124 protein-coding genes, 4 tRNA genes, 1 rRNA gene and 2 riboswitches (1 of these 131 running past the window's edge) are annotated in these 115,343 nt (G+C 36.2%); of the genes, 107 read left to right on the top strand and 22 right to left on the bottom strand.

The window, feature by feature from the left end; genetic code table 11:
- From JEOSCH030_RS03045 to JEOSCH030_RS03025, 5 genes are all read left to right on the top strand, one after another.
- Positions 1 to 543, top strand: the 3' end of a protein-coding gene (locus JEOSCH030_RS03045; protein WP_185125151.1) for an ABC transporter substrate-binding protein. It extends 750 nt beyond the left edge of the window; the window shows 543 of its 1,293 coding nt (coding positions 751-1,293); its start codon lies off the left edge, out of view; it ends in the stop codon at positions 541 to 543.
- A gap of 62 nt (positions 544 to 605) precedes the next feature.
- Positions 606 to 1,481, top strand: coding sequence for a carbohydrate ABC transporter permease (locus JEOSCH030_RS03040; RefSeq protein WP_185125150.1), 876 nt, complete (start codon positions 606 to 608; stop codon positions 1,479 to 1,481).
- The gene (locus JEOSCH030_RS03035; RefSeq protein WP_185125149.1) at positions 1,471 to 2,286 is read left to right on the top strand and encodes a carbohydrate ABC transporter permease; all 816 of its coding nucleotides are present in this window, start codon (positions 1,471 to 1,473) and stop codon (positions 2,284 to 2,286) included. The genes JEOSCH030_RS03040 and JEOSCH030_RS03035 overlap by 11 nt, the downstream gene beginning before the upstream one ends.
- An 11-nt stretch (positions 2,287 to 2,297) precedes the next feature.
- On the top strand, positions 2,298 to 3,398 hold the full coding sequence (locus JEOSCH030_RS03030; protein WP_185125148.1) for an ABC transporter ATP-binding protein: 1,101 nt from the start codon (positions 2,298 to 2,300) through the stop codon (positions 3,396 to 3,398).
- On the top strand, positions 3,376 to 4,179 hold the full coding sequence (locus JEOSCH030_RS03025) for a sugar phosphate isomerase/epimerase family protein (RefSeq protein WP_185125147.1): 804 nt from the start codon (positions 3,376 to 3,378) through the stop codon (positions 4,177 to 4,179). The genes JEOSCH030_RS03030 and JEOSCH030_RS03025 overlap by 23 nt, the downstream gene beginning before the upstream one ends.
- A 94-nt stretch (positions 4,180 to 4,273) precedes the next feature.
- Here JEOSCH030_RS03025 and JEOSCH030_RS03020 read toward each other — a convergent pair whose 3' ends face one another.
- A complete protein-coding gene (locus JEOSCH030_RS03020; RefSeq protein WP_185125146.1) occupies positions 4,274 to 5,167 on the bottom strand; it encodes a diacylglycerol/lipid kinase family protein in 894 nt (297 codons plus the stop codon).
- 97 nt (positions 5,168 to 5,264) lie between these two features.
- Here JEOSCH030_RS03020 and JEOSCH030_RS03015 point away from each other — a divergent pair.
- From JEOSCH030_RS03015 to JEOSCH030_RS02995, 5 genes are all read left to right on the top strand, one after another.
- Positions 5,265 to 5,335: transfer RNA gene (locus tag JEOSCH030_RS03015), tRNA-Thr, on the top strand.
- 112 nt (positions 5,336 to 5,447) lie between these two features.
- A complete protein-coding gene (locus tag JEOSCH030_RS03010) occupies positions 5,448 to 5,969 on the top strand; it encodes a hypothetical protein (protein WP_185125145.1) in 522 nt (173 codons plus the stop codon).
- A 195-nt stretch (positions 5,970 to 6,164) separates the two neighbouring features.
- Positions 6,165 to 6,262: riboswitch (TPP riboswitch) on the top strand.
- A 76-nt stretch (positions 6,263 to 6,338) separates the two neighbouring features.
- Positions 6,339 to 7,013 carry a thiaminase II gene (tenA, locus tag JEOSCH030_RS03005; RefSeq protein WP_185125144.1) on the top strand — a complete coding sequence of 225 codons (675 nt, stop codon included), beginning with the start codon at positions 6,339 to 6,341 and terminating at the stop codon, positions 7,011 to 7,013.
- 154 nt (positions 7,014 to 7,167) lie between these two features.
- Positions 7,168 to 7,365 carry a hypothetical protein gene (locus JEOSCH030_RS03000; RefSeq protein ID WP_185125143.1) on the top strand — a complete coding sequence of 66 codons (198 nt, stop codon included), beginning with the start codon at positions 7,168 to 7,170 and terminating at the stop codon, positions 7,363 to 7,365.
- A gap of 114 nt (positions 7,366 to 7,479) precedes the next feature.
- The gene (locus JEOSCH030_RS02995; RefSeq protein ID WP_185125142.1) at positions 7,480 to 8,298 is read left to right on the top strand and encodes a metallophosphoesterase; all 819 of its coding nucleotides are present in this window, start codon (positions 7,480 to 7,482) and stop codon (positions 8,296 to 8,298) included.
- 47 nt (positions 8,299 to 8,345) lie between these two features.
- Here the strand turns inward: JEOSCH030_RS02995 and JEOSCH030_RS02990 are convergent, their stop codons facing one another.
- Positions 8,346 to 8,780, bottom strand: coding sequence for an acyl-CoA thioesterase (locus JEOSCH030_RS02990; protein WP_185125141.1), 435 nt, complete (start codon positions 8,778 to 8,780; stop codon positions 8,346 to 8,348).
- A gap of 128 nt (positions 8,781 to 8,908) precedes the next feature.
- On the opposite strand from JEOSCH030_RS02990, the gene JEOSCH030_RS02985 reads away from it, so the two are divergent.
- Positions 8,909 to 9,769, top strand: coding sequence for a fumarylacetoacetate hydrolase family protein (locus JEOSCH030_RS02985; RefSeq protein ID WP_185125140.1), 861 nt, complete (start codon positions 8,909 to 8,911; stop codon positions 9,767 to 9,769).
- A gap of 2 nt (positions 9,770 to 9,771) precedes the next feature.
- Entirely contained in the window at positions 9,772 to 10,482 is a 711-nt protein-coding gene (locus JEOSCH030_RS02980) for an MOSC domain-containing protein (RefSeq protein ID WP_185125139.1), read from the top strand.
- A 33-nt stretch (positions 10,483 to 10,515) separates the two neighbouring features.
- Here the strand turns inward: JEOSCH030_RS02980 and JEOSCH030_RS02975 are convergent, their stop codons facing one another.
- Genes JEOSCH030_RS02975 through JEOSCH030_RS02955 form a run of 5 tightly spaced genes read right to left on the bottom strand, consistent with a single transcriptional unit; the run spans position 10,516 to position 14,750 of the window.
- Positions 10,516 to 11,271 (bottom strand): alpha/beta hydrolase, encoded by a 756-nt coding sequence (locus JEOSCH030_RS02975; protein ID WP_185125138.1) that lies wholly within the window; start codon positions 11,269 to 11,271, stop codon positions 10,516 to 10,518.
- A 58-nt stretch (positions 11,272 to 11,329) separates the two neighbouring features.
- On the bottom strand, positions 11,330 to 12,019 hold the full coding sequence (locus tag JEOSCH030_RS02970; protein ID WP_185125137.1) for an ABC transporter permease: 690 nt from the start codon (positions 12,017 to 12,019) through the stop codon (positions 11,330 to 11,332).
- A 1-nt stretch (position 12,020) separates the two neighbouring features.
- Positions 12,021 to 12,950, bottom strand: a complete 930-nt coding sequence (locus JEOSCH030_RS02965) for an osmoprotectant ABC transporter substrate-binding protein (protein ID WP_185125136.1) — start codon at positions 12,948 to 12,950, stop codon at positions 12,021 to 12,023.
- Positions 12,951 to 12,960: 10 nt separating this feature from the next.
- Positions 12,961 to 13,596 carry an ABC transporter permease gene (locus tag JEOSCH030_RS02960; protein ID WP_185125135.1) on the bottom strand — a complete coding sequence of 212 codons (636 nt, stop codon included), beginning with the start codon at positions 13,594 to 13,596 and terminating at the stop codon, positions 12,961 to 12,963.
- Positions 13,593 to 14,750 (bottom strand): betaine/proline/choline family ABC transporter ATP-binding protein, encoded by a 1,158-nt coding sequence (locus JEOSCH030_RS02955; RefSeq protein ID WP_185125134.1) that lies wholly within the window; start codon positions 14,748 to 14,750, stop codon positions 13,593 to 13,595. The genes JEOSCH030_RS02960 and JEOSCH030_RS02955 overlap by 4 nt, the downstream gene beginning before the upstream one ends.
- Positions 14,751 to 15,063: 313 nt before the next feature.
- On the opposite strand from JEOSCH030_RS02955, the gene JEOSCH030_RS02950 reads away from it, so the two are divergent.
- From JEOSCH030_RS02950 to JEOSCH030_RS02935, 4 genes are read left to right on the top strand one after another with little or no spacing between them, the layout of a single operon-like run.
- Positions 15,064 to 16,242, top strand: a complete 1,179-nt coding sequence (locus JEOSCH030_RS02950; protein WP_185125133.1) for a M20 metallopeptidase family protein — start codon at positions 15,064 to 15,066, stop codon at positions 16,240 to 16,242.
- 52 nt (positions 16,243 to 16,294) lie between these two features.
- Positions 16,295 to 16,828 (top strand): thioredoxin domain-containing protein, encoded by a 534-nt coding sequence (locus JEOSCH030_RS02945; RefSeq protein ID WP_185125132.1) that lies wholly within the window; start codon positions 16,295 to 16,297, stop codon positions 16,826 to 16,828.
- A 57-nt stretch (positions 16,829 to 16,885) separates the two neighbouring features.
- A complete protein-coding gene (locus JEOSCH030_RS02940) occupies positions 16,886 to 17,164 on the top strand; it encodes a YciI family protein (RefSeq protein WP_328794776.1) in 279 nt (92 codons plus the stop codon).
- Positions 17,165 to 17,182: 18 nt separating this feature from the next.
- Entirely contained in the window at positions 17,183 to 18,538 is a 1,356-nt protein-coding gene (locus JEOSCH030_RS02935; protein WP_208454277.1) for an anthrax toxin lethal factor-related metalloendopeptidase, read from the top strand.
- 36 nt (positions 18,539 to 18,574) lie between these two features.
- On the opposite strand, the gene JEOSCH030_RS02930 is transcribed toward JEOSCH030_RS02935, so the two are convergent.
- Positions 18,575 to 19,732, bottom strand: a complete 1,158-nt coding sequence (locus JEOSCH030_RS02930; protein WP_185125130.1) for an aminotransferase class I/II-fold pyridoxal phosphate-dependent enzyme — start codon at positions 19,730 to 19,732, stop codon at positions 18,575 to 18,577.
- Between the two features lie 154 nt (positions 19,733 to 19,886).
- Between JEOSCH030_RS02930 and JEOSCH030_RS02925 the strand changes: the two genes are divergently transcribed.
- The gene (locus JEOSCH030_RS02925; RefSeq protein ID WP_185125129.1) at positions 19,887 to 20,627 is read left to right on the top strand and encodes a 2-keto-4-pentenoate hydratase; all 741 of its coding nucleotides are present in this window, start codon (positions 19,887 to 19,889) and stop codon (positions 20,625 to 20,627) included.
- Between the two features lie 68 nt (positions 20,628 to 20,695).
- Here the strand turns inward: JEOSCH030_RS02925 and pdxS are convergent, their stop codons facing one another.
- A complete protein-coding gene (gene pdxS / locus JEOSCH030_RS02920; RefSeq protein ID WP_185125128.1) occupies positions 20,696 to 21,550 on the bottom strand; it encodes a pyridoxal 5'-phosphate synthase lyase subunit PdxS in 855 nt (284 codons plus the stop codon).
- 93 nt (positions 21,551 to 21,643) lie between these two features.
- On the opposite strand from pdxS, the gene pdxR reads away from it, so the two are divergent.
- From pdxR to JEOSCH030_RS02860, 12 genes are all read left to right on the top strand, one after another.
- Complete coding sequence (gene pdxR, locus JEOSCH030_RS02915) at positions 21,644 to 22,987, top strand: MocR-like pyridoxine biosynthesis transcription factor PdxR (RefSeq protein ID WP_185125127.1); 1,344 nt, start codon at positions 21,644 to 21,646, stop codon at positions 22,985 to 22,987.
- A gap of 153 nt (positions 22,988 to 23,140) precedes the next feature.
- Entirely contained in the window at positions 23,141 to 23,866 is a 726-nt protein-coding gene (locus JEOSCH030_RS02910) for an MBL fold metallo-hydrolase (RefSeq protein ID WP_185125126.1), read from the top strand.
- Positions 23,867 to 23,873: 7 nt separating this feature from the next.
- Positions 23,874 to 25,088, top strand: coding sequence for an Nramp family divalent metal transporter (locus JEOSCH030_RS02905; RefSeq protein ID WP_185125125.1), 1,215 nt, complete (start codon positions 23,874 to 23,876; stop codon positions 25,086 to 25,088).
- A gap of 24 nt (positions 25,089 to 25,112) precedes the next feature.
- Positions 25,113 to 25,994 carry a DUF6282 family protein gene (locus JEOSCH030_RS02900; RefSeq protein ID WP_185125124.1) on the top strand — a complete coding sequence of 294 codons (882 nt, stop codon included), beginning with the start codon at positions 25,113 to 25,115 and terminating at the stop codon, positions 25,992 to 25,994.
- Between the two features lie 84 nt (positions 25,995 to 26,078).
- Positions 26,079 to 26,780, top strand: a complete 702-nt coding sequence (locus tag JEOSCH030_RS02895) for a FadR/GntR family transcriptional regulator (RefSeq protein ID WP_185125123.1) — start codon at positions 26,079 to 26,081, stop codon at positions 26,778 to 26,780.
- A 9-nt stretch (positions 26,781 to 26,789) separates the two neighbouring features.
- A complete protein-coding gene (locus JEOSCH030_RS02890; protein WP_185125122.1) occupies positions 26,790 to 28,196 on the top strand; it encodes an FAD-binding oxidoreductase in 1,407 nt (468 codons plus the stop codon).
- Complete coding sequence (locus JEOSCH030_RS02885) at positions 28,189 to 29,466, top strand: (Fe-S)-binding protein (RefSeq protein ID WP_185125121.1); 1,278 nt, start codon at positions 28,189 to 28,191, stop codon at positions 29,464 to 29,466. Before JEOSCH030_RS02890 ends, JEOSCH030_RS02885 begins: the two co-directional genes overlap by 8 nt.
- Positions 29,463 to 30,662 carry an L-2-hydroxyglutarate oxidase gene (gene lhgO, locus JEOSCH030_RS02880; RefSeq protein ID WP_185125120.1) on the top strand — a complete coding sequence of 400 codons (1,200 nt, stop codon included), beginning with the start codon at positions 29,463 to 29,465 and terminating at the stop codon, positions 30,660 to 30,662. The genes JEOSCH030_RS02885 and lhgO overlap by 4 nt, the downstream gene beginning before the upstream one ends.
- Before the next feature lie 190 nt (positions 30,663 to 30,852).
- A complete protein-coding gene (locus JEOSCH030_RS02875; RefSeq protein ID WP_185125119.1) occupies positions 30,853 to 31,854 on the top strand; it encodes a DctP family TRAP transporter solute-binding subunit in 1,002 nt (333 codons plus the stop codon).
- On the top strand, positions 31,851 to 32,315 hold the full coding sequence (locus tag JEOSCH030_RS02870; RefSeq protein WP_185125118.1) for a TRAP transporter small permease: 465 nt from the start codon (positions 31,851 to 31,853) through the stop codon (positions 32,313 to 32,315). Before JEOSCH030_RS02875 ends, JEOSCH030_RS02870 begins: the two co-directional genes overlap by 4 nt.
- Complete coding sequence (locus JEOSCH030_RS02865; RefSeq protein ID WP_185125117.1) at positions 32,315 to 33,604, top strand: TRAP transporter large permease; 1,290 nt, start codon at positions 32,315 to 32,317, stop codon at positions 33,602 to 33,604. The genes JEOSCH030_RS02870 and JEOSCH030_RS02865 overlap by 1 nt, the downstream gene beginning before the upstream one ends.
- Positions 33,605 to 33,940, top strand: a complete 336-nt coding sequence (locus JEOSCH030_RS02860; RefSeq protein WP_185125116.1) for a cupin domain-containing protein — start codon at positions 33,605 to 33,607, stop codon at positions 33,938 to 33,940.
- 49 nt (positions 33,941 to 33,989) lie between these two features.
- Here JEOSCH030_RS02860 and JEOSCH030_RS02855 read toward each other — a convergent pair whose 3' ends face one another.
- Entirely contained in the window at positions 33,990 to 35,069 is a 1,080-nt protein-coding gene (locus JEOSCH030_RS02855) for a branched-chain amino acid aminotransferase (protein WP_185125115.1), read from the bottom strand.
- A 201-nt stretch (positions 35,070 to 35,270) separates the two neighbouring features.
- Between JEOSCH030_RS02855 and JEOSCH030_RS02850 the strand changes: the two genes are divergently transcribed.
- The 8 genes from JEOSCH030_RS02850 (at position 35,271) to JEOSCH030_RS02815 (ending at position 44,581) form a co-directional block, all read left to right on the top strand.
- Positions 35,271 to 36,374, top strand: a complete 1,104-nt coding sequence (locus tag JEOSCH030_RS02850; RefSeq protein WP_185125114.1) for an NADH-dependent flavin oxidoreductase — start codon at positions 35,271 to 35,273, stop codon at positions 36,372 to 36,374.
- A 146-nt stretch (positions 36,375 to 36,520) separates the two neighbouring features.
- On the top strand, positions 36,521 to 38,047 hold the full coding sequence (locus JEOSCH030_RS02845) for an AbgT family transporter (protein ID WP_185125113.1): 1,527 nt from the start codon (positions 36,521 to 36,523) through the stop codon (positions 38,045 to 38,047).
- A gap of 57 nt (positions 38,048 to 38,104) precedes the next feature.
- Positions 38,105 to 39,280, top strand: coding sequence for a M20 metallopeptidase family protein (locus tag JEOSCH030_RS02840; protein ID WP_185125112.1), 1,176 nt, complete (start codon positions 38,105 to 38,107; stop codon positions 39,278 to 39,280).
- A gap of 109 nt (positions 39,281 to 39,389) precedes the next feature.
- Complete coding sequence (locus tag JEOSCH030_RS02835) at positions 39,390 to 39,692, top strand: metal-sensing transcriptional repressor (protein WP_185125111.1); 303 nt, start codon at positions 39,390 to 39,392, stop codon at positions 39,690 to 39,692.
- A 15-nt stretch (positions 39,693 to 39,707) separates the two neighbouring features.
- Complete coding sequence (locus tag JEOSCH030_RS02830) at positions 39,708 to 42,092, top strand: heavy metal translocating P-type ATPase (RefSeq protein ID WP_185125110.1); 2,385 nt, start codon at positions 39,708 to 39,710, stop codon at positions 42,090 to 42,092.
- A gap of 38 nt (positions 42,093 to 42,130) precedes the next feature.
- Entirely contained in the window at positions 42,131 to 42,337 is a 207-nt protein-coding gene (copZ, locus tag JEOSCH030_RS02825) for a copper chaperone CopZ (protein WP_185125109.1), read from the top strand.
- 130 nt (positions 42,338 to 42,467) lie between these two features.
- A complete protein-coding gene (locus tag JEOSCH030_RS02820) occupies positions 42,468 to 43,718 on the top strand; it encodes a hemolysin family protein (protein ID WP_328794782.1) in 1,251 nt (416 codons plus the stop codon).
- Positions 43,715 to 44,581 carry a metallophosphoesterase gene (locus tag JEOSCH030_RS02815; protein WP_235962204.1) on the top strand — a complete coding sequence of 289 codons (867 nt, stop codon included), beginning with the start codon at positions 43,715 to 43,717 and terminating at the stop codon, positions 44,579 to 44,581. Before JEOSCH030_RS02820 ends, JEOSCH030_RS02815 begins: the two co-directional genes overlap by 4 nt.
- Before the next feature lie 18 nt (positions 44,582 to 44,599).
- On the opposite strand, the gene menC is transcribed toward JEOSCH030_RS02815, so the two are convergent.
- Entirely contained in the window at positions 44,600 to 45,739 is a 1,140-nt protein-coding gene (menC, locus tag JEOSCH030_RS02810; protein ID WP_185125107.1) for an o-succinylbenzoate synthase, read from the bottom strand.
- 146 nt (positions 45,740 to 45,885) lie between these two features.
- Between menC and JEOSCH030_RS02805 the strand changes: the two genes are divergently transcribed.
- Complete coding sequence (locus tag JEOSCH030_RS02805) at positions 45,886 to 46,998, top strand: amidohydrolase (RefSeq protein WP_185125106.1); 1,113 nt, start codon at positions 45,886 to 45,888, stop codon at positions 46,996 to 46,998.
- Between the two features lie 37 nt (positions 46,999 to 47,035).
- On the opposite strand, the gene JEOSCH030_RS02800 is transcribed toward JEOSCH030_RS02805, so the two are convergent.
- The 3 genes from JEOSCH030_RS02800 to JEOSCH030_RS02790 form a co-directional block, all read right to left on the bottom strand.
- Positions 47,036 to 47,644 carry a hypothetical protein gene (locus JEOSCH030_RS02800; protein WP_185125105.1) on the bottom strand — a complete coding sequence of 203 codons (609 nt, stop codon included), beginning with the start codon at positions 47,642 to 47,644 and terminating at the stop codon, positions 47,036 to 47,038.
- A gap of 344 nt (positions 47,645 to 47,988) precedes the next feature.
- Positions 47,989 to 50,628: an MMPL family transporter gene (locus tag JEOSCH030_RS02795; RefSeq protein WP_185125104.1), complete on the bottom strand. Its 2,640-nt coding sequence runs from the start codon at positions 50,626 to 50,628 to the stop codon at positions 47,989 to 47,991.
- On the bottom strand, positions 50,612 to 51,082 hold the full coding sequence (locus JEOSCH030_RS02790; RefSeq protein WP_185125103.1) for a winged helix DNA-binding protein: 471 nt from the start codon (positions 51,080 to 51,082) through the stop codon (positions 50,612 to 50,614). The genes JEOSCH030_RS02795 and JEOSCH030_RS02790 overlap by 17 nt, the downstream gene beginning before the upstream one ends.
- Positions 51,083 to 51,232: 150 nt before the next feature.
- Between JEOSCH030_RS02790 and JEOSCH030_RS02785 the strand changes: the two genes are divergently transcribed.
- The 3 genes from JEOSCH030_RS02785 (at position 51,233) to JEOSCH030_RS02775 (ending at position 54,145) form a co-directional block, all read left to right on the top strand.
- On the top strand, positions 51,233 to 52,228 hold the full coding sequence (locus tag JEOSCH030_RS02785; RefSeq protein WP_185125102.1) for a hypothetical protein: 996 nt from the start codon (positions 51,233 to 51,235) through the stop codon (positions 52,226 to 52,228).
- A gap of 123 nt (positions 52,229 to 52,351) precedes the next feature.
- A complete protein-coding gene (rarD, locus tag JEOSCH030_RS02780) occupies positions 52,352 to 53,275 on the top strand; it encodes an EamA family transporter RarD (RefSeq protein ID WP_185125101.1) in 924 nt (307 codons plus the stop codon).
- A 69-nt stretch (positions 53,276 to 53,344) separates the two neighbouring features.
- Positions 53,345 to 54,145: a hypothetical protein gene (locus JEOSCH030_RS02775; RefSeq protein ID WP_185125100.1), complete on the top strand. Its 801-nt coding sequence runs from the start codon at positions 53,345 to 53,347 to the stop codon at positions 54,143 to 54,145.
- A gap of 67 nt (positions 54,146 to 54,212) precedes the next feature.
- Here the strand turns inward: JEOSCH030_RS02775 and JEOSCH030_RS02770 are convergent, their stop codons facing one another.
- Positions 54,213 to 55,139 (bottom strand): VOC family protein, encoded by a 927-nt coding sequence (locus JEOSCH030_RS02770; RefSeq protein ID WP_185125099.1) that lies wholly within the window; start codon positions 55,137 to 55,139, stop codon positions 54,213 to 54,215.
- Between the two features lie 75 nt (positions 55,140 to 55,214).
- Between JEOSCH030_RS02770 and JEOSCH030_RS02765 the strand changes: the two genes are divergently transcribed.
- Complete coding sequence (locus tag JEOSCH030_RS02765) at positions 55,215 to 55,853, top strand: alpha/beta hydrolase (protein ID WP_185125098.1); 639 nt, start codon at positions 55,215 to 55,217, stop codon at positions 55,851 to 55,853.
- Here JEOSCH030_RS02765 and JEOSCH030_RS02760 read toward each other — a convergent pair.
- Positions 55,848 to 56,699, bottom strand: coding sequence for a Cof-type HAD-IIB family hydrolase (locus JEOSCH030_RS02760; RefSeq protein WP_185125097.1), 852 nt, complete (start codon positions 56,697 to 56,699; stop codon positions 55,848 to 55,850). The genes JEOSCH030_RS02765 and JEOSCH030_RS02760 overlap by 6 nt on opposite strands.
- A gap of 109 nt (positions 56,700 to 56,808) precedes the next feature.
- Between JEOSCH030_RS02760 and JEOSCH030_RS02755 the strand changes: the two genes are divergently transcribed.
- The 7 genes from JEOSCH030_RS02755 (at position 56,809) to JEOSCH030_RS02725 (ending at position 60,912) form a co-directional block, all read left to right on the top strand.
- Entirely contained in the window at positions 56,809 to 57,846 is a 1,038-nt protein-coding gene (locus tag JEOSCH030_RS02755; RefSeq protein WP_185125096.1) for a YecA family protein, read from the top strand.
- A 40-nt stretch (positions 57,847 to 57,886) separates the two neighbouring features.
- Positions 57,887 to 58,432 carry a chromate transporter gene (locus JEOSCH030_RS02750; RefSeq protein ID WP_185125095.1) on the top strand — a complete coding sequence of 182 codons (546 nt, stop codon included), beginning with the start codon at positions 57,887 to 57,889 and terminating at the stop codon, positions 58,430 to 58,432.
- On the top strand, positions 58,429 to 58,959 hold the full coding sequence (locus tag JEOSCH030_RS02745; protein WP_185125094.1) for a chromate transporter: 531 nt from the start codon (positions 58,429 to 58,431) through the stop codon (positions 58,957 to 58,959). Before JEOSCH030_RS02750 ends, JEOSCH030_RS02745 begins: the two co-directional genes overlap by 4 nt.
- Before the next feature lie 79 nt (positions 58,960 to 59,038).
- Entirely contained in the window at positions 59,039 to 59,548 is a 510-nt protein-coding gene (locus tag JEOSCH030_RS02740; protein ID WP_185125093.1) for a GNAT family N-acetyltransferase, read from the top strand.
- Between the two features lie 64 nt (positions 59,549 to 59,612).
- Positions 59,613 to 59,822: a hypothetical protein gene (locus JEOSCH030_RS02735; RefSeq protein WP_185125092.1), complete on the top strand. Its 210-nt coding sequence runs from the start codon at positions 59,613 to 59,615 to the stop codon at positions 59,820 to 59,822.
- Positions 59,823 to 59,861: 39 nt separating this feature from the next.
- Positions 59,862 to 60,203 carry a carboxymuconolactone decarboxylase family protein gene (locus JEOSCH030_RS02730; protein WP_185125091.1) on the top strand — a complete coding sequence of 114 codons (342 nt, stop codon included), beginning with the start codon at positions 59,862 to 59,864 and terminating at the stop codon, positions 60,201 to 60,203.
- Positions 60,184 to 60,912 carry an ATP-binding cassette domain-containing protein gene (locus JEOSCH030_RS02725; protein ID WP_185125090.1) on the top strand — a complete coding sequence of 243 codons (729 nt, stop codon included), beginning with the start codon at positions 60,184 to 60,186 and terminating at the stop codon, positions 60,910 to 60,912. Before JEOSCH030_RS02730 ends, JEOSCH030_RS02725 begins: the two co-directional genes overlap by 20 nt.
- Here JEOSCH030_RS02725 and coaW read toward each other — a convergent pair.
- Both coaW and JEOSCH030_RS02715 read right to left on the bottom strand, forming a co-directional pair.
- A complete protein-coding gene (coaW, locus tag JEOSCH030_RS02720) occupies positions 60,905 to 61,699 on the bottom strand; it encodes a type II pantothenate kinase (protein WP_185125089.1) in 795 nt (264 codons plus the stop codon). The genes JEOSCH030_RS02725 and coaW overlap by 8 nt on opposite strands.
- Positions 61,700 to 61,767: 68 nt before the next feature.
- Positions 61,768 to 63,351, bottom strand: coding sequence for a BCCT family transporter (locus tag JEOSCH030_RS02715; RefSeq protein WP_185125088.1), 1,584 nt, complete (start codon positions 63,349 to 63,351; stop codon positions 61,768 to 61,770).
- 163 nt (positions 63,352 to 63,514) lie between these two features.
- On the opposite strand from JEOSCH030_RS02715, the gene JEOSCH030_RS02710 reads away from it, so the two are divergent.
- The 30 genes from JEOSCH030_RS02710 (at position 63,515) to fabZ (ending at position 88,400) form a co-directional block, all read left to right on the top strand.
- On the top strand, positions 63,515 to 64,345 hold the full coding sequence (locus tag JEOSCH030_RS02710; protein ID WP_185125087.1) for a GNAT family N-acetyltransferase: 831 nt from the start codon (positions 63,515 to 63,517) through the stop codon (positions 64,343 to 64,345).
- Positions 64,346 to 64,418: 73 nt separating this feature from the next.
- Positions 64,419 to 64,928: a DNA-directed RNA polymerase subunit delta gene (gene rpoE, locus JEOSCH030_RS02705; protein ID WP_185125086.1), complete on the top strand. Its 510-nt coding sequence runs from the start codon at positions 64,419 to 64,421 to the stop codon at positions 64,926 to 64,928.
- A gap of 127 nt (positions 64,929 to 65,055) precedes the next feature.
- A complete protein-coding gene (locus JEOSCH030_RS02700) occupies positions 65,056 to 66,654 on the top strand; it encodes a CTP synthase (RefSeq protein ID WP_185125085.1) in 1,599 nt (532 codons plus the stop codon).
- A 168-nt stretch (positions 66,655 to 66,822) separates the two neighbouring features.
- Positions 66,823 to 67,464 (top strand): fructose-6-phosphate aldolase, encoded by a 642-nt coding sequence (gene fsa / locus JEOSCH030_RS02695; protein WP_185125084.1) that lies wholly within the window; start codon positions 66,823 to 66,825, stop codon positions 67,462 to 67,464.
- 30 nt (positions 67,465 to 67,494) lie between these two features.
- Positions 67,495 to 68,763, top strand: a complete 1,269-nt coding sequence (locus JEOSCH030_RS02690; RefSeq protein ID WP_185125083.1) for a UDP-N-acetylglucosamine 1-carboxyvinyltransferase — start codon at positions 67,495 to 67,497, stop codon at positions 68,761 to 68,763.
- A 68-nt stretch (positions 68,764 to 68,831) separates the two neighbouring features.
- On the top strand, positions 68,832 to 69,800 hold the full coding sequence (glpX, locus tag JEOSCH030_RS02685; RefSeq protein WP_185125082.1) for a class II fructose-bisphosphatase: 969 nt from the start codon (positions 68,832 to 68,834) through the stop codon (positions 69,798 to 69,800).
- 122 nt (positions 69,801 to 69,922) lie between these two features.
- Complete coding sequence (gene rho, locus JEOSCH030_RS02680) at positions 69,923 to 71,215, top strand: transcription termination factor Rho (RefSeq protein WP_185125081.1); 1,293 nt, start codon at positions 69,923 to 69,925, stop codon at positions 71,213 to 71,215.
- Positions 71,216 to 71,331: 116 nt separating this feature from the next.
- Positions 71,332 to 71,592: a type B 50S ribosomal protein L31 gene (locus JEOSCH030_RS02675; protein ID WP_185125080.1), complete on the top strand. Its 261-nt coding sequence runs from the start codon at positions 71,332 to 71,334 to the stop codon at positions 71,590 to 71,592.
- Positions 71,593 to 71,692: 100 nt separating this feature from the next.
- On the top strand, positions 71,693 to 72,772 hold the full coding sequence (prfA, locus tag JEOSCH030_RS02670; RefSeq protein ID WP_185125079.1) for a peptide chain release factor 1: 1,080 nt from the start codon (positions 71,693 to 71,695) through the stop codon (positions 72,770 to 72,772).
- Entirely contained in the window at positions 72,759 to 73,613 is an 855-nt protein-coding gene (gene prmC, locus JEOSCH030_RS02665; protein WP_185125078.1) for a peptide chain release factor N(5)-glutamine methyltransferase, read from the top strand. Before prfA ends, prmC begins: the two co-directional genes overlap by 14 nt.
- Complete coding sequence (locus tag JEOSCH030_RS02660; protein WP_185125077.1) at positions 73,606 to 74,655, top strand: L-threonylcarbamoyladenylate synthase; 1,050 nt, start codon at positions 73,606 to 73,608, stop codon at positions 74,653 to 74,655. Before prmC ends, JEOSCH030_RS02660 begins: the two co-directional genes overlap by 8 nt.
- Complete coding sequence (locus JEOSCH030_RS02655; protein ID WP_185125076.1) at positions 74,648 to 75,067, top strand: arsenate reductase/protein-tyrosine-phosphatase family protein; 420 nt, start codon at positions 74,648 to 74,650, stop codon at positions 75,065 to 75,067. Before JEOSCH030_RS02660 ends, JEOSCH030_RS02655 begins: the two co-directional genes overlap by 8 nt.
- 56 nt (positions 75,068 to 75,123) lie before the next feature.
- A complete protein-coding gene (gene rpiB, locus JEOSCH030_RS02650; protein ID WP_185125075.1) occupies positions 75,124 to 75,552 on the top strand; it encodes a ribose 5-phosphate isomerase B in 429 nt (142 codons plus the stop codon).
- Positions 75,521 to 76,072: a TIGR01440 family protein gene (locus JEOSCH030_RS02645; protein WP_185125074.1), complete on the top strand. Its 552-nt coding sequence runs from the start codon at positions 75,521 to 75,523 to the stop codon at positions 76,070 to 76,072. Before rpiB ends, JEOSCH030_RS02645 begins: the two co-directional genes overlap by 32 nt.
- Positions 76,073 to 76,085: 13 nt before the next feature.
- Complete coding sequence (gene glyA / locus JEOSCH030_RS02640) at positions 76,086 to 77,321, top strand: serine hydroxymethyltransferase (protein ID WP_185125073.1); 1,236 nt, start codon at positions 76,086 to 76,088, stop codon at positions 77,319 to 77,321.
- Positions 77,322 to 77,383: 62 nt separating this feature from the next.
- Entirely contained in the window at positions 77,384 to 78,013 is a 630-nt protein-coding gene (gene upp / locus JEOSCH030_RS02635; RefSeq protein WP_185125072.1) for a uracil phosphoribosyltransferase, read from the top strand.
- Positions 78,014 to 78,033: 20 nt separating this feature from the next.
- Positions 78,034 to 79,173 carry a non-hydrolyzing UDP-N-acetylglucosamine 2-epimerase gene (gene wecB / locus JEOSCH030_RS02630; RefSeq protein WP_185125071.1) on the top strand — a complete coding sequence of 380 codons (1,140 nt, stop codon included), beginning with the start codon at positions 78,034 to 78,036 and terminating at the stop codon, positions 79,171 to 79,173.
- 119 nt (positions 79,174 to 79,292) lie between these two features.
- The gene (locus JEOSCH030_RS02625; RefSeq protein ID WP_185125070.1) at positions 79,293 to 79,661 is read left to right on the top strand and encodes an ATP synthase subunit I; all 369 of its coding nucleotides are present in this window, start codon (positions 79,293 to 79,295) and stop codon (positions 79,659 to 79,661) included.
- A 4-nt stretch (positions 79,662 to 79,665) separates the two neighbouring features.
- A complete protein-coding gene (gene atpB, locus JEOSCH030_RS02620) occupies positions 79,666 to 80,403 on the top strand; it encodes a F0F1 ATP synthase subunit A (RefSeq protein WP_185125069.1) in 738 nt (245 codons plus the stop codon).
- A 45-nt stretch (positions 80,404 to 80,448) separates the two neighbouring features.
- Positions 80,449 to 80,664 (top strand): F0F1 ATP synthase subunit C, encoded by a 216-nt coding sequence (gene atpE / locus JEOSCH030_RS02615; RefSeq protein WP_026859255.1) that lies wholly within the window; start codon positions 80,449 to 80,451, stop codon positions 80,662 to 80,664.
- Positions 80,665 to 80,761: 97 nt separating this feature from the next.
- On the top strand, positions 80,762 to 81,280 hold the full coding sequence (locus JEOSCH030_RS02610) for a F0F1 ATP synthase subunit B (RefSeq protein WP_185125068.1): 519 nt from the start codon (positions 80,762 to 80,764) through the stop codon (positions 81,278 to 81,280).
- Positions 81,280 to 81,822, top strand: a complete 543-nt coding sequence (atpH, locus tag JEOSCH030_RS02605; protein WP_185125067.1) for an ATP synthase F1 subunit delta — start codon at positions 81,280 to 81,282, stop codon at positions 81,820 to 81,822. Before JEOSCH030_RS02610 ends, atpH begins: the two co-directional genes overlap by 1 nt.
- A gap of 15 nt (positions 81,823 to 81,837) precedes the next feature.
- Positions 81,838 to 83,346: a F0F1 ATP synthase subunit alpha gene (gene atpA / locus JEOSCH030_RS02600; protein WP_185125066.1), complete on the top strand. Its 1,509-nt coding sequence runs from the start codon at positions 81,838 to 81,840 to the stop codon at positions 83,344 to 83,346.
- A gap of 30 nt (positions 83,347 to 83,376) precedes the next feature.
- Complete coding sequence (gene atpG / locus JEOSCH030_RS02595; protein ID WP_185125065.1) at positions 83,377 to 84,252, top strand: ATP synthase F1 subunit gamma; 876 nt, start codon at positions 83,377 to 83,379, stop codon at positions 84,250 to 84,252.
- A gap of 21 nt (positions 84,253 to 84,273) precedes the next feature.
- Positions 84,274 to 85,689, top strand: coding sequence for a F0F1 ATP synthase subunit beta (gene atpD, locus JEOSCH030_RS02590; protein ID WP_185125064.1), 1,416 nt, complete (start codon positions 84,274 to 84,276; stop codon positions 85,687 to 85,689).
- A 16-nt stretch (positions 85,690 to 85,705) separates the two neighbouring features.
- Complete coding sequence (locus tag JEOSCH030_RS02585) at positions 85,706 to 86,110, top strand: F0F1 ATP synthase subunit epsilon (protein ID WP_185125063.1); 405 nt, start codon at positions 85,706 to 85,708, stop codon at positions 86,108 to 86,110.
- Between the two features lie 41 nt (positions 86,111 to 86,151).
- Complete coding sequence (locus JEOSCH030_RS10835; protein ID WP_328794775.1) at positions 86,152 to 86,388, top strand: DUF1146 family protein; 237 nt, start codon at positions 86,152 to 86,154, stop codon at positions 86,386 to 86,388.
- Positions 86,389 to 86,457: 69 nt separating this feature from the next.
- A complete protein-coding gene (gene murA / locus JEOSCH030_RS02575; RefSeq protein ID WP_185125062.1) occupies positions 86,458 to 87,750 on the top strand; it encodes a UDP-N-acetylglucosamine 1-carboxyvinyltransferase in 1,293 nt (430 codons plus the stop codon).
- Positions 87,751 to 87,762: 12 nt separating this feature from the next.
- Positions 87,763 to 87,951: a DNA-directed RNA polymerase subunit beta gene (locus JEOSCH030_RS02570; protein WP_185125061.1), complete on the top strand. Its 189-nt coding sequence runs from the start codon at positions 87,763 to 87,765 to the stop codon at positions 87,949 to 87,951.
- Positions 87,952 to 87,959: 8 nt separating this feature from the next.
- A complete protein-coding gene (gene fabZ, locus JEOSCH030_RS02565) occupies positions 87,960 to 88,400 on the top strand; it encodes a 3-hydroxyacyl-ACP dehydratase FabZ (protein ID WP_185125060.1) in 441 nt (146 codons plus the stop codon).
- Between the two features lie 41 nt (positions 88,401 to 88,441).
- Here the strand turns inward: fabZ and JEOSCH030_RS02560 are convergent, their stop codons facing one another.
- On the bottom strand, positions 88,442 to 88,861 hold the full coding sequence (locus tag JEOSCH030_RS02560) for a YwpF family protein (protein WP_185125059.1): 420 nt from the start codon (positions 88,859 to 88,861) through the stop codon (positions 88,442 to 88,444).
- Positions 88,862 to 89,049: 188 nt separating this feature from the next.
- On the opposite strand from JEOSCH030_RS02560, the gene JEOSCH030_RS02555 reads away from it, so the two are divergent.
- The 8 genes from JEOSCH030_RS02555 to yidC all read left to right on the top strand — a co-directional run bounded on the left by JEOSCH030_RS02555 (position 89,050) and on the right by yidC (position 96,499).
- Positions 89,050 to 89,592, top strand: coding sequence for a single-stranded DNA-binding protein (locus tag JEOSCH030_RS02555; RefSeq protein ID WP_185125058.1), 543 nt, complete (start codon positions 89,050 to 89,052; stop codon positions 89,590 to 89,592).
- Between the two features lie 296 nt (positions 89,593 to 89,888).
- Positions 89,889 to 90,668 (top strand): transglycosylase family protein, encoded by a 780-nt coding sequence (locus JEOSCH030_RS10900; protein WP_185125057.1) that lies wholly within the window; start codon positions 89,889 to 89,891, stop codon positions 90,666 to 90,668.
- A gap of 79 nt (positions 90,669 to 90,747) precedes the next feature.
- A complete protein-coding gene (locus JEOSCH030_RS02545) occupies positions 90,748 to 91,623 on the top strand; it encodes an ABC transporter ATP-binding protein (protein WP_235962201.1) in 876 nt (291 codons plus the stop codon).
- Positions 91,620 to 93,185 (top strand): ABC-2 transporter permease, encoded by a 1,566-nt coding sequence (locus JEOSCH030_RS02540; protein ID WP_185125055.1) that lies wholly within the window; start codon positions 91,620 to 91,622, stop codon positions 93,183 to 93,185. The genes JEOSCH030_RS02545 and JEOSCH030_RS02540 overlap by 4 nt, the downstream gene beginning before the upstream one ends.
- Before the next feature lie 15 nt (positions 93,186 to 93,200).
- A riboswitch (TPP riboswitch) is annotated at positions 93,201 to 93,300 on the top strand.
- A gap of 57 nt (positions 93,301 to 93,357) precedes the next feature.
- Positions 93,358 to 94,152, top strand: a complete 795-nt coding sequence (gene thiD, locus JEOSCH030_RS02535; RefSeq protein WP_185125054.1) for a bifunctional hydroxymethylpyrimidine kinase/phosphomethylpyrimidine kinase — start codon at positions 93,358 to 93,360, stop codon at positions 94,150 to 94,152.
- 5 nt (positions 94,153 to 94,157) lie between these two features.
- Positions 94,158 to 94,928, top strand: coding sequence for a hydroxyethylthiazole kinase (gene thiM, locus JEOSCH030_RS02530; protein ID WP_185125053.1), 771 nt, complete (start codon positions 94,158 to 94,160; stop codon positions 94,926 to 94,928).
- Positions 94,921 to 95,535, top strand: a complete 615-nt coding sequence (gene thiE, locus JEOSCH030_RS02525; protein ID WP_185125052.1) for a thiamine phosphate synthase — start codon at positions 94,921 to 94,923, stop codon at positions 95,533 to 95,535. Before thiM ends, thiE begins: the two co-directional genes overlap by 8 nt.
- Positions 95,536 to 95,632: 97 nt before the next feature.
- Positions 95,633 to 96,499 carry a membrane protein insertase YidC gene (gene yidC / locus JEOSCH030_RS02520; protein ID WP_185125051.1) on the top strand — a complete coding sequence of 289 codons (867 nt, stop codon included), beginning with the start codon at positions 95,633 to 95,635 and terminating at the stop codon, positions 96,497 to 96,499.
- A 36-nt stretch (positions 96,500 to 96,535) separates the two neighbouring features.
- On the opposite strand, the gene cls is transcribed toward yidC, so the two are convergent.
- Complete coding sequence (gene cls, locus JEOSCH030_RS02515; RefSeq protein WP_185125050.1) at positions 96,536 to 98,020, bottom strand: cardiolipin synthase; 1,485 nt, start codon at positions 98,018 to 98,020, stop codon at positions 96,536 to 96,538.
- 119 nt (positions 98,021 to 98,139) lie between these two features.
- On the opposite strand from cls, the gene JEOSCH030_RS02510 reads away from it, so the two are divergent.
- Positions 98,140 to 98,289: an Lmo0850 family protein gene (locus JEOSCH030_RS02510; protein ID WP_185125049.1), complete on the top strand. Its 150-nt coding sequence runs from the start codon at positions 98,140 to 98,142 to the stop codon at positions 98,287 to 98,289.
- A 32-nt stretch (positions 98,290 to 98,321) separates the two neighbouring features.
- Here the strand turns inward: JEOSCH030_RS02510 and JEOSCH030_RS02505 are convergent, their stop codons facing one another.
- On the bottom strand, positions 98,322 to 99,509 hold the full coding sequence (locus JEOSCH030_RS02505) for an FtsW/RodA/SpoVE family cell cycle protein (protein ID WP_235962200.1): 1,188 nt from the start codon (positions 99,507 to 99,509) through the stop codon (positions 98,322 to 98,324).
- Positions 99,510 to 99,602: 93 nt separating this feature from the next.
- Between JEOSCH030_RS02505 and JEOSCH030_RS02500 the strand changes: the two genes are divergently transcribed.
- From JEOSCH030_RS02500 to JEOSCH030_RS02430, 15 genes are all read left to right on the top strand, one after another.
- Complete coding sequence (locus JEOSCH030_RS02500) at positions 99,603 to 100,955, top strand: UDP-N-acetylmuramoyl-tripeptide--D-alanyl-D-alanine ligase (protein ID WP_185125048.1); 1,353 nt, start codon at positions 99,603 to 99,605, stop codon at positions 100,953 to 100,955.
- The gene (locus JEOSCH030_RS02495) at positions 100,948 to 101,628 is read left to right on the top strand and encodes an alpha/beta hydrolase (RefSeq protein WP_328794781.1); all 681 of its coding nucleotides are present in this window, start codon (positions 100,948 to 100,950) and stop codon (positions 101,626 to 101,628) included. Before JEOSCH030_RS02500 ends, JEOSCH030_RS02495 begins: the two co-directional genes overlap by 8 nt.
- 90 nt (positions 101,629 to 101,718) lie before the next feature.
- The gene (locus JEOSCH030_RS02490) at positions 101,719 to 103,215 is read left to right on the top strand and encodes a DEAD/DEAH box helicase (RefSeq protein ID WP_185125047.1); all 1,497 of its coding nucleotides are present in this window, start codon (positions 101,719 to 101,721) and stop codon (positions 103,213 to 103,215) included.
- A gap of 128 nt (positions 103,216 to 103,343) precedes the next feature.
- Positions 103,344 to 103,772 (top strand): PH domain-containing protein, encoded by a 429-nt coding sequence (locus tag JEOSCH030_RS02485; RefSeq protein ID WP_185125046.1) that lies wholly within the window; start codon positions 103,344 to 103,346, stop codon positions 103,770 to 103,772.
- Positions 103,765 to 105,321, top strand: a complete 1,557-nt coding sequence (locus JEOSCH030_RS02480) for a PH domain-containing protein (RefSeq protein WP_185125288.1) — start codon at positions 103,765 to 103,767, stop codon at positions 105,319 to 105,321. Before JEOSCH030_RS02485 ends, JEOSCH030_RS02480 begins: the two co-directional genes overlap by 8 nt.
- Positions 105,266 to 105,751: a PH domain-containing protein gene (locus JEOSCH030_RS02475; RefSeq protein ID WP_185125045.1), complete on the top strand. Its 486-nt coding sequence runs from the start codon at positions 105,266 to 105,268 to the stop codon at positions 105,749 to 105,751. The genes JEOSCH030_RS02480 and JEOSCH030_RS02475 overlap by 56 nt, the downstream gene beginning before the upstream one ends.
- A complete protein-coding gene (gene acpS, locus JEOSCH030_RS02470) occupies positions 105,748 to 106,104 on the top strand; it encodes a holo-ACP synthase (RefSeq protein ID WP_185125044.1) in 357 nt (118 codons plus the stop codon). Before JEOSCH030_RS02475 ends, acpS begins: the two co-directional genes overlap by 4 nt.
- The gene (gene alr / locus JEOSCH030_RS02465) at positions 106,097 to 107,245 is read left to right on the top strand and encodes an alanine racemase (RefSeq protein WP_185125043.1); all 1,149 of its coding nucleotides are present in this window, start codon (positions 106,097 to 106,099) and stop codon (positions 107,243 to 107,245) included. Before acpS ends, alr begins: the two co-directional genes overlap by 8 nt.
- A gap of 78 nt (positions 107,246 to 107,323) precedes the next feature.
- Positions 107,324 to 107,506 (top strand): antitoxin MazE, encoded by a 183-nt coding sequence (locus tag JEOSCH030_RS10820; RefSeq protein WP_235962198.1) that lies wholly within the window; start codon positions 107,324 to 107,326, stop codon positions 107,504 to 107,506.
- Positions 107,507 to 107,887: a type II toxin-antitoxin system PemK/MazF family toxin gene (locus JEOSCH030_RS02455; RefSeq protein WP_185125042.1), complete on the top strand. Its 381-nt coding sequence runs from the start codon at positions 107,507 to 107,509 to the stop codon at positions 107,885 to 107,887.
- A 44-nt stretch (positions 107,888 to 107,931) separates the two neighbouring features.
- Positions 107,932 to 108,951, top strand: coding sequence for a PP2C family protein-serine/threonine phosphatase (locus tag JEOSCH030_RS02450; RefSeq protein WP_185125041.1), 1,020 nt, complete (start codon positions 107,932 to 107,934; stop codon positions 108,949 to 108,951).
- Positions 108,952 to 109,029: 78 nt separating this feature from the next.
- Positions 109,030 to 109,356, top strand: a complete 327-nt coding sequence (locus JEOSCH030_RS02445; protein ID WP_185125040.1) for an STAS domain-containing protein — start codon at positions 109,030 to 109,032, stop codon at positions 109,354 to 109,356.
- 1 nt (position 109,357) lies between these two features.
- Positions 109,358 to 109,831 carry an anti-sigma B factor RsbW gene (gene rsbW / locus JEOSCH030_RS02440; protein WP_185125039.1) on the top strand — a complete coding sequence of 158 codons (474 nt, stop codon included), beginning with the start codon at positions 109,358 to 109,360 and terminating at the stop codon, positions 109,829 to 109,831.
- Positions 109,809 to 110,588, top strand: coding sequence for an RNA polymerase sigma factor SigB (gene sigB, locus JEOSCH030_RS02435; RefSeq protein WP_185125038.1), 780 nt, complete (start codon positions 109,809 to 109,811; stop codon positions 110,586 to 110,588). Before rsbW ends, sigB begins: the two co-directional genes overlap by 23 nt.
- 59 nt (positions 110,589 to 110,647) lie before the next feature.
- Complete coding sequence (locus JEOSCH030_RS02430) at positions 110,648 to 112,789, top strand: Tex family protein (protein WP_185125037.1); 2,142 nt, start codon at positions 110,648 to 110,650, stop codon at positions 112,787 to 112,789.
- 42 nt (positions 112,790 to 112,831) lie between these two features.
- Here the strand turns inward: JEOSCH030_RS02430 and JEOSCH030_RS02425 are convergent, their stop codons facing one another.
- Complete coding sequence (locus tag JEOSCH030_RS02425) at positions 112,832 to 114,331, bottom strand: catalase (protein ID WP_185125036.1); 1,500 nt, start codon at positions 114,329 to 114,331, stop codon at positions 112,832 to 112,834.
- Positions 114,332 to 114,630: 299 nt separating this feature from the next.
- On the opposite strand from JEOSCH030_RS02425, the gene JEOSCH030_RS02420 reads away from it, so the two are divergent.
- The 4 genes from JEOSCH030_RS02420 to JEOSCH030_RS02405 all read left to right on the top strand — a co-directional run.
- Positions 114,631 to 114,705: transfer RNA gene (locus tag JEOSCH030_RS02420), tRNA-Glu, on the top strand.
- Positions 114,706 to 114,925: 220 nt separating this feature from the next.
- Positions 114,926 to 115,014 (top strand) — tRNA-Leu (locus JEOSCH030_RS02415).
- A gap of 29 nt (positions 115,015 to 115,043) precedes the next feature.
- A tRNA-Gly gene (locus JEOSCH030_RS02410) sits at positions 115,044 to 115,117 on the top strand.
- Positions 115,118 to 115,274: 157 nt separating this feature from the next.
- A 16S ribosomal RNA gene (locus JEOSCH030_RS02405) occupies positions 115,275 to 115,343 on the top strand; the annotation flags it as partial.

Raw genomic sequence — 115,343 nt, 5'->3', positions numbered from 1 at the left:
GAATTGGCATTACATATAGGTTGGGATCAAGGAATACAGAGTTTCATTGATGGTAATGTAGGAATGCTTTATACAACAATTGCACAGCGAAATAATATTGAATCAAATGCAAGCTTTGATGTAACTACACTACAATCGCCGACTTGGGAAGGGAAAGAAAAACGTGTCCCTGCAGGTGGAGCGATGCTGTCAATCACAGCTCAGGATGAGGAAGAACAAGCTGCTGCATGGGAGTTTATGAAGTATTTATACAGTGTTGAATCCATAGCTGAATGGACCAAAGGAACAGGATATGTGCCTCCACGTGAAGGAGTGTCAGATAGTGAAGAGGGACTTAAGTCGTTCCTTGAAGAAAATGAGTTAATGATTCCAGCAATTGAACAGATGGATTCAATGGTTCCATGGGCCTCATTCCCAGGAGATTCAGGCATAGAAGCTGAACAAAAATTATTAGATATGAGAGACATCATCCTAGGTGGAGATGTAGACGTCGAAGAAACAGTATCAAACACAGAGGAAGAAATTAATGACTTGTTAGAGTAGATTTCATTGCAGAAGATTGATAAATCAATCTTCTGCACCTTTAAAATAAAGGAGGATTTTTAGTGGCGAAAAGGTACGTGAGTATACTACTTTTAACACCAGCATTGTTACTTTTAACTATTTTTACTGTCGGTCCATTAGTGTATACAATTTATTTAAGTTTTTTTGATTGGAACTTAATTTCTCCCAATAAAACTTTTGTTGGATTAGAAAATTATGCAGAATTATTTAAGGATCAAACATTCAGAAGGATAATAGGACAAACTTTCCTGTACATTATATTGTTTATCGTTTTAAACACCGGTCTTACTTACGTAACTGCTTATGTTATTGCGCATTTAATTAAGTCGAATAAAGGGTTCTATAAAGTTGCAATTTTTACACCTTCAGTTATCTCATTAGTTGTAGGATCCATGCTGTTTTTATGGATTTTGAATCCTGTTTCTGGTCCAGTAGCGATAGTTTTGGGCTGGTTTGGATTATCAATTCCCAACTGGACTGTTACTGAGGGAATGGTTATTGTCATTCTTAGCTTAATTGTAGCCTGGAAAGTATTTGGTTATAATTTCATTGTTCTTTATTCCGGGATAGTTGGTATACCTAGTGAAATTATTGAAGCAGCAAAGCTTGATAAAATATCTAAGTTTAGGATTTTTACAGATATTATCATTCCAATGAGTTCTTCTACAGGTTTTTACATATTGATTATGACGATTGTTCAAGGATTACAATATGTCTTTACTCCTATCAGAGTAGTCACTCAGGGAGGACCAAATTATTATAGTAGTAATCTAATATATCATTCTTATCATGAGGCATTTGATTTATTTAATACTGGTATTTCAGCAGCAAGTTCGGTGATTACATTACTCATATTTATGTTTCTTCTTGCTATGCAATTCATCTTTGTAGAAAGGAATGTCTATTATGAAAATTAGTCACTACTTTTGGCATATTTTAATAATAGTTTTTATTATTATTGCCATTTATCCTATCTTGTTTGCTGTGTCAAATTCATTTAAACATTTAAATGATGCATTTACATCAACAATTAATCTTATACCTAATCCTTTTACTTTTGAAAACTATCAAAGATTGCATGAAACAATTCCATTGTTAAAAATCACATTAAATACTTTTGTGATTGCGAGTATAATTACAGCTTTCAAGATAGTCACTTCATTTTTAGCAGCTTATGCGCTAACATATTTTAATTTCCGATTTAAAAAAACAACATATTTTTTATTGATTAGTACGATTTTCATCCCTTTTACAGTAACAATGATACCTAATTATTTAATAATTTCTCATTTTAATTTAATTGATAGTGTATGGGGTGTAATTCTTCCGCAGTTAGCAGATGCTATTGGAATTTTTATGTTGACTCAAGCAATGAGAAATATTCCTAAACCTCTTATAGAAGCTGCACAAATAGATAACATTTCAACATTTAATATTATGAAAGATCACGTACTTCCAATAGTTAGGCCAGCTCTAACATCAACTGCGATATGGTTTTTCATTTTAGCATGGAATGATTATGTGTGGCCACTACTCATGTTGCGCTCAAGAGATAGTTATACACTTCCTTTAGCTTTACAACTGTTTGTGAGTTCTGAAGGAGGGACAAACTTTACAGTGGCAATGGCTTTATCTGTAATAACGATGGCAATCCCTTTAATTTTATATCTTATATTTCAACGTTACATCATTAATACATTTTCATCTAGCGGAATTAAATAAGGAGTACAAATATGACATCGATAATTTTAAAAAATGTAAATAAAAGTTATGGGGACACTATAATAATTGAAAACCTCAATTTAGAGATTAGAGAAGGAGAAAGAACAATATTCCTTGGTCCATCTGGATGTGGTAAATCTACAATTTTACGAATGATTGCAGGTCTCGAAAGTATAACAAGCGGAGAAATATTTCTTGATGAGGAAAATGTCACACATAAACCGTCAGGGGAACGAAATATAGCAATGGTATTCCAGAATTATGCTTTGTATCCACATATGTCAGTTGAAAATAATATACTTTATGCACTAAAACGTAACAAAGTATCAAAAGGAGAAAGAGAAAAACGTTTAGAAAAAGTTTTGAATATGCTTGAACTAAAGAAGTTTAGAAAACGAATGCCTAAAGATTTATCTGGTGGTCAAAGGCAACGTGTTGCATTAGCAAGAGCCACAGTGAAACAATCTAACTATTTTTTACTAGATGAACCACTGTCAAACCTAGATGCGAAATTAAGAGTAATAGCTCGAAGAGAGTTATTAAAACTACATGAAGAATTTAAACAAACATTTGTGTATGTAACTCATGATCAAATAGAAGCGATGGCATTAGGTAATCGGATAGTTGTATTAAATAAAGGCGAGGTACAGATGGTTGATACGCCGTATAATGTTTATCATCATCCTAGAAATTTATTTACAGCTAGATTTATTGGCTCACCCCCGATGAATATTCTAGAAGGATATATTCAGGAACACAAGTTTCATTTCGATGATCAAACTTTTGATGTTAGTCAAGTAAAATCAATGAATTCTGAACTTGAGGACAAAGATGTGTATTTAGGGATTAGACCAGAACATATGCGTCTTAGTGTTAATGATGAAGGTGATATCAAAGGGAAAATAATTTTTAGAGAAAACTTTGGTGCTGAAGTCGCCCACACAATTCAAATTGGTGAGTCAGAAATTATTGTAATGTCTAATAAGATAATTGAACAAGAGAGAGTATCAATAATAGTAGATAGAGAGTATGTGCATTTTTTCGATAAAAATACAGAAATAAATTATAACTATTTGATGGAGGATTTTAATGAATATTCTACTAAGTACTAATGCATTTATAAAAACAGGTTTTAATCCACTAAAAGAACTTTTATCCAACTATGGTACATTTCAGTTTGGACTGGAGTTGTTTCCTAATTTTGAAAATGAAAATTTTGAAAAAGAACTGCTAGAAATTAGAGATATTATTAAAGATAGACCTCTATCTATGCATGGACCTTATTTTAAAGTAGAGCATACTGCTGAGAAAGGCACCGAATCTTATGATTATGCTATGGAGCAAATTGAACAGACACTTAGAGTATGTGAAGATTTAAACATTAATCACCTTGTGTTTCATCATAATAACAAAAAAATTAATGATGAAAATAAATTAAAGTCTTTATCAGAAAGTAAAAAGAATCTACAAGAGTTAAATGAAATTTGTAAAAAATCAAATGTAGAAATTCTAGTCGAAAATGCTGGTGTATATGATAAAGAGAATGTTTTATTTAATGAAAAAGAATTTATTGAGATGTGTAAAGAGGAAGGAAATAATGTTCTTATTGATATCGGTCATGTTAATGCGAACAAATGGAGTCTTGAAAATATTATAACCTCTTTGAAAAATCAAATTACTCATTATCATCTTCATAATAATTCAGCGGGGAGAGATGATCATAATCGGATTCATGATGGTTCATTAGATTTTGAAAGATTTATAAGTTTATATAATACACACACACCAAACGCAACACTGGTACTAGAATATAACTATGATCTTGGTAATTATATTAAAGCTATTCAAGAAGACTTAGATTACTTGTTCAAAACTTTCAAAGCGAACAATTAACGAAGCCTATATGGTTTAAATATTAGTGAGAAACGTACGTTAGATTACATGGTGTAACTCAATCTAACGTACGTTAATATTTTGTTGTTGAAATTCATTGAGGATTAGTGTCATATTCTACAAGTGATATATGATGCTCTAATACTTCTATGTCACTATCTTTATAGGAATGTAAATCGCCATCTATGTTCATGGAGGATAAACTTTGTGTACTCACTGAGACGTTTTTTGCTGTTAAATAAGTGACTTTTGGATGCTCTGTAATCCTACCTAAGAGTGCAAGATATAAAATTTTAGGAACTTCGAATAATCTAACAGGTGAAATATTCAAAATATGTAGTAAACCATCATCGGCTTTTGCTGTAGGCAACAATTTTTCTAGACTACCTACTGATGAGATGCTCGACACTATGGTAAAGACAGAGTCTATCTCAATATCGAGAATGTCAGTTTTTAACTGCACTCGATATTTTTTTAAATGTGTAATAATTTTTACAGCTGAAAATAAGTAAGCAAGACGACCAAATCTCTTTTTATTATTTGTAGACACTCTAGCAAAACTAGTCATAAAATTACCAAAAGCTACTAGATAAGAAGCATAGAAGCTATTTATTTTTAACACATCGATTTTCTTAGAAGAATGAGCTTGAATGGATTCTGCTGCTTTGATTGGGTTTAACGGAACATCGTTCACACGAGCAAGATCATTAGTTGTACCAGTAGGTATAATTGCAATAGGAATGTTTATATTATGTAAATACAGTTGATTAATGACATCACTAACTGTGCCATCACCATCTACAATGACAAGTAGATCTGGAGCTTTGTTTAATTCAGTAATGATACCCTGGCTACCATTGTCAGCCGTAGTGTAGTTAACAGTCATATTAAAACCTTGTGCTGTTAAGGTTTGTCTTAAAGTTTCTTTGATGTGTGTAAATTTTTCTTTGCCTGACTTTTTATTAATGATGACTAACGCAGTTTTCATTAAGACACCTCCGATTATAAGTAGTATAACCAATCCTTTGAAATAATACTGGAAAATTTGATTTGTTTATACTATAGTAAAATGTATTGGAATATTCGCCGACATAGTTTAATGGTAGAACGCAGCCATGGTAAGGCTGAAATACGAGTTCGATTCTCGTTGTCGGCTCTTTTAAGCTAGCTCATTGATGAGCTGGCTTTTTTTATGGTTAGTATTTGCAATAATATCATGAATTCATTACTGTAAGTATAAGCACAAACTATGGTTTTTGGAGGCTATAATGACAACACTTACTTTACAAGAAGCAATTTTTACAATCAGTAATCTAAGAAGAGAGCTCTCAAAAGAGTACGAAAAATTTAGTACAGATTATCGTGTTCCAGTCGCTGTGAACAATGAAAAAATTGATAATAGTAATAGAGTTAAACAAGTTGACGAGTCCTTAGAGAAAATCAAGTCTTTAAAAGAAGATTTGGTGACTTTGAAAACAGCAATACATTTGAAGAATTCAACAGGGACCATTACTATTGATGGTAAGGATATGACTGCTTCATCAGTTTTAGAATCTTTGAAAATTGAGAGAGATTTAGTTCAAAACATTACCAATAATATTGACTTTGGTTATGGTAGAGAACGTATAAAGACAGTTTCAGGTGTTGGTATTGTTGAGGAAGGTATTATCAATGAAGAAGTGGTTAGAGGATACCTTGAAAAACTAGAAAAAGATGTGCAAAGAAAATCAATACTAATCGATAAATTTAACAGTACAGAAACAATTGAAGTTACTTTGAATACCTTGTAATTATGATTGGTAGAAGTACGCAATTCTTATTGAAAAAATTGATGGCTTACGACTTACGTTTTCACTATCTTTTTTACGACTTAAGGATTTGAATACGAATGATGAATATCATTGTGACTAAGCGTACTTCGATGGAGAGTTTATCTCAAAAACTTCAGGGTGCAAAGTTTTGCCTTTACGACCATCCAACAAAATATAAAAGACTAGGGGTGCACAATTGTGCTGAGAGATCAAATTCGACCCTTTGAACCTGTAGGTTAGTACCTGCGCTAGGGAAGTCTGTGTCGATAAATTCAGTATTTCTATTTATAGACCCGGACCACGAAAGGTTCGGGTTTTTATCTTGTCTAGTCAAAAGGAGAATGGAATATGTTTACTGAAAGACTGTGGTTAAGTGTGGAAGATATTTGGGAGTCTTATTTAGACCATCCTTTTGTTAAAGGTCTAGGCGATGGTTCCCTAGAAGTGGATAAGTTTCAGCATTGGCTAAAGCAAGATTATGTTTATCTAGTTGAATATGCGCGCTTAATGGCAATCGGTGCGGAGAAGTCACCAAACTTAGAAACAATGAATTTATTTACTAATATATTACACGGTACACTTTTTGGAGAAATGGAGCTACATAGAGCTTTCTCAAAAAGGTTTGGTATTTCTGAGGAAACTTTACTAGAAACAGAAGCTTCTTATGAAAACACAGCTTATACTTCATATATGCTTAATCATGCACAAAGAGGAGACGCTGCAGTTGTTGCGGCTTGTTTGTTAACTTGTGCTTGGTCTTATAACTATATTGGTAAACATTTAAAGGCGAATTATAACCATGATAATAATCCATATAAAGAATGGGTAGATATGTATTCTGATGAAGAGTTTACAGAATTAAATGATATGGCCATAAAACTTATGAATGATTTAGCTGAGGGTAAACCTGAACGTGAACTTAAGGTATTAGAAGAGATTGTAGTAACAACCAGTAAATATGAATATATGTTTTGGGACATGTGTGAAAATAAATCAGACTGGAAGAAAGTAATCGATTTATAGAAGTAAGACATTCAATTATTCATAATTATAAGTTTTCTAAATTGTTAAAGGTCTGTAAATCAGGTGTATTCACTTTTTCCAATAGGGTAAGCTAATACTAACATCATGATTCAGTCTGAAAACCTATTCTACTTTTAAGGAGCTGGAAGTTATTATGAAAAAACTTGCAACGATTACATCTCTTATTGGAGTATTAGCACTGGCTGCATGCGGCGGAGACACAGAAGAAGAAGGTACAGAAACAGAAGAATCGACAGAGACTGAAAGCACAGAAACAGAAGATAGCACAGATACTGAAACTGAAGACACTGAAACAGAAGATACTGAAGAATCAGATGATGATGGTGCATAAGTTGCACAATACCACCGGTAAACCGGTGGTATTTTTTATAAGCCTGAGAAGTGAAATATCATATGGTCATCATATATACTAGAGTTAATTGAAACTTTAGGGGCGAGAATACCGATGAAGATTGGTGTAATTTCTGATTTACATATCGATAGATACAATGATGAAACATTACAACAAAAAGATTTTACCTTAACATTAGCGAATGAGGTCAATAGACAGGCTTTAGATATGCTGTTAATTGCCGGAGATATTTCTAACGACCACATGCGCTCTTTTAGATTTTTGCAAGCTTTGGAGCAGATGACGGGTATCGAGATATATTTTGTTCCAGGCAATCACGATTTTTGGAATCAATCTCAGGATGATAAATCAACATGGGATATTTATAATTTCTTTAAGAATACTAAATACTATAGAACGGGCAGTCCTGTTGATTTAGGGAATGGCTGGGCCCTGGTGATGAATGCAGGTTGGTATGATTACAGTTATGCAAGTGATCGATTTTCTTACGACCGCTTAAAAGAACGTTCTTATTACGGGGGGACTTGGCAAGATTTAGTTCGGATTGACTGGCAGATGAGTGATGTGGAAGTCTCTAAAAAAATGGCTGAAAACGCTCAGCAGGATTTAGAAAGTGTTAAAGATAAAAAGATTATTCTCATGACACATGTGGCTACCCATAAAGCATTTAGAGTACCGATGCCTAATCGAATATTCGATTACTATAATGCGTTTATAGGAACTTCAGATTTTGATTCTTTTTATGAAGATTATGATATCAGGTATAGTATTATGGGTCATATCCATTTTAGACATAAGGTAGAAGAGGGCGGAGTAGAGTATATCTGTGCCTGTTTAGGTTACAAAAGAGAGTGGAGAACGAAAGAAATTGTCCACGAAATCAGAGATGCTCTAGAAGTTATTGAGATATGAAAGAAGCGGATTATTGACAACAATAATCCGCTTTTCTTATATAATATTTACTTTTTAACTTTAATCTCTTCATATTTAGAGAACCACTCTGGAAAGACTCTTTTAAAAACAACAGGTTTGAATTTGCCATCAACTTTCTTTACAACTAGTAAGGTTGTGGTCCCATGCGTACAAATTAAACCATCTTGATTAACGATTTCAAAACCATAGACGATACGTACACCAGTGTTTTCTTCAATCCAAGTGCGGAGAATCGCTTTATCTCCATATTTAAGCGGGTTATCATATGTGATATCTACATTATGAACGGGAGCAAGATATCCGTTTTTCTCCATCGTTAAATAATCATAACCAATATCTTCTATAAGTTGACGACGACCGATTTCCAACCATTTGATGTAGTTTCCATGGTAAATTACCCCCATCATATCGGTATCTGCATATAAAATTTGAAGTTCATTTTCTGCGATATGAACAGTCATAGTATTGCCTCCTATATATTTCTTCTTTTTATTATATCATTCCTAATTAAGATAATAATTCATCAAGAGTTTATGGTTTCGACAATAAGGGGTATGATAGAAGGAAGGTAGATGCAGGAGGTAGTAGGATGAAACTTTTAACATTTGTAGATGACATAAGTCAAACGTACCGTACAGGAGTACTCACGTCTAAGGGTGTACTTGATATATCAGATGACTTTTCTAGTATAGAAGATGTGATGAGTAATCTAGCGAAATTAGAGGCGCTGATTGATTTCTATGTTGAGGGTGAAGGTGTTGAGTTTTTAAATTATGAAGATTTAACTCTAGGACCGGTCATTCCAAATCCAAAGAAGATTATATGTGTGGGCTTGAACTACAAGAGACACGCTGAAGAGATGAAAGTCGATATACCAGATAGGCCAATTTTATTCTCTAAATTTAATAATGCTCTAACAGCTGATCAATCTACAATTAAAATCCCTAAGGGAACAGAGATGATTGATTATGAAGGCGAGCTTGCGCTAATCATCGGTAAGCGTGCTAAAAATGTCAGTCGTGAGGAAGCGATGGATTATGTTTTTGGTTATAGTAATGCTAATGACGTCTCGGAAAGAGAATCCCAGTTTAAGACTAGTCAGTGGCTAACAGGTAAAACTTATGATGGTTTTTGTCCAGTAGGTCCTTATATTGTAACTTTAGAAGAGTTAGGAGAACCTCATAAACTACGGATAAAAACATATGTAAATGGCGAACTTCGACAAGATTCGAATACAAATGATATGATTTTTAAAAGTAAAAGTTTAGTTTCTCATATATCCCAATATATGACTCTAGAACCAGGAGATATTATACTTACTGGAACACCTGAGGGTGTCGCTTCGGGTTATAAAACAGCAGTGAAGCCATGGATTAAAGATGGAGATATAGTCACAGTTGAAATTGAATCACTAGGACGTTTAACAAACCGTTTTGAAATGGAGAGATAAGAATGACTGTTTATGGTAAAGTGCATTCGCTTTTTACGGGTAAAGTTAAAACTATTGGGCATCCTGGAGCAAGTGATAAGATGGATCAAGAATGGCAAACGGGTGCTTTCAAAGAAGAAAGAAATCAGGCAGTATTTTTATCTACAAATGGTTTTTTAGGGGACGAGTGTCAAGATACAAAACATCATGGTGGTTCTGAAAAGGCAGTATTTGCATATCCTCTAGCTCATTATGATCTGTGGAAAGTTGAAATAGATAATGAAGATATAGGACCTGGAGGAAATGGTGAAAATCTTGCTGTCATGCATATGGATGAAGATTCGGTGTGTATTGGCGACATATATGAACTTGGAGAAGCGGTCATCCAAGTGTCTCAACCGCGTCGTCCATGCTGGAAGCCCGCACGTCGTCATAGAGATTTGGAGCTTGCCAAAAAAATAGAACAAACAGGTAGAACTGGCTGGTATTTCAGAGTCTTACAGGAAGGTAAAGTAAGGGCTAATGATGAGTTTGTCTTAGTTGAAAGACCGTCGCCAGAATGGTCGATTGGTCGGATGAATGAGGTGCTTTATCATCAAAAAGATAACATTGGTTTATTAGAAAACCTAAGAGATAGTGTTTTCACGCCATCGTCTTGGGTTGAAACAATCAATCGTTTACTTAAGGGTGAAGAAATTGACGATACAAAACGCCATTATGGACCAAATATATAAAAAAGAGTAGAAATTTTAAATTTCTACTCTTTTTTAATTGCTCATCCATTCAAGAGCCTTTTTAATTCCTTGATCCCAGTATGCATAATCATGTTCACCAGGGCCATCTTCAAATTTAAGCTTAACCCCTTTTGAACGAAGTGTTTCAACAAATTTTAAATTGTCACTGTGTAGCTCATCTTCTGTTCCACACATGATGTAGAGTTCAGGAAGGTTATTTGAGGCAATCCCTTTTTCAATAATTGCTGTTATATCAAGTTCTGTACCTTTAGTAGTTGAAACATCTCCAATTATGCCTGCTACTTTAAAATCTTGCCAATCATAATTAATCATTCTTTCAAGATTAGTGGCTGCGGACATATAACATGCTTTTGAAAATAGTTCTGGATGTTCAAAGCTGGTCTTGATCGCACCAAAACCACCCATTGAATGTCCTGCAAGATAATTATCTTCACGTTTTAAAGATAAAGGGAATACTTTATGAGCGTAAGCCCACACCTCTAAGATATGATCTTCGTAACTATGTCCGTACTTCATATTGGCATAAAAGCTATGATCACCATCAGGAAGAATAATCGCTACACCATAATCATTGGCGTATCGCTCAACACTGGTAAAGCGTAAGTATGAATTATTATCGCTTGAAAGACCATGAAGAATCATCAAAGATGGAAGTAATTTATTTTCTTTTTCTATTTCATAATGACTGTCATCTTCCGGTAATATCAAATTAAAATGATGATGTTTACCAAGTACTTTAGAGTAGAAATTGACACGCATGAGTGCCATGTAATCAGGACCTTTCTGTTTGTAATGTAAAAGCGACCCTAGAGAGGGTCGCTCAAGATTAGTCGTTAATTGTTTGAGCTTTTGGTTCTTTATCATCTGAATTATGAGTTGGGTCTAGTTTACGTTCAACAAAACGAAGAGCGAAGTCGATAATCACGGCAATTAATGCGATTGGAATTGCACCAGCTAGAATATAAACTGTACCATCAGTGGCATTTGTTCCACGGATGATTAAATCTGTCAGCGTTGGTGCTCCGATAAAGGACCCAATTGCAACAACCCCAATTGCTACAACAAGAGCGATACGAAAACCACCGATAATGACTGATAGTGCAAGAGGCAATTCAATCATTCTTAAAACCTGATTTCTTGTCATACCCATACTTTTACCAGCATCTGTGATGTTATGATCTACACCTTTAATACCAGCATAAGTATTTTTAATAATTGGTAAGAGGGCGTATAGGAAAACAGTCATAATAACGGTGTTTGTTCCGAGCCCCATAACTAACATTAAAATTGCAAGCATAGCTAAAGCGGGGATCGTTTGTATGATGTTTGCCAAAGTGATTACAAAACCAGATAGTTTTGAATAACGAGCAATAAATATTCCGATTGGTACCCCGATAATAGCGGCGAATAAAACACCGTAGACACTCATTAGTAGGTGGTCTAAGAAGAGTCGGAATAAGTATGGGAAGTTATTTGTAAAGTAATCAAATAGTTCAACTAGTAAGTTACCTTCCATCTTAATTTTCCTCCCCTTCAAAGTAATTGTGTTCTTCTAAAAATTCTTCTGCAACAATGGCAGGTTCAATACCTTCTTCATCTGCTCGGTAGTTTAGTTGTTGCATTGTTTCAGTTGTAATTGTACCTTCTAAACGAGTAAGTGCCTCGTCGATAACTGGATACTCTTCGATGACATCATAAGTTGCAAATGGTGAAGCATCATATGGTGGGAAGAATAATAAATCATCTTCTAAAACAACTAAATCGTAAGCCGCAATACGACCATCTGTCGTATAACCTAAAGCAACATCAAGACTACCGGTATTTAAGGCTTCATATACTAAACTAATTTGCATTGGACTCATGTCAGAGAATCCAAAACCATAAGCTTCTTGGAAAGCATCATAGCCATCACCTTCACGGTTAACCCAAGAGTTATCGACACCAACAGCGAATTCATCAGCATATTCAGCTAAATCTGAAGTAGTTTCTAGATTATATTCATCTGCAGTTTCCTGTGTCACCATAAAGGCATAAGTGTTATCAAAGCCATATGAATTATAAAATTTCATATCATGTCTCTCTTTAAAACCTTCTTGTACTAATCTTAGGGCTTCATCAGGGTCGCTAACAGGGTCTTCTTGTAAGGCGCCTGTTAAATCTGTACCAGTATATCTAGTACCAGATACTTCTGCATCACCTGTCATCAGTGCGTTATGTTGAATTGTTGATGATCCAAGATTATTGATTAAAGTTGGTTGTAGTTCACCTTCACTATAATGTTCAATCATCAGTCTGACCATATGTGAAGTAATTTGTGATTCTGATGTAGATAATGATGTAATTGCGATGCCATCACTCGAACTGCTACTTAAACCAGGTAAGCTACACCCGGATAAGAAGATGACAGACACGAGTATGACAGCTAGAAATTTTTTAATCTTTGTCATATATTTTCTCCTATCTGGATACTTTTAATCCTTTGGGTGTGATCCATTTCTCTGCAAGTGCGAGACAATAGTCAGCAAGTAGAGCAATTACTGTTACCATGACTGTTGCACTTATAATCAATTCTGGTTGGTAGGTATTTAGACCGTTAAAAATATAATCACCTAGACCACCTGCTCCGATATAACTCGCAAGCGTTGCCCACGAAATTACATATACCGAAGATAGTCGGACACCACTTAAAATTAAAGGCGTGGCTAAGGGGATTTCAAGACTTTTGATTACTTGACCTTTGGTCATTCCCATACTCTTAGCAGCGTCTCTTAAGTCAGGATCTATATTTCTGACACCGATAATCGTGTTGTTTAAAATCGGTAATAAGATATATGCACTAAGTGCAATAATGGCGGGTACACGCCCAATTCCAAATAAGGGAATCATGAGCGCAAGCACTGCTAGAGTTGGGACAGTTTGTAGCACTCCGGCGAGAGTTAATATCCAACCAGCTAAACGTTTAGTGTTAGCAATCGCCATTCCCACAGGGACCGCAATAATAATACCAATCCCTAAAGAAATTATAGAAATATATAGGTGTTCCCATGTTTTATAGAGTAAATCAGTACCATTGGAACTAATGAAATCCATCATGGCTGCTCAACTCCTACGGAATTACTTTCGTTTACCTCTTGTTCTCCCCAGATTGTGTCATAGACAATATCCACTAAGTTTGAACGAGTAATAAGGCCAATTAATTTGTTGTTATCATCGATAACTGGAATATTTCTTATGTTTCGTTTCAAGATGGTACGTACAGAGTCTTGAAGTTTAGAATCGACACCGATGCGATAAACATCACGATTCATTAAATCAATTAGATCCATACCTTTTCTATAACCTTCATTAATATCTTCGATATCTACGAAGCCGAGCAATTTATTATTGTGATCTGTCACAAAAATCGTATCGATACGTTTTTCTCTCATTAGAGCGATGCAGTCATTGATAGATTTATCGACAGTGATACTAACTGGCTGAATCATAGCATCCTGAACAGTTCTCATGTTTGGACGGTCCTGAATGAGACGACCTTCACCGATGAAGTCGCGAACGAAGTCATTTGCAGGGTTTCTTAAAATCTCATCCGGTGTATCAAATTGAATGACTTTTCCGTGACTCATAATGACAATTCTATCTGCGAGTTTAATCGCCTCATCCATATCATGAGTAACGAAAATAAAAGTTTTACCTAATTTTTTTTGAAGTTCTTTAACTAAATCTTGTAAGGTATCGCGCGTAATTGGGTCTAGCGCACCGAAAGGTTCATCCATGAGGATGATGTTTTGTTCTGCTGCAAGTGCTCGAACCACACCAATACGTTGTTGTTGACCACCTGAGAGTTCGGAAGGATAGCGGTCGAGATACTCTTCTGGTAAATCGACAAGCTTGATAAGTTCGCGAGCTTTTTCGTCTTTGTCTTCGTCAGACCACTTTAAAAGTCTAGGAACAAGTGTAATATTTTCTTTGATTGTCATATGAGGTAATAATCCAATTTGTTGAATGACATAACCAATGCCACGACGAAGTTCAACTGGATTTTTTTTGGAGATGTCCTCACCATTTATAGTGATGGTTCCTGATGTAGGTTCAATCATGCGATTGATCATTCTTAGAGCAGTAGTTTTACCACTCCCACTCGTCCCAATAAAAGCGATAAATTCACCTTCATTAATATCGAGTGAAATATTATCGACGGCTTTTTTGCTACCGCCATAAGTTTTAGAAATGTTCTTAAAACTAAGCATATCTTGTCTCCTTTTCTGTGTTTAAAAAGTTGAGCAAATAATAATGGAAGTATAACATAAGGAAGAAAAAATTTCATATTTACGAAATTTTTCACATGATAAAACCCTTTTTATAAAAAGAATTTTAAAAGAAAATGTGAAATTTTTTTTGAAATATTATAGTAGTAAAAATTAAAGAAAATTGATTTGAAATTTCGTTTATGTAGATATCCATAATGCTATATACCCAAAAATAAATAAAATATTCAGATTTTTTCTTTGACATTAACTGATTCTTAATCTAATTTTGACGTAATAAGAAAGGATGGTTTCAATGAAAAATCATAATATTTTAAAGCGTGCAGAAGAATTAAAACCTAAGATAGTTGAATGGCGTAGACATATACATCAACATCCTGAGTTATCATTTGAAGAATATGAAACCGTAAAATATGTTAAAGAGAAATTAGAGGATCTCAATTTCGAAATTGACTATCCGGTTGCTAAAACAGGACTCACTGCAACATTAAAAGGAGAGAGTGATGGTCCAACAGTAGCCTTACGTGCTGACATGGATGCACTTCCTATACAAGAAGAAAGTGATATCCCTTATAAATCAACAAATGAGGGTGTGGGTCATATGTGTGGGCATGATGCGCACACAGCGATCCTGTTAGGTGTTGCGCATCTTATAGCTGAAAATCCACCAAAAAAAGGAAACATTAAACTAATTTTTCAACCCGCTGAAGAAGGATATAGTGGAGCAGCTGTCATGGCTGAAGAAGGTGCCCTAAAAAGCCCTGATGTTGATGTTATTGCAGGACTACACGTGCATCCTACTGTAAAAACAGGTGAGACTTCTATAACACCTGGTTATGCGACAGCATGTGCTGATGAGTTTGATATTAAAATAATTGGTAAAGGTGGACATGCTGCTCATCCTCATCTATCCATCGATCCAATTGCTATTGCATCAACAGTTGTTTCTTCTATTCAACAAGTCGTTTCTAGGGTCATTGATCCTTTAGAGAATATTGTCATAACAATAGGAAAGATTAATGGTGGTTTTGCAAGAAATGTCATTGCCCCAGAGGTTAGATTGGAAGGCACTGTACGCTTGTTAAATCCAAATTTAAGACCAATAGTTAAAGAGAAAATGGAAGAGTATATCAGAGGAATAACAGAAGGTATGGGTGGAACATATGAGTTTAATTACCTTGAGGGTATTCCATCAGTTAAAAATGATATTTCACTAATTCCAAATTTAGAGAAAGTTGTTGAAGATATTCTCGGCAAAGATAAGTTGCTTGAAGTCAAACCTTCTATGGGCGGGGAGGATTTTTCTTACTATACTAACGAAATTCCTGGCGTCTTCTTTAGACTCGGCACCAATGGAGGAGATGACACCTCATATCCGAATCATCATCCGAAATTTAATGTTGATGAGGATGCACTACCTTATGGTGCAGCTATCTTAAGTCACTTCGCTTATTCTTATTTGAATGAAGACTAAAATTTCGAGTTTAGGGTATGACTAAATAAGATATATATCTAGGAGGGCAAACATGAAGAATAGATATAGTGCTGATATTGAGTATTTAACGATTGGCTTAGACCATGCCAAAGTAGAAGTTGAAGCTTTTGTGAATTTGGGATGTCCATACAGTAAAGTGTTTTTTGATGTAGCAGATAAAGTTCTAAAACCCTATGCAGATGATGGACATATTAAACTTGTAATTAAACATGTAGATAGAACAAAAGCTCAACTATTACGTGGAACGATTGCGAATAATTATGTTGACCATGATGACCCAGTCGAAGGATATAGTACAATGAAAGAATTATTCGACACACAAAAATCCTGGTCAGGAAGTTTTAGAGAAACAATAGACAAGTGTGAAAATGAACTTGGACTACCTGAATTAAAAGCACAATATGATCGTGGACAAGAAGTGCTTAAAGATTTTAATGAGCGCGGCTTAAAAATTGTGCCAACGGTGTTTATCGATGGTGAAAAAGTAGAGGATTATAAACCAACAGAACTGTCAGAAGAAGAAATAGCTGACTTATTTAAAAAGAAAATAAAACCATTATTATAGGCTTGTATTTCAAGTCTATTTTAATTTAGTGTATAGTAATCATTTAAGGAGATGAGCGTGTCAGTGAAATATTACGCAGTATTTTTAACCATGAAAGATGAAGAATTATCAAAACAACACAGACCAGCACATCTAGAGTTCTTAAAAGAAGAAAGAGCGCTCGGGAATATCTTGATGAATGGGAAATTTACTGACGGTAGTGGTGGACTGGTAATCTACAAAGCGTCAGACGATGATGCTTTGATTGAGCTTGTCGAAAAAGATCCTTATATTAAGCTCAAGGCAAGAAATTATGAGTTCCATGAATGGGAAATGGAGAGCGATTATCAGTTTTAAATGTACGGAGTGATGACGATGAAGGCAACCAAGAGAATAATCATACTTGTTCTCTCGATGTTATTTGTAATAACGCCTCAACTTAATGCAGAAGAGCAATTTAATCCATACTTATTAAACATGGTGGATATTAGAACATCTTCGGATGAAGCTAATCAAGAAGCCTGGAATATGGTCAGTCGATTAAATCAAGTTGATGGTAGAATTTTATATGAGACGAATAATCATGGAGCAAGATTTATATTAGCAGACACACCAATAACAGACCAACCTGAGTTTGAATATCTTAAAGGAATCGTGCCTAAGGGACATACCAATTCCTGGGATACTATTCCTGGTGCAGGTGGTTATGAGTCAATTGCTCGTGTCGGCTACAGTAACCCTGGTCAAGGGCATTCAGCCATTAATCTAGAGTTACATGAGTACGGCCATGTTGTTGACTCATTTACGGTCGGAGTTAAGGTCAGTGAAACTGAAGAGTTTCAAGCCATTCATCAAGCTGAGGTTGATAGTCTATTTGGTGATGATTCACAAAGAGAATACTATGGAATTGTTGATGAATACTTCGGCGAAGCATTTGCTATGTACTATCTAAATGAAGAATCACGTAATAAATTACAGAATAGAGCGCCAAGAACTTTTGAGTTCTTTGACTCATTTGCTGAGAGAATCATATCAGTTGGTGAAGTGACAGGGAATACTGCGACAATGCACTGGGATTTAAGTGAAGGCGTTTCTGAATATGAAGTCTTTAGAAATGGTGAATCTGTAGGCACGACCACAGATTCGAGTTATAGATTTGAAGGTTTAGATACTGATACAACTTACGACTTTAAAGTCGTTGCTAAAGATGCTGATGGAGAAGATGTTTATACCTCTTATACGCGTTCTGCTTTAACAGGTAGCGTAGAAGATCCACCAGAAGTGGATATTACTGAATTAGAATCAACGATTGAAGAAGTAGAGACAGCATATCAGGATAAAGAAATGGGTCAGACATTAACATTAGCGCTTCAAAATGCTAAGACATATATTGATGATGTTAATAATCATGCTTACACATCTGGTGGTAATGAAATCAGTCAGAGCGGTGTAGATAGCTTGAATAATAGTCTGAATGAAACTTATGAAGCTGAACTTGCTGCTGAAGCAGAAGTTAAGGCAGAACAAGAGAGAAAAGAGCAAGAAGAAAAAGAACAAGCTGAAAAAGAAGCTGAAAAACAAGCTGCTTTAGAAAAAGAAGAACAAGAAAAAAGAGAACAAGAAGCGGCACAAGAAGAATTGAAATCGACTATCACTAAAGTGCTTGTCACACTCATCGCTATAGTTGTCGTAATTTTAGGAGTAATATTTTATCGTAAGAAAAAACAATAAGACTTAAGGCCTGGGTATTTTACTCAGGCCTTAATTTTAGCTTCTATGTAGGCTGTTAATAAAGCTTTCTAAACGATTCATTCCTTCAGTTAAGTTGTCCATTGAACTGGCAAAAGAAATGCGGATGTGACCAGCCCCATATTTTGAAAAAGCAGAGCCTGGTACGACTGCCATATGTTGTTCTTCTAAAAGTTTCACTGCAAAGTCCCAATCATCCATACCTGTAAATGAAATATCAGGGAAGATATAAAAAGCACCACCTGGTTTTTGAACAGTGCATCCCATTTTCTCTAAGCGATCTTGAATATAATCACGTCTTTCCAAGTAAGCTTGATTCATTAGTTTTGGATAATCAATCGCCCCAGTTAAAGCTTCAATGGCTGCATGTTGACTAGGCACTGTCGCACAAATTGAATTATTTAAATGCACTTTTAATATTTCATCACTTAAGTGTTTAGGTGATAAAGTATATCCAATTCTCCAACCTGTCATTGAGTGTGATTTTGACACACCGTGAATAATGATAGTTTTATTTTTAATATTGTCGCATGAGCCAAAAGAGATGTGTTCACTTTCATAAACATTCTCAGAATATATTTCGTCACTGATAAGGAAGAGGTCTTTATTTTCTACAAAATTTGCAATATCTTGTACTTCTTTTCGAGTTAGTGAAGCACCTGTTGGATTGGAGGGGTAATTTAAGAGAATTGCTTTAGTTTTATCAGTCACAAGTGATTCTAATTTATTAATATCTGGGACAAAATTTGTGTCAGACACGTCTAGATATTTAACAACACCACCATTCAGCTCAATAAGAGAAGCATAAGCTGGATAGGCAGGTGCAGTGATGATAACCTCGTCTCCCTCTACTAAAATCGTTCTTAAAGTAGAATCTAGGGCTTCACTTGCGCCGCTAGTAATTACAACTTCATCGGCCGTATATTCTGCTTGATATTTGTCTTTAAAAAAATCTGCAACAACTTGGCGTAACTCAAGTAAACCAGCATTTAATGAGTAGCCTGTTTGATTGTCGTTAATAGCATTGATGGCAGCTTCCTTAACACTTTCGGGTGTTGGGAAATCAGGTTGTCCAATGGTTAAGTTGATCCCGTCTTCGAGTTGTACAACCTGGTTTGAGAAAACTCGTATCCCTGGAATGGTTAAACGAGCTGCTCTTGGATTAATTGTTGGCATATGTATCACTCCTGAAAGTTCTATATTTGTTTATTATAGGAGTCAAAGACTAACTAAAGCAAATCGCTTAACTTATATTGAGCTAATATTCTAAAATTTAGGGTATGAGATATTTAATATAAGATATAGTATATAGATAAAGAGGAGGGGTTTTATGCAAGACGTTCAAAAACTGTATGATGCTAGGGTGAGTGGAGAAAATTTAACTCCAGGTCAAGACATTCTAGTCAATACGATTGAAGATGCTTATGATATACAAGAAGAACTTTTAAAAATGCAAGATACTAGTGCAGTTGGTTTTAAAATTAGTATGACAAGTCAAGAAACTCAAGACCTGTTTCAAAGTAAAGAACCAGTCTATGGACCATTTACTGAGCGCCAAGTTGTGGATGGTATCGAACTATCAAATTACAATATTCCTTTAGCAGAGTTAGAACTTGTTTTTAGAGTTAACGAAGATATTAGTATTGAAGATGGCGTAAAGGACATATTAAAAAAATGTACAGTCGCTCCAGCGGTTGAAATTCCAGATGGTCGCTATGATGATTGGTTCCCTAATATATCTAAATATGAAGTTGTGGCAGATTGTGCTGTTGCAGGCGCCATAGTCATCGGTGAAGAAAAGACAGTGACCTATGATCAAATTGATAATATTACAGCTAAGCTTTCTCTTAATGATAAAGAGCTTAAAAGTGGAGATAGTAGCGAAGTGATGGATCATCCAGTTAATGCTGTACTTTGGTTCGTGAAAAAACTTCATGAGCAAAACAAGATTTTAAGAGCAGGTCAATTTGTATCGTCAGGGACTTTTATTTTACCAATTAAGTTAGAAGTTGGTTCATATAAGGCAGAGTTTGAAGGATTTGATCCTGTTAGTTTTGATGTTAAATCATAAAAAATGAAAAATAAAAAATGTGTGTTACTCGTCAAAAAGTAGCACACATTTTTTTATGGTGTTTTATCTTACCAACCGCGTTCAGCCATACGCTCTTCAAGAGAAAGGCTATGAACATCTAAACCTGACATTGCGCTACCTAGTTCTTTAGATAATTCACCAATTAATTTGTAATCTGTATAGTTTTCTGTTGCTTTCACAATCGCTTTTGCATATTTTTCAGGGTTCTCAGACTTAAAAATACCTGAACCTACAAAGACACCGTCTGCTCCAAGTGACATCATTAAAGCTGCATCTTGTGGAGTTGCAACCCCGCCAGCTGCAAAGTTTACAACCGGTAATTTACCTTTTTCTTTAATATCTTTTAGGACATGATATGGTGCGCCAAGAGTTTTGGCAAAAGACATTAGTTCATCGTCATCCATGACAGAAACTTGTTTAACTTGTTGATTCACCAATCTGATATGACGAACAGCCTCCACAATATTACCTGTACCAGGCTCTCCTTTTGTTCTTAACATCGATGCACCTTCTCCGATACGTCTTGTTGCCTCGCCTAAATCTTTACAACCACATACAAATGGTGCTTTGTAGTCATCTTTTTTCAAATGATACTCTTCATCTGCTGGTGTGAGGACTTCAGATTCGTCGATATAATCAACACCCATCGCTTCTAAAACTCTAGCCTCAACAATATGACCAATTCTACATTTAGCCATGACTGGTATAGACACTGCATTGATTACTTCTTCTATAATAGTTGGGTCACAAGCACGAGCTACTCCACCTTCAGCGCGAATATCAGAAGGCACACGTTCCAATGCCATGACCGCAACAGCCCCTGCTTCTTCAGCAATTTTTGCTTGTTCAGCGTTTACCACGTCCATGATGACGCCACCCTTTAATTTTTCAGCTAATCCCATTTATATCCCTCATTTCTAAAAGTTAATTCCAGTTTAAGATAAAATCTGATACTCTATAAGTACCAGAATAGATAAAATAAAAGAGGTCAGATGATGTTTATCAATTTGGATAAGAAAAGTGAATTGAGCTTATATGAACAATTATATGAAGATATAAAAACTAAAATATTGCAGGGTGTTTTAGAAAGTGGAAGTAAGCTACCGAGTAAAAGACAGCTAAAGGCTGATTTAAATATTAGTATGACTACTGTAGAAAATACTTATAATCTTTTGATAGATGAAAATTTGATTTATGCAAAAGAAAAAAGTGGCTACTATGTCTCAACTATCGATATTTTGAAAGTTAAGGAAAAAGCACTACAAGAAATAAAAGTCCATGACAGTGTAAAATCCGTCTTACCTTTAGGGCAAGTGGATACATCTATCGTTCAAAATGATGTCTTGAAGAAAATTAGTAATCAAGTGTTTTCTGATACTAGTCTTTTAAATAGTGGAAATTCAAGTGGGGAAGAAAGTTTGAAAGATGCGATTAGAGATTATCTTTATGTTAATAGAGGTGTTCAATGTAGAATAGAACAAATTTTTATTGGACCATCAACTGAGTACCTTCTAGAACAAGTAATCTATCTATTAGACTATCCTAAAATGACACTTGAAGATCCAGGCTATCCAATTGTTAAGAAAGTTTTAGATAGATTAAAAATAGAATATGATTTAGCAGAAGTAAAAACAGACGGAGTTAATGTAGATATGGTGAAAGAATTTAATAATGCAGTCACACATATTACACCATCGCATCAGTTTCCAAGCGGAGTTGTCATGTCTTTAAAAAACAGAATAAAATTACTGAACTTGGTGAGTGAACAGAATGGCTATTTAATAGAAGATGATTATGATAGTGAATTTAGATATAGAGGACGGCCGTTGTCATCCTTACAAGGTCTAGATCAAAATGATAGAACGATCTATATGAACACTTTTTCAAAATCAGTATTTCCATCATTAAGATTGGCAGTCATGGTTTTACCACCGCAACTTGCTGAAAAATATTATCAAGTAGGTTTGTCGTGTAATGTCTCAAGGCAAATGCAACATATTATCGCTCAATTTATGGATAAAGGTTACCTTGTGAGGCACATAAATAGAGTGAGAAAGCATTATGGTGAAAGAATGCACAGCATTGTGAGTAGTCTAGAAAGAAAATATTCAAGTATCGAAATAAGTGGTCATCATACAGGTATGCACTTTGTTTTAAGAGTGCCTGATGTTGATGTCAGAGAACTTGCTAAAAAACATAGAATTATTACCATGTCAGACTATAGCCAGAAAATAAACATTGTAGATACTGTATTGGTAGGTATAGGGAGTAGAAGTGAAGAAGAAATTATAGAGATAATTAGTAAATTTTTAGATGAAGTAGACTATAAGAAGGACTAATCCGTTAACAAATGGGTTAGTCCTTTTTTTCTTAAAATTATACATGTATAATTTTAGAATTATCTGATAATAGCCTTGATTCCGACATATTTATATTGTAAGGTTATCATATTGTATTACAAGTGTAAGCGCATTCAAATAAGGGGGTAGGCAATGAAGTATGAAATAATTAGTTTGTTTACTGGATTTCCCGGACGAAGTGGAAGAGGTTTCTTAGGGTGGAGTAGTATTTATCTAATAAAAATATTTAAGGAGAAGAATAAGAGTATCAATTTGCTTTTTGATACAGGTGGATATAACGAGCGAAATGAATTGAAAAAGAGACTAAGTGATTTGAACTTGTCTCCTGATGACATTGATATTGTGTTTATTAGTCATTTACATTTTGATCACTGCATTAATTGGACACTATTTCCAAGTGCGGAAATACTGATTGGTGAAGTTGAGTTAGCTAATAGTGATCCTTGCATAGATATCAATGTACCCGATTTTCATAAAGAAGAGTTAATGAAATATAAAAATCTCCATGTGGTTCGTGAAGGTGAATATATACATGGATTTGAAATTGTTATGTTACCAGGTCATACAAAAGGATTATTAGGATTAAGAAACGAGGATGTTTTTATTGTAAGCGATGCTGTCAAAAACAGAAGTGAAATAAACGAGCTAAAATTGATGAATGTTTTAGATGAGAAGAGAGCTATAGAAACCATAAAGTACTTAAATGAAAATGCACAAGTAATATATCCTGGACATGATGGGAAATTAGTTATTAAGAATGGAAAATGGGACATCTCTAACAACCTTAGTGAAAGTATTTTCGTAGCAGAAGTTGGTGAATCGGATTTTGAAACTAGTTTGTTAAACAAGAGGGGGTAGTCAATTTATGTGGGAGAAAATAAAAAATTTAGGTCCAGGTATGTTAGTAGCAGGAGCGTTTGTAGGTACAGGAACGATTACGACAAGCATAGTGGCAGGAACTGAGCATGGATATACATTACTTTGGGCATCAGTTACGGCAGCTATATTAATCGCCATAATATTACAGGAAATGACAGCAAGATTATCATTATCCACTGGGAAACCGTTAGCAGTAATTGTTCGAGAAAAGCTAGGATTATGGGCGAGTATTATAGTGATTTTAGCAATTGTAGGAGGTAACTCTGTTTACTCTGTAGGTAACTTATCAGGAGTAAATATTGCTTTAGGAGGATTATTTGAAAACGTTCCTGCAAGTGTGTGGATTATTGGAGTGACTTTGATTTATTGGTCATTACTCATGCTCGGGAAATATAATGTTTTAGAAAAAACTATCACAATACTTGTAGCTGCAATGGGAGTATTATTTTTAATAAATATGTTTTATGTTAAACCTGATTATTTAGAAGTTATTAAAGGTTTGACTATACCAACATTTGAGTTAAGTGAAATTACGATTGTTATTGCACTTATAGGTACAACAGTTGTTCCATATAATTTTTACTTACATTCAACAGCCGTTTTAGAAAGAGGATGGCACAAAAATCCTAAAGGGAATTTAGAAATGATGAGATTTGATACCATAGTACCAATTTTCATCGGTGGACTTGTTACTATGGCGATAGGGGTCGTAGCTGGTACAGTACTGCATCCATTACATCTGTCAGAAGGTTTGGTAATAGAAGGTTCAAATCAAATGGCAATGACAATTGAACCACTGCTTGGTAAAGTTGCTTATGCTTTATTTAGCCTTGGTTTACTAGCAGCTGCAATATCTTCTATGCCAATGGCTGCGTTATCAGCAGCATATGTTTTTACACAGAGTTTTGGTTTGAATCCAGACATGAAGGGAACAGCGTTCAGATTGGTGTTTAGCTTCGTTGCCTGGGTTCCTGTGTTCTTCGCAATTGGTGTTAAAAATCCAATATGGACAATTATCTTAGCTCAATCTATTAATGGAATGTTGCTTCCAATAACAGCGGTTTTAGTACTATATTTAATCAATAAAAAGGACACGAGTGGATCACTTAGAAATAATACATTTAGTAATATACTGGGTTTTGTAGCAGTTGGTTTTACTATCGTTTTAGGGATAATTAATATAATCAGTACTTTCCAATAAGCTATAATTAATAGGAGATGAACTATGATGGTCAAAGTAAGTAATTTGTTAAAAGGCGCAATTGAACTACATGCTCACTCTGCTCCCAGTATATTTCCAAGAAAGCAAACTGATTGGGAGTTAGTTGAAGATGCCAAGAAAGCAGAGATGTACGGCATTGTAATAAAAGCTCATGAGGGAGTCTCTTATGATAGAGCGGCGTTATTGCAAGAAAAAAATCCGGAAATCAAAGTTTTTGGAGGACTTGTTTGCAACGATTTTGTAGGAGGCTTAAATGTTAATGCAGTAGATCTGGCATTAAAAATGGGAGCAAGAATAATTTGGATGCCTACACTTTCATCATCAAGACATAAAAAATATTTCAAAGAGAATAAAAAAGAAAATATTTTGAATCCTAAGAAGAGAATGAACAATTCTGAGAATACAATAAGTATCTTTGATGGTAAAAAAATAAAAGATTCAGTCAAGCATATTCTTGATTTAATTGCTAAGAACAATAGAGTGTTAGCAACGGGACATTTAAGCAGTGAAGATTCATATCAGTTAGTTTTAGAAGCCAAAAAAATTGGTGTGCAAAAAATTTTGATACAACATGTAGATTTAGGCATATCACCTTATTCTTTAGAAGAGCAGAAGCAATTGGTAAAAGAGGGATGCTATTTAGAAAAATGTTATCTTGCTTGCAGTGATGACTTTAAAGATATAAAGATACAAGATATGGCAGAAAGCATACATACTTTAGGAAGTAGTAATTGTGTTCTTGTAACAGATTATGGTCAAGAACATCATATTCCTGTAGTTGAAGCCATGAATTCTTTTGTTAATAAATTAACAGAGGTTGGTATAAGCAATCAAGATATCAATAAGATGATTGTCAGAAACCCAAAATATTTACTAGAGGGGTAGTTTGCAGGTTTTAAGTCCTAGTGTTATTTGCAGTAGTGATGTCTGTTCATTATTTAAGAAGTAGAAAAAGGGTGAGTGCTAGCAATGGAGCAAATTAAAAAGACAAAGTTGTCTGAACAAATTTATGATAACTTGTTAAGTCAAATTAAAGCGGGTGCTTATCAAATAGATGATAAGCTCCCATCTGAAAATGAGCTTGCACATTTCTATAAAGTGAGTCGAGTACCAGTACGCGAAGCGCTTAGTAAACTAATTTCTATGGGTTATGTAGAGTCTAGACAAGGTAAGGGCACCTATTTAAAGGCTATATCTGTTGGGAAGAGCGTAAAGGCATATAATTATGGTGATTTCGATAAAAAAGACCTCTTTGACTTACTAGAAATGCGTACGGTATTAGAAGTGCAATCAGCATATTATTCTGCTATAAGGCGAGATGATTCAGACTTAGAAAAAATAAAAGTAGCATTGGATCATTTTAGAAAAATCACAACAAATCAGAGAGTAATTGGAATTGAAGCAGACTATGACTTTCATAAAGCTATTGTAAATTCAACGAAGAATGATTATATGATTCAAACTTTTAATAATCTTCAGCAAGTGCACAGAAATGCTTTAGAGTACTCACTTAAATTAAATTTAGGAAAACCGACAAAAAGAGAACAAGTTTATGAGGAACATGCACGTATTTATGAAACTATTAAAAATAAAGACCCTGACAAAGCAAAAGTAATGATGGAAAATCATTTAATGAATATGAGAAGAAAATTAGGGGATGACAGGATTTAGGTGGTTAATATGGATGAAATAGTTCTCAATAAACTTAAAGAGATATTTGGAGATAGATTATTTTTGGAACTATCAGATCGTGTGTCATATGGTTATGATGCTTCATTTGGACAATATGAACCAGAAGCTGTTGTACAAGTTAAAAGTACCGAAGAGGTACAACAGGTTGTATTGCTTGCTTCAAATTATACAATACCTATCTATCCTAGAGGAGCAGGAACAAGTTTATCAGGCGGACCTTTACCTGTACATGGAGGAATAGTTTTAGACTTCTCACAATGGACGGATAAACTTGAAATATATCCTGAGGATTTAGTAATAAAGGTAAGTCCAGGTGTAAAGACAAAAGATATTCATGAATTAGCTGAAGCACATAATCTTATGTATGCACCAGATCCATCTTCAGCTCGAATTTGTACAATTGGAGGAAATCTTGCTGAGAATGCTGGTGGTCCAAGAGGAGTTAAATATGGTGTAACAAAAGATTATGTAGTTGGTTTAGAGGTTGTGACAGCATCAGGTAAAATAATAAAAACTGGGTCTAGTACTGTAAAAAATGTAACAGGTTATGATATGACAAAGCTTTTAGTAGGTTCTGAAGGCACTTTAGGAATTATTACAGAAGCAACACTTAGATTAATTCCTAAACCAGAAGCAACGTTAACGGCTCTAGCTGTATTTGATGATTTATACACTGCAGGACAATCAATATCAAAAATATTAACATCTGGCGTGAGACCTTCAAAAATGGAAATACTTGATAACAACTCAATTAATAAAGTTGAAGATTACGCCAACTTAAATTTGCCAAGAGATGCTGCAGCTATAATCTTAATTGAAGTTGATGGTCATCCTGACATACTTACTCAAGAGCTAAATACAATTAAAAATTCTTTAATAGAAATTGGAGTTACAAATATTCAAGTAGCTGAAAGTAAGGAAGAAGAAGAGAAATTATGGAAGATCAGACAATTGGTATCTCCAGCAATTGTTAGTAGTGGTTATACGAAGATTTCTGAAGATGCGACAGTTCCACTAAGCAAGATTCCAGATATGTTTAAAAAAATTGATGAAATAAAAGTTAAATATGATTTGAATATCGTTGTTTTTGGACATGCGGGGGATGGTAATTTACATCCAACAATCAATACAAACATGAGAGACCCAGAAGAAGTCCGAAGAGTTGAAAATGCTGTAGAGGAAATATTTAATTATGCAATTGAGCTTGGTGGAACTTTATCAGGAGAACATGGTATTGGAACAATGAAAAAAGCATTTTTAGAAAACGAAGTTGGTCAGGACGGTCTTCAATTTCAAAAAGCTATTAAAAAAGCTTTAGATCCTAAAAATATCTTGAACCCAGGAAAAATATTCCCAGAAAAGGGAGAAAAAAGGCTTGTGTTAAAACATGACTAAACAATTAATAAAAAAATTAGATTATGAGGCAACTTTTGATTGTGTTCAATGTGGTTATTGTTTACCTGCATGTCCTACTTATATTGCTTTTAAAACAGAGAAGCACTCACCAAGAGGGCGAATAAATTTAGTGAAAATGGTAGCGGAAGAAAAAATTAATATTGGCGATATGCAAGAAGGCATTGATCTTTGTTTAGGATGTAGAGCATGTGAAACTGTATGCCCAACTAATGTGAGATATGGAGACATTCTGATGTCTGCGGTTGAGGTGCTAAAGGAACATAAGAAAGAAAGCGTGGTAGAAAAAGTTGCTCGTACTGCAGCATTTAAGTATGTATTAAAAAACAAGAATATCTTACGTCTAATTAATAAAGGTATGTATTTATATCAAGTGAGTGGTGTGAAATACGCTACTAAAAAATTGAATCTATTGAAGCCGGTGGCTCAATTTAATGAAATGAACAAAGCGATGCCTGATGTCATATTAAGTCGTAAAATTAATAGAAATATTAATCCTTTTAGAAGAAATGACCTATCAATTGGATTCTTTCAAGGATGTATTATGGACTCATTCTTTAGCAAAATTAATGAACTTGCTATGAAAATTATGACGGAAAACTATGTACAGGTCACTAATATTCCTAAACAAGCATGTTGCGGTGCATTGCAACATCATGCAGGTGAGAAAGAAGAGACAATTGAACTTGCTAAGAAAAATATTGAGGCTTACGAAAAGTATGATTTTGATTATATAGTGAATACCATAGGTGGTTGTGGGGCAACTCTTAAGGAATATCATAAATTATTTGAAGAAGGAACTTCTTGGCATAAAAGAGCGATAGATTTCTCTAATAAAGTAAGAGATATTTCTCAAATTATGGGTGTGCTTAATTTAAATTTTGTTAATGAAATTGAGAAAAATGCTGTTTATCAACCCTCATGTCACTTAGAAAACGTTCAAAAAGTCTTTAATACTCCAGAAAAAATAATTGAAAAAATTCCAGGATTAACATATCTACCAATGCCTGAAAAATCATTATGCTGTGGCTCTGCTGGTATATACAATGTCATTAATTATGAAGCATCAATGAAAATATTAGATATGAAAATGAATAATGTTAAGAAAGTAAAACCGAATTTAATCATCACTTCTAATCCTGGATGCCATATTCAAATGCAACTTGGAGTTGAAAGAGAAGGATTAAGTGATGAGATTGAAGTTAAACATTTAGTAGAAGTGGTTGCAGAAGCTTGTGGGGTGAAAATATGAACAAAGCAGACATTTTAATTGTTGGTGCCGGAATTATAGGGATGAGTACTGCCTACCAGTTATCTTTGATTAATCCTGATAAAAAAATTATCGTTATTGACAAAGAAGACAGAGCAGCAAAACACCAAACTGGACATAATAGTGGTGTGATTCACTCTGGGATATATTATAGCCCAGGCTCATATAAAGCATTATTCGCTAAGAGTGGTTCAGCTTCAATGATAGAGTTTTGTAAGCAATATAATATCCCTTATAATCAGTGCGGTAAAGTTATTGTAGCAACTGAAGAAGCGGAAGTTGAACGCATGAAAAATCTTTATCAAAGAGGTTTAGAAAATGGCTTGGATGTTGAGTTGCTAGATGGCGAATACGTTCGTAAGATAGAACCATACGTAAATGCTGTGGCGGGTATCCATGTGAAAAATACAGGTATTGTAGACTACAGTAAAGTTACAGAAAAGTTCGGAGAACTGTTCCAAAAAAATGGTGGAGAAATTCAATACAATAACGAAGTACTAGAGATAGAGAAAGATGACGATGGCCTTCGAGTTAAGACTAATATAGAAACCTTTGATACTAAGTACCTTGTTAATTGTGCAGGTCTATATAGTGATAAACTGGCAAAATTAAGTGGTGTTAAAACTGATGTTAAAATTATACCTTTTCGTGGAGAATACTTTAAATTAAGTGAGAACACAGAAAAATATGTAAAAACATTAATATACCCAGTGCCTAATCCTGAATTACCTTTTCTTGGAGTACATTTTACCAATATGATTTCAGGAGGAGTAGATGTAGGCCCGAATGCTGTTTTAGGTTTTAAAAAAGAAGCTTATAAAAAAATTGGCTTTGATAAAAAAGAAACGTTTGAAATTTTATCATTCAAAGGTTTATATAAGATGGGCTTGAAGAATATTAAAGAAGGTATTGGAGAATACTATAGATCCTTTAATAAGCAGGCGTTCGTTAAGGCGGCTAAAAAATTAATCCCTCTTATTGAAGCAAGTGATTTAACACCAATGGAAGCAGGGGTTAGGGCACAAGCAATGAAAGAAGATGGCTCAATGGTAGATGATTTTTATTTTGAAGAGACATCGAATAGTATCCATGTATTAAATGCACCTTCTCCTGCAGCAACTTGTTCAATTGAAATCGGTAAGGAAATAGCTAAGAGGTTTAATGAGCGATTTCTTTAATATTTAATAGAAGAATGTATATAGAAAAACGTGCACTTGAGCCCCAGTGGATTCATGTGCACGTTTTGCTTAGCTTAGACTTAAATTATTCATAACTTGCATCGATACTTAAAATTAAGAAAGCAAAATATTAATTGTATATAATTTCATAATATTGTATAGTTATTAATAATCAAAGGGGGATAGCTTCATGAAGAAATACATATTAATGAGTATAGTTAGCGTGTTATTGCTCTTGTTAAGTGCGTGTAATAATGAAGACGAAACTGTTACCTTACAATTTGGTCATGCCTTATCGGTAGACACTGAACAATCCAAAAAGATTATGGAGATGGCCGAATCAGTAGAGGAACAAACCGATGGTCGTGTCAAATTTGATATATATCCCAATTCACAACTTGGCAGTGAGACAGAGATGCTACAACAGCTTGATGTAGGTGCGATGAATGGTCTAGCAATTATGATCGGCTCTATGCAGACGATGGATATGCGTTTAGCCATAGAAGATTTACCTTACATGTGGCCAAGTGAAGTAGAAGCAAGACGTGCTTACGAAGGGGAGTTTGGCGAGTATTTAGCAGATATCGTTGAATCTTATGGTATGCACACAGCAGGTTACATGGAATGGGGTTTTCGTCACATCACTAACAATGAAGGACCAATCGTTGAACCTGAGGATTTAAAAGGGATGAACATCCGTGTTGCTGAAACAGCACTGAGAGTTGACACCTTTGAAAGTGTTGGTGCACTACCGACAGTCATGGCCTTTAGTGAAGTCTACGGTGCACTTCAACAAGGTGCTCTAGATGCCCAAGAAAATCCTTTAGCTAACATTGTTGCACCAAGGTTCAATGAGGTTCAGGACTATCTATCCCTGACTGGTCATTTTTACAATACACTCATGATCGTTTTTGATGATGAATCTTGGAATAAAATTAGCCCAGAAGACCAAGAAATAATCACTAAAGAAATCAATAAAGTATCAAAAGAAATTCAGTCGACGAATGATGCAACAGAAAAAGAACATATAGAATTTCTTGAAGAGAATGGTATGACAGTCAATGATGACGTTAACAAAGAAGCATTTCGTGAGGCAATGTTCCCAGTTTATCAGAAGTGGGAAGATGAAATGTTTGGTCAAGAATTGATGGATATTTATAGAGAAAATTCGGGATGGGAGGAAGAACAATGATTGCGAAATTTATTGTGAAAGTGTTGTATATCGCTTGTGCAATCGTCATTGCGCTCTTAACCTTAATTGTTTTAACTCAAGTCATTTCAAGATTCTTTGATTATTCTTTACCGGGAACCGAAGAGTTATCGCGTCTATTCATAGTTTGGATGACATTTTTAGGTTCTAGCATTGCAGTGTATGAACATGGACATTTAGCAGTTAATTTCTTTGTGAAGAGAGTGAATGAAAAGATTAGACCATACTTATATTTAGTTGTGAATATAATTTTAGGCTTGTTCTTTTTGGTGCTCACTATTTATGGCTTTAAATTTTCATATCAATCTTTAGATTTTACTTCATCAACTTTACAGCTACCGATGACTATATTTTACTTAGCGATACCAGTGAGTAGCTTACTTTCACTATATTTTATAAGCCAAAACCTTTGGTCACATGAAGAAGAAAGTGAGGCGATATAATGTTAGCAATTTCAATGATAATTTTATTCTTTACCTTACTCTTTTTAGGTATGCCAATCGCTTTTGTTATTGGTATTGTTGGTTTAACGATGCTCATTGTCGGAGATGTACCATTAGAAATTATTGTCCAAAGATCTTTTGCTGGTGTAAATAATTTTTCTTACCTTGCCTTACCTTTATTTGTGCTTGCAGGTAATATAATGGGAAAAGGTGGCTTAACTCGTCGCTTGATGGCATTTACTAATATTTTTACAAGAAAGTTGACTGGTGGAATTGGTATTACTACCGTACTTACAACTGCTTTGTTTAGCTCAGTGTCAGGTTCGACTGTGGCAACGACTTATGCTGTTGGTTCAGTTTTAGTACCAAGATTAAAGGAAGAAAAATATTCAAATTCATTTATTGCAGCAATTATTGGGCCAGCAGGTGTTTTAGGCTTAATCATTCCACCGAGTATTACTATGGTCATCCTTGGTATTACTACAAATATTTCCATTGGAGACTTATTTATTGCAGGGATAATACCCGGTGTGATTTTGACGCTTGCTCTATCAATATATGTATGGTTTGTGAGTAAGAAAAAAGGCTTTGGTTTAAGTACAGAAGATAAAATTACAAATGAAGAAATTTGGAAAGTTACACGTCAGGCTTTTTTTCCTTTACTGACTCCAATCTTTATTTTAGGTAGTATTTTCTCAGGCTATGCTACAGCAACAGAAGCTGCTGTTATTGCAGTAGCATACGGCTTCATACTGACTTTAATTTATAAGGAATTAAGTTTGAGTAAGTTAAAGAATATATTGGCAGATTCAGCTGTGACTTCAGCTGTTATCTTAATGATTATTTCAATGGCGAACGTCTTTACATACGTTCTAACTATTAATCACATACCAGAAGCAGTCTCTAATTTTTTCTTAGATTTTGCAGACTCTCCTATAGTCTTTTTACTGGTTGTATCTCTAATCTTATTATTCTTAGGAATGTTGACGGAAGTCACATCCCTAATCGTTCTATTAACACCAATATTCATGCCTATAGCATTAGAATTTGGACTTGATCCTATTCATTTTGGCATGGTTATGATAATGAATTTTGCCCTTGCAAATGTTACGCCCCCTGTTGGATTATCCTTAATCGCAGGTGCATCAGTAACGGATCGTAAGATGGGTATAGAAGATACACTACCCTATATTCTACATGTGCTGTTAATCATCGCAGCTATGGTGATACTGATTATTTTCATACCAAGCATTTCGACATTTTTACCGAACTTAATTGGAGGGAAATAGATGATTATTAAAGGTGAAGAGCCCCAAAAGATAGAAAATAAATTTGGTGGAAAAGGTAGTATTTTTTCTAAATCTTATATTAAGAAAGAAGACTTTCAAGGAATAGATAAAGTACTAGAAATAACACTCGAGCCATATGCTTCGATTGGCTATCATTTACATGAAGAGGACAGTGAAATTTATCATATTATAAGTGGCTATGGACAATTTCAAGATGCAGATGGAGAAATGAAAGATGTAGGTCCAGGAGATTGTTGCATCATTACAAAAGGGCAGTCACACGGTTTAGTAAATCTACAAGAAGAGCCTTTAAAGATGCTTGCCATTGTATTTTAATAGCTAGAAAAAATGACCAGAGATGAATTTCATCTCTGGTCATTTATTTTTACTTCACAGTTGCTGTCACATCATAGACCCAACCATGTTTATCTTCTTGTTTTTTAGTTTGGATGCCGGTTAGGTTATCGTAAAGTTCTTGTGTCACTTTGCCGATTTCATTGTTGTTTACTCTGTAGTCAGTACCATGAATATTCATAATACCAACTGGTGCAACAACTGCAGCTGTCCCTGCTCCAAATACTTCTGAAATAGAACCGTCTTTAATCCCTTTTTCTACATCACTAATATGGATGCGCTCTTCACGGACAGTATACCCTAGATCTTCGGCTAGGGTGATGAGTGATTTTCTAGTGATTCCTGGTAGGATAGAACCGTTTAACTGTGGTGTGATAAGTTCTCCATCTCTCACAAAGAAGATATTCATTGAACCGACTTCTTCAATATATTCCTGATGCACACCATCTAACCACAATACTTGCTCATAACCAAGGTCGTTTGCTTTTTGCTGTGCTGCATAACTTGAAGCATAGTTTCCAGCAAACTTAGCTTCACCGACACCACCACGTACTGCACGCACATAGTCGTCTTCTACATAGATGCTTGTTGGATTAAGTTGAGCACCGTAGTATCCTGCGACCGGTGATAAGACAATCATCATTCTATAAGATTTTGCAGGTCTGACTCCAAGATATGGCTCATTGGCAAAGACAAATGGACGTACATAAAGCGATTGTCCTTCTCCATCTGGAACCCAATCATGTTCAATTTTTAAAAGCTCATAAAGTGCATCTAAGGCAAATTCTTCATCAACTTTTGGCATAGACATACGTTCTAATGATCGGTTTAAACGCTTGAAATTTTCATCCGGACGGAAAAGAATCACTTCTCCATCGACATTATAAGCTTTCAGTCCTTCAAAGACTGATTGTCCATAATGAAGCACTTGTGAACTTGGGGAAATTTCAAAGGGAGCATAAGGTACAATTCTTGCATCATGCCATCCCATTTCTGCAGAATAGTCCATCAGAAACATATGGTCAGTAAAGTATGAGCCAAAAGGAATCCCAGCGACCTCAGGCTTTTCTTTTAGATTTTGTGATTTTGTAATTTGTATTTGCTGTGTCATAAATGGGCCTCCTATTTATATATGTAATTTGAAAATTGTTTTAATTGTATCAGTCCAAATTGAAAAAGGCAATATATTATCAGATAATTTAGAATTAACGATAAAATTCATAATTCATACTAAAGTAATATGGTTTTTATATAGATAATATGTACAATGAAGGAGAGGATACATAAGAATGACATAGTTAGGATGGTTTAAATGACGAAAGATATTTTCGGAAAAGTGGACTTAAATAACGGGCAGGCTTTGGATAACCGTTTAGTGATGGCTCCGATGACAACTCAGTGCGCCTTCCATGATGGTTCAGTGACAGATGAATTGATCAATTATTACGGCCGTCGTGCGGGTGGTCCGGCAGCGATTATTGTAGAAAGTACTTTTATTGATAACTATGGACGTGCATTTGAAGGTGCACTTGGAGCAGACTCAGATGATAAAATTCACGGACTGACTAAGCTCGCTTCAGCAATTAAAGATAAAGGCTCTAAAGCACTAATTCAGCTCTATCATGCTGGTAGAATGGGAGTTCCCGAATTAAACATGGGACGTCAACCTGTCTCAGCAAGCAATATCAAAGCTTTAAGAGATAATGCAGTTGAACCAAGGACACTTGAAACAGATGAAATAGAAGATATCATAAGAGACTTTAAAGATTCGAGTATTAGAGTAATGAAAGCAGGCTTTGATGGGGTAGAACTTCACGGAGCTAACACCTATCTCTTGCAGCAATTTTTCTCTCCTCACTCTAACCGCCGTGAAGATGAATGGGGTGGAGACCGCCTAAAGCGTACACTCTTCGCTAAAAGTGTGATTCAAGCTGTTAAAGAAGCGGCTGTAGAATTTGGCAAGCCTGACTTTATTATCGGTTACCGATTTTCTCCGGAGGAGTTAGAAGAGCCTGGAATCAATTTCGATGACACGATGTTTCTGTTAAATGAGTTAGCAGAATATCCGATCGATTACTTTCACTTTAGCACCAATAGTTGGAGCCGCACGTCGATTATCGATACAACAGACGAAGAACTATTAATTGATAAGTATTTAAGAGATGCATCTGACGAATTAAGAAAAATACCGATTATGGGTGCGGGTGGCATTTTTTCTAAGGAAGATGTAAGACTTGCTTTAGCAGCAGGATATGATTTGCTATCTATTGCAAAAGCGCATCTTGTCAATCCAGATTTTGTGAATATCTTAAAGAACAATCGCTTACCAGAAACTGTTCTAAGAGAAGGGGATAATGAGAGACTTTCTATCCCACATCCTTTATGGAACATACTTGGATTTTTAAAAAGTAAATAGATGATTTGTGGGAATATTAGCAAACCTTTGTAGAAAATTTACAAAGGTTTGTTTTTATTTGTGCGAAACTATAGTAAAATCGTTTAATATAAGTCAGGTGAAAAGGCTTTTATTTGTTTGATTGTAAAATGAAAGGGTGAACTCGTTTGGCAGAAAGTAAAGAAAAGAAGTCTTTTGCACAGCGCTTTTTAGACGCTGTAGAGAAGCTTGGTAATAAATTACCAGATCCAATAGTTCTCTTTATGATTATTGCTGGTTTAATTTTATTAGCTTCCTGGATAGCAGGTATGTTTGGTTTATCTGCAAAAAATCCAACTGATGGAGAAACAATTGAAGCAGTTAACCTGCTTTCAGGTGACGGAATTGTCATGATTATAACAGAGGCAATTAATAACTTTGGTGCCTTCCCACCGCTCGCTATGGTACTAGTCGTTATGATTGGTATCGGACTAGCAGAGAAAACAGGTTATTTTGAAGCCCTGATGAAACGCTCCTTAGAAATTACACCGAATGCTTTAATCATTCCTATGGTTATTTTAGTCGGTATTATTTCAAACGTTGCTGGTGATGCTGGACCGGTTATCTTGCCACCAATCGCCGCAATGATCTTTATCCGTTTAGGTTTGAATCCTATCGGTGGGATATTTATGGCGTATGCTTCGACAAATGGCGCCTTCTCAGCTAACTTCATACTCGGTATGACTGATGCACTAGCGGCAGGATTTACTGAGTCTGGTGCGAAATTAGTCGACCCAGAATATACAGCAAATATCGCGATGAACTATTACTTCATTGCAGCATCATCTATAGTCTTGTTAGTTGTTATATACATCGTAGCTAAAAAAATCTCAATACCACGTTTAGGTAAATATGATGGACCACCTGTTGATGAAGAGCCAATTTCAAGTGAAGAGAAAAGAGCTTTACTTTGGGCTAACTTATCAGCTTTAGCATTTATCGTAATTATCATTATCGCGACTGTTTTACCTAACGGTATATTGAGAAATGCTGAAACGGGTTCAATCTTACAAGAGTCTCCTTTAATGGATTCAGCAGTGTTCCTAATCACAATCCTATTCTTTATTCCAGGTTTAGTGTACGGTGCTCTGATGAAGAATTTAGATGGAACTAGAGGATTCGCTAAAATGTTAGGTGACTCCATGTCATCCATGGGTCAATACATTGTTTTAGTATTCTTTGCAGCACAGATGCTTGCTTACTTTGAGTGGTCAAATCTCGGACCGATTATCGCAATCTACGGTTCTGATTTACTGACTTCTATTAATATGACAGGTATACCGCTCTTTGTTGGATTTATCATTATCGTAGCTTTAATTAACTTATTAATTGGTTCAGCAAGTGCGAAATGGGCAATTTTGGCACCGGTATTCGTGCCAATGTTTATGTATCTTGGCTATGATCCAGCCTTTACACAAATGCTCTATAGAATTGGGGACTCAACAACGAACCCAATCGCACCGATGATGCCATTCTTACCGTTAATTATTATGTATGCACAACGCTATCAAAAAGATATCAAGATGGGTACAGTAATTGCCAACCTCTTACCATATTCTATTGCACTACTAGTGGTTTGGATAATCTTTATCATAATTTGGTACTTACTAGGTATTCCTGTAGGACCAAATGGACCAATTTATTTACCAGAATAAAACGATTAGAGGCTTTGATTTACACAAAGCCTCTTCATTATATGAAGGAGAGATAATATGTTAGAAGATATGATTAAAGAAGTTGCTCCAAAAGTTATTGAGTGGAGAAGAGATATGCACCGTCACCCAGAGCTATCCTTTGAAGAGTATTGGACAAGTGAATACATCGAGAACGTGCTTAAAGAAATGGACGGCATTGACATTCAAAGACCAACAGAAACGAGTGTACTTGGAATCATTAAAGGAGAAAAGCCTGGTCGTAAAGTTGGTTTACGTGCGGATATTGATGCACTTCCTATCCAAGAAGACAGAGATGATTTAGATTTCGTTTCAGAGATTGATGGCAAAATGCATGCTTGTGGGCATGATTCTCATGCTTCGATGTTACTTGGAGCAGCAGAAGTTTTATCGAAAAATAAAGATAAGATCAGTGGGGAAATCTATTTGATTTTCCAACATGCTGAGGAATTGCCACCAGGTGGCGCAATCGAAATGGTTGAAACTGGCTTATTTGATGATTTAGACGTCGTATTCGCCCAACACATTATGACGACTAAACCTATTGGAGAAATTCATATTAAACCTGGTGCAGTCACTGCAAACTCTGACACCTTTGAGCTTACAATCAATGGACAAGGCGGTCATGCTTCACAGCCAGAGAACTCTATTGATCCTTTGATTATAGGCTCAAGAATTGTCACTCAAGTACAAGATATCGTCTCACGTATGGCAGGACCTTTAGAAAATTTGGTCATCTCAATTACAAATTTCCACTCTGGAACTGGCGCGAAAAACGTTATTCCACAAACTGCTGAGATTTCAGGTAGTGTACGTTCGGCAAGTGCAGAAGTACGTGAACTTGCTAAGGAAAAAATCGAAAGTGTTGCTAAGAACATTTGTGACATCTACGGTGCAGAATATGATTATCGCTTTAACTACGGCTATCAAGCAGTAATGAATGATGAAGTGGAAACTGCACGTGTGCATGAAATTTTAGATGATACTTTTGGTAAAGATAGAGTCATTGAAAGTGAGAAAATGATGGGTGGAGAGGACTTTGGTGCCTTCACTGCTAACCTACCAGGGGTATATATTTTACTGGGTACTTATAATGAAGAAAAAGATTATATCTACCCACACCACCATCCTAAATTCGGTATTGATGAAGATGCGTTCATAGATGGTGTCCGTGCGCATGTGAATGTCGCTCTTGGCTTAGGCTTAAACAAGTAATACTTTAGAGACCTTTTTAGGTCTCTAATTTTATACCTTGACTAATACCCTATAGGGGTATAAAATGGAGACATAAGATAACAGTCGAATTGAAGTTAGGAGTGAGCAAATGGAGAAAGAATCAGTAAAGCATATGTCTCGACCACGTCCGGAAGATGAGAAAGTAAAAATACTCAATCGTCTAAAGCGTATTGAGGGGCAAGTTAGAGGAATACAAGCAATGGTTGAAGAGGACCGTTATTGCATAGATATTTTAGTACAAATCTCAGCGATTCAAAGTGCGCTTAAAAATACAGGTTTAACAATTACTGAACGTCACATGAAGCACTGTGTAACAGATGCTATAAATACTGGAGACGGGGATGACTCTATTGAGGAGTTGATGGCAGTTCTTAAACAATTTAGTAAGTAGAAAGGAGGAAAACCTTTGGCAAAAAAAGAAGACTTAAATCTTAATATTACAGGTATGACGTGTGCAGCATGTTCCAACCGTATTGAAAAGGTACTTAATAAGATGGACGAAGTCGATGCGACAGTTAATTTGACGACTGAAAAAGCGTCTATCCAGTACGATAAAGATAAGGTTGATCCTGAAGATATCACTAAAAAGATTAACGATTTAGGATATGGTGTTCGTTATGAACAAACAGAGCTAGATATTACAGGTATGACATGTGCAGCATGTTCTAGTCGTATCGAAAAAGTGCTCAATAAAACATCAGGTGTTGAACATGCCACAGTCAATCTAACTACTGAAAATGCGATGATTGAATATAATCCTAATATGATTGACGAAAAAGGTTTAATCGATAAGATAGGAAATCTCGGTTATGGTGCGAATAAGAAACGTTCTAATGAAGAAAAAATTTCCCATAAAGACCAAGAATTAAAAACAATGAAGTGGAAAGTAATTATAGCAGCAATTCTTTCAGCGCCATTACTAGTCACCATGTTAGATCATCTATTTGGTGTTAACTTACCGGATATATTTATGAATCCATGGTTCCAACTTGCTTTTGCGACACCGGTTCAATTCATTTTGGGTTGGCAGTTTTACCGTGGAGCTTATAAGAACCTAAAAAACTTTACAGCAAATATGGATGTCCTTGTCGTAATGGGAACTACCGCCGCTTACGGCTTTAGTTTATACCAAACTTATTTATGGATGACAGGTGAAGTCGCACATCCTCACTTGTACTTTGAAGCCAGTGCAATCATTATTACACTAATTCTCTTCGGTAAGTATTTAGAAACTAGAGCGAAATCACAAACGACTGGAGCAATATCTAAATTATTAGATATGCAAGCCAAAGAAGCTCGAATTTTACGTCATGGTCAAGAAGAGATGATTTCAGTTGATGAAGTTCGTGTGGATGATGTTTTAATTGTAAAACCAGGTGAAAAATTCCCTGTCGACGGAGAATTGATAAAAGGACGTACTTCTGTTGATGAGTCAATGCTAACAGGTGAATCTATACCGATTGAAAAAGAGCAAGGCGATAGTGTTATCGGTGCGACAATCAACCAAAATGGTAGTGTCCAAGTTAAAGTTACAAAAGTAGGTAAAGATACTGCTCTTGCAGGCATTATTAAAGTGGTAGAAGAGGCCCAAGGTAAGAAAGCACCTATTCAAAGAATGGCAGATGTGATTTCAGGCTACTTTGTACCAATAGTAATTGCTATTGCGCTTGTGACTTTTATCGTGTGGTATTTCTTCGTACCATCAGGCGATTTAGAATCTGCTCTTGTTGCAGCTATATCCGTACTCGTTATCGCTTGTCCGTGTGCTTTAGGACTCGCAACACCAACGTCGATTATGGTTGGAACAGGTAAAGGTGCTGAAAACGGCATTCTATACAAAGGTGGCGAACATCTAGAAAAAACACATAAAGTTGATGTGGTAGTTTTAGATAAAACTGGTACAGTCACTAAAGGTACTCCAGAGGTTACAGATTTCACTGGAGATGATGAAACATTACGTCTCTTAGCTTCTGCGGAAAAAGGGTCTGAACATCCTTTAGCAACAGCAATTGTTGCTCATGCGACCGAAAAAGGATTAGATTTGAGTGAAGTTGACCATTTTGAAGCAATTACTGGTCATGGTATTACCGCTAACATTGAAGGTAAAGAAGTACTAGTAGGAAATCGTAAATTAATGGAGGACCATCAAGTAGATATCGGTGCTGTTGATAGTGAGATTGAGCAATACGAATACGAAGGTAAGACTGCAATGTTAATCGCTATAGACCAAGTATTCAAAGGCTCTATTGCAGTATTAGATACTGTTAAAGACACAGCTAAAGAAGCAATCAAAGAAATGCATGATCAAGGATTAGAAGTCATCATGCTAACAGGAGATAACCAACGTACCGCAGGTGCAATCGCCCGTGAAGTTGGTATTGATGATGTCATTGCTGAAGTTCTACCTGATCAAAAAGCAGATAAGATTAAAAGCATTCAAGATACAGGTAAGGTTGTCGCTATGGTCGGTGACGGTGTCAATGATGCCCCAGCTCTTGCACTGGCTGATGTCGGTATTGCTATGGGAACTGGAACAGAAGTTGCTATAGAAGCGGCAGATTTAACGATACTAGGTGATGATTTAACACTGATTCCAAGAGCGATAAACTTAAGTCACGAAACGATTAAAAATATCAAACAGAACTTATTCTGGGCCTTTGCCTATAACACGCTTGGTATCCCAATCGCAGCCCTTGGTTTCTTAGCACCTTGGGTGGCTGGTGCAGCGATGGCATTCAGTTCAGTAAGTGTTGTCACAAACTCTCTACGTTTAAAACGTGTTAAAGTGTAAATATAAGAAATACAAACAATTTTTGGAGGATGAAAATAATGGCTAAAACAACAATTGATGTAGTAGGAATGACTTGTGGGCACTGCAAAGCTGCAGTAGAAGGTGCTCTAAATAATTTAAATGGTGTATCAGAAGCATCTGTGAGCCTTGAAGATAATAACGTTGAAGTGAACTATGACGATACAGTTACGGATCGTGCTAAAATGACAGAAGCGATTGAAGATCAAGGCTACGACGTAAAATAAGAATAATGAAGTCGAAATCCTATAGTGGGTTTCGACTTTTTTGATGTCTTATTCTTCCACTGTGTTGCTAGATAATGGTAAGATAAACATATTACATAACTAGAACAAGGGGGAACCACACTTGATATTTGTGGTCATTGCTTTACTTTTTGCATCATTTTTCTTCTCAGGAAGTGAAACAGCTTTAACAGCTGTCAATAAAATTAAATTGCAATCACAAGCAACGGGAGGAAGTAAAAAGGCAGAAAAACTATATGAATTGGTGAACAAACCGAGTCAATTCATTACTACAATACTCATTGGTAATAATATTGCTAACTTAATTGCACCAGTTTTAGTGACATCTATGGCAATCCAGTATGGCTGGAGTGTGACCATTGCTTCAACAGTACTCACCATTACTATAATTATTTGTGCAGAAGTCATACCTAAATCGATTGCCGCTGCATTTCCAGAGCGTGTGTCATATATGGTGCGTCCGATTATCTCACTACTGAATATTGTCTTGTATCCGCTAACCTTTATCTTAAACAAGTTAACAGATCTTATTACAAAGTTTCTATCAAAAGGTTCGCAGCCGAGTTGGACAGTTTCTCGGGAAGAAATTATTAATTTAGTTCAGATTGCTGACAACGAGGGTGCACTTGCCTCCACGGAGTCTCAGAGACTTAGAGGGGTGCTAGATTTTAGAGAATTAAACGTCAAAGACGTTATGACAACACCACGTACAGAAATGATGGCAATTCATAAGGATGAAAAAATTAGTGAGGTTAGAGACAGAGTTGTCGATAATATGCACACTAGATATCCAGTTTATGATGAAGATTTAGATGATATAGTTGGCGTATTTCATTCTAAATATTTATTGAAATGGTCACTCACACCAGAGAGACCACTTTTAGATTTTTGTGATCAAGAACCATTAACTATCAGAGAATTTCAGAATGTAGAAGATGTATTAAGACGAATGAGTAAACAACGTCGTCATTTAGCAATCGTGCTTGATGAGTATGGTGGGACAGAAGGGATTCTAACTCACGAAGATATCATTGAGACCATGCTTGGTTTTGAAATTGAAGATGAAACAGATTTAAAAAACGATTCTGTAGTACGTGCCTTCAGTGAAGATAAGATTGTCTGTGATGGTAAAATTACTTTGCATCGTCTTAATCAATTATTTAATACTGATATTCCAGAAGAAGAAGATACTTTATCAGGTTATTTATTATCAGCTTTTGAAGATATTCCAGAAGTGGGGGATAAAACCTATCTTGATAACCTGGAGTTTAAGATTTTGAAAATGGAGGATCACATGATTCGCCTTGTTAAAATTATTAAGCATGAAGTCTCTTTCGACCAGGGAAATGAGGAAGCGAGATGAGTCGATTTAAAATTATAAAGGCTAGCCAGCTTATTTTGGCATTTATCATTGCACTAGCTCGTTTCCTATGGACCGAAGACAAACATATCATTACAACAAGATATCAGTATCGCTCTAAAAATGTACCAGTAGGTTTCGATGGTTATAAAATTGTACAAGTATCGGATTATCATAACGCTTTTTTTGGAAGACGAGCGAGACAGCTCTTAAAAGCTATTAAAAAAAGTCATCCAGATGTGATTTTTATTACAGGCGATGTCATAGACAGACGAACACCTTTCTTAAAGCGCTCTAAGGCTTTTATAGAGCGTGTCACAGATATCAAAGACACTTATTATGTCACAGGAAACCACGAGGCAGACTATAGAAATTTCCATAAGTTATTTGAGATTATTGGAAGCTCAAAGGTGAGGTCTGTAACCAAAAAACCAGTTGAATTAGAAAAAAATGGTGACTATATCAATCTGGCTGGCATCGATGATGTTTGGTTCTTTGGTGATGAGGAAAATGCTTGGACCTATCGTGATTTTGAGCAAGCTTTAAAGAAAAACACGACTAATTTGCCTAATGACTTTACAATTTTACTCGCACATCGGCCAGAGTTGTTAAAAATGTATAGTAAATATCCGGTAGATCTTGTCTTTTGTGGCCATGCACATGGTGGCCAAATAAGATTACCAGTAGTCAAAGGACTTTACGCTCCGCACCAAGGTATAAATCCTAAATATACAGAAGGAATGCATGAAAGAAATGGCACGACTATGGTTGTCAGTCGTGGTCTTGGTAATAGCCGTTTTCCTTTTAGAGTGTTTAATCATCCTGAAATTGTCGTTGTAGAATTGAAAAGAGAAGATCCCGAGTAGTGGATCTTCTCTTTTTTATTAGTTATGCATAATCATATCTAATTGGTCATCTGCAGTAATAGTCTCAGTCTTAACTAAGTATTGTTTCATCTTGTCAAAATCAACTTCTGCTCCAATTCCAGGTTTGTCACTGATGGTCACTGTACCATTTTCTGCGACAACTTCAGGAGTAATAATATCTTCAAACCAGTATCTTGAAGAAGAAGCCGTGTCTCCCGGTAAAGTGAAATTGCTAAGTGAAGTAATTGCTACGTTATGTAGTCTTCCAACACCTGCTTCTAACATCCCACCACACCAGAGAGGAATATTGTGTTTTTCAGCAAGATCATGAATTTTAATAGATTGAGTTAATCCACCTACACGGCCGACTTTAACATTGATAATCTGACAGCTTCCCATCTCTATAGCAGCAGCGGCAGCTTCGTAAGAATCTATACTTTCATCAAGACAAACGGGTGTTTTAATTTCTTTTTGTAATTTAGCGTGATCGATTAAATCTCCAGCCATCAATGGTTGTTCAATCATCATTAGGTTGAACTCATCTAAAGCTTTTAGGGTCTCAATATCATCTAAAGTGTAAGCAGAGTTAGCATCAACCATGAGTGGAATATCTGGATAAACTTCACGGATATTCTTAATCATATCTACGTCACGGCCAGGTTTAATCTTAACTTTAATTCTTTTGTAGCCTTCTTTAACTTTCTCATCTATTTTTTCGAGTAATGCCTCATCAGTATCTTCAATACCTAAAGAGACACCAACATCAACAGAAGTCTTTTTACCACCTAGAGCTTCTGCGAGTGTAATGCCTTTTTGTTTAGCATATAAATCCCACACTGCACCTTCAATACAAGCTTTAGCCATATTATTACGTTTGAAAGGTTTGTAAATCTCCCACACTTCATCAGGATGTGAAATTTCTTTACCGATGACTAATGGCCCAAAGTATTTTTTAAGTGCAATTAAAGTTGAGTCCATAAATTCTTCCGAATAAAGAGGATCTTCACCGGAAACACATTCACCAAAACCACTTGTACCGTCCTCATCAATTGCCTCAACAATAGTGATAAAGCGTTTCTGTTGAGTGCCAAAAGACGTTGTAAATGGATTTCTCATATCCATTAATAGTTGATATAATTTGATTTCTTTAATCTTCATTTTTTGTCCTCCGTTATCGTGATATACAAGTATTATACACCATATATAGAACATTTCTCTGTTTTATCTGTATTAATTAAATTTTCTTACAATTAATTTTATGCTATATTAAATAATACATAAAACTATTAAAGAAGAGGGATTCTATGATAGAGACAAAGATTAATGAGATATTTAACCATATTCATCAAAACGCGGAGTTGAGTAATGAAGAAGTCAAAACGACAGATTACATATACGACTTTTTGAAGTCAGAAGGGTTTGAACCAGTTAAATTTAAAAATATTACAGGCTTATATTGTGATATGGGAAACTGGAGTGGAGATTACCCATTGATTGGCATGAGAGCAGATATTGATGCACTTTACCAAGAGGTTAACGGGCGTCTTCAAGCGAATCATTCTTGTGGTCATGATTCGCATATTTCTATGGTGATTGGTGCCATGTTAAAACTTAAAGATCATGAAGCTTTAAAAACTAGAGGGGTACGATTTGTCTTCCAACCTGCTGAAGAGTTAGGAACAGGTGCCTTAGATGTCTTGAAAGAAGGCGTAATCGATCCTTTAGATTATATGTTTGGTATTCACCTTCGTCCGATAGAAGAAGCGAGAGATGGTTTTATCTCTCCAAGTATTGAGCATGGGTCTGCAGGTTCTTTTGAATTTAGAATTTCAGGTCATGATGCACATGGTGCCAGACCTCACCTAAATTCAAATGCCATAGAAGTAGGCTCAGCGATTGTTAATATGCTATCTAAAATACATATTAATCCTATGGTTCCAACGAGTGCTAAAATGACAAAATTTATGGCAGGTTCTAAATCTTTAAATATCATTCCAGGTTCTGCAGAATGTGGAATCGATGTGCGCGCTCAAACAAACTCGGCTATGAAAGAACTGAAAGAAAATATCCATAATATTTTAAGAGTGGTTGAAGAATTATATGATGTAAAAATTGAAAACCTTGAGGAATCAAGCATCGTTGCAAGTGAGAGCAATGAAGATGCAATTGCGGTCTTTCGTTCAGCAATCATTGACACAGTTGGAGAAGAGCACTTGTTAGAACCGATCGTGACAAGTGGGGGAGACGATTTCCATAACTACACCGTGCAATATCCTAACTTAAAAGGTGCAATGCTAGGTTTAGGTTGTGATTTAACACCAGGTCTTCATCATCCTGATATGACTTTTAATCATGAAAGAATGCAAACAGGTGCGGATGTTTTATACCAAACAATTTTAAATGTCCCAGCAAAATAAAAAAATCAGCCGATTCAAAAGAATCGGCTGAATTTTTTTATATATCTCTATTCAAATTAGGATCGTTTGGATGACTTTTATCACTGTCGTTATTTTCTTTAAATAATTGACTACCGTCATGCTCTTCTCTTAATTTTCTAGAGTATAAGAAAAGAATGATAATTGCTGCAATTCCACCTGTGACAGCATTTAATAGTGCGAGTAGTACACCGAGGACAGGCTGTTTAACATAGGCGGTAAAAATTCCGACGAAAGCGATGGATTCCATCAAGACATAAGTAATTGCAATATCACCAATACTGAGACCCATGATGTATAAGACGAGACCACCGATAACAAAAGCAAGACCTAGTTGCTTAGGTTCAAATGATCCTTTTTTCATAATATTACCATCATAGGCTTGGCCACCTATATAAAAAGTTCCAAATGGTAGAAAAGCTAAAAATGGTAAGTGATAGCCTTTAATTTCTGCAACTCTAAATAAAAAATATCCTTGTAGAAGCCATTTTAATAGTGCGATGATTAACACGATAAATAAAAAGAAAATACCGATGGCAGCTGCACCAAAGAAAAATGCAATAAATTCCCAGCCCATATGTTCACATCCCTTAAAAGTTAAGATAATTGTAACATTATTTTTTGGCATAACAAAACAGCTTGGTTTTCTATTTTAGAAAACCAAGCTGTTTTATTTTGTCATTGGCTAGTGTCTATTGTACAAACGACGATTAATTCTTTCTGCGTGTCGATATGCATTAATCACACCATACAACCAAACAATTGGCATTGTAATAAATCCAATTAGTATATATAAGAGTAGCCCATTAACTATTTGTATAAGGATGAGCAAGATCCCTTTAAAAATCTGCCCATTATATATTTGTCCGAGTCCGGTAACAAAAAAGCTTAGCACGGCGGCTATTCCAGCATTTTTTTCGCCTGGCATTTATCTGTCCCCACTTTCTATTATTCTATTAATATTTACCCTTCTTAACGGTCGTCAAAACTATCTTCTCGACCTTTTCCACCTGGCATTCTAAATGGCCAGAAAGCACCACGTTTTAAAGTGACAATTAAAGCTGGCACAAGGAGTGGTAAAACGATAAAGGCGTAGAAAAATAGTGCGAATATAATCAGACTGGTCACTTGAACAAGTATGGCAATACCAGACGGATAGAGTGCTGCAAAAGTACCTGTCAATATGATTACAGCTGTAATAACAACTGTTCCCATGCGCTTAATTGAAATTTCTATCGCATCTCTAATTGTAGTATATCGTACCTCTTCTTTGAAACGGTCGATAATGAAAATAGAGTAATCGATTCCTAGAGCAACAAAGATAATCAAGCTAAAGAATGGTACTGCCCAGTTTAGTTGATCGATACCAAACAGTGATAGAATCCATTGTGATATGGTCATTGATGCAAAGTAAGTAATGAAGATAGAACTAATCATTACAATTGGTAAGATAAGAGATCTAAAGAGCACAGCTAGAATAATGAATAAAGTAACAATGAAGAGAATGACTACGTTTGTATAATCTTCACTCGTTACGGTATCAAGATCTCGGTTCATACTCGTTACGCCGGAATAATAGGCGTCAGTATCAGGACGATCTAAACGTGTGAGTTCATTATCGACAGCAGCTTCTATGTCGTCTAAAACTGTTAGAGCTTCATTGCTGTAAGGATCGACATCTAAAACAACATTCATCTTAACAGCTTGCCCATCTGCAAATGAATATTGATCGACAACAGTTTGGAATTCTTCTTCTTCTAACATTTCGTTTGGAACGTTTAGTCCAGTCATAGCACTTGCGTCATTCTCATCGACTGCAGTCATTAAGTCACCAATACCATTCAAGCCTTCATTGATTTCATCAATACCTTCAGACATTGTTTGTAGGCCGCTTGCAAGCTCAGCCATTTGACTTGCTGCCGCTTCAGTTTGAGTCTGAATTTGTTGATTAGCTTGTGAGACACCACTTGACAGTTGTGAAGCACCAGCTGATAGCTGTTGAAGTTGAGCGCTAGCACCTTGAACGTCACCTGTCGCACTTAAGTATTGGCTCACACCAGAAATACCTTGGTTAAGCTCATCAATTCCTGCTTCAAGTTCACTCAAATCTCCACCTGATGTTTCAGTGTTGGATATTTGTTCGTTGATGTCAGCGAGTCCAGTCGACATTTCACTTAGACCATCTTGTATCTCTGATAAACCATCATTAGCTTGATTTAATTGATAGGTTACTGTGAGTTCATTCATTTTATCTCCCATAGGACGGGTAAGTGTTTGAACTTCTTTGACTCCATCAACTTTAGAAACTGAATCTGCAACAGATTCTAAACGTGTGAGACCTTCTGAATTTACTAATTCTTCATCATTGTTGAAGATCACTTCAACAGGGAAGGTTGCACCTGCATCAAAACTTTCACTGATTGTATTAACAGCATGTACAGCCGAGTAAGAATCGTCGAGTTCTGACAATGAGTCATATTGAACTTCATCGTTGTAGAAATAAATTAAGGCACCTAAAACGATTACTACTGCAAAAATTGTACGTGTTGGATATTTTAAGGACATCATGCCAAGCGGTGTCCAAATCTTACTTTCTCCTGATCCGGAAGTTTGTTTACTTGGCCAGAAAATATATTTACCAAACAGTACCATTAGAGTAGGTAGGATAGTAAATAAGGAAAGCAGTAAAGCTAAAATACCAACAGCAACACCAACAGCTGAACGATATATTTCAAAGTTAGCAAAGTAAAGGACACCAAATAGTATGGCTCCAGATAGTCCTGAAATCAGAACAGTTTTACCTGCTGTTTTGAAAGTGTTAATCACAGCTTGTTCTTTATCGTGGTGTTCAAGTTCTTCTTTGAAACGGTTAAGAAGTAGTATGACATAATCCGTACCGATACCAAAAAGAATAACGATTAGAAAGCTCTGAGTTTGTGGTGATACCGGGAAACCAAACCATTCCACGAACCAGCCAACGAAAGATTGACCAAGTAAGTAAGCAATACCCACTGAAATTAATGGGATAAAAGGTGTCACGACTGAACGGAACATCACTAACAGAACGATGACGATGATGGCAATGGTGAAAATTTCTGTAGTTTGAACACCGTTCATAGCATCTTCTTCAAGTGTTTTTTGAATCATTTCATTCGAAGTAATTGATGAATCAGCACCAGTATCATTTAAACTTTCGATTTCTGATGCATTTTTTAAGATATCATTCGTATCTCCAACGTATTCCATTGGAATCATCAAGACACCAGTATCTTCATTTATAAAGCTTTCTTGCATATCTTCGTTAAAAGAATAAGGATTGATCACATTTTCTGTATAGTCTAGGGACTCTAAGTCAGTGATATAATTCTCAACATCTTCTTGGTGTTCGAGTGGAGAATTTTTAAATTCTAAAACTAAAGACATCATCTCGACATCTTGATCATGTTTTTCTAAAAATTGTCTAGCCTCTTCACTAGCAGCAGAATCAGGTAGTTGCACATCACCTTTTTCTGCAGCAAGTTCAGTTAAATTTGGTGATAAAATAAATGAAACTATGGCGAAAATCAGCATAAGTGCTGTGATTGGCCATTTGAATTTAAGCACCTGTTTCATTAAATAATCCTCCATCCATATTAAAAGTTTTAATGATTATCTGACTTGCTTCAGTCAGCTTTTTTTGTTCTTCAACTGATAAATTTTCAATTTTATGACCAATCGTAGTGTGTAGATGCATTAATATTTCTTCTATGACTTGGTTTGCACTATCAGTTAAGCTAATTAGTTTGGAGCGTCTATCTTTGGATTCAACATTCTGACTTGATTTGACTAGTTTTTTAGTAGTCAGTTTCCTAAGTGCATGTGCAATTGAACTTTTTTGAACCTTAAGCTTCTCAGATAATTCAGTAGGTGTCGCAGATCCATTGATATGTAGATACTCTAAAATAGACAGTTGTTCTTTTGAAATGTGCATCTGACGAACGGACTCTGTGACATCAGAAAACACATGGGCATAGCCGTAACCAAAGACTGCCATTAGACTGTTTATTGTATCTCTATTATCATGCAATAACTCTTCCTCCATTCTTTTATGTGTCGATAAGCAAAAGTAGTTTAACATGTTCAACTATATGATTGCAAAAATAAATGACTGGATTTATGAATGTTATTGCAAGTGAGCGGGTATGGATGAGTAAACGATATAAAGGTGAGTGGATTTATGTTTGAATACTTGAGGTTATATAAGGAGAGAGCAGCAGGACAACATGGAAGAGTAATCGGTTTTTCTATTTTACAAATTATTTTATGTATGATTATTCCATCACTTGTCATATTTGCTTTAATGTTTCTACCTCTGCTCCTAACTTTTACTGATGCGAGTGAAGCAACAGTAGGAGTGTCGATGATAATTTGGAGCCTAGTTGCAATGTTACTCTACATTGGTTTAATGATTTTTGTCATCTATCCAATTATGGCAGGGATACTACGTTACTTTGCTTTTGCTTACAATGGTGAGACGGTTAGCTTTAGCCAGGCCTATGATGTCTTTAAAAACGGTAACTACTCTAAATTGATAAAACTCACTTTGCTTAGTATTTTATTCTATTTTGTTATCTCGCTTGTTATTGGTTTTATTGTAAATATTTTAGTGACCATTATTATTTTACCTATCGCACCGCTTGGAATGTTGATCGAGAACCCTGATTCCGCTATGCAAGGTGTATCTATTGTCATGATGATTTTCTTAGTAATCTTAGCGATTATCATTTCAATTCTTGCCTACATTCCATATATTATTCTGTTCATTTACCTATCATTGGTCTTCATGGTTTACATTGATGAGCCAAGAATACCAACGATGGATAAGTTTAAAATCGCTTGGAATATAGCCTTTAAATCTAGAGCAAGCATGGTTAAACTCTTCTTCTCTAATTTACTGTATTACATTGGCATGATTATTTTAATCTTTGTCATCATTATTGGCTTTAGCCTATTAGCTGCATTTGCAGTAGGTGGAGAACAACCGTTCATAATGTTTATTCTTATGTTCTTGATGTTTATCATCTTAATTGCTTTAAGCGTATGGATATATTACCGCATCGTTGGTTCAATAGTTGCTTATTACTTTGTAGGTAGAGCATCATTAGATGAAATGGAAGATCAGCGTGCAGAAAGTACTCTTGTAAAAGACAATCCGACAGATGACTTAGAATAAGTGGCGTAAGGCCTTGGGATTATTACATCCCAAGGTCTTTTATTTTTGTAATAAGTTTTAATATTTGCATAATTTATTATCAATTGTAAAATTAATTTATATCAATTGAATGCAGGTGTCTGAATGTCTAATTTTGCAAAAGGAATGTTACTTACAGCGGGTGCATATGTGATTTGGGGAGTACTACCGATATACTGGAAACAAATAGAATCGGTATCATCTCTTGAAATCATCGCTCACAGAATTTTTTGGTCTTTTATCTTTATGCTTGTATACATAGCTGTCACTGGTCGATGGCAGTATTTAAAAACGAATCTGACCTACATATTTTCAAATAAGAAGAAAACAATCAGTCTTATCCTTGCTTCTATCATTATTTCTACTAACTGGTTAACCTATATTTTTGCAGTCAATCAAGGATATATTTTAGAAGCAAGTTTGGGCTACTACATTAACCCCTTTGTCAGTATTTTACTCGCTTTTTTCGTATTAAAAGAGAAGTTTTCAAAAGGGGAATGGCTCGCAATTTTTATCGTTTTTCTAGGTGTCCTATACATGTCCTTAGGGGTTGGTGGTATTCCATGGCTAGCATTAACCTTAGCTATTACCTTTGGGGTTTACGGACTGATTAAGAAGACGATTAATATTGATGCGACCTATGCTTTAGCTGTGGAAACTGCAGTCTTAGCACCACTTGCTTTAATCTATATTATCTATCTTAATGTCACAGGTGGGAATACTTTAGATTTCGGCTTCAACATGGAAACTTTATATACTACAGGGACTGGTGTAGTCACTGCTATTCCTCTGTTAATGTTTGCCATAGGAGCGGTGTATATTCCACTGTCTGTCATTGGATTACTACAGTATATCGGACCAACACTTATGCTTTTAATTAGTATATTCATCTACGGAGAAGCCTTTACCACAACCCATCAGATCTCTTATTCTTTAATTTGGTTAGGACTGGTGATTTATACTATTTTACGTTTCAACAACTCTCGACCGAAACGTTCTAAGAAGACTGTTAAGCTTACCGATAGCTAGCATTTTCTTAGCTATAAAAGACAGTACATGTTACTATTTAGAAAGATTTTAGTGCGAGGGGCCTGAGTCATGAATTATTTAAAATATGTTGGCTTATTGATTTTTATATTTAGTGTCTTAGCGGCTTGTCAGAACAACACAAAAAAGACAGAAGAAGCGGTAGAAGATACAAATTCTTCTGAAGAGACAGCTCTAGAGAAACCACAAGAAGACAAGGCTGAGACTAGTGATAGTAAGGATGAAGAAGAAACAGCAGAAACAACTGAGAAAACGGATGATAAGAATTTACAAGCAATTACAGCAAAAATAGATGAGGTTAAGAGCTACAAGGCTGAATTAAATTTAACCGCAACACTAGATGATTTGAATGAAGAAAATCTTGATGCAGAAGTCGACATTGTCAATGGAGATCCACCACAAATAAGATTGAAAAGTGGAGGAGAAGAACGGACTGTTTCAAGAGATGGGCAAACTTACTTTTATAACGGGACGGATTGGATTAATGTCTCTGAATCCGTTGATGCTAATTTACTTTACAGTGTGACTTATAACCAAGCAGTGTCAGCCTTACAAGCAATGTCAGAAAGTCTTGAAGTACATGAAAAGGATGACAAGTTAATTTATGAATATCAGGGTGATAACTTAGACATTTATAGAAATTTAGAAGCCTTAATTCAAGTTAACTTTGGACAAATTGCCCTAGAATCTGTTGAGACCAATGTCAAATTCATCATCGATAATAAAGAAAAACGTATCGAAGAAATCACTTTTGATGTTAATGGTACAGATTCAGAAGGTACTTTTTCTATAGAAGGACAAACAAGATTTTCGAACTTTAATGAAATAGAGGAAATCGAACTACCACAATAGACAAAACACGCTAAATTCATTAAGAATTTAGCGTGTTGTTTTATCCATAGAATACTTTATTTAATTTTTAGTCACTTAGAGGGTGCAAGCGCATTTCAATAAAGTCTCTCTCTTCTTGAAGTTTTGGAGGTAGGGATAATGATTCTCCTAAGGTTTCAAGTGGTTCATCCACTGTAAAACCTGGACCATCTGTTGACACTTCAACTGTAATGTTACCTGGAGCAGTGATATATAGAGCTTTAAAATAATGTCTGTCGACGATACCAGATGAACGGTATTTTTCTTCATTCACTTTATCTAGTATATTTTTTAAAGCTGTTTCATCTTTTACTCTTAATGAAAAGTGATGAACGCTACCATAACCTTGTTTTTCAATATTTGTTGTCCTTGATTCAACAACAAATACAACATCGTCTCCAAATAATACTTTAGCTTCTGTGTCAGTATCGATGTCACCGTCAAAAGTACCACCTAACATTTGTAGGAATAAGACCATCGGTTTGAGATATTGGACAGTCAATTCAACACCGTAAATACCGGTAATGGCAAATTCTTCGGGAATACCTTCATGCTTGTTAGGTTCTGAATCTTGATAATCAGGATCGACAAGGAGTGCAAATCTTTGATCTTCACTATCGGAGAACTTCATACATGTGTGACCAAAGTATTCAATCACACCTTCATGATAAACACCGTATTCTTTAAAACGCTCACGGAAGAAGGAGATTGCTTCAGTAGAAGGGACTCTTAAAATCGTTCTTGATATCGAATTTGTACCTGCTGTGTATTTTGGTGCTAATCCAATTTCAAAAAAGGTAACATCTGTGCCTGGACTTCCTTTATAGTCACTATAAAACAGATGATACATAGAAGGATCGTCTTGATTGACAGTTTTTTTAACCAATCTATGCCCTAATATTTTTGTGAAAAAGTCGTGGTTTTCAATGATGTCTTTAGTAATAGCTGATACGTGATGAATGCCGTATGTAGTCATAATGCATCCTCCTTTAATCTCATTAAGTTTATTATATAATATCAGTATACGTATCTCTATTAGGAGGGCTTTGTAATGAAACATTTATTTATTAAAAGTAGGCAAGAAGAGGCAACAGAAACACTCATCTTGTTACATGGGACAGGTGGTAGAGAGACAGATCTTTTAGAAGTTGCAGCAATGGTAGATAGTGAAGCAAACATACTTAGCTTGCGCGGTGAAATAGATGAACATGGACAAAGTAGATTTTTCAAAAGGCTGTCCGAAAAAGAGTTTGATGAAGAAAGTTTGAAAGAAGAAGGCGATAAAATCTTTGAGACCTTACAAAACTTAGAGAAAGAATATGACTTTGAGCTAAAGAACTCCGTCTTAATTGGTTATTCAAATGGTGCGAATATGGCAGCCTATCTCTTACTGAATTATCCTATAGGGGTGAGAGGTGCAATGTTGATGCACAGCGCCTATAGAAGTGAGACTGTTAATACTGATATGATTTTTGACACTGATATCCTTTTAACCGCTGGTGCCCAGGACGTAGTGGCTACAGCAGGGGAGTCATATAGCTTAAAGCAAAAATTAGAAAATAAAGGTGCTAAGGTGACTGTTAAACTCACTGATGGAGGACATAACATAGAGGCAATGGAACTCATGGAAGGGCATGTTTGGTTTATGCCAATTAAAAAAGCCCTCAGAGATGAGGGCAAACTCTTATAGATAATGTTTTTGTAAGTAGTGATGTAGACCATTCTCGTCACATGTGAATTCTGTGATATCATCAGCTAATGCTTTTATGCTGTCGTGTCCATTTTTTAGAGCAGTGGATTTTCCGGCGACTTCAAACATAGAAATATCATTCATAGAATCGCCAAAAGCATGAATATCTTCTAGAGAAATATTCATCTCTTTAGTGAGTATTTCTAAACCCGTCGCTTTATTTGTACCGTACACCATAATTTCTGAATTGTGATTAGAAGTTTGATAGACTTGAAAGCCTTTTGATGTTGTAAAGTGTTTGATTAAATATTGATGCCAATTATCCATCTTTTCTTTATTGTTTGAGAAAAAGTAAAACTTGATAATATCATCAAGGCTAATATCATCTTCATCAATCCATTGAAAATCGCTTTTCAAAGTGCGTTCTGTTCCTATTTGTTCATAATCTAGGACAGTTGGATCTGCTGTAGCGGTCAAATCCTCCATGGAATATTCCATGTCTTTTTTATAAGTATAAGGACCACCTTGATTCGCCGTAGTGATTTCGTAATAAATTTTATGCTGACGAACTTGATCGAGTACAAAATGAATTTGTTCTTTAGAAAAAGCTGTGCTAGATAAAAGAGCATCTTTTGAATATACTGTCATACCACTTGCAGCAACATAACCGTCTATAGGAACTTCCGCAGGTACTTTTTGATGAATCATTTGTTTGGAACGACCGGTTGCGATTATGATTTTTATCCCTGTGTCGTGGAGCTGTTGTAAAGTTGTGACTAATTGAGGTGGAAACTCACCAGCATGGTTGAGAACTGTGCCATCTAGATCGAGAGCAAGTGCTTTCATCGTTTGTCAAACCCCTATTCTAAGTAATATAATCTTTTTAATTTTATCATATTTTCACTTGTGTGATAAAATACCATTATCTTAAGGGAATATAAAGGAGACGTATAAGATGACAAATACTAACGTCTATTTAGAAAAATATGATTTAGAAGATCTACATCAACTGGCTGTTAATACGGGTGTAGAAAATCCAACTGCATTAGACAAAGAACAACTAATCGAAGGTATTTCTAGTCGGCTAGACTCTGACTATGTTTTGGAATATACCTATTTATACAGTGATGACAATGCTCTTGAGACTTGGAGTCAAGCGTCTAAGGATAAAGAAAAGTCTAAAAACCTTAATCTCAATGATATTTACGGCCTATATATAATGGGACTTGCTTATGAAGAGTTAACTGAAGCGGATAATTTCTTTATTATAGAAGAAGTCTTACCACTTTTTAAAAAGGTTGATACTGAGAAAAATCGAGAAAAAAGATTGACCATACAAAGACAACTAAACTTAATAAGAGCAGCTTTACATCTTTACGGGGTCGTAGAATTCAAACAACTTACTAAACTATTTAAGAAATATTATGGCATGGAAGTAAGTATTGAGAGTATTGTTGATTTAATAAATGAATCACCTTATGTCATCACTATAAATGAAAAAAATAAAGAATTAATTATCGATGACATGACAGAAGAGCAATACCAAATTATTCGTCAACATCAACAAAAGTATAATTATTATGAACCTGAGTTTGCTAAATTCATCAAATTCTCAGATCCAAATTACATTGATGAATCAAGCTATCATAAAGAATTAAAAAATTGGGTAAGTGAGCATTTAAATAAGAGTGTTGTCTCTTCAGATAGTTTATATATTCAACTACTGCGTATGATGATCAGCGGACAAAAACGACAGGATATAGTTGATGAAATCAACAGGCTGGGTTATGAATTTTCAGCTGAAGAAGAAAATGACTTTTTTACTCTCGTTAGTGAAATTATTAAACACACAAGATACTTTCAGTACCGTGGTAAATCTCAAAGTGAGCTAGGTCAAAAGACTGTTGTTAAAGAATTTAAAGTTGGTCGAAATGATCCGTGTCCTTGTGGCAGCGGAAAGAAATATAAGAAATGCTGCGGTAAAGCAGTCTAAAAAGCGCCAGTACTGGCGCTTTTTACATAGGGGGAGCATTATGCATTGGCAAATCTTTAAGGCTTTTTTAAGAATTGGCTTACTCGGTTTTGGTGGGGGACCTTCTTCTATTCCCTTGGTGAAATTGGAAGTTGTTGATAAGTATAAATGGATGACAAATGAAGAGTTTCAAGACGTTTTAGCAATAGCTAATGTTTTACCAGGACCGATTATTACCAAGGTAGCAGGCTATATCACCTACCAATTAAAAGGATGGTTAGGTGTAATTAACTCCCTAGTTGCAATGATTTTGCCAACAGCAGTCTTAATGACTGTTCTCTTAGCCTTATTTACAGGTTTTAAGGATTTGGACTGGGTTCAGGGCATGAGTGCTGGAGTTGTACCAGTAGTATTGGTGATGCTAGCAGTCCTCACTTTTGAATTTTTACAGACTGCAAAATCAGCTATGACATGGAAGTTTTTAATTCCTTTTACTTTAGGTATGTTATTTATTTTAGAGTTCTTGAATATTCATCCGGCTATCGTAATTATAATCATCATTGTACTCAGCCTTTTACAGAAGGATAAAAAGGAGGAGACATCATGATATATTTTGAAATATTTCTTGCTTTTTTAATACCTGGAATTTTAGGTTATGGGGGTGGACCCGCTTCTATCCCTTTAGTTGAAAGAGAAGTAGTGGATACATATGGTTGGATGACAACTGGAGAATTTGCAGAAACCTTAGCCCTAGGTAACGCCTTACCTGGACCAATATTGACTAAGATGGGTGCTTATATCGGTTATGAAACAGCTGGAGTATTAGGCAGTGTCGTCGCAGTGGCAGCAAGTGTACTTCCATCGCTTTTAGTAATGGTTGTACTTGCGAGTCTACTATATAAACTCAAAGGAACAAATAAATTCAAAACTTTGACGAGCTTAATCAGACCAGTCATCGCAATTTTAATGGCGATGATTGTAGTGGATTTTTTGACTAACTCTATTGAGGTATCCGGTTATTATCACACTGCATTTTTAATTGTGGCGTCTTTTATCCTACTGCAAATTATTAAATTACATCCTGCATTTGTGATCCTATTCGGTTTAATTTACGGTGCGCTTTTTATCCGATGAAACACAAACTTTAATTTTTTTGAAGCCATGTACTATAGTAGAGGTATAGATAAACTCAAAAAAGAAAGGAAACAAACAAATGACATATGAAATACGTGAGATGAGAGTATCTGATGCTAAAAGTATTATTGAACATAAACAAATTGTGACAGATGAAAACCCAGATACTTTAGCAACTGCGATTGAAAATCGACCAATCACAATTAGTGAAGAAGAAGAAACGATTAAATCTTTGGATGAGAATGATTTCGGTATTGTTGCGCTTGATGGCGATAGAGTGATTGGTATGTTGAACATGCGCCAAGATAAGCGTAAGAAGATGGAACATATTGCACAGTTCGGTATCAGTTTACAAAAAGATTTTACTGGGGCAGGGACAGGAACTAAAATGATTGAAGCAGCTTTAGATTTTGCTAAGAAAAACGACATCATTGAAAAGGTCATCCTAACAGTATTTAGCAACAATCCAGCAGCAATTAAACTCTACAAAAAACTTGGTTTTGTAGAAGAAGGTACTCTGAAGAATCAAGTGAAATTAAAAGAGGGCTATACAGATTTAGTCTATATGTCGAACTTTTTGGAAAAATAAACTATACATTTATTAGCCGTGATATGATAAGTCTAAGTAGAAAATAAATGAAATAGGTGATTGAATGAAAAAGAATCATGTGTTTATTTATGCATTTGCACTGACTTTATTTACGGCTGGTATTATATTTTCGACAATGGCAACTTATACTGAAATTTCACCACTATCATTGACAATGATTGCAATTTTCATGGTGATTATTTTTATCTCTTACGTGTTTGCACTCTTAGCATACAGAAAGAGAACATTGAAAAACCAAGAGGAGAATCGTTGATCAACGATTCTCTTTCTTTTTAATTTTAGGAGGGTAATTATGGGTAATTTTAAAGAAATAAATCAAAGAGCACAAAAAAATACAGGAAGAATTCAAGAGACTCAAAAAGATTTTATGTCTGCTTTTAAGAAGCTTCAAAAAGAAGGCTATAAAGCAAATGCTTTAGATGAAAAAACGAAGGAATTCGTTGCATTGACTTATGCTATCGCAGATAAGTGTGAAGGCTGTATTGGTAATCACGTTAATAAATTAGTTAAGCTCGGTGCTTCAAGAGAGGAAATATCAGATATTGTCGTTGTCTCAATCGTTATGGGTGGCGGTCCTGCTAGTGTTTATGGAGGAAAGGCTTTGGAGGCATATGATGAAGCCGTTAGCGAGTGATGAGTTAACGATTAAACATCTAAAGATAAAAAGAGCTTCTTTTGATGTTGAGGTAGAGAATGTACAGTACTCTAGAGGACTACATATATTATTAGGAGCGAATGGCAGTGGGAAAAGTTCAATTTTAACAGGCCTAACAGGCTATGATAGTCATTCGATTAAAGATAGAGAACTTTATTTTAAAGGTCAGAAACTAGACTCTACCGAAGAAATCATTAGCTATTTACCTCAACATAATCCAAGTTTTCAGATCTCTGTCCATGAGTTTATCAATTTAACTACAAATAGGCAGCACTATAAGATAGACATTGATGAATATCTTAAGCACTATAAACTTGAACAAGATAAGGATCGTTCTGTCGACACCTTGAGTGGTGGTGAATTTAAACGTGCTCTAGCAGCACAAATAGAAATGGAAGATAAGCCAGTCATTATGATGGATGAGATAGAACAAGGTCTAGATGTAAATTATCAGCACTTAATTTTATCGAGATTAAAAAAATTAAGTAACACTAAGATAGTAATTCTTGCTATGCATGATTTAAGTTTAGCAATGACCTATGCTGATACTGTAACGACAATAAAAAAAGGCACTGTGGTCAATGCCAAAGTACCTAATCATGATGTAACTTCAGAGATGTTATCTAATATTTTTTCACGTGAAATAAGCTTGGTGCGTCAAGACGAACGAGTAGCAATATTTACATGAGTGCACCGAGTGCACCTGAAAACTCACCGCGCTCTAAAATATACGCTTCTCCGCCCTTAAGATGACTGTAACTTTTTATGATGTCTGTCATAACTGTGTTATCGAGTAAAGTAGAACCGATAAAGACCATTTTTTTAGTCTCAAAGGCATCTGCAAGATTGAGTGCCATGGAAGTGACAGTCTCAGCAACTAAGCCGATAACTGCGATGAGTTGATCTTCATCACTGGCCTTATCATCACCATTTAAGACATTACCGAAATTACTTGCAGTTAAATCTCCAGGAATTGGTGTAGGTCTGCCATTATAAATATGGTGGACCTTTAAATCGACATTATCTCTAACACCCAGTTGAGCTTTTTCAACTATCGTTTTAAAATCACTTATGCCCGTGAGTAAATGACTTAAACCTACTAGCGTTCCTCCACCAACACCTGAGCCTCCCACTCGTTTTTGACCAGTTTTACTTGCTTGGTGAAAACTTGTACCTGTTCCAACATTTAAATATACATAACGGTCAAAATCATAACCTGCTTCTTCTAAAAGCATACTTAAGCCTCGAAAAGTAGCATCAAATTCAATGGAAGTCTCTACTTCGAAATTTAAATTTTCTTGCATGTATTCTGCCTTACCACCTGTTAGAAACACTTTATCCTCAGCGTGATTTTTATTTAACATATCAATGACTTGATCGACATTTTTTGAAGGATATTTTGTAAATGTTCTACTGTCTCCATCTACTTGAACCATTTTAATTAGAGTACCGCCTGCGTCAACTCCGATTTTCATAAAACCTCTCCTAGTTTATATATAGAAACAGCGCCCAAACCTTGAGCGCTGTTTTTTCTTCTTTTATTTTAATACTTTTTCGGTTTTTGTCTACGCTGCATTGCACTATTCGGTTCGCGTCTTAATCCTTTTGTTACTGAAGCAATCATCAGGACTAAGATCACACCAAACGGCAAACCGGCGAGTAAGGACGCTGCTTGGAGACTGGTTAAACCACCAGCTAGAATTAAAGCGATGGTTAAGAAACCTAAAAGTAAGCCCCATAATACTTTCAAACCAACTGGCGGGTTATCAGTAGATCCTATACTCATACCTGCAACAATGAAGGTTGCAGAGTCTGCTGAAGTGACTAGGAAAGTGAATATCAATACAATCGCAATAATTGATGTGAACCAGGACATCGGTAAGGTATCAAATAAAGCGAACAAGGCTTGTGTCTGATCATCTAAGACAATTTCTCCGATATTAGTATTGTTCATTAAATCAGAGTAAATCGCAGTACCACCTAGAGCACCAACCCATAAAAAGGATAGCATTGGCGGCACAATCAAGATACCAAGCACATATTCACGAATACTACGTCCACGAGAAACACGTGCAACGAATGAACCGATGAATGGACTCCATGCAATTACCCAAGCCCAATAGAAGACTGTCCACTCTTGGACCCAAGAGCCTTCAGAATAAGGTTGCATACGTAATGAATAACCAACAAAGTTTGTTAAGTAGTCACCTAGACCTAAAACAATACTTTCCATGATGAAAGTAAATGGCCCGACTGCCATTATGAAAATGGTGAGCACTAAGGCGAGTACCATGTTTAAACTAGAAAGGAATTTCATACCTTTTTTCAAACCGGAAACAGTAGAAAATATAAATAAGCCAGTCATAGCTGCTGTTAAAATAATTTGTGTTAATGGTCCAGATGGCACACCGAAAGCGATGTCTAAACCACCGTCCATCTGCATGATTCCAAGACCGACAGATGTTGACATACCTGTAACTGTAGCAATAATTGCTAAAATATCGATAGCTTTACGTGCTTTTTGATTATAATCTAGGCCAAATAATGGCTCTAAAGCAGTGGATACTAAACCATCTCTATTTTTACGGAATTGGAAATAACCGATTGAGAGTCCAGCGACCCCGAATATTGACCACTGTGAAATACCCCAGTGGAAATAAGTATATCCCATAGCAAGACGTGCAGCTTCAGAATCTTGTATTGGACCACCTAAGAAAGGTGATATCATAAAGTGTTCCATAGGTTCTGCGACACCGTAGAAAACAAGACCGACACCGAGACCACTTGAGAATAGCATTCCGACCCAAGACCAGAATGAGAACTCAGGCTTTGAATTGTCTCCACCTAGCTTTACTCGACCATATGGTGACAAGGCGAGGAATAGTAGGAAGACACCAAAACCAAAAACTAATAGTAAAAAGAACCAGCTAAAGGTTTCAGAGATGAACGCATAAACATTCTCTGAAGCAAGTTGGAACTGGTTTGGAATAATCATAGCGATTAAAGAAACGACTATGATGATTGATGCTGCAGTCCAAAAGACAACCCCTAGTTTGTTAAATTGAAATTTCTCCGGTTGATCCGGATTGATTTGTTGCTGTGAAGTATTACTATCTTCATTCTTCACGAGTTTTCCCCCTATATATTTTGTAGTTTAGTTATCTACTACCCGGCAATGACGACTTGAAACTCTAGAGGTGGATTTAGTATATTTATGTCTAAATTGTCACTAAGAAGGGTATGGAGCCATAATAGCAAACTATAGAAACTTGTCAAAAAAGGGGACGAATATGGATATTTCAATTAGAAAGTATAAAGAAACAGACCGAGACGCTTTAGTAGATTACAAATTAAATGAACAACAACAGATTTATTCTAGCTTACCGCTAGATGTATTAGACGATGCTTTAAAGGATGAAAATCGTACGGCTAATATTGTTGTGGCGGATGATGGCAAGATTGTCGGATTTTTCGTCTTGCATAAACACTATCAACACGAGGGCTACGACACACCACACGAAGTAGTATATGTCCGTTCTTTATCGATAAATGAACAATATCAAGGTAACGGTTATGGAACTAAGGTTGCTCAATATTTACCTGTGTATGTTCAGGAAAACTTCTCTCAATTTGATCACTTGTACTTAGTCGTTGATGGAGAAAACCAAGGGGCTTGGAATTTATATGAACGTGCAGGATTTTTACACACCGCAACAAAAGAAGATGGTCCAATTGGTAAGGAAAGATTATATTATTTAGACCTTGCGAGATCTTATGTGCCAAACTTAAAAGTTGTGCTTGATGAAGAAGCAGAGAGTCCTAATGTTCAATTTAATTTAGTTTTAGATGACTTAGTAGCAGGACATATAGATGGAGAAATCACAGAGAAGAAATTATTGATTAACAATATTTTTGTTGAAGAAGAATTCCGTGAAAGAGGAATAGCAGAAAGTGCAGTCAGACAATTAGGTACAGCAGTTAGAAAATACTTAAAAACAGTTGATACTGTTGAGGTATTTGTTAGTGAAAGTGAACTTACAGATATCTTTACTAGAGCTGGTTTTGTTCACCCGCATGACACAAGTGAAGAGAATCATTATCAGAAATTGGTAAGATACTAATTTAACCCTTGAAAGATAGGAGAAAAATTTGTATCATATCCTAAGGTATTTACATCTTGAAAGGATGACGTAAATGAGACTAGATAATTATACTAAAGAAATGATGGACGAAAATTCATTTATTGATATGTCTCACATATATTTGGAAGATGTAGGGAAAGATTCTAACCTCTACGATATGATCGACAAATTTAAAGAGATTGGCAATTACACTGAAAGTGAGATTGAAAACAGAATTCTTCAGTTCTACACTGACTTAAACACTGATGGACGTTTCTTGAGTACAGGTGAAGGTGTTTGGGGTCTGCGTGAATGGTATGCAGTAGATGATATCAACGACAAGATTGCACCGACTGTTCATAAGATCGAGATTGCGGCTGAAGAAGAATATATTGACGATGAAGACTATCCAGGTGCAAAAGAACTCGGCGAAGATATAGAAGAAATTGATGACACACTTCATGGTAATGAAGACGAAGAAGAAGATGACACAGATGCTGAAGTTGATGTCGATGAAGAAATTGAATTTGATGACAAGGAAAAACTCGAAGACGAATATGACGATGAGGCAGACGCCTACTAATTATTATTGACATTTTCCTTGTAAGTGATAATATTTTAATTGGGCTCCCTTAAAAAGGGACTAGTAAACGTGCTCCTTTTCACAGTTGTGAAAGGGAGCTATTTTTATTTTATACAGGAGGACGAACATGACTAAATATATCTTTGTAACTGGTGGCGTTGTATCATCTTTAGGGAAGGGTATTACAGCAGCTTCACTTGGACGACTTTTAAAAGATAGAGGATTTAAAATTACTATTCAAAAGTTTGACCCATATTTAAATGTTGACCCGGGCACTATGAGCCCGTACCAACATGGTGAAGTTTATGTAACCGAAGATGGGGCTGAGACTGACCTCGACCTCGGTCATTACGAGCGTTTTATCGATATTAATGTAAGTAAGTATTCAAGTGTGAGTGCAGGAAAAGTATACTCAGAAGTACTGCAAAAAGAACGTCGCGGGGATTACTTAGGTGGGACAGTCCAAGTGATTCCTCACATTACCAACGAGATAAAAGCACGTATTAAAAAAGCAGGAGATTCTTCGAATGCTGACATAGTCATTACAGAAATCGGTGGAACGACAGGTGATATTGAATCACTGCCATTCATTGAATCTATCCGTCAACTCAGAAGTGACCTTGGTAAAGAGAATGTCATGTTTATTCACTGTACGCTACTTCCTTATATCAAGGCCGCTGGAGAAATGAAAACTAAACCAACACAACATAGTGTGAAAGAATTAAGAGGACTCGGTATTCATCCTGATATGATTGTTGTGCGTTCTGAATATCCGATGACAGAGGATCTACGTGATAAAATTGCTTTATTCTGTGATATCGATGAGAAAAGTGTGATTAACGCTAAAGACGAAGAATCAATATATGAATTAGTCATGTCCTTACAAGATCAAGATATGGATGATTTAGTCCTAGAAAACCTAAACCTTGAAAGTGAAGGCGAAGCGGCTCTAGAAGACTGGAAACACTTGCTTGAAAACTTAAGTGAAATTGATAAAACCATTAAGATTGCCTTAGTTGGAAAATATGTTGAACTTCAAGATGCTTATCTATCTGTTGCTGAATCTTTAAGACACGCAGGTTATGAGGCACACGCCGACATTGATATTAAATGGATAAATTCACAAGATGTCACAGCACAAAATGTAGAGGACATCTTAGGTGATGTTGATGGTATTGTTGTACCTGGTGGCTTTGGTGACCGTGGCATTGAAGGGAAAATTTTAACGCTTAAATATGCAAGAGAGAACAAGGTGCCAGTTTTAGGTATTTGTCTAGGTATGCAACTGGCTACTGTTGAGTTTGCACGAAATGTTGTTGGATTGACGGGTGCGAATTCGTCAGAACTTGATGAACATACACCACATGCGATTATCGACTTAATGCCTGATCAAAAGGATGTCGTTGATCTCGGTGGTACTCTTCGTCTAGGTAGTTTCCCTTGCATTATCAAAGAAGGCACTAAAGCCCAAGAACTATATGGTCAAGATGAAATTCATGAACGTCACCGCCATCGCTTCGAGTTTAATAATGCCTATAAAGAACAACTTGAAGAAAAAGGTATGATCTTTAGTGGAACTTCTCCTGATGGACGCTTAGTCGAAATGATTGAATTAGCTGATCATCCATATTACATGGCAGTTCAATTCCATCCAGAGTTTCAGTCACGTCCAACTAGACCACATCCATTATTTAGTGGTTTAATTAACGCAACACTTGAAAATTAAAGAGTTTGATTAGGCTTAGTCACTAGAATAAAGTACTAGTGACTAAGCTTTTTTCCTGATTATAAGATAATTTAATCAAATTTAAACCAAGCTTTAATCATAAAGCATTGTCACTTTGTGAAAACTTACCTTATAATAGATGTATTAATATCATTTGGAGGACTAATAATGAAATACTTTATAGACACAGCAAATATGGACGAGATTAAAGAAATTCATCAGTGGGGCGTTTTAAGTGGAGTCACAACTAACCCTTCACTTGTATCAAAAGAAAAAGATATTTCTTTCCACGAAAGATTGGTAGAAATTTGCGAATTAGTTCAAGGACCTGTAAGTGGAGAAGTCATCGCTTTAGATGCAGAAGGAATGATTAATGAAGGACGAGAACTTGCTAAATTACATGAGCATATTATCGTTAAAATTCCGATGACTGAAGAAGGCATGAAAGCAGTTAAAGTCTTATCAGAAGAAGGTATCAAAACAAATGTTACCCTCATCTTCAATACTGTTCAAGCACTGACAGCAGCACGTGCAGGAGCGACTTATGTATCTCCATTCATCGGACGTTTAGATGATATCGGTTTAGATGGTTTACAACTGATTGAAGACATTGCAGCAATTTTTGCAATACATGACATTGAGACAGAAATTATTGCTGCATCAATTCGTAATTCAGGACACATGCACGGAGCAGCAATCCGTGGTGCAGATATTGCAACAATACCTTATAAAGTACTTAAAACTTTGACTAAACATCCATTGACAGATAAAGGTATCGAACAGTTCTTAAATGACTGGAACAACAAATAAGTTACAGTAAAAATGTAAGGAGCTTAACATATGGCTAAAGAAGTGATCAAAGTCCGTGGTGGCGCTCATCTAACAGGAGAAGTCAATATTAGCGGAGCCAAAAACAGTGCGGTTGCACTAATTCCAGCATCCTTAATGGCATCGTCAGGTAGTGTAGTACTTGAAGGCTTGCCAGAAATCAGTGACGTTAAGACGCTGATGAGTTTGTTAAATGATTTAAATATTACAACAAAATTAGATGGTACAACTTTAGCGGTAAATGCTGAAGAGGCTGTCAATATGCCACTTTCAAATAACAAGGTTCAATCTTTAAGAGCATCTTACTATATGATGGGTGCTATGCTATCTCGCTTTAAAAAGTGTGTGATTGGTCTACCAGGTGGTTGTCCACTTGGACCTAGACCGATTGATCAACATATCAAAGGGTTCGAAGCGCTCGGTGCAAAAGTCACAAATGAGCACGGTGCAATGTACCTGACTGCTGAAAAGTTAGTCGGAGCTAAAATTTTCTTCGATGTTGTTTCTGTAGGTGCAACCATTAATATGATGCTTGCCGCTTCATGTGCAGAAGGACGTACAATCTTAGAAAACGTTGCAAAAGAACCAGAAATTGTCGATGTTGCATCACTTTTAAATAAAATGGGTGCAAATATTAAAGGTGCAGGAACAGATACGATTCGTATCGAAGGTGTTGAAGCTTTACACGGTACAGAACACAATATTATTCCTGACCGTATCGAAGCAGGCACTTATATGGTTGTAGGGGCAGCAGCAGGTAAAAACTTTAGAGTGAATAACATCATTCCAACACATATGGAATCACTGACATCTAAATTAGAAGAGATGGGTGTCGATTTGGAAATTAATGATGATTACGTTGTGATCAATAAGCCAAACGAATATCAACCTGTCTCCATAAAAACTCAAGTGTACCCTGGTTTTGCGACCGATCTTCAACAACCAATCACTCCACTGATGTTTAAAGCAGATGGTGTGAGTAAGATTACAGAGACAATTTATCCAGCAAGGTTTAGACATGTTGATGAGCTATCAAGAATGAATGCTCACATTGATAAAAAGAGCGGAAGTGCCTTGATTTATCCTTCTGATTTAAAAGGAGCAGAAGTCTATGCAAGTGATTTACGTGCAGGTGCATGTTTACTCATTGCAGGACTTTTGGCTGATGGTGTAACAACAATTCATAATGTTCACCACATTGATCGAGGTTATGCAGATATCGTCAAAAAATTGTCTGCCTTAGGTGCAGATATTTGGAGAGATACTACAGAAGAAGACTAGAATTCAAATGAATTCTAGTTTTTTTATCGTGTTATAATAAGGGAAATGGTAATTTAGGAGGAATCAAGATGGAAAGAGGACTGTCAATGGAACTGGTGAGAGTGACTGAAGCGGCGGCTCTTGCTAGTGCAGCTTGGGTAGGTAAGGGACAAAAAAACTTAGCTGATCAAAGTGCTACAGAAGCTATGCGTACCTTATTTGATACTATTCCTATGGATGGTAAAGTCGTTATTGGAGAAGGGGAAATCGATGAGGCGCCAATGTTGTACATTGGTGAAGAATTAGGAACTAAAGATGGTCCTCTACTTGATATTGCCGTCGATCCTTTGGAAGGAACTACCATTGTAGCAGAGGGTGGTATGAATGCTATGACAGTCCTAGCAGTTGCTGACCGTGGAAACTTACTTCATGCACCAGATATGTATATGGAAAAATTAGCAGTTGGGCCAGACTGTTGTGGCTTGATTGATATCGACGCTCCCATTGAAGACAACATTAACAAGGTTGCAAAAGCCAAAGGAAAAAGAGTTGAAGATGTGACAGTAACGATTATCAATAGACCGCGTTCTAAAGATTTGATTGAACGTGTGAGACAGCTTGGTGCACGTATTAAACTCTTTGACAACGGTGATGTTGGTGCAGCTATTAATACGTGTTTTGATTGGACTGGAGTAGATATACTCGCTGGTATTGGTGGTGCACCAGAAGGTGTCATTGCAGCTGCAGGTATAAAAGCTCTAGAAGGTGATTTTCAAGCGAAGTTACTGCCAAGAAATGAAGCCGAAAAAGACCGCTGTCTAAAAATGGGTGTAAAGCCAAATACTAAACTTGAACTCTCAGATATTGTCCGAGGTGATGATGCGATTTTTGCAGCGACTGCAGTAACGTCTGGTGAACTTTTATCTGGTGTCAAGTTCGATAAAAAGTATAGAGAAACTTCTTCTGTTGTCATGAGAGCAAAATCAGGGACTGTACGTTTTATTAACAGCCGTCATAGCATAGAAAAGAAACCAAACATGGTCCTTACAGATAACTGATAATACTGACTTTTGACAAAGAACAACGGTGGACTGTAAGATAGGATTTGTTATTTTATAAGTGTAAATCTATTTATTAAACGGAAGTGAAAATATTGTCTGACAATCAGAAAAGCCAAGATATGAAATATGAGACATTCGATGCCTTATATAAAAATAATACAACTAAAGCACTGACTGAACGTGCAAAACAGTTAAGGCTAACGAATTATAGTAAATTAAACAAAAAAGAACTCGTACTTGCTATTTTAGAAGCAGAAATGGAGAAGGATGGCAATTATTATATGGAGGGTATCTTGGATGATATCCAACAGGATGGCTATGGTTTCTTACGCTCTGTTAACTTCTCTAAAGGTGAGAAAGATATATATATTTCAGCATCTCAAATTCGTCGGTTCGAATTAAAAAAAGGCGACAGAGTTACAGGCAAGGTTAGAAAGCCTAAGGAAAATGAAAAATATTATGGATTGTTACAAGTCGATTTTATTAATGGTCATAACGCAGAAGAAGTTAAAAAACGTCCACATTTCCAAGCGCTTACTCCGCTATACCCCGATCAAAGAATTCAACTTGAAAATAAACCTAAAGATTTATCTACACGTATCATGGATTTAGTTACACCTATTGGTTTCGGTCAACGTGGAATGATCGTTGCCCCACCTAAAGCCGGTAAAACTTCACTTCTAAAAGAAATTGCCCAGGCAATTACTACAAACCATCCTAATGTAAAGCTCTTTATCTTGTTAATTGGTGAACGCCCAGAAGAGGTGACGGATTTAGAACGTTCTGTTGAAAACGCCGATGTTGTTCATTCTACTTTTGATGAACCACCTCAACATCATGTTAAAGTAGCTGAGTTATTATTAGAACACGCCAAGAGACAGGTTGAAATGGGAGAAGATGTCATTATTCTAATGGACTCTATTACCAGACTTGCTCGTGCTTATAACCTAGTGATTCCTCCATCTGGACGAACATTATCTGGAGGGTTAGATCCTGCAAGTTTACACCGTCCTAAACATTTCTTTGGGGCAGCTAGAAATATTGAAGCTGGTGGAAGTTTAACGATTCTATCCACAGCCCTAGTTGATACAGGAAGTCGTATGGATGATGTAATTTATGAAGAGTTCAAAGGTACAGGAAACATGGAACTCCACCTTGACCGTCGTCTCAGTGAAAGAAGAGTGTATCCGGCTATTGACATCAGTCGCTCAAGTACTAGAAAAGAAGAGTTACTTCTAGATAAAAAAGAACTCGACGTTTTATGGCAGCTTAGAAACCTCTTTACAGACTCTCCGGACTTTACAGAGCGCTTCTTAAGAATATTAAAAACAACAGATAATAACGAAGAATTTTTCGATGTGTTAAGAGAACGCATGTTGAGCTCTCAAAAGACAGGGAAACCAGTGATTTAATTTTAGACAGCGTATTGATTTATACTACTAAAACATGTATAATGGCAAAGTAATGCGTGGTGATAGCCACAAATAACTCTGTGCCAGATGGTTCAGGGCAAAGGAGCTGACATATTATGAAACAAGGAATTCATCCTGATTACAACAAAGTAATCTTTTTAGATTCTACTACGAATTTTAAATTCTTGAGCGGATCTACACGTACTTCTACTGAAACTATGGAGTGGGAAGATGGAAACGAATACCCAGTTATCCGTTTAGATATCTCTTCTGATTCACACCCGTTCTACACTGGACGTCAGAAGTTTGCATCTGCAGATGGACGTGTTGAGAAATTCAACAAAAAATTCGGTTTTAAATCAAGCAACGAACAATAAGACAAATTCAACTGCGCTGAGTCTCTCAGTGCAGTTTTTTTGTGCCAGTTTTATGATATAATAAAGAAACGAAAAAGTGACTAGAAAAGGACGTATTCTTATGTTTGATCAACTTGAAATTATAGAAAATCGCTACGACCAATTAACTGAGCTACTCAGTGACCCAGACGTTGTATCTGATCCTGATAAGTTAAGAAAGTATTCCAAGGAACAAAGCGAAATACAAGAAACAGTTGAAGTATTTCGTATCTATAAAGAACATTTAGATACGATTGAAGAATCTAAAGAAATGTTAACTGAAACTGATGATAGTGAAATGATTGAGATGCTAGAAGAGGAAATTGCGAGTTCTGAAGATGAATTGCCTAAACTTGAAGAACGCTTAAGAATCTTAATTATTCCTAAGGATCCTAATGATGATAAAAACGTAATTATCGAAATTCGTGGTGCAGCAGGTGGGGATGAAGCTCAAATTTTTGCTGGTGATTTATTTAGAATGTACTCTCGTTATGCAGAAAACAAAGGCTGGCGTACAGAGGTTGTCGAGGCATCTGACAGTGACCATGGTGGTTATAAAGAAATCAGCTTTATGATTCAAGGTAATGGTGCCTTTTCAAAATTAAAATTTGAAAATGGGGCTCACCGTGTTCAGCGTGTACCTGAAACAGAATCCGGTGGCAGAATTCATACTTCTACTGCAACAGTTGCAGTATTACCAGAAGTTGAAGATGTAGAAGTGAATATTAGAAACGAAGATATTAAAATCGATACCTACCGTTCAAGTGGTGCAGGTGGTCAGCACGTTAATACAACTGACTCAGCAGTAAGGATTACCCATTTGCCAACAGGTACTGTAGTTACATCTCAAGATGAAAAATCCCAAATTAAAAACAGAGAACGTGCGATGAAAGTATTGAAAGCACGTGTCTATGACATGATGCAACAAGAAGCACATGCTGAGTATGCTGAAAAGCGTAAAAGTGCGGTTGGTACAGGCGATCGTTCAGAGCGTATTCGTACTTATAACTATCCTCAAAATCGTGTGACGGACCATAGAATAGGTTTAACGATTCAGAAACTAGATCAGATTATTGATGGAAATTTAGATGAAGTAATTGAAGCGTTAGCGATTGAAGAACAAACTTCTAAATTAGCAGCGCTTAGCAATGAAACCATATAAAGATATACTTAAAGAGGCGAAAGCCTCTTTAAGTATATCTGGAAAAGAATCACGACTAGCATCAATTCTAATGGAAGAAATGTTCGGCATGAATCTGACACAGCTTATGCTGCACGGTGAGGAACCTATGCCTGAAGCTGATCTCCATGCTTTTGAACAAGCGCTTAAAAGAGTGATGAACAATGAGCCATACCAATATGTTTTAGGCTCTGCTTATTTTTATGATGCCTACTTCAAGGTGACACCAGACACTCTAATCCCACGTCCTGAAACCGAAGAATTAGTCGACTACATTTTAAAACACGAAGACGATAATGGTTCAGTAGTTGCGGATATAGGAACAGGAAGCGGCGTCATTGGTTTAACTTTACAAAAACACTGGCAAGAAAATCAGGTCTTCCTTAGCGATATTTCATATGAAGCTTTAGAGGTTGCGAAGTTGAATGGAAAAGAACAAGGTATAGAACCTACTTATTTACATGGTGATTTATTTGAACCTTTCATAGAAAGAGGGATTAAATTAGATATCCTAGTATCAAATCCGCCGTATATTAGCCAAGAAGAAAGGCATTTAATGTCACCTTCAGTTTTAAAATACGAACCGATGACAGCACTATTCGCTGAAGATCAGGGACTCTATCTCTATAAAGCAATGATTTCAAATTTACCAAGTGTATTAAAGAGCAATGGTCGAGTGTATTTTGAAATAGGATTTTCACAAGGACAGCCATTACTAAGATTCATAGAAAAAACTTGGCCGAATACTGATGCAAAAGTGATTAAAGATATTAATGGCAACGATAGAATATTACATTTTACTTGGGGTGAACAGCATGACTAAAGTTTGGGAAATTAGTAGTTCAGACTTAGAAAATAAGAGTCAAAAAGCTTCTTTAGAGGAAAAATTAGATGAGATTAAAACAGCATTCACCTACGGTGAAATTGTTGCTATTCCAACAGAAACTGTATATGGTCTAGCTGCAGATGCTAGAAATCCAGAAGCGATTCATAAGATATTTCAGGCTAAAGGACGACCAGGTGACAATCCCTTGATTATTCATATTCATGATGTAGCTCAACTTGAGAAGTTTACGCCTCCACTCGATAAAAGAGTCAAAACAATGATGGCGCATTTTTGGCCGGGACCAATTTCTTTTATCTTACCCTTAGTAGGTGACTACTTAGCATCAAATGCAGTTGCTGAACTTAATTCTGTGGCTGTACGTATGCCAAGTCATCCTGTAGGTCGTAAAATTATTCAGCATGCGGATATGCCCCTTGCAGCACCGAGTGCAAACTTAAGTGGTAAACCTTCACCGACTAATGCACATCATGTAATCGACGACTTGAACAATAAAGTCTACGGAGTAGTGGATAGTGAATCAGCGGACTATGGTATAGAAAGTACTGTTTTAGACTGTACACAATTTCCTTACCGCATCGCTAGACCAGGCGCCATTTCTAGAGCGGACTTAGAAGCGGTACTAAATGTAGAGGTTGAATCATTTGAAGGTGATAGCGATAAACCGATCTCTCCTGGCATGAAATATAAGCATTACGCACCACATCAGCCATTGATTGTTATAGAAGGTGGTATTACTAATAACACAAAACTACCTGTTGAAAGACATCAAAAGGTTGGCTTGATTGCTCCGGAATCATGCCGTGAGTTTATTGATGGCGAAGTGCAATTTATTAGTCTTTGTAGGGACGAACAGTCTTACAAAGAGGCTGCGAGAAATCTTTATGCAGCACTCCGTGTCATGGACACTTCAGATGTCGACATTATTTTCATACATGGTTTTGATAAAAACCCAGAATCAGAAGGATTGATGAATCGTATATATAAAGCGACTGGAAATGAAGTGATTTCTGGTGACTAAATACATTTTTGTCTGTACAGGTAACACTTGTCGAAGTCCTTTAGCTGAAAGTTACATGAGAAGTAAATTTCCAGACTTAGATATCCAGTCGCGTGGCTTGTTTGTAGTAGAAGACGCGGTCAATGAAAACAGTTTAAAAATCATTGATGAAGAAAATCTTTCGAAGCCATCTAAACCGCAAAATCTAAGTCAAGAGGATATCGCAGACAGTAAACTCCTAGTGATGGGTCAGAATCATAAAAAGGCTATATTAAATTTTTATCCAAAAGCGAATGTTTCGCTGCTTTCTGACTTCGTAGGTCAAGGTAATAAAGATATTATGGATCCATATGGAGGAGAAGAAAAAGATTATCGCAGAGTATTTTTAGAGATATCTTCCTATATCGATCAAATAGATAATAAAATTCAGTAAATTTTTGAAAGTCTGTCAATAGGTAAGGTATAATGTGGAAAAGGAGATGAGCTCTAATGAAACTAGTTATTGCATCTGATCACGGTGGCGTGAATTTAAAAAAAGCAATTACTGAACACTTAAGTGAACAAGGTATAGAATATACAGATCTTGGACCGGATTCAACAGCATCTGTAGATTATCCGGACTACGCAAAGCCAGTCGCTGAAAAAGTGGCAGCTGGAGAGTACGACAAGGGTATTCTAATCTGTGGTACAGGAATCGGTATGAGTATTACTGCTAACAAAACAAAGGGCATTCGCTGTGCATTAGTACATGACACATTTTCTGCAAAGGCAACACGCCAGCATAATGATTCTAATATTTTAGCAATGGGTGAAAGAGTAATCGGACAGGGCCTTGCTCTAGAGATTGTTGATACATGGCTAAATACTGAATTTGAGGGTGGTAGACATGAACGACGAATTTGTAAAATTGAAGAATGATTTAGAGCGGTTAATTGAAGATTTAAATGAACAAGAGTTTTTTGATGACGGACAAGTGCTTGTAATCGGTTGCTCGACTTCGGAAACAATAGGGGGTCACATTGGTAAATCATCATCCGATCAAGCAGCAAAAGTGATCTATGAACAAATTTCAAAGCTAGCTAAAGAGAAAAATTTACATCTTTTAATTCAAGGTTGCGAACATATAAATCGAGCTTTAACAACTGAGCGACACACCATGGAACAGTTAGGCTTAGAAGAAGTTTCGGTAGTCCCTCACAAACATGCAGGCGGCAGTCTAAGTGAGTACACATATCATCATTTAGAAGTCCCTGTTGTGGTTGACAGTGTTACAGCTGATTTAGGAATCGACATTGGGCAGACCTTAATTGGTATGCACTTAAAAAGAGTGGCCATACCAGTGAGAACCTCAGTTAAAACTGTTGGTGAAGCGAATGTGACGATTGCAAGAACACGTCCGAAACTTATCGGTGGTCCGAGAGCACATTATAAATCATAAAGGGGTAATGACAATGACATACATACAATCACAAGATCCACAAGTTCAAGAAGTAATAGATAAGGAATTAGCTAGACAAAATAATAATATTGAATTAATTGCGAGTGAAAACTTTGTGTCGCGTGCAGTACTTGAGGCACAAGGTTCAATTTTAACGAACAAATATGCTGAAGGTTATCCGGGGAAACGCTACTACGGTGGGTGTGAACACGTAGACGTAGTAGAAAACTTAGCAAGAGACCGTGCCAAAGAAATCTTCGGTGCAGAACACGCTAACGTTCAACCGCATTCGGGCTCACAAGCAAACATGGCAGTCTATTTCTCAGTATTAGAACCAGGTGATAAAATTCTGGGGATGGATTTATCACATGGCGGACATTTGACTCATGGTTCTCCGGTTAACTTCTCTGGTAAATTATTTAACTTCATCTCTTATGGTGTGACTAAAGAAGATGAAGTGATTGACTATGATCAGCTGAGAGAGATTGCTGTTAAAGAAAAACCTAAAATGATTGTTGCAGGTGGTAGTGCATACTCTAAAACAATCGATTTTAAGAAGTTCCGTGAAATAGCTGACGAAATTGGTGCATACTTACTTGTGGATATGGCTCATATTGCAGGTTTAGTTGCAGCGGGACTTCATCCTAACCCAGTTCCACATGCTCATTTTGTCACATCTACTACACATAAAACACTAAGGGGGCCACGTGGTGGTTTAATTTTAACAACTGCAGAATTTGCTAAAGCAATTGATAAAAATATCTTCCCTGGAATTCAAGGTGGTCCATTAATGCATGTGATTGCTGCTAAGGCAATCGCATTCGGAGAAGCTTTACAAGATGATTTTAAAGCATATCAAGAACAAGTCATTGAAAATGCCAAAGCTTTAGCTACAGCACTTGAAGCGGGTGGACTACGAATTGTTTCTGGTGGTACAGATAACCATATTGTTTTAGTAGATGTTAAGGCTTTTGGACTTACAGGTAAACAGGCAGAAGAAGCACTAGATGAAGTTGGTATTACAGTAAATAAAAATACAATTCCATTCGATGAAGCATCACCATTTGTCACAAGTGGTATTCGTCTGGGTACTCCAGCTATGACGACTCGTGGTTTTACAACAGAAGATATGACAGAAGTTGGCGAAATTATCGTGGAAACCTTATCACGTCTGAAAAATGATGAAGATTTAAATGGAATCCATGAAAAAGTAACTAAATTGACTGGAAAGTATCCACTATATAAATAAAGTAAGTTATAATATAAACCGGATGGAATCATCCGGTTAATTTCTGGAGTGGAGGAAGTAGTATGTCTAAAGTACAAGTAATGGATCATCCGTTGATTCAGCATAAAATGAGCTATATACGAGATGAGAATACATCAACGAAAGAATTTAGAGAATTGGTGGATGAAGTGGGCATGTTAATGGCCTATGAAGTCACTAGAGATCTATCACTTGAAGATGTCAATGTTAAAACACCAGTACAGGAAACGACAGCTAAAAGACTTAGCGGTAAAAAACTTGGCCTTGTTCCAATTTTGCGTGCTGGTCTTGGCATGCAAGAAGGTATTTTGAAATTAATACCATCTGCACGTGTCGGCCACATCGGTCTATATCGTGATCCAGAAACATTAGAAGCAGTTGAATATTACGCAAAATTCCCTGGGGACATCGAAGATAGAGATATCTTTGTCATTGATCCGATGCTTGCAACTGGGGCTTCAGCGGTAGAAGCAATCACAGCAATCAAAAAACATGGAGCAACTAAAATTCGTTTCATCTGTTTGATTGCAGCACCTGAGGGTGTAGAAGTCTTAAAAGAGGCGCACCCAGACGTTGATATCTATATTGCGGCCTTGGATGAAAAATTAAATGAAAAATCTTATATTGTACCAGGACTTGGCGATGCAGGAGACCGTTTATTCGGTACTCGCTAATAAAATAATAGGAGATTGCTATGAAGAAGATAATGACTATTTTTGGTACTAGGCCAGAAGCCATTAAGATGGCACCCCTAGTACTCGAAATGCAAAAAGATGAAGAAATTGAACCTGTCGTAGTAGTAACAGCCCAACACAGAGAAATGTTAGACCAAGTACTAGAAACTTTTAACATTACACCAGACTATGATTTGAATATCATGAAAGCTGGCCAAACTTTATCTGAAGTGACTGGTCGTGTAATTGAAGGATTAGAATCGGTAATTAAAGAAGTAAAACCAGATATGATTTTGGTTCATGGTGATACGACAACCACTTTTGCAGGTTCACTTGCTGCCTTCTATAACGAAGTAGATATCGGCCATGTTGAAGCCGGACTACGTACTCACAATAAGTATTCACCGTTCCCAGAGGAAGCTAACCGTCAAATGACAGGTGTGTTAGCAGACCTTCACTTCTCACCTACAGAAGACGCACGTCAAAATCTACTAGATGAAAATAAGGACCCTAAATATATTTCTGTTACAGGAAATACAGCAATAGATGCCTTAAAGACCACAGTAGATGAAAATTATCAATCTGACATTATTGAGAAACATAAGGATAATAAAGTTATTCTTTTAACGGCGCACCGTCGTGAAAATATCGGTCAGCCGATGCACAACATCTTTGGTGCAGTTCGCCAACTTGTTGATGAGTTTGAAAATGTGACGGTTGTTTATCCTATGCATAAAAACCCTAAGGTAAGAGAAATTGCAGAGCAATACCTAGGTAATCATGACAGAGTAGAGCTCATTGAGCCTTTGGATGTCTTAGACTTCCATAACTTTGCAGCTAAAAGTCACTTGATTTTAACGGATTCTGGTGGTGTACAAGAAGAAGCACCTTCACTTGGTAAGCCGGTTTTAGTCTTACGTGATACAACTGAGCGTCCAGAAGGTGTTAAAGCAGGTACTTTAAAACTTGCAGGTATCGAACAAGAAAATATTTATCAGCTTGCTAAAGAACTATTGACGGATGATGAAAAGTATCAGGCAATGGCTCAAACTAATAACCCTTATGGAGATGGGCAAGCTTCTAAAAGAATTTGTGAAAACATTAAGTATTATTATGGCATACGTAAAGAAAAACCTATCAGTTTTTCCGTAAATGATTAGTAATTGTGAACAACCTGTTAAGGTTTTGAGAATTTGTTGACACAAAAATTACACTCCGATAAAATTACAAGGGCATGTAATAGTTTTCACAACATATTGTATGCCAACAGGAGTATCAAATGAACTCACAAATTTTTAAGAGTTATTACAAACATTTTTTGAAATATTTAATAATACTTTTTTTCTTGAGTATTATTGCATATATATTTACTTTATCCACATTTTTTGCTGGCTTATCGTTGGGGATTATTGGCTCGGTGTTCATGTCATATAATTGGTTTTATCACCTGAGACAAGCCCAGGACGAAAATGGTGAGAAAGTTAAGACGGGGACGATGACACGCTTGTTATTAGTTATTCTTCTCTGTCTGATCTGGGTAAGATTTCCTGAAATATTTAATATTTTTGGGATCTTAGTCGGAGTCTTACTTACCTACTTGCTGATTATTTGGCGTGCTTTACTCGAACTTTTTAAACGGAAGAGGTGAAGAAATGGAACATGGAAGTCCAACGCTGACGCTTGATTTCTTTGGAGTACCAATCGTTTTTGAGCTTGCGACCTCATTGATGATTATAATCACTTGCGTGGTTATCTTCTTAACACTATTTTTCATGACTCGAAAACTTAGTGTACGCCCTAGTGGCAAAGGACAAGTATTAGTTGAAGCTCTAATGAACTTCATCAAAGGAATCATCAAGAGTAATATGGCTTGGAAAGATGGTGCACAATTCCACTTTTTAGCGCTTACTTTATTCTTATTTATTATTGTTGGAAACTTAATCGGTATACCATTTAGTTTTGTAGCACCAGACGCAGAGCATACCTTGTGGATTAAATCGCCGACTGCTGACCCTGTGGTCACTTTAACATTGGCAGGTTTGATGATTGTTATGACTCACTATTATGGTGTTAAAGCTCAAGGTATGGGTGGTTACTTAAAACAGTACATCACTCCTATGTGGTGGTTAGCACCGATTAAAATCATCGAAGAATTTACATACAACTTGACGCTTGGCTTACGTCTTTACGGTAACGTTTATGCCGGAGAAATTTTACTTTTACTCTTGTTACAACTCGTAACAACTGGTGGAATTCTCGGTGCCGTCGGAGGTTTTGTACCGATGATGGTATGGCAAGGATTCAAAGTTTTCATAGGTGCGATTCAAGCATTTATTTTCGTAATGTTATCAATGGTTTATCTATCTCATAAATTGAGTGATGATCATTAATATAATAAAAAATAATTATTCAACTTTCTTAGGAGGAAATATTTTATGAACTTACTAGCAGCTGGAATTGCAGCAGGTTTAGCCGCTCTTGGCGCATCATTTGGTATCGGTATGGTTGTTTCAAAAACTGTTGAAGGTGTAGCACGTCAACCAGAATCACGTGGTCCATTACAAACAATTATGTTTATTGGTATCGGGGTAGTTGAGGCCGTTCCAATCATGGCTATCGTTATCGCGTTCCTACTTATGTTCACGTTCTAAGAGTCGTTATATAAGGCGAAGTCTTATTCTCAAGATTTCGCCATCTTATTATGTTTTTAACTAGAGTAAAGAGACTTTTTGAAAGGAGTGTACATAGGTGGAACTATTAATTTTAGGTGCTGCTGGAGAGACGATGGGTACGGCAATTGGTACATCTCTTGTCCTCTTAGTCAGTTTTTTAACATTACTTTTAGTCCTATCATACTTTGTATGGAAACCGGTTAAGAAAATTATGGACGATCGCGAACAAATCATCCATGATGATATCGACTCTGCAGAACAAAGAAGAGTTGAAGCTGAACGTCTTAAAGAAGAAAATGAAGCACTGTTAAAACAGACCCAAAGTGAAATTTCAGAACTTATGGAAAACGCTAAAGGTCAAGCGAAGAGAGAGCAAGAATCAATCATTAATGACGCTCAAACTCGTGCGAGTCAAATGATTCAAGAAGCTAAAGGCGACATTGAAAGAGAGAAAGAACAAGCAATTCGCGACATCAATGATCAAGTTGCTGAACTATCAGTCTTGATCGCAGAGAAGATGATTGTCAAAGAGATCAATAAAGACGATCAGAAAAACCTTGTCAAAAAGTACTTACAGAAAGCAGGCGATAAGTAATGACAGTAGCAAGTCAACAATACGCCAGTGCACTTTTTGATGTTTCTTTAAAAGAAGGAAAGCTCGAGAGCGTTAGACATGATTTCTCTGAAGTGATTAAAGCAATAGCTTTAGTTGAAAACTTTGAAGATTTTATAGAAAACTCTAAAATTCCTCTTGAAGAAAGAAAAGCAGTCGTTGAAAAAACTTTTAGTGGAACCGATAGATTATTATTAAATCTATTGCGCATCCTAACAGACAAAAAACGCTTTATTTTAATAGACGAAATATACGAAGATTTTCTTACACTATATGATGAAAATCATAACCAAGCACGAGTAACTGTGGAATCTGTTTATAAATTATCATCAGAAGAATTAGATCAACTTGGTCAAATTTTTATCGATAAAACAGGCTATGAAAAATTACTCATCACTAACGAGATTAATGAAGATCTAATTGGTGGCGTTCGCGTGCTCATTGGTTCAAAAGTATATGATGGTTCAGTGAAGAGCCAGCTAGATGGTATAAAAAATCAATTTAAAGAACATACGAATAGCTAAAGGAGTGACATTTTCATGGCAATCAAAGCTGACGAAATAAGTGCTCTCTTAAGAAGTCAAATTGAAAACTATGATAAGGATATGCAAGTATCAGATGTTGGTACGATTATCCAAGTTGGTGACGGTATTGCACTAGCTCATGGTTTGAACGATGCGATGGCAGGAGAGTTAATTGAGTTTCCAAGCGGAATTCTTGGGCTTGCTCAAAACCTTGAAGAAGATAATGTTGGTATTGTAATTCTAGGTCCAAGTGATGATATTAAAGAAGGCGATGAAGTAAAACGTACTGGACGTATCATGGAAGTTCCAGTAGGTGAAGAACTTATCGGCCGTGTTGTTAACCCACTTGGTCAACCAATCGACGGTAAAGGACCAATCAACACTAGTAAGACACGCCCTATCGAAAGTCCTGCAACAGGTGTTATGGCACGTAAGAGTGTTGATGAGCCATTACAAACTGGAATTAAGGCAATTGATGCTTTAGTACCAATCGGTCGTGGACAACGTGAATTAATTATTGGTGACCGTCAAACAGGTAAAACGACAGTTGCAATTGATACGATTATTAACCAAAAAGATCAGGACATGATTTGTGTTTATGTAGCCATTGGTCAGAAGGAATCAACAGTTCGTGCAACTGTAGAAACACTGCGTCAAAATGGTGCTTTAGATTATACAATCATAGTTACTGCAGGTGCAGCAGATCCTGCGCCACTATTATACATTTCACCATATGCTGGTGTATCTATGGCAGAAGAGTTTATGTTTAATGGTAAACACGTACTAATCGTTTATGATGACTTAACAAAACAAGCAGCCGCTTATCGTGAGTTGTCATTACTATTACGTCGTCCGCCAGGCCGTGAAGCCTTCCCAGGGGATGTCTTCTATTTACACAGCCGTTTATTAGAGCGTGCTGCAAAATTAAATGATGAACTCGGTGGCGGTTCAATTACGGCACTTCCATTCATCGAAACTCAAGCTGGGGATATCAGTGCCTTCGTACCGACAAACGTAATCTCCATTACCGATGGACAGATTTTCTTACAAAGTGACCTTTTCAACTCAGGTGTAAGACCAGCAATTAACGCTGGTTTATCAGTGTCACGTGTTGGTGGTTCAGCGCAGATTAAAGCGATGAAGAAAGTTGCAGGGACTTTACGTCTTGATTTAGCATCTTATCGTGAGCTGGAAGCCTTTGCGCAATTCGGTTCAGATTTAGATGAAGCGACTAAAGCCAAACTAGACCGTGGTGCTCGTACAGTTGAGGTTCTAAAACAACCTGAAAACGCACCACTTAAAGTAGAAAAACAAGTTGCAATCTTGTTTGCACTAGTCAATGGTTACCTTGATGATGTCGCAGTTGAAGACATCACTCGTTTTGAAGCAGAATTCTTAAACTGGTTAGAGTCTAATGAACCTGAATTATTAAGTCAGATTGCTGCAACAAAACAGTTACCTGACGGCGATGCTTTCGATCAAGCAATTAATAGCTTCAAGAAACTTTTCAACCCTTCTAACTAGGACGTAAGTAATTACTAAGGTGGTGAATTCATGGCTTCATTAAGAGAAATTAAAAGCCGTATTGGCTCCACTCAAAAAATGAGTCAACTAACTGGCGCAATGCACATGGTTGCGAACTCAAAACTGATGCGAGCAGAACAGAATGCGAAGAAATTCCAACCGTATATGGATAAAATTCAAGAAACAGTCAGAGCAATAGCTGCTGGTGATAGTGAAAGCTCACATCCTATGTTAGAAGAGAGACCAATAAAAAGAACGGGTTACATTATCATTTCAAGTGACACAGGTAAAGCTGGTCCTTATAATAACAACGTTGTTAAAGCAATTACAGAAAAAGTTGCAGAACGTCATGATAATAATCCAGATTCGTACGATTTATTTGTGCTAGGAAAAATTGGCTACGAAACTTTAATAGGACGTGATTTTCACGTTAGCAACTATAGAGGTGGACTTCCGGATCAGCCAGATTTTGCAAGCGTGAAAGAAATTTCACATCAAGCAGTCAATACTTTTATCGATGAAGAGATTGATGAGCTTTACATTATTTACAATAAATTTGTGAATATCTTGCAACAGGATGTGACCGTTAGAAAACTCTTGCCACTAACAGAGAGTGATGTTCAGTTAACAAGTACAGACTCACCTCTTGCTGGCTATGAGTTTGAACCTGATAAAGAATCAATTTTAGAAACAATCTTACCTCAGTATGCTGAGAGCTTGATTTATGGTGCATTACTTGATGCAAAAGCAAGTGAACATGCAGCACGTATGACAGCGATGAAAGCAGCGACTGATAACGCCAAAGAACTTATTGGCGATCTTACCTTGCAGTATAACCGCTTGAGACAAGCTGCGATTACACAAGAAATTACTGAAATCGTAGGCGGCGCATCTGCACTGGAATAAAAGAGATTAGGAGGAAATATAATGGCTTTAGGTCAAGTAGTTCAAGTCATGGGACCTGTCGTTGATGTCAGATTCAACGAAGGAGCACTCCCTGAAATAAATAACGCACTAACTGTTCAAATTGACGTTGCCGATTCAGAACCGATCTCTCTGACACTAGAGGTTGCGCTTCATCGCGGAGATAATATTGTCAGAACGATTGCAATGAGTTCTACTGATGGACTTCGTCGTGGTGCTGAAGTTGTCAATACTGGTGGACCAATTTCTGTACCAGTTGGAGAGATAACACTTGGTCGTGTGTTTAACGTTTTAGGTGAACACATCGATTTAGAAGAACCAATTCCAGCTTCAGAGAGACGTGACCCAATTCACCGACTCGCACCAAAATTTGAAGACCTTTCAACTTCAACAGAAATTCTTGAAACAGGAATTAAAGTAGTAGACTTACTCGCACCTTATACAAAAGGTGGTAAAGTCGGTCTATTCGGTGGTGCCGGAGTTGGTAAAACAGTACTTATTCAAGAACTAATTAACAACGTTGCCCAAGAGCACGGTGGTATTTCTGTATTCGCCGGTGTTGGAGAACGTACACGTGAAGGTAATGACCTTTACTACGAAATGAAAGACTCAGGAGTAATTGAGAAAACTGCTATGGTGTTCGGTCAGATGAACGAGCCACCAGGTGCGCGTATGCGTGTAGCACTTTCTGGTTTGACTATGGCTGAGTACTTCCGTGACGAAGCAGGACAAGATGTTCTCTTATTTATCGATAACATTTTCCGCTTTACACAAGCAGGTTCAGAAGTGTCTGCCTTACTAGGGCGTATGCCTTCAGCGGTAGGTTACCAGCCTACACTTGCAACTGAGATGGGGCAACTTCAAGAACGTATTACATCAACTAATGTTGGATCAGTTACTTCAATCCAAGCGGTATTCGTACCTGCCGATGACTACACTGACCCAGCACCAGCTCAAACATTTGCTCACTTAGATGCAACAACTAACTTAGAGCGTAAATTATCTGAGATGGGTATTTACCCAGCGGTAGACCCATTAGCATCAACGTCACGTGCTTTATCACCAAGTATAGTTGGTGAAGAACACTACCAAGTGGCTAGGGGTGTCCAAGAGACACTTCAAAAATACTCTGAATTACAGGATATAATTGCAATTCTAGGTATGGATGAACTTTCAGAAGATGATAAGAAAACTGTTGCGCGTGCGCGTAGAATTCAATTCTTCTTAAGTCAAAATTTCCACGTTGCAGAACAATTTACAGGTCAAAAAGGTTCTTATGTACCAGTAAAACAGACTGTACAGGACTTCAAAGAAATCTTAGAAGGTAAATATGACCACGTTCCAGAAGACGCATTCCGTCTCGTAGGCAGTATCGAAGATGTCCTTGAAAAAGCACGTCAACAAGGTGCGGAAGTCTAAAACGGGAGGTTAAAACATGGCAACAATTGCACTAGATGTAGTTACTCCTAACGGCTCTGTCTTTCATGAAGAAGACTGCGAGATTGTGGTACTTCAAACTGTACAGGGTGAACTTGGTGTAATGGCAGGGCATATACCAACTGTTACACCACTTAAAATAGGTGTCCTTCGCGCTAAAATTGATGGTAAGTTTGAGTATTTGGCAGTGACGGAAGGATTTGCAGAAGTCCGTCCAGAGCTCGTCACAGTACTTGTTCAAGCCGGTGAATTTTCTAAGGATATTGATACAGAGCGTGCTGAAGCTGCTAGACTAAGAGCAAGTGAGCTCTTAGAACAAAAGCAAGATGAGCGTGTAGATAAATATCGTGCTGAACTTGCACTTCAACGTGCACTTAATCGTTTAGAAGTATCGAAATATTAAAAAAGACTGGCTTGCCAGTCTTTTTTTCTTTGAAAGGATGAATGGATATCGGATATTCTCAATTAGCTTTAATGCATATAATTCTTCATTTTTTGTGTATCCTTTTAGCATTTTGGGTATTAAAAGGTGTGAGGATAGAATTTATCTTCAGACAAGGTGAAGTCGGACGTAGTAGATTGATGATGCTCTTGCTCAGTGTCTTGATTGGAACAGGCTTGAGCAACTTCATTATGGACGTTTTTAGATATACTCAGGAAACGGCTTTAATGTTTAGCTAATTGCTTTACAAGCACGCCCCAAACACCGTATTATTGACATTAATGGTAGATAAAATATGGAGTGAGAAAATGGAAAAGATTATTGTTAAAGGTGGCAAAAAGCTGTCTGGCTCTGTTGAAATAGAAGGTGCCAAAAATGCAGTGTTACCTATATTAGCAGCATCTTTGTTAGCATCAAAAGGAACTTCAACTATTCAAAATGTTCCTGAGCTTTCAGATGTTGATACATTGACAGAATTAAATAAGACACTTGGAGCGAAAGTTGAATTTGGTAAAAATCAAGTTACAATTGATGCTTCTGGAGAGTTAAACTGTATCGCCCCATATGAGTTAGTGAGTAAAATGCGTGCAAGCATGTTGGTAATGGGGCCGCTCTTAAGTCGTTATGGATATTGTAATATTGCTCAACCTGGTGGTTGTGCAATTGGATCACGTCCAATTGAACAGCACATCAAAGGACTAGAGAAAATGGGTGTCTCATTTCAACAAACTTCTGGTTATATTGAAGGTAAAATAGACGGTCGTTTACAAGGGACTAAAATTCATATGGATTTCCCAAGTGTTGGGGCAACTCAGAATCTGATGATGGCAGCAAGTCTTGCAGAAGGTGTTACTCACATAGAGAATGCTGCAATGGAGCCTGAGATTGTTGATTTAGCAAACTATATCAATGCTATGGGTGGTCATGTCAGTGGTGCAGGTACGGGACATATTAAAATTGTTGGTGTAGAGTCACTTAGTGGTGTTGAGCACTCAGTAATCCCTGACCGCATAGAAGCAGGTACTTTTATGGTAGCTGCAGCAATTACAAGAAGTGAAATTTTACTGAAAAATGTGGTAATTGAACACTTGTCAGCAGTTGTTGCTAAGCTCGAAGAAATTGGAATTACTTTCAAAGAAGAAGGTAATGATGTTAGGGTGATTCCTTCATCAACATATAAGACAGTCGATATTAAAACAATGCCATATCCTGGTTTCCCAACGGATATGCAGAGTCAAATAATGGCATTATTAACGACTATCGAGGGAACTAGTATCATGACTGAAACTATCTTTGAAAACCGCTTTATGCATGTGAGAGAATTTTCAGCTATGAATGCGAACATTACAGTTGAAGATAATCATGCTGTCATTCGCGGTGGTAATCAGTTGTATGGTGCTCAAGTGAAGGCGACTGACTTACGAGCAGGTGCTTCATTAATCTTAGCTGGGTTAGCAGCTGATGGTCATACGACTGTTACAGAACTTAAACATTTAGATCGTGGATATGTACGATTCCATGAAAAATTAAAGGCACTTGGTGCAGATATTGAACGTACTGATGATAGTAGTTCAGAGAAGCATTTGGTGACATCAAAGTAAAGGGGTAACACTATGGCAGAACAGAATCAAAAAATCGTTCACCGTAGATTCCCGTTATTAGTTAGAATATTATTGTTTTTATACGTAGCTATCGTGCTGGTTTTTCTCGGACTGATGATTGGCTATGGCATACTTGATAATCCTTTTGGAGTATTTCGTATAGAGACATGGGAACACATTATTAATTTAACTAGGGGTTGACGATAGACATGTTGACATATGATCAAATTAAAGCAATCATACCTCACCGCCCGCCATTTTTATTAATAGACAGAGTGGTAGAAATAGAAGCAGGTAAGAGTTGTAGAGGTATTAAACAAGTATCTGGTAATGAACCATTCTTTGAAGGTCACTTTCCAGAATACGCAGTGATGCCTGGAGTATTAATCGTAGAAGCACTCGCACAGGTTGGTGGGGTTGCACTTTTACAACAAGAAGAATTCAAAGGTAAATTAGCCTTTTTTGCAGGAATTGATAAATGTCGCTTTAAAAAGCAAGTCACTCCTGGAGATACCTTAGATCTATATGTAGAAATTACTAAGATCAAAGGTCCAATTGGTAAAGGTTCTGCCGTAGCTAAAGTAGACGGTGAGATTGCTTGTCAATGTGAGATTACTTTTGCAATTGCAGATAATAAAAACAACGCTTAAGAAAAACGCCTATCTAATTAAAAATTAGATAGGCGTTTTTTTTATTCCTCATCGAAAGGATCTTTAGATTCCATACGTGCGTTGAATTCATTTACAAGTTCATCGCCTTGTAAGCCTTGTTTTACAAGGTAATCTAAAAGGTTTTCTGCATAGTTTGGTCCATGGTCGACAATGGATCCTTTAAATATTACAGATAGTTTGTCTTCATTTTTATTGACAGCCATCAGTTGAGTAGAGAATTTAGCAGGAGCATTGGTCGGTCTAGTTATAGTGACCATCATATCTAGCTCACTACCTTTTAAGTTTTCTAATAAGCTTTCTAAATCGCTTTTAGTGACTATTTCAATAATCCAAGGCTGTTCTCCATGCTCTAAATTGATAATCACACCATCTAATACTTCTGGAACAAGAAAGTTTTTATCCTGAATAATTTTGAGATCGATTACTTTAAATGATTTCAAATTAAGACTCCTTATCTGATACAAATTTTTTATTTTGGTTGTCGTTTTTAATCATAATCTCTATTTTTGTTTATTTTATTAATTCTTTTGTAATTATTGTATATTAATCTGTGTAAAAATGAAATTATTGCTTTTTGCAGAAAATTTAAATCCCCTATACATTTATAGCAGGAAGGGGGTGATCTTGAATGATGAATAAGGTTCTGTTAGTCGGTGAACTCATTAGCAATAAGGTTATTGCCAAAAATAGCCAAGGTACAGTCAATGCATTTATAATTGCCACAGTGCGAGTACCAAAGGATAGTCGACGAGAAAAGGAAGTTCATTTTTTATATTGTAAAGCCTTTGGAAAAAGCACTCCCAGCATCTTAGAACAGGCGAATATTGGAGACATCCTGTCAGTCAGTGGTCAATTAGCCACGACTTCTTTAACTAAGCACGATGGCTCTAAAGACTATCGTATGGAAGTCTGGGTAGAAAGTATCAAACATATACCTGAGAAGATACGAAACAGCACTGATATTTCAAATCCATCACACTTAATTGAACAAGCAGTGAGTCACTATAGCATCCAGGAAAGCCTTGGTGAACAGTATGTACATACCATACCGGTGACCAAGAATAAGCCATCAAATGAAAAAGAAAAACATCTAGAAATTTTACAAAATGTTGTTGAAGAAGTCTCTACTGAAGCTCTTGAGAAAAAAGATAAAGAAAAAGTGTTAGCCTAATATTACCCCCACCTTTTATTGATGCACAATTCATCTCACTCACACAAGCATATCTCATAGAGCTGCTGCGGCTTTATGGATATGCTTTTTATTATCTGATTATTCTAATTTGAAAGATAAACATAATATATAGAAATGTTTTTGTAATGAAATTGTAAATATTAAGTTTTCTTTTATTCATACTGTAACCTATGTAATAGTTATTTCCTCTATAATAAAAAGCGTTGTAAGGAAAACGTTAAAAATTAATAAAAAATTTACATATAGAAAAACAAATTATTTGGAGGAGTAATGTCGTGAAAAAATTATTAGCATTAGGTGCAGTAGCAGCAGTATCAACAACAGTTGCATATTCAGCAGAAGCTTCCTCATATACAGTTGAAGCTGGGGACTCTTTATGGGTATTAGCAGAAGATCATGATGTATCGATTGAAGACATTAAGAAAGATAATGATTTAAAAACTGATGTTATCGTACCTGGTCAAGTTCTAGAAATCGGTGAAGACAAAGAAGAAACAAAAAAAGAAGATAAAGAAGAAAAAACAGGAAAAACAGATACATACAAAATCGAAGCTGGAGACACACTTTCAGATATTGCAGCAAAATTTGAAGTTTCTGTCAGAGAGCTTAAAGAGTGGAATAACTTATCTTCAGATATTATTTTTGTAGGTAAGGAAATCATTGTTTCTTCAGATTCAGCACCTAAGGCAGCACCTGTTCAAGAAGAATCTTCAGCGCCTGTAGTTGAAGAAAGTGAAGATGTTGCACAAGAGGAAGTTGTAGAAGAGGTTGAAGAGGAACAAATACAGACTCAAAATGTCGCAACTACAGTCAACACAAACAGTGGTTTAAATTGGGGTGCTTTGGCAGCTTGTGAGTCAGGTGGTAACGCAAACGCAGTTAGCTCAAATGGTTTATATCACGGACTTTACCAGTTTGACGCACAAACTTGGCAATCTGTAGGTGGATCTGGTGTCGCATCTCAAGCATCTGCAGCTGAACAAACACAAAGAGCACAAATTCTTTATAACCAAAGAGGGGCTTCACCATGGCCTGTTTGTGGTTCAAGACTATAAAAAATACTTTTGACACACCAGCCTAATAAGGTTGGTGTTTTTTTGTGGTAAAATCAAGATGATGAATGGAGGTAAAGCTATGCTTGAACTGGTGAATCTATCTAAAAGTTTTGGGAAATTCAAAGCCTTGGATGATATTTCTTTAAAAGTAGAAAAAGGGGAAGTAATGGGCTTTATCGGACCAAATGGCGCTGGTAAATCTACGACGATTCGTCTGATCATTGGGGCATTGAAGGCGAACACAGGGAAGATTATTTTTGATGGTAAAGATATTAAAAATGATAAAAACTATCTTGAAAAAATCGCTTATGTACCAGGTGATGTGAATTTATGGAATAACTTAACTGGTGGAGAAGTAATAAACTTCATGATGGCAGTTAAGGGAAATAAAGATACTGAACGTAAAAATGACTTACTCAAGCGTTTTAAACTGGATCCTAAGAAGAAATGTAAAAATTATTCAAAGGGAAATAGACAAAAAGTTGCTTTGATTAGTGCCTTTTTAAGTGATGCAGATTTTTATATTTTTGATGAACCTACCACAGGATTAGATCCCTTAATGGAAAGAGAGTTTCATAAGGAAATTTTGACTTTAAAATCCCAAGGTAAAACAGTCCTATTATCCAGTCATATTCTATCAGAAGTTGAGAAATTGGTAGATAGTTTAGCGATTATTAAGGATGGTCAAATTATAGAGACTGGTAGTTTTGAAGATTTAAGACATATTACAAGAGTAGAATATATTATCAGAACTGACGATAATATTGATGCGCTACGTCATCAAAAGTTTATAAAGGAATTTTATAACGACCATGATGGTTACCATTTCTTAGTTGATAATGAAGATATTCCGGATTTCTTAAAATATTTAAAAATCTATAATCTGCATGTCTTAGAGACGGTGCCGATTAAATTAGAAGATATCTTCTTGAAATATTATCAGGGTGAAACATGACTTATTTTAAGCTGATTTTTAAAAATATTCGTTTTAAAGCAACAATCTGGATAGTTGCTTTAATAGCTTTTTCCCTATCTATTCCAGCGGTCTTTAATAATTTATATAGTAATAAAGAAGAATTAGCTGGTATGAGGATGACCGTTGATAATCCGGCAATGGTTGCCTTGATAGGACCTTTACCAGATGGAGATTATACGACGCCAGTGATGTTTGCTCATCAAATGTTGTTAATTATGGCGATCATCCATAGTGTGTTTGTCATTTTACTTGCTAGAGATATTAGTAGGAAAGAAGAGGAATCAGGCCTTTTAGAATATGCCATGTCAACTGGTATAAGTAAAAATACGGTCATGATTAGCCAATATTCACTTGGTTTACTGATCAATTCTTTAATTTTTATCATTTTATTTATCGGTTTAAATCTATATAATATTGAAGGATTTACTACGAGCGGTAACTTTTATTATGCACTCTCACTAGCACTATTCGGTTTTCTTTTCTACTCATTAACGCTTTTATTTGCACAGTTGTTTAAAAATGATGATATGGTCTTTGGAGTCACTCTCGGTGTATCTTTAGGATTTTATATATACCGAGCGATGACCGATGTGATTGACGATAAGTATTCAATTTTGTCACCTTATCACTGGTTGTCTAAAATGCAGTTGTACACTGATAATGAAACAGCAAGTTGGTTGCTATGTTTCTTAATTATAGTGCCAATCGTAATCTTGACTTTCTCTCTATTTAAAAACAGAGATCTTAATGATAGTTATTTAAGTTTTGATAAAAATAAAAAAGATAAAAAAATCAATAGTTACAGAAAATTGTTATATCACAATAATAAAGTTTTAGCCTTATCATGGTCTATCGCTCTTTTACTTGTCGGTTTATCATATGGATCAATATTTGGAGACATAGATAAGGTAATCGGGCAAAATGAAATGCTAGCTGAAGCCTTTGGACAAGGTGACGGAACGACGATGTTTATTGGCTTATTATTTGTGATTTCTGCTGTAATTGCATGTGTTCCTGGACTGATGGTGAATAGTCGATTATTGACTGAAGAGAAAACGAGGCGATTAGAAGCATTAAATGTTGGAAGTTTAAAGAACAAAATCTCAAGAGGAAGAACCTACTTAAGTCATTACGTGTTTGCACTTTTCTTAAGTTTATTTACTTATCTACTGACACTGCTCGGTATGTATGTCGCAAGTAGGGGTGTAGACATATCGATTACAGAAAAAGACTACCTACTCGCATTTTTAAATTATAGTGTGGTGATTGTCTTAGTGATCGGCTTGTCATCACTTTTAATTGGCATTTCAAAACAAGCACATATCGTCGTCTGGGTCTATTTAACTTATATGTTCTTGGCTAATTATCTAGGGCAGATATTACAAATCGATGATGTATTTTTAAGGCTCAGTCCAATATTATATTTAGCCGAAGTTCCACTTGAGTCTATAGATATAAATATCATCATCTATCTTACTATTATTGCAATAATTATGATGTTGGCAGGTATGTTCTTGTTTAAAAGACGCAATCTGTTATGATGAAATAAATACAATATTAATCACTAGGGGCGCCAACTGGCTGAGATAGTATAAATACTTGTCCCTTATACCTGATCCAGATCATGCTGGCGTAGGGAAGTGTAGTCAATGAGATTTACTCTCATATATTAACTCACTTCTCTTGAAGTGAGTTTTTTTAGGAGGAAATAAGATGTCGAAATTACCAATTGGGTTAACAATCGCAGGAAATGATCCTACAGGTGGAGCAGGAATACTTGCTGATATGAAAGCGATGCATTCAAGAGAAGTATATGGCATGGCGGTGATCACATCCTTAACAGCCCAAAACACCTTAGGTGTTCAAGATGTTTTCAACGTACCGGTGGATTTTATCGATAAAGAGCTTAAGAGTGTGTTTGATGACGAGCTACCTCATGCCTTAAAAACAGGTATGATTGCAGAAGCTGACATGATGACACTTGTAGCAAAATATATTAAAAAATATAAGATACCTTATGTGATGGACCCTGTCATGATTGCAACAAGTGGTGATCGTTTGATGACCGATCAATCAATGAATACTTTAATTAATGAACTCATACCATTAGCAGACATCATTACACCAAACTTACATGAAGCAGAAGCTATTGCAGGAATGAAAATTACGAGTGAAGAGGATATTAAAGTTGCACTTAAAATAATGAGAGAGGACATGGGTGCGAGTAATGTCATCATTAAAGGCGGTCACCTAGAAGGAGATGCCATAGACTATCTGTATGATGGCAATGATATATTTACCCTGAGTGCGAATAGAATTGATACCAATCAAACGCATGGTACTGGCTGTACTTTTTCAGCTGTACTAACAGCTGAGCTTGCTAAGAAAAAGTCGGTGATGGAAGCTTTTAAAACTGCTAAAGCCTACATTACAGATGCAATTCAAAACTCACCAAATATTGGACGAGGTAATGGTCCAGTGAACCACTTTAGTTATAAGGAGGATTAATTTATATGATCGATTTAGTCAGACGTATCAAACCCTTAATTTTGTGTATTACTAATGATGTGGTAAAAACGGATACTGCTAACGGTTTACTTGCACTTGGAGCATCACCCATTATGAGTAATGAAAAAAGAGAATTAAAAGACATTATTCAACATGCTGGTGGAGTCTTACTTAATATTGGTACTGCTTCAGAAGAGAAAATAGAACTATATAAAAAAGCTGCCCAATATGCCAATGAATTTAAGGTTCCTTTAGTATTAGATCCTGTTGGTTATGGGGCATCGAGCTTTAGAAAGAACTTGGTAGATCAGTTATTAGAAAGCTATGAATTTTCCTTAGTAAAAGGTAATGCGAGTGAAATGTTAGCCCTAAGTGGTCAGATGAGTCAGAGTAAAGGTGTTGATTCTGTAGAAACAGAAAAAACAAGTGATATCGCAAAACTCGTCTTTCAAGAATTAAAAGTGCCTGTCTTAGTCACTGGGGAAATTGATTCCTATGTTGATCATGAGGAACAGTTTATTATGAAAAACGGTCATTTTTACCAAGCAACAATTACGGGATCTGGTTGTATTTTGGGTAGTTTTTGTGCTGCGTTTTTAGCAGTGGATCAGTCCTATGAAGCGGTCGTTAAAGCAATTTCTTTATATAATATTGCAGCAGAAAAAGGGGCTCACTTAAGTGGTGGCCCAAGTCAATTTAGAAGTCAGTTAATAGATGAAATATATAATTTTAAAGAAAATGATTTTGAAAGAAAAGCGGTGGAAACTTTTGAATAAGGATCTTTTAAGACTCTATCTCATTGCCTCTTCTAAGTCTTTTAAAAATCCTTTAAAAGACTTAGAAGAAGCCTTTAAAGCTGGTGTGACTTGTTTTCAACTCAGAGAAAAAGGCCAAGGTATTAAAACAGGAGATGAACTTGTTAACTTTGCTCATGATGTAAAAGTCTTATGTCAAAAGTATGATATTCCCTTCATTATTAACGACGATGTAGAATTAGCGATTAAAGTGGAAGCTGATGGTATACATCTAGGTCAAGATGATATTGATCCGGCTGACTTACCTAGCTTTTTTGATGATAAAATTGTTGGTTTATCAGTAGGGAATTTAAGTGAATTGAAATCTAGTAATTTATCCAAAGTTTCTTATTTAGGTACTGGACCTGTATTCTTGACGACTTCAAAAGATGATGCAGGAGATGCTATTGGTTTGAGTGGTTTAGAAGCAGTGGCTAAAAACACAGAGTTACCGCTTGTTGCGATTGGTGGCATAAATATCAGTAACTATAAAGAATGTTTATCCCATGGGGCAGATGGTATTTCAGTCATTTCAGTCATTACACAATCGGATAATATTGAACAAACCGTGACACAATTACTAAAATAAGATTGTGAAATAGTGAATTAGAATTGGAAAGTGGTTTTTATACACTAGGATTTATGATACAATCTTTTTTATGTGAGATATTATTTGAGGTGAAGAAATGATTAAAAAATGGCTATTTCCTGCTTCTATGGTTTTAGTTTTATTCCTTGCAGGGTGTGATTATTCTCAGCCAGAGAATAGAGACGGTTTCTTCTACAATACTCTTGTTAGCCCGATGGACTCGCTCCTACATTGGCTTGGAGATAATTTAGATTATAACTATGGTTTGGCAATTATCATCATTACGTTAATCGTTCGTTTAGCGATTTTCCCATTCATGATGCGTACATACAAGAATCAGATGATGATGAGAGAAAAAATGAAGATAGTTAAACCTGAAATGGAAGCTATCCAAGAGAAAGTAAAAGTTGCAACAACTCAAGAAGAAAAAATGGAAGCTCAACAAGAAATGATGGCACTATACAAGAAGCATGATATCAATCCTCTAAACATGGGTTGTTTACCAATCCTTATTCAAATGCCGATTGTTATGGCTTTATATTTTGCTCTAAGATTCCCATCAGAAGGTGGAATCGAAGCGCATCCAGATTTCCTTTGGTTAGACTTAACTCAAACTGACTATTTCATGGTCGCGATTGCGGGTATTGTTTATGCAATTCAAGCATGGGTATCAATGCAATTTGTTGCTCAAGAACAACGTCAACAGATGCGTTTATTCATGTTCATTTCGCCGATAATGATTATTTGGATTTCAGCAATTTCTCCATCAGCACTTCCCTTATACTGGGCAGTGGGTGGACTATTCCTAATATTCCAAACATGGGCTGGTAATACTTTCTACCGCAAAAAAGTTCATGAAGAAATGGCACCAATCATTGAAGCGCATGAAAAAGAAAAGGCAGAAAAAGAGAAACGTTTACAGAATTCAAGAGTAAAACCTAAAAAGAAACGTAAAAAGAAATAAGCGAAAAAAGTCGAGAACTTTAAGTTCTCGACTTTTTTATAGAATAGGTTCGATTAAGTTTGCTAAACCTTCTTTTAGTTTAATCCAATTTCCTCTGGCCTCGTATTTTTCTATGGTGAATATTTCACAGTGTTGAATATCATTTTCAAAAATCTTACGAGATTTTATAGCTTCTTCAGTATTATAAATAAAGGCATTAACTTCAAAATTTAAAATAAAGCTACGATTGTCTACGTTTGTTGTTCCTATTGAAACAATTTCATCATCGATAACGAATACTTTTTGATGTAGGAAACCTGGTTGATACATGTAAACTTCTGCACCCATATACATGAGTGTTGCAACATTGGAATAGGTTGCCCAGTAAACGAATGGATGATCTGGGAAACTTGGAATCATAATTTTAACTTTGACTCCACTTAGGAGTGTAATTTTTAAAGCTTCCATTATAGACTGATCAGGGATGAAGTAGGGTGATTGAATATAGATTTCTTTTTTAGCGCTATTGATCATTTTTAAGTAACCGTATTTAATCTGCTGATAATCTTCGTCAGGTCCACTTGAAGCAATCTGCATGGTAATATCTCCCACTGAAAAAATTTCAGGGAAATAGCGATCTTCATGTTTCATATTGTTACGAGTATCATGAGAGTTCCAATCTAGCATAAAGCGTAGTTGCAAGGACTTAACAGCATTCCCTTCAATACGTAGGTGAGTGTCTCTCCAAGCGCCCATTTTAGGGTCAAGTCCAATATACTCATCGCCAACGTTAGATCCTCCAATGTAGCCGATACGACCATCTATGACGACAATTTTTCTGTGGTTTCGGTTGTTAATTCTAGGATTGACTAAAGGTAGTTTACTAGGGAAAAAGGCTTCAACTAAACCACCGTGTTCTTTTATATCCGTGAAATTTTTAAGTGATAAAGATCTTGAACCGATATCATCATATAGAATTCTAACGGATACACCCTCTTTTTGCTTTTTGAGTAGGGCTTTGTACAAGCGATTTCCAATACCATCTAATTTGAAAATATAATACTGAAAGTGAATATGATCTTCGGCAGCTTCTATATCTTTTATCATTTGATCGAACTTATCGTTCATATTTGTATAGGTCTCTACAGAATTATTGCTCGTTACAAATGACTGATTGTTGTAAAGCAACATATGGACCAATTTTTTATGTTTTTCAGCGACAGGGCTGGATAGGGTTAAACGTCCCTTTTGAATTTCTTCTAGTTGTTCACTAACTAGATGTTCAAGACCGACCTTGTCTTCCTCATCTAGTTTAAAAATCTGTTGTCTATAGATAGTACGTCCAAAGAGCATGTAGAGAATAAATCCAACGAATGGGATAAAGAATAAGACAAGAACCCAAGCCCACACGCTCTGTGCATTACGTCGTTCTAGAAAGATTAAACTGACTGTCAGTAGGAAATTAATAAAATACAGTAAAACAGCAATTGTAGTTACAGCTGCTTGATCAGAAATATAAATTTCTGTGAATGGTATGTACATGTGTGCTGCTCCTTTAAGAAAATTCTTGTAATAAGTCTGTAATATTTTTCTTTAAAAAGTATAGATAATTATAACATAAAGAAGTACAATGAAAGTAGCTACAAAAAGGGAGTGTCAATATGCGCAAAAACGACAAGAGTAAAGTAAAAGAAGTCGTCCAGATGCTGCATGAACTCGGCGTAAAGGTTTCATCTTCAAAATCGCGTTTTGAAATTATGAACCGCATTGCAAACAAAGAACAACTCAGACTTAAAGAGAATAATATTTAAATAAAACTGCTACAGGGGCATCTGTAGCAGTTTTATTTGTTCTTAGCAGGTTGAGATAGCTGATGAAAATACATACTTAATAGAACGCCGATTGCTACCATGTTAGACCAGAGTCCACTACCACCATAACTAATAAATGGTAAAGGTAGTCCAGTAATAGGAACAAGTTGAATTGTCATTCCAATGTTTTGGAAGATATGAAAGACCAGCAATGAGATATAACCAATAATAAAGTAAGATGCAAAGCTATCTGTTGCTTGAAAAGCCATGCGAATCATATGCAAAATCAACATGAATAAGATTAAGATTACGATGGTTGAACCGATAAAACCAAATTCTTCTCCGATAATGGTGAAGATAAAGTCTGTATGGTTTTCTGGGATATAGATAATACCTTCTGTGTATCCTTTACCGTTTATCCCACCGGAACCTATTGCAGTTAAGGAGTTTGTTAATTGGAAACCACTATCTGACTGAAACTCCTCTGGTGTTATCCAAGAGTATATTCTTTCAAATTGATAAGGGTGGATACCGAGATACTTCTCAAGTAAATCTGGGCGATAGAGTATACCTAGAATTAAAGCAAGACCAGTGGTTGCTGCAACAGTTAATGTAGGAATGATTAGCCACCAACTGATGCCAGAAACTACAACAAGACCTAAGAATATAGCGATCATAACAAGTACAGTACCCATATCGTTCTGCAAGAGAATTAAGAGCATAGGTAAGATTGACAGTACAATGAGCTTTAAAAGTAAGCGTAAATCCATAGCTAAGCTATTAGCTAACTTATACTTATTGTGTTGACTGATTGCATAAGCCATAGTCAAGATATAGATAATCTTAACGAACTCAGATGGTTGAATCGAGAAAAAGCCAAACTGATACCAACTCTTTGCGCCGTTAATGATCGGTGTAATTGACGATACTGGAGCAATGTAAAGTATTAGTAAGCTGAGAGTACCTAATATGTATAAGATCCATGTGTAAGATTTAATGAGTTTAAAAGGTACACACATAATGGTAATGGCAATGACAAAGCCAAGTCCGTAGAACATCATTTGCCTAGTAGTGAAATCAGTATTATACTGACCACTGGTCATGGCAGAATTAATAGAGATGACACTGACACTTGCTAAGAGGATAATCATTATTATTAATATCCAATCAATTCGGGCAAAAATGTTTGTATTTTGTCTTTGATATTTATTTTTACTCACAAAAGTCACCTAATTCTATATAGAAATCATGACATACAGTATACAACTATTTTATAATTATATCAGTAAATAAGAAAAATTAGGATGAAGAAAATGATAGAAAGAACTATAGAACAAATTGCACAATATTGTAATGGCCAAATGAATCAGGCAGCAAAACTTCAAAAAGATCAGTCTATCAAAGGAGTCTCTATCGACACGAGAACCCTAGAGGCCGGAAATCTTTTCGTTCCTTTTAAAGGAGAAAATGTGGATGGTCATCGCTTTATTGATATGGCGATTAAAAAAGGTGCAGCACTGACTTTAACCGAAGAAGAAAATAGTGAAGTCAATATACCAGCGATTATTGTTAAAGATGGCCTAAAAGCTTTACAGGATATCTCAAGAGCATACTTACAAGAAGTTGGACCTAAGGTTGTAGCAGTAACTGGCTCTAACGGTAAAACGACAACAAAAGATATGATTGAATGTGTCTTATCTAAGCGTTATAAGGTACAAAAAACTCAAGGTAATTTCAACAATGAGATTGGCTTACCACTCACAATTTTACAATTAGATGAAGATACTGAAGTATCTATTCTAGAAATGGGTATGGATAAGCGTGGGGATATTGATTTTCTCAGTACTTTAACCAAACCAGATATTGCTGTCGTAACCAGTGTCGGAGAATCACACATTGAAATGCTTGGCTCTAGAGAAAGTATCGCTTTAGCAAAGTATGAAATAGTTAACGGTTTAAAAAATGAGGGGACTTTTATCTACTCAAAAGATTACCCTCTTTTAGAACAGATCGTAGATAACAAGGTAGATTATTCTATTAAGAGTGCGGGACTTGATAACAGTAATGATGATCAAGTTACCGAAGTTAGAGCTGATGGTGAGGGGACTCGCTTTAAGTTTAAAGGTCAGAATTTTAAAATTTCACAGCTCGGAGCTCACAATGCTTTAAATGCTTCACTTGCAATTTTAGTGGGTGAGACACTTGGAGTATCTTTAGAAGAAAGTAAAGATAATCTAGAAGACCTATCAGTGACGAGTATGAGAATGGAAAGAATTCAAGATGAGAGCGGCGCTCTGATCATTAATGATGCTTATAATGCATCTAAGGCAAGTATGATTAGTGCGATTGATACGGTTGGTAGTCTAAAGCACCAAGACAAAATACTTGTTTTAGCAGATATTTTAGAACTTGGCGACTATAAGGAAGTACTTCATGTTGATGTTGCTAACTTTATAAATAGTACACCGTATGACTTTACTATGATTTATACTTTTGGCGAAGGTAGTAAATATATTCATAATGCACTTAAGACAAATAACAAGGTACATTTTGATTCGATCGAAGAGCTAAGAAGAAGTGTAAGAGAACACTTTAATGCTGATACAGTCATCCTATTAAAAGGATCAAGAGGAATGGCGTTAGAAAGGGTGCTAACAGATAGCTAAGTTAGGAATTTTATTTTTACATGGATATACAGGCGGAAGGTTCGAACTTGAACCAACATTTAAGTATTTGAAAACCCGTTATGATTTTGAATATGAATTTCCCTTATATCCAGGACACGGTATAAACTTAAATATGAATGGTGTGAAGGGAGACGAATGGTATCAAGAAGCAGAACTTGCTTTTTTGAATCTACAAAAGCGAGTGGATACCATATATATAATCGGCTATTCTATGGGTGGAGTCTTTGCTAGTTTTTTAGCACAAAATTATAAGGTTGATGGTTTGGTGCTAATTGCACCTGCTTTTGACCATACTAAAATCAGTAAGCTACACCGTCTGCACTTATCATCAAATGATATGAAGGAACATCTCCGAATCAACATGATAAAACAAGTGAAACCAAGACTTAAACATATTCCTTTAAGAGCAATGACAGAATTTGTGAATATTGTAGAAAGTAAAACTGGAGATTTAAGTAAAATTGAATGTCCGGTCAAAATTATTCATGGAAAGATTGATTTGTTGGTGCCATATGAAACGAGTATTCGAGCGGAAAAGGAGATACCAAATAGCAGTTTAAGTCTCTTAGACTACGCCCCACACCTATTTATGTTTACCGAAGAGAGCTTGCTAAAAGTCAATATTCTCACCGAACGCTTCATATTTAAATAAACGAATATTTCAGCTTGTGGAATCGACTCGAAAGTGTTACTATAGAGAAGTTGTACATGCGAGAAATGAATAGTCAAAGGAGACTAAAGTTTGAAGATTTTTAAAGAATTAGGAATCAGTGATGACACAATACAGTCAATTACTGAGATGGGGTTCACAGAGCCTACTCCAATACAGGAAGAAAGTATTCCATTAGCATTAGAGAGAAAGGACATCCTTGGTCAAGCACAAACTGGTACAGGTAAAACAGGTGCCTTTGGGATTCCAATTGTAGAGAACACTACAAAAGGGTCAGGTTCACAAGTCATTGTTTTAACACCTACTAGAGAGCTTGCAGTCCAAGTTGCTGATCAACTCAAAGCATTTGCTAAGAGAAAAAAATTGTCCACTGCTGTAATCTTTGGTGGTATGAGTATCGAACGCCAAATCAAAGATTTAAAAAGAAAGCCTGAAATCATAGTAGGGACACCTGGTCGTATGATTGACCATATTAATCGTCGTACTTTGAAGTTAGACGATGTTGAAACACTAGTATTAGATGAAGCGGATGAAATGATGAACATGGGCTTCATCGATGATGTTAAATTTATTATGAGCAAAGTACCTGAAGAAGGACGCCAAACATTGCTCTTCTCCGCAACTATGCCACGCGCTATTCAAGATTTAGTGACGCGCTTTATGAAAAATCCAACTGTTGTAAAAACTATGAACCAAAATAATTCTGATCCACTTATTGATGAATTTTATACGATTGTTAAAGAGTTAGAAAAACTTTCAGTATTCACATCTTTCTTAGATGTACATCAACCGGAGTTAGCTATTGTTTTCGGACGTACAAAACGCCGTGTGGATGAATTAACAAGTGCTCTAATCGCTAAAGGTTATAGAGCAGAAGGCTTACACGGAGACATTACTCAGTCTAAACGACTTGAAGTATTGAAGAAATTTAAAAATAATTCCCTCGATATTTTAGTAGCGACAGACGTTGCAGCTAGAGGCTTAGATATTTCAGGAGTATCACATGTGTACAACTTCGATATTCCACAAGATACTGAGTCTTATACACACCGCATTGGTCGTACAGGCCGTGCTGGTAAAGAAGGTATGGCATTAACATTTGTTAATCCAGTTGAAATGGACTTCTTACGTCAGATTGAAAATGACAAGAAAAAACCAATCAGAGCACTTCGTCCACCAAGTAAAAAAGAAGTGGAAAAAGCTCGTGAAAAAGAAGTGTTTGAAAAAATTGGTAAATGGTTAGAAGAAAATGATAACGAACATACTTTAGAAATTGCTGAATCACTTATGACAGAACATGAGCCAAAAGCAATTATCGCATCACTTGTAAACGAACTTCTGTATTCCAAAGAGGATGATAATATTCAATTATCCTTTGAAAAACCACTTTCTCGCAAAGGTAACGGACGCAGAGGTAAACCAAATTATAGTAAAGGCGGCCAAAGAGGCGGTCAAAGACGTGGCGGCAGAGATAACTTCAAACCACGTGGTAAAAACACTAACAAACGCAGTAGTCATGGTGGACGCACTTCCAAACAAGGTCGTGTCTTTAAAGACCATCAGAAATAAGTAGAAAGAGTCAGGAAATCTTTGATTTCCTGACTCTTTTTTCTCTATTATGAGTAATGTATTATAGAAGTATAGAAGAAAGGTGTGAAATTATGATACCCATGTCTACAAGCGTTAGACCATATATAATGGTCAGGAACTTAATACTATGGTTATTAGTCTTAGCCATTCTAGCTACACTATCTATCTTAACCTTTAAATTTTCATGGCCACCATGGTTATTTTACATATATGGAAGCATTACAATATTATGGTTGATCGGCTTTGTTATCTTAAAACCTATTATTTATAGTAAGGTCACCTCTTATCAACTATTTGATGATCGCATCATCGTCAGACAAGGTTTCTTTACAGTTAAGACTCAAATGATTCCCATAAAAAGAGCTCAGGGTGTTAGTTTTACTAGTGGTCCAATTTCTAGACGATTTGGACTTGGACATATAGAAATTAAAACGGCAGGCTTTGGTATACATTTACCACCCTTAAAAATTGATGAAGCTAGATCGTTAAAAACTCAAATTATTGAACTAGTAAAGGGGGAAACAAGTGATGTATAGTCCTCAAAGATTACATCCAATTGCTTATTTAGGCAGTGTGATTAAAGGGATAAAAACAATGTTTTTCCCAGCGATTATCATTCTTTTTAATATGCGTGAAGAATTGCTATCTGGTTCAGTCAACCTCTGGATGATTTTAAGCGGTGGCGGGATTCTGCTCTTTATTTTTATTCTATTTACAGCATTTGATATCTTAAATAAACTGAGAACTCGCTTTTGGATCGAAGACGATAAGTTTGTTTATAAAGATGGTGTTTTAACAAGAAATGAAAAAGATTTAGATATAAAGAGAATCCAATCGATCGACTTTAATGAACCTTTTTTCCACAGATTATTTGGGGCAGTCCAACTCGATGTGTTAACACCTGGTGATGGGATTAAAATAGATACAATAAAAAAATCTCAAGCAGCCGAACTTAGACAAGCGATCTATCAGGCACAAGAGAATAAAGAAATTGAAATTGGCAGTGCTAGCCCTTGGCCAAGAGATGAAGAAGACGTTCAAAATGAAACGAAGAAAGACTTTTTAACAGTCAAGAAAATGTCCTTTAAAGAATTGTTATTAATGGCGATGACAAGCGGTGGACTCGGAGTCTTTGCTGCGATCTTCTTTGGTATTTTAAATGTTGTCGGTGGAGAAATAATCATAGAGAATTATTTATCATATTTTGAATCTATAATAAGAAGTGTCGTCTTTGCAATCGTCGTTGCTTCTTTAATCTTTGTTGTGATTGGCTATATCATCGGAACGATTATCATTTTGATTAAAAATTATGACTATACACTCAAAAGACGTGGGGATGACCTATTAGTGAACTATGGTCTTTTTTCTAAAAAAAGTAAGAGTGTAAATATTAACCGCGTACAAAATGTCATTATTTCTGATAGCATCATCCGCCGTTTAATCGGTTACTATGCATTATCAGTTTCAATTACTAGTGACTCTTTAGAATCAGAGCAAATAGATGGTAAGGTGAAATTACTACCATTTATCAAGAAAAAAGAACTCTATGGCATTCTTAAAGATATTTTCCCTAACTACAATATAAATGTACCTGAACGAGTTGTCCCACTGCGCTCATATAGACGCTACTTTCAGTTTTCTATCTTGTTCATCCTGATTATTACTGGTGTCTTGGCATACTTCTTCCATGGTGAAACTTTCATGTTTTATATTTATATTGCAGCTCTAGTCATACTAATTGCCGTTATAGTGAGCGGTATATACAGTGCCAAGAACGTTGGCTATACTATTGTTAACGATGAAATAAATGTGATGACGGTTTCTCTTTTTACACGACATCACTATGCGATAAAGCACGATAAAATAATTAATACAGTTTATCGACGCAATCCTTTCTTACACAGAGCAGATCTAGGGCATATAGAAGTGAGTACAGCTGGTGGAATTGGCGAATCATCAGCGGAAATTAAGTTTATCGAAAAAGAAGATATAGAAAGAATATGGGCCTATATAGAGAGGGGGAAAGAACATGACGAGAATTTCACCGAGAGCCATCAAACTGTGGAGAATCAGAGCACTGATTAACAGTGGCATATGGTTAGTCATATCACTAGCCTTAGGAATAGGGGCTATCTTTATCGATTTTATACCTTGGTGGTCATTATTAATTCCTTTAGCTGTGGTCTTTTACATTTTGCTAGTCAGTGTTTGGATTATGCCTAAATTACGCTATAAATATTTCACCTATGAAGTTTTGAAAGATGAAATCAGAATTCACTCTGGCATTTGGTTTAAACATGAAGATGCAGTCCCTCTTTTTAGAGTCCAAAATATTGACACGACTGTCGGACCAATCATGAAAAAGATGGATCTAAAAGGAATATCCCTACAAACTTCAGCAGAAAGATTGTATATTCCCGAACTTGAAACGCCTAAAGCAGACCAATTAAGACAAGACATAAGAGAATTAATTAACTACAATGTAAACAAACAGAATCAAGGTGACATCATATGATAAAGGGACTCGGTACTGACATAATTGAGTTATCGAGAATTAGTAAGGTAAATAAAGATGACCGTTTAGCTAAAAGAATACTCAGCGAAAAAGAATGGGAGTACTATAAAAATATAGATAATGAGACTAGAAAAATTTCTTTCTTAGGTGGGCGTTTTGCAGTCAAAGAAGCTTATAGCAAGGCACTTGGAACAGGAATTGGTAAGACTGTGAGCTTTAATGAAATCACTTGTATAAATGATCAACATGGCAAGCCGTTAATCGACGGCTCACCACACGTTCATGTATCGATATCACATTCTCGTGACTATGCAACTGCTACAGTGATTATTGAGGGGGATATAAATGTCTGATAAATACTATAGGGATACTGTTTTAGAAGTAGATTTAGATGCAATTACAAAAAATTATCTTGCCATTCAAAGAAAAAATCATGACAAGACTTTTATTGCAGTTGTCAAAGCAGATAGTTATGGATTAGGGGCTGAGGTCGTTAGTAACCATTTAGCAGCAAAAGGGGTAACTTTTTTTGCTGTTGCTACTTTAGACGAGGCGATTGCTCTTCGCATGCATGGTATTAAAGAGAAAATTTTAGTACTTGGAACAATTCATCCAGAGCATATCAACAAAGCGATTCAACATCGAATCGCAGTGACTGCACCCAATCTTTCTTGGGTGGAAGCGGCAATTGATAAGGTGGACGAAAAGTACGACAAAAAAGTTTGGATTCACATTAAAGTAAATACTGGCATGAACCGGTACGGTACATCAGATATTGAAGAAATTAAGACAATGATCAACAAAGTTAATCACTATCAACGCTTTATATATGAGGGAATTTATAGTCACTTTACTTCTAGCGATATAGAGGGGAAAGCAACTGAAGAAGAATACAATGAGTTTAAGAGAATTGTTGAAGCAGTCGAAAGACCTAGCTATGTTCACATTGCTAACTCTGGTGGTGCGCTCTTGTTAGATGAAGATTTTACTACTGCCGTAAGAAGCGGTATTTCACTCTACGGCTATTATCCTAGTCTTTATACTAAAGAAAATACCACAGTTAAGCTACAGCCGTCTGTACGCTTAGTCAGTCAAATCTGTGCAATTCATCACCTAAGAAAAGGTGAAAGTGTGAGTTACGGTAGAACATACACAGCATCAGACAATGAAACAGTGGCAACTATACCAATTGGTTATGCGGATGGCTTATGGCGTCAGCATAGAGGCTTCGATGTAAAGCTTAAGAATGAAAATGTGCCAATCATTGGTACAATTTGTATGGATGCTTTAATAATTAAAGTTCCAGACAATACAAAAGTTGGAGAAAGTGTTACTATTATTGATAATTCAAGCGATAGTGATCAGGCTCTAGAAAAATATAGCGAATATGTCGACACGATTTCATATGAAGCACTTTGTGCTTTAGGTAGAAGATTAGTTCGTTATTATTTAACAGAGGATGAAAAACTGGTATATAATGCAATAATAAATTGAATATAATAACAGACATGACAAGCCGTTGTTCAAGATGTTATGATTGAATTAAGATATAGATTTTGGAGCTGAGTGTTGATGAACTTATCAGGATACAGCGAGTTGGAAAAAGAATTAGTTGTAGGCTATTTAGAGATGGCTGAACTAAATTTAATGATTGCTCGTGAAAGCTTTTCCGCTGAATGTGAGGCTTATCATGTCAGTCTTTTAGATTTAAAGAGTAATGGTGCAGCATGCAATGACAGAAAAGATGGTGAATAGATGAAAAGAGGAGAAGTTTATTTAGCTGATCTTTCACCTGTGCAGGGTTCTGAACAAGGGGGGAAGCGCCCTGTTGTTATTATCCAAAATAATGTGGGTAACCGTCACAGTCCGACTGTGATTGTTGCCGCCATTACTGGAAAAATAAATAAAGCCAAGATACCTACACATGTTGAAATTTCCAAGGATACTTATAAGCTTGATATGGACTCAGTAATATTATTAGAGCAAATTCGGACGGTGGATAAAACACGTCTAGAAGAAAAACTTACATATTTAGACGAAGAAAAGATGCGTGAAGTTAATGAAGCGCTTATAATCAGTCTAGCCTTAGGTCCAAAAAAGAAAAAGACAAAAAAATATAAGAAGACAGCGAATTAGACTTTTGGGAACAAAAGTCTTTTTTAAAATCGGAGGTGGATAAGGTGACTTACATAGACGATATAGTAGAAGAGTACAAGATGCTCATCACAGACTACTTAAAAACAAAAGATATAAATACACTTCTTGATGCGGCGCATGACTTTAGTGAGAGAGCTATTGATATAGATATTTCTCCGGATGAAATGATTGCCTTACATATAGAACTAATCGATGCTATGCCGCTTGATGATTATCAGTCCTTGAAAGATTCCTTAGATATCTTGCAAGAAGTAATGATTCACTTTGGTTTTACATATAAAGACTATAAGGCAATGCTGAATAAGCTTGAACGTCATGACCAAGAAATGGATGTAGCAGCAAGCCTTCAGGAAACGATGCTAAAAACATCTATACCGTCAATCGAAGAACTGGAGATTGGAGCAATTAGCGTACCTGCTAGGAAGGTGAGTGGGGACTACTATAATATTATCGAGCATAAAGATGATAAACTCACTTTTGCAGTTGCTGATGTTATCGGTAAGGGGATTCCTGCTGCCATTGCTATGTCCATGTTAAAGTTTGGTATGGACATGACACCATCATCAAACCCACCTTCAGACTCACTTGTGCGTTTAAATCAATTGGTTGAGAAAAACGTCAATAAAAATATGTTTGTGACTATGTTTTATGGTCTATACGATTTTATGACAGGAAAGTTATGTTTTTCGAGTGCAGGGCACGAACCAGCTTTTGTCTATCGACATGAAGAAGATGATTTTGAAGAAATTGATGGTAAGGGTCTAGTCTTAGGCGTACTAAGTGACACTTCTTATGAAGAAGTATCTGTGGAATTAGGACATAATGATATGGTCTTTGTTTATACAGATGGTGTCTCCGAATTAAGAAAGCACGATGAGTCCTTTATCGATATGGAAGATATTAAAGATATGATTAGAGAATCTAAGGATCAGCATCCTCAAGATATTGTGCAATACATATACGAAAATTTAACGCGCATGCGTCATCAAAGTTATAGAGATGATTTAACAATGTTCATTATTAAAAATAAAAATACTCAATAAGTTTCAAGTTTGATTTTTAAGGGTAAAATTAACTAGGTATAATGTACAGAAATAAGCGAATGGAGTGCGTAAATAGCTATGAATATCAATATAGATGTAACTGAAAATAATGAGGAGTATCTTGTCAGTGTAAAAGGTGAACTTGATGTTTACACTGCTCCTGAGTTAAAACAAGTGTTTGAGCCCATTTCTTCGAGTGGAGAACATAACTTGGTTGTCGATTTAAGTGAATTAAACTATATGGATTCAACAGGCTTAGGTATTTTTGTAGGCACATTAAAAGATTTAAACAAGAACAATAAGGAACTCCACGTATTGGGAGTTAACGATAGAATAATGAAACTGTTTGAAATTACTGGCTTACGTGACTTGATGTATGTAAACAAGCGTTCGGAGGTCGACTGAAATGACTCGAAATTATGATTTTATTGAAATGAAGTTTCCGTCTAGTGCAGAATATGTAGGTTTGATTAGATTAACTTTATCTGGTGTATTATCACGCGCTGGTGCAACCTATGATGATATAGAAGATTCTAAAATTGCTGTATCTGAGGCTGTAACAAATGCAGTGAAACACGCTTATCAACAAGATGAAAAAGGTGAAGTCTCTGTTGGTTTCGCAGTTTTTGATGACAAGGTAGAAATTATCGTTGCTGATAATGGACAGAGCTTTGACTACGAAACAATTAAAGACGAACTTGGACCATATGATGAGAATGAAAACATTGATTATTTAAGAGAAGGAGGCCTTGGGCTATTCCTTATCGAAACGCTTATGGATGAAGTGTCTTTCAAAAGACAAGCAGGAGTTACAATTAGCATGACGAAGTATATTAGTGAAAGTCAGGTGCAACCGAATGGAGAAGCAATCTCAAGATAATAATTACGGACTGCCACCTGAAGAGGTCAATCAGCTGATTAAAAGCTATCAGGAACAAGAAGATGAAGCTGCTCAACAAAAGCTCGTCGAAAACTATACAAAACTTGTTGAATCGTTAGCTTACAGATATTCAAGGGGGCAGTCTCATCACGAAGATTTAGTGCAGGTGGGAATGCTTGGTTTACTTGGTGCAATCAGACGTTTTGATACTTCTTTTGAACGCAGATTTGAAGTCTTTTTAGTACCAACTGTGGTCGGAGAAATCAAACGCTATCTTCGGGATAAGACATGGAGTGTTCATGTACCGAGGCGCATTAAAGAACTTGGACCACGTATTAAAAATACTACTGACCAGCTAACGAATGAGTTAGAGCGTTCTCCAACTATTCAAGAACTTGCTGATAAGTTAGAAGTTACTGAAGAAGAAGTTCTAGAAGCAATGGAGATGGGTCAGAGCTACAATGCATTATCTGTCGATCATTCAATTGAAGCGGATAAGGATGGCTCAACAGTTACTCTACTAGATGTTATGGGACAAGCTGATGATAATTATGACCTCGCTGAAAAGAGAATGATTTTAGAAAAAGTCTTACCTATTCTAAGTGAGAGAGAACAAGAAATTATTCACTCAACCTTTATAGATGGGCTTAGTCAAAAAGAAACTGGCGAACGTATCGGACTCAGTCAGATGCATGTTTCGAGGTTACAACGTTCTGCCATTAAAAAGTTAAGAGAAGCAGTTAAAGAGGTAGAATAAAATTATGATTTGCCCAGTCTGTTCACAGATTGGGCTTTTTCTTAGGAGCGAACATTCACATGACAGAACAGTTAATCAAACACATAGCGACAAATATGAAAATTAAAAAAGTGTACGTTTCTAAGGTTTTAGAACTTTTAAGAGATAAAAACACTGTGCCATTTATTGCAAGGTATCGTAAGGAAGCAACGGGCGGCTTAGATGAAGTTGTTATCAAAGATATTGAAACAGAGTATCTTTACCTAGAAAATCTTAACAAGAGAAAAGATGAAGTTATTAGACTGATAGATGAGCAGGGTATGCTGACAGATGAACTAAAAGAAGACATCTTAAAACAGACTAAACAATCTAGAGTTGAAGATCTTTATCGTCCGTATAAACAAAAGAAAAAAACACGTGCAACAGAAGCTAAAAGACTAGGATTAGAACCTTTATCAAAAATTATTTTAGCGGGTACAGAAGCGGATATCGAAACGATCGCACAGGATTATCTAAACGAAGAAGTTACGACAGTTAAGATGGCAATTGATGGAGCTAAGGATATCATTGCTGAATATATTTCAGATAATCCAAAATATCGTCAATATATTATTAGAGTCATAAAAGATTCATCATCGATAACTACGACAGTTAAAAAGAATGCAGATGATCCTGAAGGCGTATTTGAAATGTACTATGATTATAGTGAAGCAGTTAAAAAAATTGTTCCTCATAGAATTCTCGCCATAAATCGTGGAGAAGCGTTAAAGGTATTAACAGTTAAATTTGCTCACAAAGAAGAGCTATTTGAAAGATACTTAAAAAAACAATTGCTCTCAGATTCTCATAAGACAGAAAATTTAATAACAGAAGCGATCGAAGATAGCCTGAAACGCTTGTTATTACCTTCTTTAGAAAGAGAAGTTAGAGCAGAGCTCACTGAAAAAAGTGAAGCGCATGCAGTTGAGATATTTGAAGAGAACTTAAAACGCTTGCTTCTTCAGCCACCACTAAAAGGAAGAATTATTTTAGGTCTAGATCCAGCTTATAGAACAGGCTGTAAACTTGCAGTCATTGATGAGAGTGGTGCTTTTGTAGCGAAAGATGTTATTTATCCTCATAAACCTGTTAACAAAAAAGAAGAAGCTAAAAAGAAAATATTAGAACTTATAGAAAAGCATGATGTCACTTTAGTGGCTATTGGTAATGGTACAGCCTCGCGTGAATCAGAAGAATTTATAGGTAGTTTAATTAAGGAACACCAGCTTGATTTACCTTATATTATCGTCAATGAAGCAGGGGCAAGTGTGTATTCAGCTTCAACAATTGCACGTGAAGAATTCCCTGATTTTAATGTCGAAGAAAGAAGTGCTGTGTCTATTGCTAGACGAGTGCATGATCCATTGAGTGAGCTCGTTAAAATTGATCCAAGGTCGATAGGTGTGGGTCAGTACCAACATGATATTAATCAGAAATTCCTAACTGAATCATTAAACTTTGTCGTAGAAACCGCTGTGAACCAAGTCGGTGTAGACGTAAATAGTGCTTCTGTTACGCTCTTGAAACATGTTGCTGGTTTGACGCCTGTAATCAGTAAAAATATTGTGGATTATAGAGAAGAGAACGGTGGTTTTAAAAAGAGAAGTGATTTAAAGAAAGTTGCTAGATTAGGTGATAAAACCTATGAGCAGTGTGTAGGTTTCTTGAGAATTTTTAATGGTAAAGAACCGTTAGATGTTACTCCAATTCATCCTGAACAATATAAGAATACTTATCAGTTGATCGATATGATGGATTTAACAATTGATGATCTCGGTAGCGAAAAAATTAGAGAGAAGTTATCTACTTTAAATATTAGAGAGACAGCTCAGGTTTTAAATGTTGGTGTCCCTACTTTAGAGGATATAATAGAAAGCTTAAAAGCGCCTCTTCGCGATGTCCGTGATCAATATGATACGCCAATGTTAAAATCAGATGTTCTAGATATTGAAGATTTAAAAGCTGATATGATTTTATCTGGAACGGTTAGGAATGTAACAGATTTTGGGGCATTCGTGGATATTGGTGTAAAACAAGATGGACTTGTTCATATATCGGAGCTTTCAAATCGCTTTATCAAGCATCCTTTAGAGGTTGTAAATACTGGTGATATTGTAGAAGTGAAAGTTATGGATGTTGATGTGAAGAAAAATAGAATCGCTTTAACCATGAAAAACATATAAAAAAAGGAGAGATTTTAAAATCTCTCCTTTTTCTTAATTTAATTACATGTTGTGGAAGTAATCAGGTTTTTCTAAGTCAACATCATTGATGTCGATTCCTAATGCACTTGCTACACCTTTACCGTATTCAGGGTCAGCTTGGTAGCAGTTGTAGATATGGCGGTGTTTAGTACGAGTTGTTGTTTCTGCCATGTCATCTGCTGTGTTTTTAAATAGACGTTGTTTTTCTTCTTCTGTTAGTAAACGGAATAGTTTACCAGGTTGCTCGAAGTAGTTGTCATCGTCGTCACGGAAGTTGTGTTCGTAAATTGATGCAGTTTCTAATTCTAAAGCAGGTTGTTTTGCATCAGGATCTGAGTTGTGAACACCGTAACTGTTAGGGTAGTAGTTAATGCCAGAACCCATGTTACCATCAACGCGCATTGCACCGTCTCTACTGAATGGGCAAACATTTGTCGCACCTTTAGGTGAGTTTACCGGAATTTGGTGGTGGTTAACACCTAGGCGGTATCTCTGAGTATCTCCATAAGAGAAAATACGACCTTGTAACATCTTATCTGGAGAGAAACCAATACCAGGGATAATGTTTGTTGGTGCAAATGCTGCTTGTTCTACTTCAGCAAAGTAGTTTTCAGGGTTTCTATTTAACTCGAACTCACCAACTGGAATAAGTGGGTAGTCACCTTTATACCAAACTTTAGTTAAGTCGAATGGATTGTCTGGGTGAGTTTTTGCTTGTTCTTCTGTCATTACTTGAATATAAACCTTCCATTTAGGGAAGTTACCTTCTTCAATTGCATTGAACAAGTCTCTTTGTGAAGATTCACGGTCTTTACCAACGATTGCTTCTGCTTCTTCATTAGTATAGTTCTCAATACCTTGTTGAGTGCGGAAGTGGAATTTAACCCACACGCGTTCGTTATCTTCATTAATCATGCTATATGTGTGTGAACCAAATCCGTGCATATTTCTAAAGCCTTTAGGAATACCTCTGTCAGACATTACGATTGTTACTTGGTGTAGTGCCTCAGGTAAGTTTGTCCAGAAATCCCAGTTGCTTTCAGCATTTTTCATATTAGTTTTAGGATCGCGTTTAACAACGTGGTTTAAACTTGGGAAAAGTTTAGGGTCGCGGAAGAAGAATACAGGTGTGTTGTTACCAACTAAGTCCCAGTTTCCATCTTCAGTATAAAATTTAAGTGCGAAACCACGAATGTCACGTTCTGCATCCGCAGCACCACGTTCACCAGCTACTGTAGAGAAACGTGCGAACATTTCTGTTTCTTTACCAACTTCACTAAAGATTTTAGCTTTAGTATACTGAGTGATATCGTGAGTTACTTTAAATGTACCGAAAGCACCAGAACCTTTAGCGTGCATTCTACGTTCTGGAATTACTTCACGGTCAAAGTGAGCCATCATATCTAAGAAGTACGGGTCTTGCATTACTAGTGGGCCACGAGGTCCAGCGGTTGCTGTGTTTTCACGATCGCCAACAGGGTTACCGAAAAGAGTGGTAAGTCTATTATTTTTATTCGTCATCAAGAACTTCCTCCATTAATTAGAATTATTATAAATAAACTATAACAAGCAAATCATTTAAAATCAAGCTTCTAAACTGAAATAAATATTAAGATTGCGACTATATGACAATTGTTTTAAATTAACAATATCTTAATAATTAGAGATAATAAAAAGGTCTAAATGAGAATTCCAAACAAATTTAAAATGGCTTTATATAGTAGGAAAAACTTTTTTACAACAAATATAAAAAATTGATGAATAATGTATTGACTTTGTTTATGAAACTCGGTATATTAATAAACGTTGTTACAATAGATGGCCCGTTGGTCAAGCGGTTAAGACACCGCCCTTTCACGGCGGTAACACGGGTTCGAGTCCCGTACGGGTCACCATTATTGTTAAGGTTAATATTTCATTAATTAATTTACAATAAATTATTGACAAGAAGAAATCATTGATTTATAATTTTATATCTAAACTGTTTGAGCTTAAAGCAACCAAGCGAAAGTGAAACAGAAAAATTCGTTGTTGACAGCGAGAATCGAAAGTGTTACAATAGGAGATGTCGCTAAAAAACGAAAGATATAATTTACCTTTTAAATTTTTCTTTTCGCGGTTGTGGCGGAATCGGCAGACGCGCTAGGTTGAGGGCCTAGTGGGAGTTAAATCCCGTGGAGGTTCAAGTCCTCTCAGCCGCACCATTAAAGCTCATATATATTATACATCTTATGCGGGTGTAGTTAAATGGCATAACCTCAGCCTTCCAAGCTGATGTCGTCGGTTCGATCCCGATCACCCGCTCCATTATTTTATTACATTAAAGAACATTGAAAACTGAATGACAATATGTCAACGTTTAATTCCGATAAAAACAGACTTCTTTAAGGAGTCACTTGAGGCGCACAAGACAAACGCAAAAACGTGATAGAGATATCACACGAGAGCTTAGACAAGTTTTCCAATCATGGAGAGTTTGATCCTGGCTCAGGATGAACGCTGGCGGCGTGCCTAATACATGCAAGTCGAGCGC

This window comes from Jeotgalicoccus meleagridis (assembly GCF_903994045.1).
Lineage (GTDB): Bacteria > Bacillota > Bacilli > Staphylococcales > Salinicoccaceae > Jeotgalicoccus > Jeotgalicoccus meleagridis.
This window is presented reverse-complemented; position numbering and strand designations above follow the sequence as displayed.

Coding starts and splice junctions, on each gene's coding strand:
- acpS (WP_185125044.1), top strand. CDS start 105,748: ATGATAAAGGGACTCGGTACTGACATAATTGAGTTATCGAGAATTAGT.
- rpoE (WP_185125086.1), top strand. CDS start 64,419: ATGAGACTAGATAATTATACTAAAGAAATGATGGACGAAAATTCATTT.
- JEOSCH030_RS02805 (WP_185125106.1), top strand. CDS start 45,886: ATGATAGAGACAAAGATTAATGAGATATTTAACCATATTCATCAAAAC.
- thiD (WP_185125054.1), top strand. CDS start 93,358: ATGTCGAAATTACCAATTGGGTTAACAATCGCAGGAAATGATCCTACA.
- JEOSCH030_RS02675 (WP_185125080.1), top strand. CDS start 71,332: ATGAAACAAGGAATTCATCCTGATTACAACAAAGTAATCTTTTTAGAT.
- atpB (WP_185125069.1), top strand. CDS start 79,666: ATGGAACATGGAAGTCCAACGCTGACGCTTGATTTCTTTGGAGTACCA.
- JEOSCH030_RS02985 (WP_185125140.1), top strand. CDS start 8,909: ATGAAACTTTTAACATTTGTAGATGACATAAGTCAAACGTACCGTACA.
- atpG (WP_185125065.1), top strand. CDS start 83,377: ATGGCTTCATTAAGAGAAATTAAAAGCCGTATTGGCTCCACTCAAAAA.
- JEOSCH030_RS02850 (WP_185125114.1), top strand. CDS start 35,271: ATGACGAAAGATATTTTCGGAAAAGTGGACTTAAATAACGGGCAGGCT.
- JEOSCH030_RS02545 (WP_235962201.1), top strand. CDS start 90,748: ATGCTTGAACTGGTGAATCTATCTAAAAGTTTTGGGAAATTCAAAGCC.
- JEOSCH030_RS02875 (WP_185125119.1), top strand. CDS start 30,853: ATGAAGAAATACATATTAATGAGTATAGTTAGCGTGTTATTGCTCTTG.
- JEOSCH030_RS02500 (WP_185125048.1), top strand. CDS start 99,603: ATGATAGAAAGAACTATAGAACAAATTGCACAATATTGTAATGGCCAA.
- JEOSCH030_RS02895 (WP_185125123.1), top strand. CDS start 26,079: ATGGAGCAAATTAAAAAGACAAAGTTGTCTGAACAAATTTATGATAAC.
- cls (WP_185125050.1), bottom strand. CDS start 98,020: ATGTACATACCATTCACAGAAATTTATATTTCTGATCAAGCAGCTGTA.
- JEOSCH030_RS02865 (WP_185125117.1), top strand. CDS start 32,315: ATGTTAGCAATTTCAATGATAATTTTATTCTTTACCTTACTCTTTTTA.
- JEOSCH030_RS02990 (WP_185125141.1), bottom strand. CDS start 8,780: ATGACTGTTCATATCGCAGAAAATGAACTTCAAATTTTATATGCAGAT.
- JEOSCH030_RS02735 (WP_185125092.1), top strand. CDS start 59,613: ATGAAAAAGAATCATGTGTTTATTTATGCATTTGCACTGACTTTATTT.
- JEOSCH030_RS02455 (WP_185125042.1), top strand. CDS start 107,507: ATGAAAAGAGGAGAAGTTTATTTAGCTGATCTTTCACCTGTGCAGGGT.
- JEOSCH030_RS02950 (WP_185125133.1), top strand. CDS start 15,064: ATGAAAAATCATAATATTTTAAAGCGTGCAGAAGAATTAAAACCTAAG.
- JEOSCH030_RS02570 (WP_185125061.1), top strand. CDS start 87,763: ATGGCAGAACAGAATCAAAAAATCGTTCACCGTAGATTCCCGTTATTA.
- JEOSCH030_RS02510 (WP_185125049.1), top strand. CDS start 98,140: ATGCGCAAAAACGACAAGAGTAAAGTAAAAGAAGTCGTCCAGATGCTG.
- fsa (WP_185125084.1), top strand. CDS start 66,823: ATGAAATACTTTATAGACACAGCAAATATGGACGAGATTAAAGAAATT.
- JEOSCH030_RS02855 (WP_185125115.1), bottom strand. CDS start 35,069: ATGACACAGCAAATACAAATTACAAAATCACAAAATCTAAAAGAAAAG.
- JEOSCH030_RS02430 (WP_185125037.1), top strand. CDS start 110,648: ATGACAGAACAGTTAATCAAACACATAGCGACAAATATGAAAATTAAA.
- JEOSCH030_RS02960 (WP_185125135.1), bottom strand. CDS start 13,596: ATGATGGATTTCATTAGTTCCAATGGTACTGATTTACTCTATAAAACA.
- rsbW (WP_185125039.1), top strand. CDS start 109,358: ATGACTCGAAATTATGATTTTATTGAAATGAAGTTTCCGTCTAGTGCA.
- JEOSCH030_RS02840 (WP_185125112.1), top strand. CDS start 38,105: ATGTTAGAAGATATGATTAAAGAAGTTGCTCCAAAAGTTATTGAGTGG.
- JEOSCH030_RS02815 (WP_235962204.1), top strand. CDS start 43,715: ATGAGTCGATTTAAAATTATAAAGGCTAGCCAGCTTATTTTGGCATTT.
- alr (WP_185125043.1), top strand. CDS start 106,097: ATGTCTGATAAATACTATAGGGATACTGTTTTAGAAGTAGATTTAGAT.
- JEOSCH030_RS03020 (WP_185125146.1), bottom strand. CDS start 5,167: ATGAAAACTGCGTTAGTCATCATTAATAAAAAGTCAGGCAAAGAAAAA.
- JEOSCH030_RS02485 (WP_185125046.1), top strand. CDS start 103,344: ATGGTCAGGAACTTAATACTATGGTTATTAGTCTTAGCCATTCTAGCT.
- sigB (WP_185125038.1), top strand. CDS start 109,809: ATGGAGAAGCAATCTCAAGATAATAATTACGGACTGCCACCTGAAGAG.
- JEOSCH030_RS02690 (WP_185125083.1), top strand. CDS start 67,495: ATGGCTAAAGAAGTGATCAAAGTCCGTGGTGGCGCTCATCTAACAGGA.
- JEOSCH030_RS02930 (WP_185125130.1), bottom strand. CDS start 19,732: ATGCCAACAATTAATCCAAGAGCAGCTCGTTTAACCATTCCAGGGATA.
- JEOSCH030_RS02475 (WP_185125045.1), top strand. CDS start 105,266: ATGACGAGAATTTCACCGAGAGCCATCAAACTGTGGAGAATCAGAGCA.
- JEOSCH030_RS10835 (WP_328794775.1), top strand. CDS start 86,152: ATGGATATCGGATATTCTCAATTAGCTTTAATGCATATAATTCTTCAT.
- glpX (WP_185125082.1), top strand. CDS start 68,832: ATGGAAAGAGGACTGTCAATGGAACTGGTGAGAGTGACTGAAGCGGCG.
- atpD (WP_185125064.1), top strand. CDS start 84,274: ATGGCTTTAGGTCAAGTAGTTCAAGTCATGGGACCTGTCGTTGATGTC.
- tenA (WP_185125144.1), top strand. CDS start 6,339: ATGTTTACTGAAAGACTGTGGTTAAGTGTGGAAGATATTTGGGAGTCT.
- JEOSCH030_RS02540 (WP_185125055.1), top strand. CDS start 91,620: ATGACTTATTTTAAGCTGATTTTTAAAAATATTCGTTTTAAAGCAACA.
- atpE (WP_026859255.1), top strand. CDS start 80,449: ATGAACTTACTAGCAGCTGGAATTGCAGCAGGTTTAGCCGCTCTTGGC.
- glyA (WP_185125073.1), top strand. CDS start 76,086: ATGACATACATACAATCACAAGATCCACAAGTTCAAGAAGTAATAGAT.
- JEOSCH030_RS02900 (WP_185125124.1), top strand. CDS start 25,113: ATGATGGTCAAAGTAAGTAATTTGTTAAAAGGCGCAATTGAACTACAT.
- JEOSCH030_RS02800 (WP_185125105.1), bottom strand. CDS start 47,644: ATGCCAAAAAATAATGTTACAATTATCTTAACTTTTAAGGGATGTGAA.
- JEOSCH030_RS03025 (WP_185125147.1), top strand. CDS start 3,376: ATGAATATTCTACTAAGTACTAATGCATTTATAAAAACAGGTTTTAAT.
- JEOSCH030_RS02660 (WP_185125077.1), top strand. CDS start 73,606: ATGACTAAAGTTTGGGAAATTAGTAGTTCAGACTTAGAAAATAAGAGT.
- menC (WP_185125107.1), bottom strand. CDS start 45,739: ATGAAGATTAAAGAAATCAAATTATATCAACTATTAATGGATATGAGA.
- JEOSCH030_RS02975 (WP_185125138.1), bottom strand. CDS start 11,271: ATGGCACTCATGCGTGTCAATTTCTACTCTAAAGTACTTGGTAAACAT.
- thiM (WP_185125053.1), top strand. CDS start 94,158: ATGATCGATTTAGTCAGACGTATCAAACCCTTAATTTTGTGTATTACT.
- yidC (WP_185125051.1), top strand. CDS start 95,633: ATGATTAAAAAATGGCTATTTCCTGCTTCTATGGTTTTAGTTTTATTC.
- JEOSCH030_RS02760 (WP_185125097.1), bottom strand. CDS start 56,699: ATGAAAGCACTTGCTCTCGATCTAGATGGCACAGTTCTCAACCATGCT.
- JEOSCH030_RS02625 (WP_185125070.1), top strand. CDS start 79,293: ATGAACTCACAAATTTTTAAGAGTTATTACAAACATTTTTTGAAATAT.
- prmC (WP_185125078.1), top strand. CDS start 72,759: ATGAAACCATATAAAGATATACTTAAAGAGGCGAAAGCCTCTTTAAGT.
- JEOSCH030_RS02775 (WP_185125100.1), top strand. CDS start 53,345: ATGAATTATTTAAAATATGTTGGCTTATTGATTTTTATATTTAGTGTC.
- JEOSCH030_RS02970 (WP_185125137.1), bottom strand. CDS start 12,019: ATGGAAGGTAACTTACTAGTTGAACTATTTGATTACTTTACAAATAAC.
- pdxR (WP_185125127.1), top strand. CDS start 21,644: ATGTTTATCAATTTGGATAAGAAAAGTGAATTGAGCTTATATGAACAA.
- JEOSCH030_RS02730 (WP_185125091.1), top strand. CDS start 59,862: ATGGGTAATTTTAAAGAAATAAATCAAAGAGCACAAAAAAATACAGGA.
- JEOSCH030_RS02740 (WP_185125093.1), top strand. CDS start 59,039: ATGACATATGAAATACGTGAGATGAGAGTATCTGATGCTAAAAGTATT.
- JEOSCH030_RS02765 (WP_185125098.1), top strand. CDS start 55,215: ATGAAACATTTATTTATTAAAAGTAGGCAAGAAGAGGCAACAGAAACA.
- JEOSCH030_RS02795 (WP_185125104.1), bottom strand. CDS start 50,628: ATGAAACAGGTGCTTAAATTCAAATGGCCAATCACAGCACTTATGCTG.
- JEOSCH030_RS02910 (WP_185125126.1), top strand. CDS start 23,141: ATGAAGTATGAAATAATTAGTTTGTTTACTGGATTTCCCGGACGAAGT.
- JEOSCH030_RS02745 (WP_185125094.1), top strand. CDS start 58,429: ATGATATATTTTGAAATATTTCTTGCTTTTTTAATACCTGGAATTTTA.
- JEOSCH030_RS02955 (WP_185125134.1), bottom strand. CDS start 14,750: ATGCTTAGTTTTAAGAACATTTCTAAAACTTATGGCGGTAGCAAAAAA.
- atpA (WP_185125066.1), top strand. CDS start 81,838: ATGGCAATCAAAGCTGACGAAATAAGTGCTCTCTTAAGAAGTCAAATT.
- JEOSCH030_RS03010 (WP_185125145.1), top strand. CDS start 5,448: ATGACAACACTTACTTTACAAGAAGCAATTTTTACAATCAGTAATCTA.
- upp (WP_185125072.1), top strand. CDS start 77,384: ATGTCTAAAGTACAAGTAATGGATCATCCGTTGATTCAGCATAAAATG.
- JEOSCH030_RS03035 (WP_185125149.1), top strand. CDS start 1,471: ATGAAAATTAGTCACTACTTTTGGCATATTTTAATAATAGTTTTTATT.
- JEOSCH030_RS02835 (WP_185125111.1), top strand. CDS start 39,390: ATGGAGAAAGAATCAGTAAAGCATATGTCTCGACCACGTCCGGAAGAT.
- JEOSCH030_RS02710 (WP_185125087.1), top strand. CDS start 63,515: ATGGATATTTCAATTAGAAAGTATAAAGAAACAGACCGAGACGCTTTA.
- JEOSCH030_RS02925 (WP_185125129.1), top strand. CDS start 19,887: ATGCAAGACGTTCAAAAACTGTATGATGCTAGGGTGAGTGGAGAAAAT.
- JEOSCH030_RS02995 (WP_185125142.1), top strand. CDS start 7,480: ATGAAGATTGGTGTAATTTCTGATTTACATATCGATAGATACAATGAT.
- coaW (WP_185125089.1), bottom strand. CDS start 61,699: ATGAAAATCGGAGTTGACGCAGGCGGTACTCTAATTAAAATGGTTCAA.
- JEOSCH030_RS03030 (WP_185125148.1), top strand. CDS start 2,298: ATGACATCGATAATTTTAAAAAATGTAAATAAAAGTTATGGGGACACT.
- murA (WP_185125062.1), top strand. CDS start 86,458: ATGGAAAAGATTATTGTTAAAGGTGGCAAAAAGCTGTCTGGCTCTGTT.
- lhgO (WP_185125120.1), top strand. CDS start 29,463: ATGAACAAAGCAGACATTTTAATTGTTGGTGCCGGAATTATAGGGATG.
- JEOSCH030_RS02890 (WP_185125122.1), top strand. CDS start 26,790: ATGGATGAAATAGTTCTCAATAAACTTAAAGAGATATTTGGAGATAGA.
- JEOSCH030_RS02445 (WP_185125040.1), top strand. CDS start 109,030: ATGAATATCAATATAGATGTAACTGAAAATAATGAGGAGTATCTTGTC.
- JEOSCH030_RS02750 (WP_185125095.1), top strand. CDS start 57,887: ATGCATTGGCAAATCTTTAAGGCTTTTTTAAGAATTGGCTTACTCGGT.
- JEOSCH030_RS02725 (WP_185125090.1), top strand. CDS start 60,184: ATGAAGCCGTTAGCGAGTGATGAGTTAACGATTAAACATCTAAAGATA.
- JEOSCH030_RS02770 (WP_185125099.1), bottom strand. CDS start 55,139: ATGACTACATACGGCATTCATCACGTATCAGCTATTACTAAAGACATC.
- JEOSCH030_RS02585 (WP_185125063.1), top strand. CDS start 85,706: ATGGCAACAATTGCACTAGATGTAGTTACTCCTAACGGCTCTGTCTTT.
- JEOSCH030_RS02860 (WP_185125116.1), top strand. CDS start 33,605: ATGATTATTAAAGGTGAAGAGCCCCAAAAGATAGAAAATAAATTTGGT.
- rarD (WP_185125101.1), top strand. CDS start 52,352: ATGTCTAATTTTGCAAAAGGAATGTTACTTACAGCGGGTGCATATGTG.
- JEOSCH030_RS02870 (WP_185125118.1), top strand. CDS start 31,851: ATGATTGCGAAATTTATTGTGAAAGTGTTGTATATCGCTTGTGCAATC.
- JEOSCH030_RS02885 (WP_185125121.1), top strand. CDS start 28,189: ATGACTAAACAATTAATAAAAAAATTAGATTATGAGGCAACTTTTGAT.
- JEOSCH030_RS03000 (WP_185125143.1), top strand. CDS start 7,168: ATGAAAAAACTTGCAACGATTACATCTCTTATTGGAGTATTAGCACTG.
- JEOSCH030_RS02905 (WP_185125125.1), top strand. CDS start 23,874: ATGTGGGAGAAAATAAAAAATTTAGGTCCAGGTATGTTAGTAGCAGGA.
- JEOSCH030_RS02980 (WP_185125139.1), top strand. CDS start 9,772: ATGACTGTTTATGGTAAAGTGCATTCGCTTTTTACGGGTAAAGTTAAA.
- JEOSCH030_RS02480 (WP_185125288.1), top strand. CDS start 103,765: ATGTATAGTCCTCAAAGATTACATCCAATTGCTTATTTAGGCAGTGTG.
- JEOSCH030_RS02785 (WP_185125102.1), top strand. CDS start 51,233: ATGTTTGAATACTTGAGGTTATATAAGGAGAGAGCAGCAGGACAACAT.
- JEOSCH030_RS02965 (WP_185125136.1), bottom strand. CDS start 12,950: ATGACAAAGATTAAAAAATTTCTAGCTGTCATACTCGTGTCTGTCATC.
- rho (WP_185125081.1), top strand. CDS start 69,923: ATGAAATATGAGACATTCGATGCCTTATATAAAAATAATACAACTAAA.
- prfA (WP_185125079.1), top strand. CDS start 71,693: ATGTTTGATCAACTTGAAATTATAGAAAATCGCTACGACCAATTAACT.
- atpH (WP_185125067.1), top strand. CDS start 81,280: ATGACAGTAGCAAGTCAACAATACGCCAGTGCACTTTTTGATGTTTCT.
- JEOSCH030_RS02700 (WP_185125085.1), top strand. CDS start 65,056: ATGACTAAATATATCTTTGTAACTGGTGGCGTTGTATCATCTTTAGGG.
- JEOSCH030_RS02425 (WP_185125036.1), bottom strand. CDS start 114,331: ATGACGAATAAAAATAATAGACTTACCACTCTTTTCGGTAACCCTGTT.
- fabZ (WP_185125060.1), top strand. CDS start 87,960: ATGTTGACATATGATCAAATTAAAGCAATCATACCTCACCGCCCGCCA.
- wecB (WP_185125071.1), top strand. CDS start 78,034: ATGAAGAAGATAATGACTATTTTTGGTACTAGGCCAGAAGCCATTAAG.
- JEOSCH030_RS02555 (WP_185125058.1), top strand. CDS start 89,050: ATGATGAATAAGGTTCTGTTAGTCGGTGAACTCATTAGCAATAAGGTT.
- copZ (WP_185125109.1), top strand. CDS start 42,131: ATGGCTAAAACAACAATTGATGTAGTAGGAATGACTTGTGGGCACTGC.
- pdxS (WP_185125128.1), bottom strand. CDS start 21,550: ATGGGATTAGCTGAAAAATTAAAGGGTGGCGTCATCATGGACGTGGTA.
- JEOSCH030_RS02645 (WP_185125074.1), top strand. CDS start 75,521: ATGAACGACGAATTTGTAAAATTGAAGAATGATTTAGAGCGGTTAATT.
- JEOSCH030_RS02755 (WP_185125096.1), top strand. CDS start 56,809: ATGACAAATACTAACGTCTATTTAGAAAAATATGATTTAGAAGATCTA.
- JEOSCH030_RS02935 (WP_208454277.1), top strand. CDS start 17,183: ATGAAGGCAACCAAGAGAATAATCATACTTGTTCTCTCGATGTTATTT.
- JEOSCH030_RS02945 (WP_185125132.1), top strand. CDS start 16,295: ATGAAGAATAGATATAGTGCTGATATTGAGTATTTAACGATTGGCTTA.
- JEOSCH030_RS10820 (WP_235962198.1), top strand. CDS start 107,324: ATGAACTTATCAGGATACAGCGAGTTGGAAAAAGAATTAGTTGTAGGC.
- rpiB (WP_185125075.1), top strand. CDS start 75,124: ATGAAACTAGTTATTGCATCTGATCACGGTGGCGTGAATTTAAAAAAA.